This is a genomic window from Sphingomonas sp. AC435, assembly GCF_979253005.1.
Map to the genome: position 1 here is coordinate 395,915 of NZ_CEEDCJ010000004.1, position 98,446 is coordinate 494,360.

Genomic DNA, 98,446 nt, shown 5'->3' on the forward strand with positions numbered 1-98,446 from the left:
GAGCAGGCAGGCGGGCACGTCTGCGCCGAGATGTTCGGCGGTCGCGAACAGCGCGGGGGCGTGCGGGTCGATGCCGGTCAAGCGGGCCAGCGCGCGCAACGTCGCGGCGGCGTCCGCCGAACCGCCGCCGATGCCGGACGCGACGGGGAGGTTCTTCGTGAGCGTGATCGCGACGGGGGGCGTGGGCTGGTGGTGGCGGAAGGCGTCGCGGGCGTCGGTCACGAGGTTGGGGGGCGTCTTTCTATTCCCCGAGGGGGACCGAAGCGCCTGGGCGAAGGGGCCGGTGATGTCGAACCGGTCCTCGGCCGCTTCCTCGACGGTGATCGTGTCGCCGTCGGCGGCGAAGGCGAAGAGGGTTTCGAGTTCGTGATAGCCGTCCGGCCGGCGGCGGCGGACGTGGAGCGCGAGGTTGATCTTGGCGGGGGCGGTTTCGACGATCATCGCGCGGGTGATGCGGCAGGGGCGGTTCGGGGGCAAGACTGGCTTGGGTAGGCTGGAAGTTGGTGTTTGTCAGGATCCAGACCACATGCTCTGCGTCAACCCTGTCGCACTCCACACCCGACCCACCCCGGCGAAGGCCCGGGGGTAAAGTTCCGCGCCGCTCGTGAGGCTCAGAGCCTTTGCTGCAACTGGACCCCGGCCTCCGCCGGGGTGGGACAGTGAAGTGGACAGATTTATGTTCAGCAAGATAGCCTTGGGCCCCCGCCTGCGCGGGGCCCGGGTAGTGAAATCAAGCGGCTAACGGGCCGCCGGTCCGTTCTCGATCTTGGCTGTGAGCCGGCCGAGCGTGCGCGGTTCGGCGACGATTGCGGCGGCGCGCCAGGCGTAGCGCGCTTCGTAGCGGCGGCCGGTTGCCCAATAGGCGTCGCCGAGATGGTCGGCGATGTCGGCATCGGCCGGGCTGTCCCGGGCGGCGCGTTCCAGCAGCGGCAGCGCGCGGGCGGTGTCGCCGGCGCGAAGATAGGCCCAGCCGAGCGAGTCGGTGATGGCGGCGTCGTCGGGTTCGAGCGAATGCGCCTTTTCGAGCATCCTGGTGGCGGCGGCCACGTCCTCGCCGCGATCGACGAGGCCGTAGCCGAGGAAGTTGAGGACGAGCGGCTGGTCCGGCGCGAGGGCGACCGCACGGCGCAGGGCGCGGCGCGCGTCCTTCCAGCGGTCCGCAGCGTCGAGCGCGGTGGCGTAACGGAGCCACGCGTTCCAGCGTTTGGCGATGCGCGGGTCGTCCAGCACGCGGGCGTAGATCGGCGCGGCCTCCGCGGGGCGATCCGCCTCGACCAGCAGGTCGGCGAGGCGGACGCGGTCGACGAAGGTCGCGTCGGGTGCGGCGGCGCGGGTGCGGGCCACGGCGAGCGCCTCGGGCTTGCGGTCGCTGCCGTCGAGCAGCGCGATCCGGGCCTCCAGCATGTCGCTCGCCAACGGATCGTCGGCGGGGATCGCGGCGAGGTTCGCCAGCGCCGCATCGGAGTCGCCGGCGCGGGCCAGCTGGTTGGCGAGGATCAGCCGCGCGCGGGCATATCGCGGATCGGCATCGAGCGCGGCGCGGGCGAGCGAAAGGGACAGGGTGCTGGCCTGTTCGCCGCGGCCGAGTTCTTCGGCGAGACGCAGGAACAGGCGCGAGACACCGAACGCTGGAGATGCACGCTGGCCGGCGGGGAGCGACTGGCCCGACCCGAGGAGCGCCTGTGCACGGGCCGGTTCTCCCATCCCGACGATCAGTTCGGCGGCGGCGACGCGTGGCGCACGGTTGGTGGTGGCGGCGAGGCCGGCGGCGGCGCTGCCCTCCGCGAGGCGACCGGCGGCGATCAGCAGCAGCGCGCGGTGCTCGGCGACCAAGGGTTTCGCGACCGGATCGATCGTCGATCGGTCGAGGATGGCGATGCCGGCGTTGCCGCCCGCCGCCCACGCCTCGATGATCGAGGCGAGGATGCGCAAACGATCGGTGGCGAGCGGCCGCGTCGCCTGCTTCAGGGCGGCGGCGTCGCCGGCGCGGGCGGCGTCGGCGATCGGAAACAGCGCGGCGTCGGCGGGAGCGATGCCGGCGTTGCGCAGGACGGCACCGGTTCTGCGGACCAGCGCCGCGTCGCCGCTGGCGATGCCGGCGCGAAACGCGCGGATCGCGACGACGGGATCACGTGGCGAGGCGGCGACGGCGGCGGCGTAGGCGGTCGACGCGGCGGGGCCGTCACCGTCCGCTTCCGCAGCGCGCGCCGTCAGATACGCCGTCCGCCCCGAGTCCGCAGCGGCCGGAGTCACGGCGAGCGCCGCGAGCGCGATCAGGCTACATATTGGGATAGTTCGGGCCACCGCCGCCTTCCGGGACGACCCAGTTGATGTTCTGGGTCGGGTCCTTGATGTCGCAGGTCTTGCAGTGAACGCAGTTCTGCGCGTTGATGACGAACTTCGGATCGCCGCTATCCTGTCCGACGATCTCGTACACGCCAGCCGGGCAGTAACGCTGCGCCGGTTCGTCGTACATCGGCAGGTCGTATTCGACGGGCACGTTCGGGTCGCGCAGCGTCAGGTGGACCGGCTGGTCCTCCTCGTGATTTGTGTTCGACAGGAACACCGACGACAGGCGATCGAAGGTCAGGACGCCGTCGGGCTTGGGATAGACCGGCGGCTTCACAAGGTCCTTGCGCCACAGGCTCTCATGATCCGGGTGATGCTTCATCGTGAAGGGCATCTTCAGGCCGAAATGCTCCAGCCACATGGTGATGCCCGACAGGCCGGAGCCGAGAAAGTCGCCGAACTTCTTGACGAGCGGCACGACGTTGCGGACGACCGACAGCTCCTTCTTCAGCCACGACGCCTCGAACGCCTCCGGATAGGCGGTCAGCTCGTCATGCTCGCGGCCCTGCTGGATCGCGGCGAAGGCGGCCTCCGCCGCCATCATCGCCGACTTCTGCGCGCCGTGCGTACCCTTGATGCGGGGCACGTTGAGGAAGCCCGCCGAACAGCCGATCAGCGCGCCGCCGGGGAAGACCAGCTTCGGGATCGACTGCAACCCGCCGTCGTTGATCGCGCGCGCGCCGTAGGACACGCGCTTGCCGCCCGCGAGCAGCTCCGCGACCGCCGGGTGCGTCTTCCACTTCTGCATCTCCTGAAACGGAGAAATGTAGGGATTGGTGTAGCTTAGCCACGTCACGAAGCCGATCGACACCTGACCGTTGGCCTGATGATAGATCCAGCCGCCGCCGTTCGCGTCGTCGCCGAGCGGGAACCCTTGCGTATGCACGACGCGGCCGGGGTGGTGCTTTTCCGGGGCGATGTCCCAGAGCTCCTTGACGCCGAGGCCGTAGACCTGCGGATCGCTGTTCGCGGCGAGGTCGAAGGTGCGGATGACCTCCTTGGTCAGGTGGCCGCGCACGCCCTCCGCGAAGAAGGTGTATTTGGCGTGGATCTCGAGGCCGGGCGTGTAGTCGCCCTTGTGCGTGCCGTCGCGGGCGACGCCCATGTCGCCGGTCGCGACTCCCTTCACGCGGCCGTCGTCGTCGAACAGGATCTCCGCCGCGGCGAAGCCGGGGAAAATCTCTACGCCCAGCTCCTCGGCGCGGCCCGCAAGCCAGCGGCAGAGATTGCCGAGCGAGCAGGTGTAGGTGCCCTTGTTGTGCAGGAACGGCGGGGTCCACAGATGCGGCAGGTTGAACTTGCCCTTCGCGGTCAGCACCCAATGGATGTTCTCCGTCACCGGCGTCTCCGCCAGCGGGCAGTCGGTGTCGCGCCAGTCGGGGATCAACTCGTCCATCGCGCGCGGATCGATCACCGCGCCCGACAGGATGTGGGCACCGACCTCCGACCCCTTTTCGAGGACGCAGACGGCCAGTTCCGCACCCGCGTCGTTCGCCAGCTGTTTAAGACGGATGGCTGCCGACAGCCCGGCAGGGCCGGCACCGACGATCACCACGTCGTAGGGCATCGACTCGCGTTCGCTCATGGCCTCTTCTCTCCAGCGGCCCCGCCGGCGATCCGCCGGGCGTGATGCCGCACCATCCTGTCCAATAAGCCGTTCCGCTACATTGACCGCCACGTCAACCGTGGAGCATGACGCCCGGCGATGGGGGCATACCGGAATATCGACACGGCACAGGCCGAACCCGCCGACCGCGCGATGATCGCGAATGCGATCGCCTGGTGGGCCGATGCGGGGGTCGACGTGCTGGTCGAGGACGTGCCGCGCGACTGGCTGGCGGCCCCTGCCCCGGCTCCCGTGGTGGAGGCGGCACCGGCGGCGGACTCGCTGCCCGCGACGCTGGAGGCTTTTCTCGGCTGGCGGACTGGGGCGAGCGCGCCCGAGGCGGCGTGGAGCGGCGTGTCCCTTGCCGCTACGGGTCCTGCCGATGCGAAGGTCATGGTGCTGATCGATTGCCCCGACCGCGACGACGGCAATGCCGGCGCGCTGCTGGCGGGCGAGCCCGGCAAGTTGTTCGACCGGATGCTCGCCGCGATCGGCCTGTCGCGCGACACCGTGCACATCGCCGCCGTCTGCGCGCGTCGGCCCGCCGCGGGCCGGATGCCGCGCGATATCGAGGCGAAGCTGGGCGAGATCGCGCGCCATCACATCGAACTGGTTGCGCCGGAACGGCTGCTGCTGCTCGGCGATGCGACGAGCCGTGCCGTGCTGGCGATGGAGCGAATCGATGCGCGCGGTTCTTTGCAGGCGTTTAACCATAAAAGCGGACATACCAAGGTCGTAGCCTCCGCCCATCCGCGGATGCTGATCGAGCGTCCGGCGATGAAGGCCGAAAGCTGGCGCGACCTGCAATTGCTGATGGGGGCAGATCAATGAGCTGCAACATGCGTTTGAGAGCGGCGATGACGGTGGCGTTGGCCACCCTACCCCTCCCCGCAATGGCGGCGGGATCGAGCGGCGACCCGTCCGGCGAGGCTCGCTCGGTGCAGGCGGCGCGCATCCCGACGCAGCTGGATGACGCGCAGCGGGCGGCGTACGCGCAGGTGTTCGCCGCGATCCGCGCGCAACGCTGGCAGGATGCGCAGCTCGGGCTGGACGCGATGAAGCCGGGGCCGCTGCATGCGATCGCGCGCGCCGAACTCTACACCGCCAAGGGATCGCCGCGCGTCGAGATCGAGCCGCTGGTCACGCTGCTGAACGAAGCGCCCGAACTTCCGCAGGCCGAGGCGCTGCGGCGGCTGGCATCGTCGCGGGGCGCAACGGACCTGCCGCCGCTGCCGGCGGCGCAGCGGCTGATCTGGCAGGACGGCGCACCCCGACGGGTCCGCGCGAAGGCGACGAAGAGCGACATGGTCGCGGCCGATCTCGCGCAGAGGATGCAGCCTTACGTCAAAGCCGACGACGGTGTCGCGGCGGAGGCGCTGTTGACGCAGACCGTCGGCCTGAGCCCGGAGGCGACGACCGAGTGGCAGGCCAAGGTCGCGTGGATGTATTTCCTGCGCGGCGAGGACGCGAAGGTGCGCGAACTCGGCGCGCTGGCGGCGGCGGGCAGCGGCGACTGGGCGGTGCAGGGTCGCTGGATGACGGCGCTGGCGGCGTGGCGACAGGGCGACTGCGCGGCGGCGGAGACGGGGTTCGAGGGCGTGGCGGCGCGCGCCGGCGATGTCGATCTGCGCGCGGCCGGGCTGTACTGGGCGTCGCGCGCGGACATGGTGTGTGCGCGGCCGGACCGTATCGAGGGCCGGCTGAAGGCGGCGGCGCAGTTCGGCGAAAGCTTCTACGGGCAACTCGCGCGACAGGCGCTGGGGATGCGTGGCGGCATCGGCGCGAAGGGCGGGATGCGCGACGCCGACTGGACGCTGCTCGACAAGCGCCCGAACGTGCGCGTCGCGGCGGCGCTGATCGAGGTCGGCGAGGCCGATCTGGCGGACGACGTGATCCGTCAGCAGGCGAAGATCGGCAATCCGGCGGAGTTCGGCAGCCTCGTCAAGCTGGCCGAGACGCTCGATTTGCCGGCGACGACGATCTGGCTGGCGCATAATTGTCCGCAGGGCGTGACGCCGACCGCGGACGCGCGCTATCCGACGCCGAACTGGCAGCCGGACAGCGGCTGGCGCGTCGACAAGGCGCTGGTCTACGCCCACACGTTGGAGGAATCGCGCTTCCGGCCGAAGGTGACGAGCCAGGCGGGCGCATACGGCCTGATGCAGATCATGCCCGCCGCCGCGACCGATTTCGCGCGCGAGCGGGGGACGACGATCGACAAGGTCGCGCTCGGCAAGCCTTCGGTGAACATGGACATCGGTCAGCGGCATCTGGAGCGGCTGCGCGACATGGGTTTGACCGGCGGGCTGCTGCCGAAGGTGATCGCCGCGTACAACGCCGGACCGAAGCCGGTCGGCGAGTGGAACACGCTGGTTCACGATGGCGGCGACCCGCTGATGTATATCGAGAGCATCCCCTATTGGGAGACGCGCGGGTACGTCACGACGGTGCTGCGCAATTACTGGATGTACGAGACGCAGAGCGGCAAGTCGGCGTCGACCAGCCGCGCCGCGCTGGCGCAAGGGATGTGGCCGCGCTTTCCGGGGATGAGCGGCGCGCTGGCGGTGCGGATGCCGACGCGCGGCAATAGCGGGGTGGCGTATGCCGCAACCGCTCCGGTGCGTGCGGTGGTGCAGGCGGCGCGTCCGCGGATCGTGCGGTCGCCGGTGTCGACGGCCCCTGCCCCCGTCGCGGTGGCGCAAGTGATCGCGCCGGTACGGGCGCCCGTAACGTTGCCGAACGCGGTGTCGCCGATCCGGACCGCGACGCTGGCGATGCAGCCGGCGCCGGTGCCGTCCGCTCCCACGAACAGCTTTGCCGAGAACATCGTGTCGGTCGTGAAGGCGATCCCCGGCACCGTCGCGGCGGCGGCGAGCGCGATGACCGACGGCGACCTGCTGCGGCGCGCGGCGGCGGCGATGGCGATGCAGCCGAACATCGTGAAATCGGTCACGGCGACGATCGGTTCCAGCGTACAGGGCGACTGATGCCGATCGACGAAAGCCGCACTTTCCTGCCGGTGCGGATCGCGGTGCTGACGGTGTCCGACACGCGCGGGCTGGCGGAGGATCGTTCGGGCGACACGCTGGTCGAGCGGCTGACGACGGCGGGTCATGTGCTGGCCGACCGTGCGATCGAGCGGGATGACGTGGATACGATCGTTGCGCGGTTGCGGGCGTGGATCGCCGACCCGAACATCGATGTCGTCATCACCACCGGCGGCACCGGCGTCACCGGGCGCGATGTGACACCGGAGGCGGTGGAGCAGGTGGCGGAGAAGATGATCCCCGGCTTCGGCGAACTGTTCCGCTGGTTGAGCTATGCCAAGATCGGCACGTCCACGGTGCAGTCACGCGCCTGCGCCTGCGTATCCGGCGGCACGTACGTCTTCGCGCTGCCGGGATCGACCGGGGCGGTGAAAGACGGATGGGACGGCATCCTGCGCGAGCAGTTGGATGGCCGGCACCGGCCCTGCAACTTCGTCGAGCTGATGCCGCGCTTGCTGGAGCGGTAGGTCACCGGAGGTCGGTACTCGCCAATCGGTAACAATGTTCTTGATACGTTCTTTTGGGCATCGTACGATCGAGGCATGGCGAACACCCGGCCCGTGCGCGGTGCGACTTACAATGCGGAGAGCCGGCGCTTCAACCTGCCGCAGGTGGAGGCGGACGGAGATTGGCTCGACGAGCGCGAGGGCATCGACGGCGCGCTGACGCCGCTGAAGACGACCGTAACGGTCGAGCGACCGCGGACGATCATCAGCCGCAACGCCTCCCCCGACGTGCCGTTCGACCGCTCGATCAACCCGTATCGCGGGTGCGAACATGGCTGCATCTATTGCTTCGCGCGGCCAAGCCACGCGTTTCACGACCTGTCGCCGGGGCTGGATTTCGAGAGCCGGCTGTTCGTGAAGCCGGACGCGGCGATGCTGTTGCGCGCGGAATTGCAGAAGCCGGGCTATGTCGTCCGGCCCATGGCGCTGGGTACCAATACCGATCCGTACCAGCCGATCGAGCGCGAGTGGCGGGTGACGCGGTCGATCCTGGAGGTGCTGGCGGAGACGGACCATCCGGTGACGATCACGACGAAATCCGACCGCGTCGTGCGCGATCTGGACATCCTCGCGCCGATGGCGGCGAAGGGCCTGGCGGCCGTGTGCATGTCGGTGACCTCGCTCGATCCCAAGGTGGCGGGCACGGTGGAGCCGCGTGCGCCACATCCCGAACGGCGGCTGAAAGCGGTAGCGACGCTGTCGGCGGCGGGGGTGCCGACATACGTCTCGATCTCGCCCGTCATCCCCGCGATCACCGATCATGAGATCGAGCATCTGATCGAACGCGCCGCGGAAGCCGGTGCGCGCTACGCCTTCTTCCTGCCGGTGCGGCTGCCGCACGAGGTGGCGCCGCTGTTCCGCGCGTGGCTCGACGAGCATTTCCCCGATCGTGCGGGCAAGGTGATGAGCGTAATCCAGTCGCTGCGCGGCGGGCGCGACAATGATCCGAAGTTCTTCACGCGCATGAAGGGCGCCGGACCCTGGGCGGAGTTGCTGGGCACGCGATTTCGCATCGCGTGCCGCAAACACGGGCTGAACAAGGATCGCATCGCGCTGCGCACCGACCTGTTCCGCGCGCCGGCCGGGCCGCAAGGGGAGTTGTTCTGAGGCACTCCGGCCCCGGTCGCGCGTTGGAGCGGCAGAAAGGATGCCGATATGACCGATCAGGATCGCGCGAAGACCGAGACGCCGGACCAGCCCGTCGAGCAGGAGGAATCCGGCGCGGGGTACGGGAACAATGCTGGCGAGCAGGGCGGAGAGACGACGAAGGAGGATTGAGCGGTTCGGTTGGCAGGGCGGCGGTTTGCAACACCCTGCTGCCGCTGGTTGCATCGCGTCTATAGCCCCCGCTCGGGAGCATCATGACGTGATAGCCTTCCATCCATGCCGTTCGAGCTGAACCTGCCGAAGTGCATGAGCCTCATCTGGGCTTCGACAGGCTCAGCACGAACGGTTCAACCCTGCGTCACCCCGGTTCAGCCTGCCTCCTCCCGGTCCAGCGTGCGTCATGCCGAGCCAGCCTGCGTTATCCCGCTCCACCCTGCGTCGTCCCAGTCCACCCCTTCGTCACCCCAGCGAACGCCGGGGTCTCGTCGGGCATCAGATCGCGACAAACGCTTGAGACCCCAGCTTTCGCTGAGGTGGCCGAGGACGGGCCAGTCTTCGGCTGACGGCTTTGGTGGAGTTGCCCCGTCAAGCCCCTGTCAGCACGTGGCCGCGGAAGCGTTCGCGCAGAGCAGTCTTCAGCAGCTTGCCCGTGGCAGTGTGCGGGAGTTCGTCGACGAAGACGATCTCGTCCGGCAGCCACCATTTCGCGACCTGCCCGGCCAGATGCTGCTGGATATCCGCGGCCGCAACGTCGCTGCCCGGCTTACGGACGACGACGAGAAGCGGGCGCTCGTCCCATTTCGGATGCGGGATGGCAATGGCAGCGGCCTCGGCGACGCCGGGGCAGCCGATCGCGGCATTTTCCAGATCGACGGAGCTGATCCATTCGCCACCGGATTTGATCACGTCCTTCGACCGGTCGGTGATCTGCATCGTCCCGTCGGGGTGCAGAACAGAGACGTCGCCGGTGTCGAACCAGCCGTCCGCATCGACGGCATCCTCCGTCGCGCCGTAATAGCGCTGGATGACCCAAGGGCCGCGGACCTGAAGCTGGCCGGACGAGGTGCCGTCGCGGGGCAGGACCTTGCCAGCGTCGTCGACGACGCGCAACTCGATGCCGAACGGAATCTGCCCCTGCTTCGAGACGAGGTCGAGCTGGGCATCGCGCGACATCTCGTCCCAATCCGGCGGGCGCTGGCCGGCGGTGCCGACGGGCGACGTCTCGGTCATGCCCCACAGATGCGCGACCTCCATGCCCATCCCCATCAGCCGCTCGATCATCGCGCGCGGGGCGGCCGAGCCGCCGACACTGGCGAACTTCAGGTGCGCGGGGGGCGGGTTGCCGGCATCGATATGGCCGAACACGCCGAGCCACACGGTGGGGACGCCCGCCGAATGCGTGACCTTGTAGCGGGTCATCAGGTCGCACAGCACGGCGGGATCGTTGATCGCGGAGAAGACATAGCTGGCGCCCGCGATCGGTACGGCCAGCGGCAGGCCCCAGCCCGCGGCGTGGAACATCGGCACCACCGGCTGCACGATTGCGCGCGACGACAGGTTGAAGACGGCGGGCGTGATGACGGTCAGCGCGTGGATGACGGAGGAGCGGTGGGTGTAGAGCACGCCCTTGGGATCGCCGGTCGTGCCGCTGGTATAGGCGAGCATACACGGATCGCGCTCCGGACCCTCGACCCACGCGTAATCGCCGTCCTCCGCGGCGAGGAGCTCGGCGAGCGTACCCGGCCCCTCCCCGTCCATCACCACATAGTGTTCGATGCTGGTCCAGCGGCTTTTCAGCCGGTCGACGATCGGCTGGAACATGCGATCGTAGAGCAGGACGCGGTCGCCGGCATGGTTGCCGATATAGACGAGCTGATCGTCGAACAGCCGCGGGTTGATCGTGTGGATCACGCCGCCCATGCCCATCGCGCCGTACCATGCGACGAGGTGGTTGGCGTGGTTCATCGCCAGCGTCGCGATGCGGTCGCCGGGTTGCAAGCCGAGGCGTTCGAGCGCCTGCGCCAACCGCTTGGCGTCGTCAGCGATACCGGCCCAGGTCGTGCGACTCTCGCTCCCATCCGCCCAGCGCGTGACGATCGAGCGACTGGCATGTTCGCGCGCGGCGTGATCGATGATGCGCGACACGCGCAACTCCATATCCTGCATCGATCCCAGCACGCGGTCACTCTCCCGATCCGCCGACCGGCAGGAATGCGCGGCCGGGTCAGCCGACCAGCTTCAGCCTCGTCTCGGAGGTCTTGAGCCGGGCGGCGGCGACACCGTGCAACGCCTCGATATGTCCCGCAAGCTCCGCATCGAGCAGGAAGTCGCGGCCGAGCAGCAGCCGGGCCGGGCCGCGATCCGTGGTCAGCGTCGCGAAGACTTCGCCGCGCGCGCCGCGGTGATCGGACAGCAACGCAGCGAGCGCAGGAAATGCTGCCGCATCAGTGACTTCGACCTCAATGACGAAGCGTGCTGCGGCGGCGAGCGTTTCGAAGGGCTGGATTCGCTTGACCGAGACGCGCGGCGTTTCCTCGCCGGGACGACGGTCGAGCTCGACGGTGATGAGCGCACAACCGCCCATCCGCGCGGCCTCCTCAAGGTCCTTGGCGACGAGATCGTCGAAACAGGTGGCGACGAACTGGCCGCTCGAATCGGACAGCTGCGCCATCATGTAGCGCTTGCCGCGCGCGGAGGTGCGCCAGCGCGCGTCCTCCACCAGCACCGCCATCGTCGCCCCGGCGCGGGTGCCGTCGTCGGGGATCGTCAACTCGCCGAGCGATGCGAAGCTGCGCGCACCGTGCATGTGCGCGAGGTGCGAGTGGCGGTCGACCGGATGCGCGGAGAAGTAGAAGCCGAACGCCTCCTTCTCCTGCTCCATGCGCTCCGACAGCGACCAGCGCACCGAGGTCGGCAGCTTGATCGCGTCGCCAGCGTGCGACGTGTCGCCGAACAGGCCACCCTGCCCGCTGGTCTTCTGTTCGTGCGTGCGCGCGGCGACGGCGAGCAGCGTTTCCGCGACCGCGTGGACGCCGGCGCGGTTGTCGTCGATGCCGTCGAATGCGCCCGCCGCGGCCAGCGTTTCGAGCTGACGCTTGTTCAAAAGGCGCGGGTCGACACGGGTCGCGAGGTCGTCGAGGCTGGCGAAGGGGCCATTGGCGCGTTCCACGACGAGGCGTTCCATCGCGCCTTCGCCGACGGATTTCAGCGCACCGAGGGCGTAGCGGACGGCCAACTCTTCGCCCCTCCCCTTCAGGGGAGGGGTTGGGGGTGGGGCGGTGCCGCTGGCCGTGTCGCTGGTGGAGAGACCCCAACCCAACCCCTCCCCTGAGGGGGAGGGGCTACAAGGAAGAATCTCCACGTCGAAATCAGGTTGGCTGCCGTTGATGCAGGGGGGCAGCATCGTCACGCCGGCGCGGCGGGCATCCTCGACGAAGATGCCGAGCTTGTCCGTCAGCGCCATGTCGTAGCACATCGACGCGGCGTAGAATTCGTGCGGGTGGTGCGCCTTCAGCCATGCGGTCTGATAGGCGAGCAGCGCATAGGCGGCGGCGTGCGACTTGTTGAAGCCATAGCCCGCGAACTTGTCGATCAGGTCGAACAACTCGTTGGCCTTGGCCTTGGGGATATTGTTGGCCTTTTCGCAGCCCTCGACGAAGGTCGAACGCTGGGCGTCCATCTCCGCCTTCACCTTTTTGCCCATCGCGCGGCGCAACAGGTCGGCGCCGCCGAGCGAGTAACCGGCCAGCACCTGCGCGGCCTGCATCACCTGTTCCTGATAGACGAAGATACCGTAGGTTTCGGACAATATGCCTTCGAGCAGCTTGTGCGGGTAGACGATCGGCTCCGTCCCCTGCTTGCGGCGGCCGAAGCTGGGGATGTTGTCCATCGGGCCGGGCCGGTAGAGCGAGACGAGCGCGATGATGTCGCCGAAATTAGTCGGCCGGACGGCGGACAGCGTGCGGCGCATGCCCTCCGATTCCAGCTGGAACACGCCGACCGTGTCGCCGCGCTGGAGCAATTGGTAGACGAGCGGATCGTCCCATTCGAGCGCGTCTAGTTGGATCGACACGCCGCGCTTGTTCAGAAGCTGCACCGCCTTTTGCAGGACGGACAGCGTCTTGAGGCCGAGAAAGTCGAACTTCACCAGCCCTGCGCCCTCGACATATTTCATGTCGAACTGCGTGACGGGCATGTCGGACCGCGGATCGCGGTAAAGCGGCACCAGCTTCGCCAGCGGCCGGTCGCCGATCACGACGCCGGCGGCGTGGGTCGAGGAGTGGCGCGGCAAACCTTCCAGCTTGGTCGCGAGGTCCCACAGCCGCCGGACCTGATTGTCGTTCGAATATTCCTTTGCGAGTTCCGGCACCCCGTTCAGTGCGCGCTTCAGGTCCCACGGGTCGGTCGGGTGGTTCGGCACCAGCTTGGCGAGGCGATCGACCTGACCGTAGCTCATCTGAAGCACACGACCGGTGTCCTTGAGCACGGCGCGCGCCTTCAGCTTACCGAAGGTGATGATCTGCGCGACCTGATCGCGGCCGTATTTCTCCTGCACGTAGCGGATGACCTCGCCGCGCCGGGTTTCGCAGAAATCGATGTCGAAATCGGGCATCGACACGCGTTCCGGGTTCAGGAAGCGTTCGAACAGCAGGCCCAGTTGCAGCGGATCGAGATCGGTGATCGTCAGCGCCCAGGCCACGACGGAGCCCGCGCCCGAACCACGGCCCGGACCGACCGGAATGTCGTGGTCCTTCGCCCATTTGATGAAGTCCGCGACGATCAGGAAATAGCCGGGAAAGCCCATCTGGACAATGACGTCGACCTCGAACGCGAGCCGGTCGCGGTACACGTCGCGCCAACCCGGCTCGCCCTCGGGCTCGCCTTTCAGCGCACGGAGTTCGGCAATGCGGTCGAGCCGCGCCTCCAGCCCGGCGGCGGCGTCGTCGCGCAGCATCTGCGCCTCGCCCGACAGATCGCCCGCCAGCGTCGGCAGGATGGGCTTGCGATACGGTGCCATCACCGCGCAGCGCTGCGCCACGATCAGCGTGTTGGCGATCGCCTCCGGCAGGTCGTCGAACAGCGCCTTCATCGTGTCCGCCGGTTTCAGCCACGCATCGGGGCAGCTTTTCGGCCGGTCCTCGGTTTCGACGTAGGTCGAATTGGCGATGCACAGCATGGCGTCATGCGCGTCCCCGAACGCGCTTTCGGCGAAACAGCAGGGGTTGGTCGCGACCAGCGGCAGGTCGCGCTCATAGGCGAGGTCGATCAGCGCCGGCTCCGCCGCCATCTCGACGGGATCGCTACGGCGGCAGAGTTCGATGTAAAGCCGATCGCTGAACAGCGATTGCAGCCGGTCCATATAGGCGCGGGCGCGGTCCGGCTGATCTTCCGCGAACAGGCGCGCGACTGCCCCCTCCCCGCCCGCGGTCAGCGCGATCAGGCCGTCCGTGTGGCGCGACAGCATCTCGAACGACACGTGCGCGGCAAGCTCGATCGGGCGGTCCAGATGCGCCGCCGACACCAGCGCGCAAAGATTGTCGTAGCCGGTCGTGTCCTGCGCATAGAGCGCGATCCAGTCGATCGGGGCGGCTACCCCCTCCGGCATGTCGGGGCGGGCGATGCCCAGCATCGTGCCGATGATCGGCTGCACCCCGCCCTTCTTGGCAGCATCCGAAAATGCCATCGCCGCATACAGCCCGTTGCGGTCGGTCAGCGCGGCGGCGGGGAAGCCCAGCGCTTTCGCCTGCGCGGCGATCGCCTTCGGCTCGATCGCGCCGTCGAGCATGGTGTATGATGAAAAGACGCGGAGCGGCACGAACCCGGAATGCATGGACGCGAGGTAGGCGCTGGCGACCGATTCGACCAGCGCCGGAACCCGGCCTGCGACGGGCCGTTCGTCGCGCTGATCGATGGGAGCCTCGTTCATGACCGACACACCGCGTGGCATGGAAAGCCTGCGTACCCAGGGGATCGGCGCCGGCTGGGGCTGGATACTGGCCTATGGCATACTGTCGGTCGTGCTCGGCATTCTCGCCTTCGCCGCGCCGTTTGCCGCGACGCTGGCGGCGACGTTGGTGATCGGCATCTTCTTCATGGCAGCGGGTGCGACCTCCATCGCCGCGGGGGTCTTCGGGAAAGGGCATGACGGGCGCGCCTACGCGATTGTGTTCGGCACGCTGTCGCTGTTCGTGGGTGGCGTCATGGCGTTCGAGCCCGCGACGGGCGCGCTGTCCCTGACGATGCTGGTGGCCGTATGGCTCGGCGTGCGCGGGGTGATGGAGCTGGTGTTCGGCGTCCGGATGCGGCGGGGCAAGGCAATGATGATCGTGCTGGGGATCGTGAACCTGGTGCTGGCGGCGATCGTGCTGGCGACGCTGCCCTGGTCGGCGCTGACGCTGCCAGGGTATGTGCTGGGGATCAGCTTCCTGCTGGGCGGGGCGACGTCGATCGGCGCGGCGCTGGCGCATCGCAAGGGCGAGCCGGCCTTCGCGGTATAGGCGGTGTCGCCTGAGTCTGCCCTCCGTAACGCCTGCGTGCGCGGCACCTCTCTCTGTTGGGAGGATCAAAGGAGCGCTTCGATGTCTTTCGTCAGCTCTTCCGGCTTGGTCGTGGGCGCGTAGCGGGTGACACGGGTGCCGTCGCGTGAGACGAGGAACTTGGTGAAGTTCCACTTGATCGCCTTCGATCCGAGCAGGCCGGGCGCGGCGGCCTTCAGATCCTCGAACAGCGGATCGGCGTGGGCGCCGTTGACGTCGATCTTGGCCATGACTGGGAAGTCGACCGCATAGGTCAGCGAACAGAAGTTCGCGATCTCCGCTGCGTCGCCCGGCTCCTGCGCGCCGAACTGGTTGCAGGGGAAGGCCAGCACCGCCAGTCCACGGTCGGCATAGGCGCGGTGCAGCTCTTCCAGTCCCTCGTACTGCGGCGTGAACCCGCATTTCGAGGCGGTGTTGACGATCAGCAGCACCTTGCCCGCATAGTCCGACAGCGGCACCGATGCGCCGTCCGCGGCGTGAACGACATGGTCGTGGATCATGGGGTGACTCCATCAGGACGGGCATCGTGGCGCGCGAGCAGGTAACGCAAATTGGCCTTCACGCCCGGCCATTCGCGGTCGAGGATCGAATAGACGACCGTGTCGCGCAGCCGCCCGTCCGCCATGACCTGATGCCCGCGCAGCACGCCGTCGCGGTGCGCGCCGAGCCGCTCGATCGCGACCTGGCTGCGGGTATTGAGCTGGTCGGTCCGGATCTGCACGCACTGGCAGTCCATCGCTTCGAACGCGTGGGTCAGCAGCATGAGCTTCGCCTCGGTGTTGATGCCGGTGCGCTGCGAAGACTTCGCGTAGAAGGTGCCGCCGATTTCCAGCCGCCGGTGCTTTTCCGCGAGCCGCATCAGGCGCGTCGAGCCGACGACGGTGCCGCCGGCGTCTTCCACCGCGAACACCAGCGCGCGGCCGTAATCCTGTTCCGTGAGTGCGGCGGCGAACCAGCGGTCCGGGGTCTTCATCATCGACACGTTGGCGTAGAAGATGTCCCACAATCCGCCCGCGGACGCGGCGGCGACGAGCGCACCCTCATCCTCTCGGACCAGCGGACGAAGCGTGACATGGCGGCCGGCGAGCGTCGGCACCTGCCGCCAGAGGCTCACCGCAGCCGGCCTTCGTTGAGGCGGACGACCCGGTCCATCTTCAGCGCCAGCCGCTCGTTGTGGGTTGCGACCAGCGCCGCCGACCCCTCGCCGCGGACCAGCCGCAGGAATTCGGCAAGCACGATGTCGGCGGTATGTTCGTCGAGGTTGCCGGTCGGCTCGTCCGCCAGCACCAGCGCCGGCCGATTGGCGAGCGCGCGGGCGACGGCCACGCGCTGCTGCTCGCCGCCGGATAGCTGGCTCGGGCGGTGTGTCAGCCGGTGGCCGAGGCCGAGCACGGTGAGCAGGTCGCGGGCTCGTGTCAGCGCGGCATCGCGGGTGGCGCCGTGGATCAGTTGCGGCAGGACGACATTCTCGGTCGCGTCGAAATCCGGCAGCAAATGGTGGAACTGGTAGACGAAGCCGAGCCGGTCGCGGCGCACGACGGTGCGGCCGGCGGCATCGAGCGTCGCGGCTTCCTCGCCCGCGATGCGGATCGAACCTTCGAACCCGCCTTCCAACAGGCCGACTGCCTGTAGCAGGGTGGACTTGCCCGAACCGGACGCGCCGAGCAGCGCGACGATCTCGCCGGGCTGCACCGCGAGGTCGACGCCGCGCAGGACGTGGATCGTCTCCCCACCCTGCGTGAAGCTGCGCGCGAGACCGGAGGTCTGGAGGACCGCATCATTCATAGCGCAGCACCTCGACCGGGTCTGTGTTCGCCGCCTTGAACGACGGATAGAGCGTGGCGAGGAAGGTCAGAATCAGCGCCATGACGACGATCAACGTGATCTCCACCGGATCGGATTTCGACGGCAAATCGGTCAGGTAGCGGATCGATGGGTCCCACAGGTTCTGGCCGGTCACCAACTGCACGAAGTTGATGACGCCCTGACGGAAGAACAGGAAGATCGCGCCTAGGATCAGCCCCGCCAGCGTCCCCAGCACACCGATCGTGGTGCCCACCGTGATGAAGATGCGCAGCATCGCGCCCCGCGTCGCGCCCATCGTGCGCAGGATGGCGATATCGCGCGTCTTGGATCGCACCAGCATGATGAGCGAGGAAGCGATGTTGAACGCGGCGACGAGGATGATGATGCACAGCACGACGAACATTGCGACGCGCTCGACCGCCAGCGCCTCGAACAACTGCGCGTTGAGCGTGCGCCAGTCGGCGATGACGGCACCGCCGCGCAACTTGTCCTTCAACGGTGCGAGGATTTCGCCGACCTTGTCTGCATTGGTCGTAGTGAGCTCGACCATTCCAACGGTGTCACCGAGCATCAGAAAGGTCTGGGCGTCCTCGATCGGCATCACGACATACGCCTTGTCGTAGTCATAGACGCCGATCTCGAAGATCGCGGCGACACGGTAGCTGACGCTGCGCGGCACGGTCCCAAAGGGGGTGGTCTGACCCTGCGGCGAGATGATCGAGATGTCCGAGCCGACCGTCGCACCCAGCGATTCCGCCAGTCGCGAGCCGATGGCGACGTTCCCCGATCCGGGTGTCAGCGCCGCGAACGATCCCGCGACGAGGCCGCGCCGGAAACCCGCATTGCTGCGGATGTCCTGCACACGCATCCCGCGGAACAGAATGAATTCGGCTCGTCCGTTCGAACTGGCGAACAGCGGCTGCTCGATCAGCGGAATGGCGGAGACGACGCCGGGTGTCGCTTTCGCCTGTGCGGCGATCTGACGCCAGTCGGCGAGGCGGTTGCCGTAGCCCTGCACCACCGCGTGGCCGTTCAGCCCGACGATCTTGTCGAAGAGTTCGGCGCGAAAGCCGTTCATCACGCTCATGACGATGACGAGGGCGGCGACGCCGAGCATCACCGCGCCGAGGCTGAAACCGGCGACGAGCACGATGAACCGCTCGCCTCGTCCCGGCAGCAGATAGCGGCGGGCGATCATCCGTTCGTAGCTGGATAGGATCATGTCGCCGGAGGCTGTAGCACGCCGCCGCCGCCAAGCAACCTGAACGGGTCTGTTGCGTCGAATCCACACGTAGCGATCAATCGTGTCGCGGGAGTCGCAAGGCAGGTGACAAAGTAAGGGAGGCCACCTAGCACTGACCTCGCTGAGACACAGGCAACGGCCGTGGTTCGGGGAATGCTCTTACGCCGCCAACAGGCTGGGCGAGAGCGGGAAAATGGGGGCTGACGAGCGATCGTCACGCAGGCGCCCGGGTCGGCAACGATCCGGGCGTTTGCCGTTCTCCCCCATCTTCCCGCCCCACCGGCGATACCCGTACCGGCGCGACACCGACCAGGATGCGGGAGCTTCCAGACTGCGGCACCCCGTCGGTATGATCCATGTGTATTCGGGCGAAGCTGAACGGTGGGTTACGGACGCGTGGGGGATTCAGTTCACCTGTTTCGTCATGCCGGCTCGCCCCGGGATTCGCCTATCAGCGAGCCAACCGAAAGACGCGCATGCGGCACCGTGGATGCCGGGACTGGCCCGGCACGACACTGAAACCTGACCTGCGTGAATCTCGCCAAGCTACATCCGCTCAGAAACTCCGCGATACGGTCAAGCCGTAAGTCCGCGGATCGCCGGGCTGGCCGACGACGAGGCCGGTGCTGCCGGACTGCAGCGCGAGCACCTCGTAATAGTTGCGATCGAAGGCGTTGCGCAGCCACCCGAACACGTTCCAGCTGTCCTTCGCCTTGAAGCCCAATCGGAAGTTGCTAAGCGCATAGCCGTTGATGTCGGTGTACAGCGACCGTGACGGATTGGACGAGAAGCGCGAGCGGTAGCTGCCGTCATATCCCAGATAAAACTGACCATCAAGGCCCGCGAAGCGCGCCGGCAAGTCGTATTCCGCGCCGTAGGAGAACGCCCATTTAGACACGCCGGGCAGACGTTGCCCGGAGATGTCGCAGGCGGCGGGGCTGACCGTGCCCGTGCCGGCCGGGGTTGCCGGGTTGCTTGCCGTCGCCGTCGTGCCGCCGGACAGTTCGGGCGGGCACGGCGCGTCGACGAACTTCACGTATTTGGCGTCGGTCCAAGCGCCGTTGACGTAGACGTTGAAGCGGGACGTCGGGCGGAAGGCGCTGTCGAACTCGATGCCGCGCGTCCGGACCTTGCCAGCATTCGCCAGGTAGCCGCGCAGCACGCCGAGCTGTCCGTTCGTCACCGTCGCCTGATAATCGTCGATCTCGGTCCAGAACGCCGCAAGGTTCACCGTCGCGCGGCGATCGGCGAACTGCGTCTTCAGGCCCAATTCGAAATGGTTGACCTTTTCCGGCTCGACGGTGGCCGCGGCGAGGATCGGGTTGTTGTTCCCGTCCAGCGGCAGGCCGGACAGATTGATGCCACCCGATTTGTAGCTGCGCGCATAGGTCGCATAGGCGTGGATATCGGGTGTGACGGTGTAGGCGGCGGTGATGTCGCCCGACACGTTCCAATTGTCGAACGAGGGCTCATAGGTTTGCGGCGCGAGCACACTGCGCTGGTCGCTGGTCAGCGTCGTGCTGCCCGCACCGTTCGTCACGACCGACACATAGGACCCGTCCTTCTTGTCGTAATTGACGCGCAGGCCGGGGGAAATCGAGAACGCCTCGCGGGCATGCCAGGTCAGCTTCCCGAACAACGCCGCCGAGGTGTTGGTGAAGCCGATCGTATTGCGCGAGGTCAGCCCGTTGAGGGTCGCGGGATCGCGGCCGCCGGCGCTGGTGGGGTTGAGCAGGAAGGCGCTGGCCGCCGGGCCCTGCACCTGCAGCCCCTGCGTATCGATCGTCTGGTAGAAATAGAACGCGCCGAGCGTGTAATCGACCGCGTTGGTCCCGTTGGAGCCGATCCGCAGCTCCTGACTGAACTGGCTCTGCTGTGAGGGATTGGCGGAGACGGTGGTGATCGGCAGGCCGATGAAATCGCGGTCGTTCGAAGGATCCCAGTGCCAGAACCGCCATGCCGTCACCGAGGTCAGCGTCGAGGCGCCAAGGTCCCAGTTGGCGACCAGCGACAGGCCGCCGAGTTCCTGCTTGGCGCGCAGGTCGGTATCGACGTCCGTGACGCGGTCGAACGCGTTGGTCGAGGGCACGACATAGCCCTGCGCTGCCGCGAGCGCGGCATATTGGCGGATCGTCGGTCGCTGCGTCGCGCCGGTGCGGGCGTAATATTGGACGCAGCAATTCGGGTTCTGGCGGTTGTAGTCCGCGTAGAGCGTCAGATCGAGGTCGGGCGTGGCGCGGAACAGCATCTGCCCGCGCAGGCCAATATTGTCCTGGCTATTCAGATACTCGTCGGTGCGAACGTTGTAGATCGTCCCGCGGCGGGTGGTGACCGAGGCGGACAGGCGCGCGGCGATGCGATCCGCGACCAACGGCCCGCTGATCGACGCCTTGCCCTGGAAGAAATCGAGATTGCCGCCGGTGACTTCCGCGCGCGCCTCCGGCGTGAAGCTGGGCGGGCGCGTGGTGATGTTGATCGCACCGGCGGTGGTGTTCTTGCCGTACAACGTCCCCTGCGGCCCGCGCAGGATCTCGATCCGCTCGGTATCGGTAAAGTCGAACGTCGCCGAGGCGATGCGGCTGTAATAGACCTGATCGACATAGATGCCGACGCCCTGTTCGATGCCGTCGTTGGTTAATCCGAACGGTGCGCCGAGGCCGCGGATGTTGGCGGCGGAATTGCGCGGGTTCGTCGAATAGAATTGCAGCGTCGGCTGAAGCTGCGTGATGCGGCTGACATTGTACGCGCCCGTCTCCGCGATCGCGGAGCCGCCGATGACGGCGATGGCGATCGGCACGCTCTGCACCGTCTCGGCACGGCGGCGTGCCGTCACGACGATGTCGCCGCCGGGGCTGGCGACGGCGGGCCCGGTGCGGCCGACTTCGCCTTCGGCCGGTGTATCGTCAGGCGCGGTCGCCTGAACGCCGGGGCTGACAGGCGCAGGCTCCTGCCCGGCGGGCGGCGCAGCGATCTGGCCGGCGAGCAGCAGGGCAAGCGTCAACGACATCGGTATCTCCCATGAACCTGCCCGCAAACTCCACCAATTTACTGGATGTTCAACGAAGCTTCGCCTTGGCCCCGGCGAAGTTCAGCTTCGTGGGCGCAAAAAATCAGGTTCGACAGGCTCTTGAAGGGGGCTTTCAACACACCAAATCCTGATCCGTGCGGTGCCGCTGACGGGCCGTACCGGGCATCGCGCCACGGCGGATGCCTCGACTTCAACTCGCTCATCGGAGGATTTGATATGCGACTCGACCTGACCCCCTATCGCCGTTCGACCATCGGCTTCGACCGGCTGTTCGACCTTCTCGAAACCAACGCGCGCGGCGCGGCGGCCGAGAACTACCCGCCCTTCAACCTCGAACGGATCGCCGACGACCGTTACCGCATCACGCTGGCGGTGGCTGGCTTCGGTCGCGACGAGATCGAGATCACCGCACAGCAGAACATGCTGCTCGTCGCGGGGAAGAAGGACGACAAACCGAACGCGAACTTCGTCCATGTCGGTATCGCGACCCGCTCTTTCGAGCGCCGCTTCGAACTCGCGGACTTCGTGTTCGTGGAGGATGCGCGGCTGAACGACGGCCTGCTCGTCATCGACCTCGTCCGCGAGGTTCCGGAGGCGATGAAGCCGAAGAGCATCGCGATCAAGACGGGCGCACCGCTGGCCGCCGTCGAGGCGAGCGACACCGCCGCTCACGACGAGGCACAGGCCGCGTAACAAGCTCGGCGCCTGTTTCTCCCTTTTCCAGGCGTCGCGGGGCGTCCGGGCCGAAAGGTCCGGGCGCCTTCGTTTTCTGGGGTCGGCCCTCAGCCGTCACCCGAGCGAACGCCGGGGTGACGGTTCCCTGCCGGGTAACGTTTCGCTCTCAGACCAGCCGGCTCTGCTTCACCGCGGCTTCGATGAAGCTGGCGAACAGGGGATGCGGGTCGAAGGGTTTGGACTTGAGTTCCGGGTGGAACTGGACGCCGACGAACCACGGGTGATCCGGCCGCTCGACGATCTCCGGCAACGTCCCATCAGGCGACATGCCGCTGAACACCAGTCCGCCCTCTTCCAGCGCGTCCCGATAGTGGGTGTTCACCTCGTAGCGGTGGCGATGGCGTTCCTGGATGGCGGTGCCGCCATAGATCGACGCGACGACGCTGTTGCCCGCGAGCGTGGCGTCGTACGAGCCCAGCCGCATCGTGCCGCCGAGGTCGCCCTGCTCCTCGCGCTTTTCGAGACCGGCGCGGCCCATCCATTCGGTAATGAGGCCGACGACCGGCTCGTCCGTGGGGCCGAACTCGGTGGACGAGGCGTCTGCGATGCCGGCGAGGTCGCGCGCACCCTCGATACAGGCCATCTGCATCCCGAAGCAGATTCCGAAGTAGGGCACGTTGCGTTCGCGCGCGAAGCGGACGCTGGCGATCTTGCCCTCCGCGCCGCGCTCCCCGAATGCGCCCGGCACGAGGATGGCGTGGCAGGGTTCCAGATGCGCGGCGATGTCGCCGTCGGGGCCCTCGAACAGCTCCGCGTCGATCCAGCGGACGTTGACCTTCACCTTGTTGGCGATGCCGCCGTGGACCAGCGCCTCGTTGAGCGACTTGTAGGCGTCCTGAAGGCCGACATATTTGCCGACGACGCCGACCGTCACCTCGCCCTCTGGGTTGGTCAGGCGATCGACGATCTCGGTCCAGCGGGACAATTCGGGCGGCGCACCGGGTTCGATGCCGAACGCCTTCAACACCTCCGAATCAAGTCCCTCGGCATGGTATTGGAGCGGCACCGCGTAGATGCTCTTGGCGTCGAGCGCGGGGATGACCGCACTCGCGGGCACGTTGCAGAACAGCGCGATCTTGGCGCGGTCCGACTCGGGCAGCGGATGTTCGCAGCGGCAGACCAGCACGTCCGGCGCGACGCCCAGTGCGGCGATCTCGCGCACCGAATGCTGGGTCGGCTTGGTCTTCAGTTCGCCCGCGGCGGCGATGTACGGCACCAATGTGACGTGAACGCTGATCGAGCGACCACGACCCAGTTCGTTCTTGAGCTGGCGGATCGCCTCGATGAAGGGAAGCGACTCGATGTCGCCGACCGTGCCGCCGATCTCGCACAGCACGAAGTCGAGGCCCTCGACATCGGCCTGCGCAAACGCCTTGATCGCGTCGGTGACGTGCGGGACGACCTGCACCGTGGCGCCGAGATAATCACCGCGCCGCTCCCGCGCGATGATCTGCTGATAGATGCGACCCGACGTGACATTGTCCGATTGGTGCGCGGCGACGCCGGTGAACCGCTCGTAATGGCCGAGATCGAGGTCGGTCTCCGCGCCGTCGTCGGTGACGTATACTTCGCCGTGCTGATACGGGCTCATCGTGCCCGGATCGACGTTCAGATACGGGTCGAACTTCCGGATCCGGACATTGTAGCCGCGCGCCTGAAGCAACGCCGCGAGGGAGGCCGCCATGAGGCCCTTGCCGAGCGACGAGACCACGCCGCCGGTGATGAAAATGTACCGCGTCATGGGACAGAACGCCTAGCTTGGATGGGGCACGCGCGACAAGCGCCCGCGAACGTGCGCGGGCACCGGTCCGACGATTTGCGATGGAATGTTAGTTGGCGAGCGGGACCGAAGCGTTGTCCGCCGGGCTGCCCGGACCGACCGCGACGGGCGCGCCGGCACCGGTCGTCACCTGACCCTTGGCCGGGGTGTTCGGCACCGCATTGTTCTGCGGTGCCGGCGCAGTTGGACGACGGGCCAGCGAGGTATCGATCGTCGTCACCCGGCGCGTCGCGGAATAGCCGGCGAGCACGATCGAGAACACGACGAACCCCGTCGCCAGCACCGAGGTCGCCCGCGTCAGGAAATCGGCCGCACCGCGCGCGGACATCAGGCCCGACGGGCTGCCGCCCATACCGAGGCCGCCACCCTCCGACCGCTGCATCAGAATCACCGTGACGAGCGCCGCAGCGATGATGGCGTGGATGACGAGGAGGAAGACGAACATGGAGAACCCGGACAGCCAGTGAAGGGCGGCACATAGGCGACCCTTCCCCGTCTATCAACATAAACGCCCCGAATCCCTGCCTCACCCCCGAATCCCGCGGCAAGCGAGGAAACCTGCCGGTTACCGCGGCGTTATGACAACGAAACGAAGCCCGATCGGTGCGCCGTCGACCGGGTGGATTAGCGGAAGACCCCTGTGCCAGCATCCGATCCCCACGCTTTGGCTACCTGGATGACCGCCCTGGTCGATTATGTCCGTTCGGGTGAACCCGATCTGACCAATCGGCAGATGGCGCTGCTGCTGCTCGTGTACCTGAAACCGGGGCCGCATACGGTGCGCGGACTGGCGCGGGCGCTGAACGTGTCGAAGCCGGTCGTGACGCGCGCCTTGAACAGGCTGGGTACGCTCGGCTATCTCCGCCGCCAACGCGACGACAGCGACAAGCGCAATATCTTCGTCGCGCGTACTTCCGAGGGGGCAGAGTTTCTTGAAGAGTTCGGGCAATTCATCGGCGAAGGACAGCCCCCCGCCCCCCGCTCCGGCGCATCCAAGCGGCTCGTCGGGGCCGTCGCGTAACATTTTCGCGTTGGCCGGGAGGTCGGTCGTGCTCGATCCACGAACGCATGCGGTGCGGCCCGATCTTGCCGACGTCCGATTGGCAGATCGCGTATTCGCGCCGCATTATGCAGCGCCCGTCGAGCGGCGGCTGTCGACGGTGTCGCTCCTGCGCCTCGACCGCAAAGGTGATTCGGAAGTTCTGGCCGAGTTGGGTGCAGGCGATGCGTTCGAATTGCTCGACGTGATCGGCGATACGGCGTGGGGCGTTGCCCCCGGTCGCGGCCTGGTCGGCTATCTGCCCGTCGCGGCGCTCGCGTGACGAGCGTCTTCATCGACGGCGCGGCGGGCACGACGGGGCTCGATATCCGCGATCGACTGGCGGGACGGACCGACCTGTCGGTGGTCACGCTGGACGAGGCGCGGCGCAAGGACCCGTCGGCGCGCGCCGAGGCGTTGAACGATGCCGATTTCGTGATCCTGTGCCTGCCGGACGAGGCGGCCAAGGAAGCGGTGGCGCTGATCGCGAGCGATCGCCCCCGCGTGATCGACGCATCCTCCGCTCACCGGGTCGCGCCCGGCTGGACCTATGGTTTTCCCGAGCTCGAGCCCGACGGTGCGGATCACATTGCTGCCGCCAGGCGGGTGTCCAATCCGGGCTGCTATCCGACCGGCTTCCTTGCGCTGGTGCGGCCGCTGGTCCGTACCGGGTTATTGCCGGCGGACTGGCCGGTGACGGTCAACGCGGTGTCCGGCTATTCCGGCGGCGGCAAGGCGATGATCGCCGAATATGAGGATCAGGTGAGCCCGCCGTCGTTCCGTGCCTATGCACTCGATCTGGCGCACAAGCATGTGCCGGAGATGACGGTACATTCCGGGCTTTCACATGCACCGCTGTTCGCGCCTGCCGTCGCGGCGCTGCGTCAGGGGATGGTGGTCGAGGTGCCGCTCAATCTCGCCGCCATGCCGAACCGCCCGACCGTCGCTGCTGTGCGCGACGTGCTGGCGCGCGCGTATGACGGACAACCGCTGGTCCGCGTCGCCGACGACGGGCTGAGCGGCATCGCGATCGAGGAGCATGCCGGCACCGATCGGCTGACCCTGCGCGTGCGCGGCAACGACGCCGGTGGACAGGTGCGGCTGATCGCGACGCTCGACAATCTGGGCAAAGGTGCCGGCGGTGCCGCGGTCCAGAACCTCAATATCATGGCGGGGCTCGACCCCCTCGCCGGCCTCGTCTCCTGAAAGGTACGCCATGACGCGCAACCCCGTCGCCAAGCTGCTGCTGTTCGGTGCCACCGGCGATCTGGCGCAGCGCATGCTGCTGCCGTCGCTCTACGGGCTGCACGCGGACGGTCTGTTGCCTGAGGGGCTGACGATCACCGGGTCGGCGCGGTCGGCCTATACCGACGAGGCGTACCGCGACTTCGCGAAGAAGGCGCTGGACGAGTTCCTGCCCGAGGATCGCAAGGACGAGGCCGCGGTCGGCGGCTTTCTCGAACGCCTCTTCTATCAGGCGATCGACCTGTCGGATCATTCCAGCTTCGGTCCGCTGGCGGAGAAGGTCGGCGACGTGTCGGGTGGCCTCGCCATCTACCTCTCGACCGCGCCTTCGTTGTTCGAGGCGGCGATCACCGGGCTGGAATCGGTCGGGCTTGCGGGTGAGACGGTGCGGATCGGGCTGGAAAAGCCGCTCGGGTACGACCTCGCGTCGAGCCGCGAGATCAACGATGCGGTCGCGGTAGGTTTCCCCGAAGAGCGCACGTTCCGCATCGACCATTATCTGGGCAAGGAGACGGTGCAGAACATCCTCGCGCTGCGTTTCGGCAATTCGTTCTTCGAGCCGGTGTGGAATGCGCAGGGCATCGACAACGTGCAGATTACGATCGCCGAGACGGTCGGGCTGGAGGAACGTGCCGGCTACTACGAAACCGCGGGCGCGCTGCGCGACATGGTGCAGAACCATATCCTGCAACTCGTCGCGCTGATCGCGATGGAGCCCCCTGCCCGGTTCGACGGCACCGCGATCCGCGACGAAAAGGCGAAGGTGTTCCGCAGCCTGCGCCTGATGACGCCGGAGGAGGCACCGAACTGCACCGTCACCGGGCAATATGGCGAGGGCGCGGTGAAGGGCGAGATCGTCCACAGTTACACCGACGAACTCGGCAAGCCGTCGACGACGGAGACGTTCGTCGCGATCAAGGCGCATGTCGACAACTGGCGGTGGCAGGGCGTGCCCTTCTACCTGCGCACCGGCAAGCGCATGGCCGCGCGCCGGTCGGAGATCGCGATCCAGTTCAAGCCGGTGCCGCACTCGATGTTCGGCAATCGCGGCGGGCTGTTGCAGCCCAATATGCTCATCATCCGGCTCCAGCCCGAAGAGTATGTGCAGTTGCTCGTGATGGCGAAGGAGCCCGGCCTCGATCGCGAGGGTATCCGCCTGCGCGAGGTGCCGCTGAATCTGTCGCTGGATTCCGAGTTCGCGGGTACGCGCCGCCGGATCGCCTACGAACGCCTGCTGCTCGACCTGATCGAGGGTGACCAGACGCTGTTCGTGCGCCGCGACGAGGTGGAGGCACAATGGACCTGGGTCGATGCGATCCGCGCCGGGTGGACCGCCAATGGTATGAAGCCGAAGGCGTATGCGTCGGGCAGCTGGGGGCCAAGTGCGGCAATCGCGCTGACCGAACGCGACGGCGTGACCTGGCAGGACGACTGAGCCGATCGGTCGTCGGAACCGATCGCAACGCTACCGCTGGTGAACACTTGTTTCGCGTCGCCACGCTGCTAGCCTCGCGTGCTTGGAGGATAGCAGGCGCATGTCATTCATCGTTCGGGCCGCATCGCTGGCCGTGCTGGGGGTTGCCGGCAGCTTGGCGAGCGCCGTCGCTGGTCAGCAGGCCGAGCAGCAGCCGGACGAGATTATCGTCGAGGCGCCCAAGGACGTCCGCCGGATGCAGAGTGGCGAATGGCAACTCGATCTTTCGCGATCCTATTATTTCGGCGCCATCGACACGAATTTGGACAAGATGCAGGCCACCGGGTCGAACCGGACGTGGCGCTTCTGCCTGCCCGACACCGATGTCGAGCCGCTGTTGCGATTGCTCATCGGTCAGGGACGGATGGAATCGTCGGGAACGATGAATTGCCGTCCTCTCACGATCCGGCTCGGCAACGCTAAACTGAAGGCCGATCAGACCTGCACCGGCAGCACCATGACGGCATCGCAACCCTCCGGCTTCCCCACCGTCACACCCGCTCGCGACGTCCTCACTGTAACCGGGCGATACGGTGCCACGCTTCTGAAGATGGACTTCGCCTCCCGCCGTGAACCCATAACGCCCGACGGCTCAAGACCGGAAGGGCGGCGCTGGTCGATCAAGGGCAATCGCATCGGCGACTGCCAGCAGCAGCCGGTCGGCAGGCTCGACAGGTAGCGTCGCCGCGCCACGGCACCATCCATACGTATGCGGGTTCCCCCTTTCGCCCCATCCGTCTAACGGTCGCTCGACTGGCGCCGCAGGGCGCGACGGAGAGCCTGATGACCGAGATCGAGTGGTGGGATTACGAGGACGCGAGCGAGTTGGCCGACGCCATCGCCGGCGACGTGCAGTTCGTGATCGAGAGTGCGCTGGACGCCCGCGGGTCCGCGGTGATCGCGCTGGCGGGCGGTAAGACGCCCTTCCCGGCCTATGAAAAGCTGGCGCAGGCCAAGCTGGACTGGAAGAAGGTCACGATCATCCCGACCGACGAGCGGGTGGTGAAGCTGGGCGATCCGCTGTCGAACGTCACCGCGCTCGCCAAGATCTTCCTGCCAAAGGGCGCGCGGGTGATGCCGATCGTGCCGGAGGCGACGAAGGACTATAAGGCCGCCGGCCGTTCCGCCGATGCGCTGATGCAAGACCTTCACTGGCCGCTCGATTTCTGCCTGCTGGGCATGGGCGGCGACGGACATACCGCGTCGATATTTCCCGGCGTCGATTTCGACGAGGCGATGAACGGTCCGAAGGAGCGCCGCGCACTGGGTGTCATGCCCGACCCGCTGCCGCCCGAGGCCCCCGTCGCGCGCGTCACGCTGTCCAAGTCGGCGATCGCGTCGTCCAAGGCGCTGATGATCGCGATCACCGGCGACGCCAAGCGCAAGGTGCTGGAACAGGCGATCGAGCAGGGTCCGTCATCCCCCTACCCGATCGGCCGCGTGCTCGCCGATGTCGAACTCCCGATCGACGTCCACTGGAGCAAGTGAATTGGTACCGGAGCAAGTAGGATGATCCACGCAGCGGTCGCCGCCGTCACGCAGCGGATCGTCGAGCGGTCGCAGCCGGGGCGGCGCACCTATCTCGACCTGATCGATCGCGAATGCGAGAACGCGGTGCGCCGGCCCAATCTGGGCTGCGCGAACCTGGCGCACGCCTATGCGGGGACCGATGAAGACCGCGAGGCGATGAAGGCCGATCGCGGCATGAATATCGGCCTCGTCACCGCCTATAACGACATGCTGTCGGCGCATGCGGTGTATTACCGCTACCCCGAACAGATGAAGGTCTGGGCGCGCGAGGTCGGCGCGACCGCGCAGGTCGCGGGCGCGACGCCGGCGATGTGCGACGGCGTGACGCAGGGCTATGCCGGCATGGAGCTGTCGCTGTTCAGCCGCGACACGATCGCGCTGTCGACGGCGGTCGCGCTGAGCCACGGTACGTTCGAGGGTGCGGCGCTGCTTGGTATCTGCGACAAGATCGTGCCCGGCCTGTTGATGGGCGCCCTGCGCTTCGGGCATCTGCCGACGATCCTGATCCCCGGCGGGCCGATGCCCACCGGCCTGCCGAACAAGGCCAAGGCGGCGGTGCGCGAGCGTTTCGCGGTCGGGGACGCCAGCCGCGAGGAACTGCTGGACGCGGAGATCCAGGCCTATCACGGCAAGGGTACCTGCACCTTCTACGGCACCGCCAACACCAACCAGATGATGATGGAAGTGATGGGCCTGCACATGCCGGGTGCCGCGTTCGTCAATCCCGGCACCAAGCTGCGTCAGGAACTGACGCGTGCGGCGGTCCACCGGCTGGCGGCGATCGGCCAGCGCGGCGACGAGTATCGCCCGCTCGGCTGGTGCGTCGACGAGCGATCGATCGTCAACGCCGCGGTTGGTTTGCTGGCGACCGGCGGCTCGACGAACCACCTGATGCACATCCCCGCCATCGCGCGCGCGGCGGGAATCGTGATCGACTGGGAGGATTTTGACCGGTTGTCGGCGGCGGTGCCGCTGATCGCGCGCGTGTATCCCAATGGCTCCGCCGATGTGAACGCGTTCGAGGCGGCGGGCGGGATGCCCTTCGTGATCCGCGAACTGATCGGCGCGGGATATTTGCACGACGACATCATGACGGTGTCGGGTGAAAGCCTGTCCGCTTACGGTGCGAAGCCGGGATTGGATGGCGATGTGCTGACATGGACCGATCCCGGTGCGAGCGGCGACGAGACGATCCTGCGACCGGTCGCGCAACCCTTCTCTGCCGATGGCGGCATGCGCATTCTCGCGGGCAACATCGGCCGTGCCTGCATCAAGGTGTCGGCGGTCGACCGAGAGCGCTGGGTGATCGAGGCACCCGCGCGCGTGTTCGACGACCAGCTGGACGTGATCGCGGCGTTTCAGCGTGGCGAGCTGGAACAGGACGTCGTGGTCGTCGTCCGTTTTCAGGGTCCGCGCGCGAACGGGATGCCCGAACTGCACAAGCTGACGCCGCCCCTCGGCGTGCTCCAGAACCGCGGCTTCAAGGTCGCGCTGGTGACCGATGGCCGCATGTCGGGTGCGAGCGGCAAGGTGCCGTGCGCGATCCATTGTTCGCCCGAGGCGCTGGGCGGCGGCGCGATCGGCCGCATCCGCGACGGCGACCTGATCCGGGTCGATGCGGTGTCGGGCATGCTGACCGCGCTGGTCGACGCGGCCGAGTGGGAAGCGCGCACGCTCGACGCCGCACCACCGCCCGCGACGGGCTTCGGCCGCGAGCTGTTCGGGATGTTCCGCGCGCAGGCGGACGAGGCGGAAAAGGGTGCGTCGGCGGTTCTGGCCGGCGCAGGGCTCTGAGCGGCCGAACGGCCTGAAGACAATAAGCCGTAATAACAGGAGAGTGACGGCATGGAGATGGTGGCAGTCGACCTCGGCGGTACGCACGCGCGGTTCGCGATCGCGGAGGTCGAGGACGGCCGCGTCGTCAGCCTGGGGGACGTGGTGACGCAGAAGACGGCGGAACACGCGTCGCTGCAAACCGCGTGGCAGGCGTATGAGGCGCAGCACGGCAAACCCCTGCCCCGCTTCGCCGGCATCTCCATTGCCGGACCGATCACTGGCGACGTCATCCGCCTGACCAACAATCCCTGGGTGATCCGACCGTCGTTGATTCACGAGCGGCTGAACGTCGACAAATGGACCGTCGTCAACGACTTCGCGGCGGTTGGTCACGCGGTCGCACAGCTGTCGGACGATGACTTCGTGCATCTGTGCGGGCCCGACGTGCCGTTGCCTAAAAAGGGTGTGACCACTGTGTGCGGACCGGGCACCGGGCTCGGCGTCGCGCAGGTGCTGAAGACCGACAGCCGCTATTACGTCCTGCCGACCGAGGGTGGACACATCGACTATGCGCCGCTCGACACGATCGAGGACGCCATCACGAAGCGGCTGCGCAGGACCTTCACACGCGTATCGTGCGAGCGCATCGTCGCAGGGCCGGGCATCGTGGCGATCTACGAGACGCTGGCCGAACTCGAAGGGCGCGCGGTGCCGAGCCGGGACGACAAGACGATCTGGGCGGAGGCGCTGGACGGGACCGACTCGATCGCCCTCGCCGCGCTCGACCGGTTCTGCCTCGCGCTCGGCGCGGTCGCGGGCGATCTGGCGTTGGCGCAGGGTGCGAATTCGGTGGTGATCGCGGGCGGGCTCGGCCTGCGGATCAAGGATAAGCTGCTACGTTCCGGTTTCGACCAGCGCTTCGTTGCCAAGGGTCGGTTCCAGTCGATGATGGCCGGAATGCCCGTCAAGCTCATCACCCATCCCCAGCCCGGCCTGTTCGGCGCCGCGGCCGCCTTCGCGCAGGAGCATAGCCAGTGACCATTCTCGACATCATGCGGACCAGCGCCGTCATCCCCGTACTGGTGATCGACGATGCCGCGACCGCCCGCCCGCTGGCGGAAGCGCTGGTCGCCGGCGGCCTGCGCGTGCTGGAGGTGACGATGCGTACTCCCGCCGCGATCGATGCGATCGTGGAGATGAAGAAGGTGGAGGGCGCGATCGTCGGCGCGGGGACCGTCGTCAACACCGACCAGTTCGAACAGGTGATGGGAGTCGGTGCGGAGTTCATCGTGTCGCCGGGTCTGTCGGAACGTCTGGGCGACGTGATCGTCCGCTCCGGCGTGCCGTTCCTGCCCGGCATCGCGACGGCGGGCGACATCATGCGCGGGTTGGACATGGGCCTGACCGAGTTCAAGTTCTTCCCCGCGGAGACGAGCGGCGGCCTGAAGGCGCTGAAGGCGCTCGCCGCGCCGTTCAACCAGTGCCGGTTCTGCCCCACGGGTGGCGTGACCGAGGCGAGCGCGCGCGACTGGCTGGCGTTCGGGCCGGTCGAGTGCGTGGGGGGAAGCTGGGTGACGGGCGGCACGATGGCCGAGGTCGAGGCGAAGGCGCGTTCGGCGGCGGCGTTGCGGGGGTAACTCCTTCTCGCTCCCCTCCCGCTCGCGGGAGGGGTTGGGGGAGGGTTTCTCCAGCAGCTACGCGCGTGCAGCGAAGACCTCCCCCGGCCTCTCCCGAAATGGAAGCGAGCTAGGCGTTCGCCTTACATCTCCCCGCGCGAGCGCCTGATTGCGTACCACTTCTGCACGTTGGCATTATGCTGCGGCAGCGTGTCGGCGAAGACATGCCCCCCGGTGCCGTCCGCGACGAAGTACAGCGCCCGGCTCGGTGCCGGATCGAGCACAGCATCGATCGAAGCACGACCCGGATTGGCGATCGGGCCGGCCGGCAGGCCAGCGCTGGCGTAGGTGTTGTAGCCGTTCTTCGCCCGCAGTTCCGACACGCGGATGCGCCGGCCGAGCGGACGCCCCTTGGTGATCGGATAGATCACGGTCGGATCGGCCTGAAGCGGCATGCCGATGCGCAGGCGGTTGCCATAGACCGCCGCAACGGTGCGGCGTTCGGCGGGCTTGCCGGTTTCCTTCTCGACGATCGAGGCGAGGATGATCGCCTGTTCGGGCGTCGTCACGGCAATGCCCGGCTTGCGCTTCGCCCATGCCGTGGCGAGGTAATCGCGCATCGCCTTCTGCATGCGCGCCACCACCGCCGCGCGCGTATCGCCGCGTTGATAGGCGTAGCTGTCGGGCAGCACCGAACCTTCGCGTGGCACGGCGACGTCCCCGGTGAGCCCGTCGGCACGGGCGACGGCGTCATGCACCAGCACCGACGGATATCCCTCCGGCACCGCGACGAGGCGCTGGCGGACCTTGCCCTCCTCCAGCAGCGTCAGGATGTCCGACTGGCTCGCACCGGCCGGGATCGCATACTCGCCCGCCTTGATCGACCCCCCGCCGCCAAATACCCGCGCGAACAGCCGGAACCGCGAGGCGGAGCGGATCGCGCCCGCCTTCTCCAGTTCGGTCGCGGCGCGGGCGAGGCTCGCCCCCTCCGGCACCACGACCGCGAGCGGCTTGTCGGATGGCCCCGCCCCCGCCCACATATTCGTCGCGACAAGGGCGCCGACGACGATGGCTGCGATCAGCAGGACGAGGCAGCCGAGTTTGCGCATCGGATCAGATCGCGCGCATCACCAGCGACGCGTTGGTGCCGCCGAAGCCGAACGAGTTGTTCAACACCGCCTTCACCGAACGCTTCTTGGCGACATGCGGCACGAGATCGACGCCGACGCAGCTGTCGCTGGGATTGTCGAGATTAAGCGTCGGCGGCACGATCTGATCGCGCATCGCGAGGATGCAGAAGATCGACTCGACCGCGCCAGCGCCGCCGAGCAGATGCCCGATCGCCGACTTGGTCGACGACATCGATACCGTCTGCATCGCATCGCCGAACAGCCGTCGCACCGCGCCCAGTTCCAGCTCGTCGCCCATCGGCGTCGAGGTGCCATGCGCGTTGATATAATCGATGTCCTTGGGCTCCAGACCGGCCTTCTTCAGCGCCATCTGCATCGACCGGAACGCGCCGTCGCCCTCCGGATGCGGCGCGGTGACATGATAGGCGTCGCCCGACAGGCCGTAACCGATCACCTCGGCATAGATCTTCGCACCGCGCGCCTTGGCGTGCTCGTATTCCTCAAGGCATACGATGCCGGCACCCTCGCCCATGACGAAGCCGTCGCGGTCCTTATCGTAGGGACGCGACGCCTTTTCAGGCTGGTCGTTGAACGCCGTCGACAGTGCGCGAGCCTGTGCGAACCCGGCGATGCCGAGCGGGCAGACCGTGCTCTCCGCACCGCCCGCCAGCATCACGTCGGCATCGTCCATCGCGATCATTCGCGCGGCGTCGCCGATCGCGTGCGCGCCGGTCGAGCAGGCCGTGACGACCGCGTGGTTCGGCCCCCGCAGGCCATATTTGATCGAAACCTGCCCGGAGATGAGGTTGATGAGGCGGCCGTGAACGAAGTGCGGCGATACGCGGCGCGGACCCTTCTGGTGCAGCACCAGCGACTCGCTCTCGATACCTGGCAGCCCGCCGATGCCCGACCCGATCGAACAGCCCGCGCGCCAGCTTTCCTCGACCGTCATCTCGGTCAAACCGGCATCCTCCAGCGCCTGTCCCGCGGCATCGATGCCGTAGACGATGAACGGATCGACCTGGCGCTGGACCTTGTGGTCGACGCGCTTGCCGGGATCGAAGCCATATTCGTGGTCCGGGCGCTTCACTTCGCAGGCGATACGACACACTTGGTCGGATGCGTCGAAGCGCGTGATCGGGCCGGCGCCCGACTTGCCCGCCAATATGTTCGCCCAGGCCGTCTCGACGTCCGCGCCGAGCGGCGTCACGAGGCCCAATCCGGTCACGACGACACGCCGCATGCTCTTACTCCATTCCGTTCATACCAAAACGGCCTCCCGCCCTCTACGCGGGGACGGGAAGCCGTTCGGAACCCCTGCCCTATGGGCCGGGTCTGTCAGTATCTTACGACTTGTGCTCGTCGATGTACGTGATCGCGTCCTTGACGGTCGTGATCTTCTCGGCGGCGTCGTCGGGGATTTCGACCCCGAACTCTTCCTCGAAGGCCATCACCAGCTCGACGATGTCGAGGCTGTCTGCGCCCAGATCGTCGATGAAGCTCGCGTCCTCGGTCACCTTGTCGGCCTCGACGCCGAGATGCTCGACGACGATCTTCTTCACGCGGTCGGCGGTCTCGCTCATGGTAGTCCCTCTTCGTTTCGTAGAGTGTTGTAGTTTCCTGAACGCACGTAGAACGCAGGGGATGCGCTGGCAAGAGCATGTCTGGCGCGCATCCGGCACGTCCTGTGGTGCTGAGCGCTTCAGATCATCGCCATGCCGCCGTTGACGTGGATGGTCTGACCGGTGACGTAGCCGGCCTCGCGGCTGGCGAGATAGACGACGGCGGCAGCGATGTCCTCACCGGTGCCCAGATCGCCCGCCGGGATGCGCTGCGTCAGCGCGGCCTTCTGCGCCTCCGGCAGGCCATCGGTCATCGCCGAGCGGATGAAGCCGGGGGCGACGCAGTTGACGGTGATGTTGCGGCTGGCCAGCTCCTGCGCCAGCGCCTTCGACATGCCGACAAGGCCGGCCTTGGACGCGGCATAGTTCGCCTGCCCCGGATTGCCGGTCTGGCCGACGACGGAGGTGATCGACACGACGCGCCCGAACCGCGCCTTCATCATCGGCTTGGCCGCCGCACGGATCAGGCGGAACGCGGCCTCCAGATTGACGCGGATGACGGTATCCCACTCCTCGTCCTTCATCCGCATCGCGAGATTGTCGCGGGTGACGCCGGCGTTGTTGACGAGGATGTCGAGCCGCCCGAGCTTCGCCACCGCCTGCGGCACCAGCGCATCGACCTGCGCGGCATCGGACAGGTCGCACGCCAGCGCGACGTGATCGCCGCCCAGCGTCTCCAGAAACGCCTCCAGCTTGGCGACGTTGGACCCCGAGACGGCAAGGCGCGCGCCCTGCGCCGCCAACCCCCGCGCGATCGCGGAGCCGATCCCGCCGGATGCCCCGGTAACGAGGGCGGTCATACCTGTGAGATCGAACATGTGCTTCTCCAGCTTAGCTTGCAGTCCGACGAGTGATCACAGCTTCTTCAGCAATTGCTCGACATCGTCCATCGTCACGACGCTGATCGCGTCGACGTCGGGGGCGATGCGCTTGACCATCGGGGTCAGGACCTTGCCGCCGAACTCGACGAATTGCGTCACGCCCGCCTCGGCCATCGCCAGCACCGATTCGCGCCAGCGGACCATGCCCGTGACCTGCTGGACCAGCGCGACGCGGATCGCGCCGGGGTCCGCGATCGCGACCGCATCGACGTTGGCGAAGACCGGAACCAGCGGCGCGGAAATCTTCGCCTCCGCCAGCGCCGCGTCCATCGCGTCGGCGGCGGGCTGCATCAGCGGGCAATGGAACGGGGCGGACACGGGCAGCAACACCGCGCGCTTCGCGCCCAGTTCCTTCGCCAGCGCAACCGCGCGCTCGACGGCGGCACGATGCCCGGAGATCACCACCTGCGACGGATCGTTGTCGTTCGCGACGGTGCAGACCAGCTCCTCACCGCCCTCCGCCAGGATCGCATCGACCGCCGCGCCGGCGATCGTCCGCGCCTTGTCGATGTCGGCGCCGAGCAAGGCCGCCATCGCCCCCTCGCCCACCGGCACCGCCGCCTGCATCGCCCGGCCGCGCAGCTTCAGCAGGCGTGCCGTCGTCGGCAGATCGAACGCCTTCGCGGCCGCCAGCGCGCTATATTCTCCGAGGGAATGGCCCGCGACATAGTCCGCCTTGTCGGACAGGCTGACGCCCGCCTCCCGCTCCAGCACCGCCAGAGTCGCCAAGGCATTCGCCATGATCGCGGGCTGGGCGTTCTCCGTCAGCGTCAGGTCGTCGGCAGGACCGTCGCTCATCAGCCGGAACAGATGCTGGCCCAGCGCCTCGTCGACCTCCTGAAACACCGCGCGGGCCGCGGGGCTGGCGTCGTTCAGCGCCTTGCCCATGCCGACCGCCTGGCTGCCCTGTCCGGGAAAGATGAACGCGCGCATCGGCCTCTCCTGATGTCCGTGAAGCGCGCGGCATTACGGCCCGGCGCGGGGTGAGGCAACCTGAACGATGCCGACGCACCTGCGACAGATGGCGACCATTTCGCGCCTCCGCGTCGCTAGGTCTGCGACAATCGGGGCCCATTTCACTCTGGACGCCGAGAGACACGGCGCCGCATTCATCGGGAGACAGATCATGAAGAAGTTCCTCCTCGCCGCTCTCGCCGCGACGATCGCCACCGGCCCCGTGATGGCCAGCGCCGCCGAAGCCGCCCCGGCCCAGCAGCGTCGCGAGACAGTGGTCGTCCGCGAGCGCGACAATGGCCGCCGCACCGTGACGAAGCGCACCGTCGTGCGCGAGCAATATGGTCGGGACTATGGTCAGCAGCGTGGGCTGCGGGCGAACCAGTATCGCAACTGGCGCAAGGGTGAGCGGTTCGACCGCCGCTATGCCCGCAACTATCGCCAGATCGATTACCGCCAGTATCGCGGACTGCGCGCCCCACCCCGCGGGTACCGCTATTATCAGTCCGGCAACGATGCGGTGCTGGTCGCCGTCGCCAGCGGCGTCATCGCCGCGGTGATCGCCGGTGCGGTGCGGTAAGGCTTGCCTTTCGACCGCGTTGGTATAGGGACGCGAATAGATCGGGTGGGGAGCGTGGCTTCCCACCCTTTCCGTATGAAGACAGCCGGAGGGGCGACCGCACGGGGCGGCGTCAGCGATCGGCCAACATGAAGGTAAGACATGGCTCTATACGAGCACGTGTTCCTTGCGCGCCAGGATCTGGCACAGGCGCAGGTGGACGCGCTGGCGGAAGCCGCCACCAAGATCGTGCAGGACAATCAGGGCAAGGTCGTGAAGACCGAAACCTGGGGCCTCCGTTCGCTGGCGTACAAGATCGCCAAGAACCGCAAGGCGCATTACGTCATGCTCGAGATCGACGCGCCCGCGGGCGTGGTCGCCGAGCTGGAGCGTCAGACCCAGATCAACGAAGACGTGATCCGCTTCATGACCGTCCGCGTGGACGAGCTGGAGGAAGGCCCGTCGGCGATGATGCGCAAGCAGGAGCGCGACCGCGAGCGTCGTGGCGACCGTGAGGGTGGCCGTGACGGCGGCCCGCGCGGAGATCGCCCGGACCGTGGTGGCGATCGTGGTGATCGTGCGCCCCGTCGTGACCGTGAAGAGGAGGCCGCATAATGGCTCGCCCGTTTTTCCGTCGTCGCAAGAGCTGCCCCTTCTCCGCGAAGGACGCACCGCGGATCGACTATAAGGACGTCCGTCTGCTGCAGGGCTTCGTGTCCGAGCGCGGCAAGATCGTGCCGTCGCGCATCACCTCGGTGAGCGCCAAGAAGCAGCGCGAGCTCGCCCAGGCGATCAAGCGTGCGCGTCATCTGGGCCTCCTGCCCTACGTCGTGAAGTAAGGAGTCCGGGATATGGACGTTATTCTGCTTGAGCGCGTCGAGAAGCTCGGCGCCATCGGCGACGTGGTGAAGGTGAAGGACGGTTTCGCCCGCAACTTCCTGCTGCCGCGCAAGAAGGCGCTGCGCGCCAACGAGTCGAACAAGAAGGTTTTCGAGGCCAACCGCGCGCGCATCGAGGCCGACAACGCTTCGCGTCGTTCGGACGCCGAGAAGGACGCCGGTTCGTTCAAGGACGCATCGGTCACCCTGATCCGTCAGGCATCGAACACCGGTCAGCTGTACGGCTCGGTCGCGGTTCGCGATCTGATCGAGGCTCTGGAAGCGGACGGCCACAAGGTCGCCAAGAACCAGATCGTCCTCGACAAGCCGATCAAGTCGATCGGCGTGTACGAGGTCAAGGTCGCGCTGCACCCGGAAGTGTCGGTGGCCGTCAAGGTCAACGTCGCGCGCTCGCCCGAAGAGGCCGAGATGCAGGCGCAGGGCGTCGATGTCATGGCATCGATGTTCGAGCGTGACGAGGCCGGCTTCACTGAGGATTACGATCCGAACGCCGAGCCGGGCGCGACCGCCGAGGTCCAGTCAGACGACGCACGTGCGGACGGGGAGCAGGCGCAGGGCTGATCGCCCGACGCCCTTCTAGCCTAGGAACAGGCCGCCCGGAGCAATCCGGGCGGCCTTTTTCGTGCCGGCGTGGCACGGGAAGACCAAGACGCGGGCTTGATCGACGATCCTTGCCCGCGGCATGGTCCGCACCGGGGGGCGACGATGAAGACGATCTCGGTGGGGGAGCCGCCTCAACAGGGCTGGGGACAAACGATCGCGCTCGATCCGCGTCACGGACCGATGATCGCGCGGCTCGAGCAGTTCGCGGCGCGAGACGGCGACGGCTATCGACGGCGTGTCGTGGCGGCGGGTCTTGTCGCCTATGTGGTCTTGACCGCCCTGCTCGCGCTTCTGGTCGGACTGACGGTGTTGATGGTCATCCTGATCGTGACCACCGGCAAGGGTGCCGCCGTCGCATTGAAATTCGCCTTCGTCTTCGGAGCGCTGGCCTTCGGGTTGGTTCGCGCTTTGTGGGTTCCGCGTGTGGCGCCGGACGGCATCGCGCTCTCCGCCAGCGAGTCCCCGGACCTGTTCGCGATGGTCGATCGGGTCAGGTGTGCAACAGGCGGACCGCCGATCCACGCGATCCGGCTGACCGATCAGATGAACGCCGCGATCACGCAGGAAGCGCGGTTCGTCATCGTCGGCGCGCGAAACACCCTCTATCTTGGTCTTCCCTTGTTGCAGGCATTGACCTCTGATGAGGTCGCCGGGGTCATTGCGCACGAGTTCGGCCATTTCGTCGGGAAGCATGGTCACTCGTCGGGCTTCGTCTATCGCATCCGCCGGCGCTGGGCGCAGATCGCGGAACGGATGCCCGACGGAATCGTATCGGGTCTGCTCCGCCGGTTCTTCAGGTGGTATGGGCCGTGGTTCGCATCCTACAGCTTCGTGCTGGCGCGGCAGCAGGAGTATGAGGCCGACGCGGTCGCGGCGCGGGCAACGAGCGCGGAGACCATCGCCAACGCGCTTATCAGGATCACCGTTCAGTCCGTCCGCTATGGCAGCGCGTGGTCCGCGATCTGGAGCCAATCGGTCGAACGGGACGATCCTCCCGCTTCTCCTCACGACACAGCGGCCAGCGTATTCCAGATGGAGGATGATGCCGATCGGGACGTGCTCGACCGCGAGTTGCGCGCCGTGGCCGATCTCGACGACACGCACCCGACGCTGGCGCAACGCCTTCACGCACTGGGTCGCAGCGCAACCTTGCCGCCCCCTCTCGCCACCCCGGCCGTGACGCTGCTGGGGCCGGCGCTGCCTCTCGCGACGACGCAGTTCGATGCGGAGTGGCATGATTGGGCGGACGATGTGTGGAAGCACGACTATCGCGAACGGCAGGAGGAACGCGCAGAACAGGCGGCGCTGGCGGAGCGGATCACGTTGGGTGAGACCGAGCGGGAGGCGCTGTATCGGCATGCCTGGCTGACCGAGCGGCTGGACGGCGCGGAACCGGCGGCGCGCGCCTATGCGATCGTGCTCCGCCACCACCCGAGCGCGCAGGATGCGCGGTTCCGCTACGGCGACATGCTGCTTGATCTCGATGACGAAGCGGGCACAGCAATTTTACTGGAGGCGGGACACGCCGAGCCGGGGCTGTTACCCCACGCCTATCGCCGGATCATCGACTTCCGCCGGGCTCAAGGGCAGGACGCGGAAGCCTATCTGCCGTTACTGGCACAGGCCGAGGCGGCCGAAGCGCTGGCGACCGCCGAGGCCAATGCCATCGACGAAACCGCCCGCCTGCGCGCGGCGGACGAAGCCCTTCGCGAGCGGGTGTCGGCACTGGTCGCAGACGTGGAGGGAGTCGCCGCGCTTTACGTCGCCGTTCGTGACCTGACTCACACCTCCAAGCCGCAGACCGTCTTCGTTTTTGCAGCCGCCCACGGTTACACGGGAGTCGGGGTGCTCGACAGACTCGTGGATACCATGCTGCCTGCCGGCGACTTGATCGGCATCGAGATGAGTCGCAGCCGACGCTGGCTGACGAAGCGGATCAAGGCACTGCCGAACAGCAGGATCATCGATCGCAAACAGTCGCGCTTTCCCTGGATGTAGAAAGGGGCGCCGGTCACCCGACGCCCCTTTCAGATACCGCGTGACGACCTGCTAAGCCGCCGCGCCGTCCTTCTGCTTCTTCTCGGCGTAGACGCGGATGGGTTCCTTGCGGCCCTCCACCACGTCCTTGTCGATCATCACCTCGTCGACACCGTCCATGCCCGGCAGGTCGAACATCGTGTCGAGCAGGATCGCCTCCAGGATCGACCGCAGGCCGCGGGCGCCGGTCTTGCGCTCGATGCCCTTCTTGGCGACCGACACCAACGCGTCGTCGGTGAAGCCGAGATCGACCTGCTCCATCTCGAACAGCTTCTGGTACTGCTTGACCAGTGCGTTCTTCGGCTCCTTGAGAATCTTCACCAGCGCGCTGACGTCGAGATCCTCCAGCGTCGCGATCACCGGCAGACGACCGACGAACTCGGGGATCAGACCGAACTTCAGCAGATCCTCCGGCTCGGTCGAGCGCAGCACATCGCCGGTGCGGCGCTCCTCCGGGCTGGCGACATAGGCGCCGAAGCCGATCGACTTGCCCTGAAGACGATCGCCGATGATCTTCTCCAGCCCGCTGAACGCGCCGCCGCAGATGAACAGGATGTTCGTCGTGTCGACCTGCAGGAATTCCTGCTGCGGATGCTTGCGGCCACCCTGCGGCGGGACGCTGGCGGTGGTACCCTCCATCAGCTTCAGCAGGGCCTGCTGAACGCCCTCGCCCGACACGTCGCGGGTGATCGACGGGTTCTCGGCCTTGCGGCTGATCTTGTCGATCTCGTCGATGTAGACGATGCCGCGCTGCGCCCGCTCGACGTTGTAGTCGCTCGCCTGCAACAGCTTCAGGATGATGTTCTCGACATCCTCACCGACATAGCCGGCCTCGGTCAGCGTCGTGGCGTCGGCCATCGTGAACGGCACGTCGAGGATGCGGGCCAATGTCTGCGCCAGCAGCGTCTTGCCGCAACCGGTCGGCCCGACGAGCAGGATGTTCGACTTTGCGAGTTCGACGTCCGCACCCTTCGCGCCGTGGTTCAGGCGCTTATAGTGGTTATGGACCGCCACGGAGAGCACGCGCTTGGCCTGCTTCTGGCCGATCACATAATCGTCCAGGACGTTGCAGATCTCCTGCGGGGTCGGCACGCCGCCGTCCTTCTTGGACACCAACGCCGACTTCGTCTCCTCGCGGATGATGTCGTTGCAAAGCTCCACGCACTCGTCGCAGATGAAGACGGTGGGACCCGCGATCAGCTTGCGCACCTCGTGCTGCGACTTGCCGCAGAACGAGCAGTAGAGGGTGCTCTTGGAGTCGCCACCGCTCAGCTTCGTCATTCAAACCTTCCTTGGGACGAGTTTCCCCGTCCTATATGGGCCGGACATCGTAGCCCGGCCAGTGCGCAAACCACAACGGCCAAAACACGGTAGCGGCGGGTCGTTAACATCGTCCCGCCGCTGCATGGGGTCAGGCCGCCGCGGCCATGTCCTCCGAAGGCATCGGCCGCTTGTCGAAGACCTCGTCGATCAGGCCGAACGCCTTGGCTTCCTCGGTCGACATGAACTTGTCGCGATCCATCGCCCGCTCGATCTCCTCCAGCGGCTTGCCGGTGTACTTGGCGTACAGCGTATTGAGGTCATGACGCATGCGAAGAATCTCGCGCGCCTGGATCTCGATGTCCGCGGCCATGCCTTGCGCACCGCCCGACGGCTGGTGGATCATGATGCGGGCATTGGTCAGCGCCACGCGCATACCCGGTTCACCGGCCGCTAGCAGGAAGCTGCCCATCGACGCCGCCTGGCCGACGCAGACCGTGCCGACCCGCGGCCGGATATACTGCATCGTATCGTGGATCGCCATGCCCGCCGTGACGACGCCGCCCGGCGAGTTGATGTACATGAAGATGTCCTTCTTCGGGTTCTCGGACTCGAGGAAGAGCAGCTGTGCGGTGATGAGGCTGGCCATGCCGTCCTCGACACCACCCGTCACGAAGATGATCCGCTCGCGCAGCAGACGCGAGAAGATGTCGAAGGAACGCTCGCCGCGGTTCGACTGTTCGATCACGATGGGGACCAGACCCGCCTGGGTCTGATGCAGGCCGAGGCCGGCGCTCATCAGCGGGCTCGCGAAATCGCCGGTCTCGAACGGATTGTGCATGGGATACTCTCTGATGCCCTGAAGAACACGCTATGTCGCGCGCCCTGTCGGCGAGTTCAAGCCCCGCCGGGCGGTGCCGGCTGCGCGAGATAGAACAGTCGCCGGACTTCGCGCCGCCCACGCACCACCGTATCAAGGATCAGGCCGGCGAACAGGCACAAGGCGGCGACGATCCCCAGCCCGGTGACGAGGATCGCCGTCGGGAAGCGCGGCACCAGCCCGGTCGCGGCATAGGTCAGCGCGAGCGGCACCGCCAAGGCGAATGCGATGAGCGCCAGAACACCGCCGAGCGTGCCGAAATAGAGCACCGGCCGTTCGATCCTATACAGCGTCAGGATCGTCGACAGGATGCGCCAGCCGTCGCCGTACGTGCTGAGCTTCGACGCCGAACCTTCGGGACGCGCATAATAAGGCGTCTCGACCTCGGCGCAGGGCATCCGCAGTTCCAGCGCGTGGACGCTGATTTCCGTCTCGATCTCGAACCCCGCCGACAGTGCCGGGAAGCTCTTCACGAACCGGCGCGAGAAGACACGGTAGCCGGACAGGATGTCGGTGAAGCTGCGCCCGAACAGCCGTGCGAGCATGCCGGTCAGCAGCGCGTTGCCGAAGCGGTGGCCGCGCCGATAGGATTCCTGCACCTGGCTGACACGGCTGCCGACGATCATGTCGAGCTGTTCGGCGAGCAGGCGATCGACCAGCGCCGGGGCGGAGGCGGCGTCGTAGGTCGCATCGCCATCCGCCATCACATACACGTCGGCGTCGACATCGGCGAACATCCGCCGGACGACCGCGCCCTTGCCCTGGATACGCTCCCGCCGGACGACGGCACCGGCCCCGCGCGCAAGTTCGACGGTCCGGTCGGTACTGTTGTTGTCGTAGACGTAGATCGCCGCGCCGGGGAGCGCAGCGCGGAAGCCGGCGATCGTCTGGACGATCGCCGCTTCCTCGTTGAAGCAGGGGAGCAGGACGGCGACGCGCACGCCCGGAGTGATGGGCGCGGTCATCCGCCCTGCCCTCTGCTTCGGCCGATCACTCGGCGGTTTCGGCCTTCGGCTTCTTCGCGCGCGGCTTCTTCGCCGGGGCCGCATCGGCCGCCTCGGTGCCTTCGGCGTTCTCGGCCGCCTCCGGTGCGGACTCGGTCAGGGCCGTCTCGGCCTCGACCGGAGCAGCCGCCTTCTTCTTCGCCGCAGCCTTCTTCGCCGGCTTGGGAGCCTCCTCGGACGTCTCCGTGGCCGGAGCCTCCTCCGTCACGGCATCGGGCTCCGCCTTCTTCTTGGCGGCCTTCTTCTTCGGCTTGTGGTCATGATCGTGATCGTGATCGTGATCATGTACGTGCGTCCCGGTCGCGAAACCGTCCTCGCTCTCGATCGCCGCTTCCAGTTCCTCGCGCGTCGACTCGCGGTCGGTCACGTCCGCCTTCTCGAACAGGAAGTCGACGACCTTGTCCTCGTACAGCGGCGCGCGCAGCTGGGCGGCCGCCATCGGCTCCTGCTGGACATACTGGATGAACTTCTGGCGCTCCTCCGGGCCGTACTGCTGCGCCGCCTGCATGATCAGGCGCTGCATTTCCTGCTGCGTCACCTCGATGCCGTTCGCCTGACCGATTTCCGACAGCAACAGCCCCAGGCGCACGCGACGCTCGGCGATCTTGCGATAATCGTCGCGATCATTCTCCATCTCGGCCATCGCCGCGGCGGGATCGGCCTCGTGAGTCGCCTCATGCTCCAGCTGCTGCCAGATCTGCGCGAACTCGGCCTCGACCATCGACGGCGGCACCGGGAAGTCGTGACCCTCGGCCAGCTGGTCGAGCAACTTGCGCTTCATGTGCGTGCGCGTCAGGCCATTATGCTCCTGCTCGATCTGCCCCTTCAGCAGGCCGCGCAGTTGCTCCAGGCTCTCGAGCCCGAGCGAGGTCGCCATCTCGTCGTCGATCTTGCTCTCGGCGGCGGTCTTCACCGACTTGACGACGATGTCGAACGTCGCGGGCTTGCCGGCGAGTTCCTTGGCGCCGTAATCCTCCGGGAAGGTCACCGCCAGCTGGCGCTCCTCGCCCGTCTTCGCACCGACGAGCTGGTCCTCGAAGCCCGGGATCAGGCGACCCGCGCCGATCTCGACGCCCATGTCGGTGCCGGTGCCGCCCTCGAACGCGACGCCGTCCTCGGTCTTGCCGACGAAATCGACCGTGACGAGATCGCCCTGCTCCGCCGCCTTGTCACCGGCATCGTCCCAGCGCTTCTGCTGGTCGGCGAACTTCTTCAACTGCTCGTCGACCGCTTCGTCGGCGACGGGGATCGTCAGCCGTTCCAGCTTCAGACCGTCGATGGCGGGAGCGGGCACGTCCGGCAGGACCTCCAGCTCGACCTTCAACTCGACATCCTTGCCGGGCGCGTAATCGTCGCCGAGCGCGACGGTCGGCTGCATGGCCGGACGCAGCGCCTTCTCGGCGAGGAGGCTCTGCACGCCTTCCTGTACGGCGGCGTTCAGCGCATCCTGCGTCAATGCCTCACCGTGCATCTTGCGCACCAGGTTGACGGGCACCTTGCCGGGACGGAAGCCGGGCATACGGACCTGCGGCGCGACGCGCTTGACCTCGGCATCGACCTTCGCGTCGATATCCTTGGCGGTGATGGTCAGCGTGTAGGCGCGCTTCAGGCCCTCGTTCAACGTCTCGACAGTCTGCATCTTCGGCCTTTGATCTTGAGGATCGAATGAATTTCGTAGGCTTCCCACCCCTGCGCGCAGGGCGGGACTGGTGCGGGCGAAGGGACTCGAACCCCCACATCTTGCGATGGCAGGACCTAAACCTGCTGCGTCTACCAGTTCCGCCACGCCCGCAATCTTGGACCCGCCGTTGGGTATCCCCTGCGCAGTGCTACTTCGCAGCGTTCCCCTTGGGCGCGCGTCTATACCAGTGCGACGCTTGGGAGCAAGCGGCACACGCAACCCACGGCGTTCCCGGGACGTTAATTCGGTCCAAGGAGAGCAGAATGGCGACCCAGCCCCCACAAGAAGCCCCCGTCCCCGCGCCGCAGCCGGTGCAGCCGGATGGCCCACCGCCGGAGATCACGACGCCCGGACCCGATATCGACCAGCCGTCGCCCGGCACGCCCGCGGGCGATCCCGGCACCGCCCAGCCGGCGGAGATCTGAGATGACCGACGCACGTGGCGAAGGCCGCCCCGAGGATCACCCGGGCACCGACCCGAACACCCCGCCGGAGCGCCGCGACGACGATGCACGCAGCGATATCGAGCAGGCGGTCGAGTCCCGATCAGATGCCGTAGAACGCGGCGAAGGGGGCCCGGAGCCGGAAACCCTCACCTCCGCCGGCGAGTTTTCCGGCGTGAGTGGTGACGGCGGTGTCGTCAAGATTCAGGACCTCACCCAGCAATGAACGTTTGGCGGAGGGCGCTCACCGGGTGCCCTCCGCCAGCCGCGCGGTCGCCACCAGCCGCCTGAACGCAGCGAGATCGCGGTCGAAATAGAAAATCGCTGGCGCTTCGTACGACATCATGAACAACTTTCGGCCGATGATCGCCGCCACTGCCTCGCCGCGTCGTTCGACGTCCTCGCCCGGCCTCGTACAGGTATAGGTGAACCGCACCGCCTTGCTGCCCGCCAGCAGCGTCGGCTGGACCGTGTCGATCGTCATCAACGACGTGCCGAGCGCAATGCGATAGCTGTTCTCCAACAGCATCGGGATGTCGGTCAGCAACATGCGCGACGAGTAGCGCGGCAGAGGCCGGTGCTTGCGATCGACCTCGCGAAACAGCATTTTGCCCGTCGCGATCGCACCATAGAAGGTCAGGTCGTTGAGGGTTGCGCCATCCAGCGTCCAGGTTTCCGACCGCCGCCCCGGTCGCGCGCCCATCCGGTTCCATTCGCGATCGGGCATTACGGTCAGCGCAGACCGGGCCACCGACACCGCCACACCCTGCTTGACCAAAGTATTGCCGGCGATGGCCGGGGCGACCGCGAGCAGGATGGCGGTCGTGGCGGATGCGATCACACGCCCGGCCATGTTCATGAGACCAGCGCCGCCATCATTGCCGCGTCCGTCGCCGCTGGCTTCAGCGTCAGATAGCGGCGAAGTTCCGCCCTGCCCGTCTCCGCGTCCACCTCTCGCCCGCGGCGGAGCAGAGTCAGTCCCAGCCCGCGATGCGCCTCGGCATGATCGGGTGCGAGGATGATCGCCTCCCGGTAGAAATCGGCAGCGGCGATCAGGTCGCGCGGATTACCACGCATGCGGTAGAGTTCGCCGCGGGCGAACAGCAAATCCTGCGTCCAGCCGTCGCGCCCCAGTTGCGCGAGCAGATATTCCGTCCCGCCGAAGTCGTTGAGCTTCAGCTGATCCTCCAGCCACGCTTCGCGCCAGCGCGCGAGGGCGGCGGCCCATGCGGCATGCTCATCGTCGCCGCCACCCGGCGCGCTGGCGGCTGCGGCGTGGAAGGCGCGGGCACGCTCCAGCGTGGCCGGATGCGTGTCGAAGTACGATACCCTGTCGAAGCGCGTACTGCGCCGGTGCCGACCGAGCGCGGTCGCGTCGGCCTCGTCCATCAGCCGTTCCCAGAACGCGCCGACGGAATGGCCGTCGTAATGGCTGGCCTGCATGTAGCGGGACGACAGCATGTCGGACTCGGTTTCCTGCGCGCGTCCGAAGGCATAGATCGAGGTTTGCGCCGAGAAAGCGACGGTTGGCCCGTAACGTCCGCCCGCGAGGCCGGCCCATGCGGCGATGTCGGTGGCGGTTCGCGCCTTGCGAAAATGATTGAGTTGATGCCGCCGTTCGAAATGGGCGAATTCATGGCCCAGCACGCCCGCCAGTTCGGCCTCGTTCTGCATGCGCAGGAGGATACCGCTCCAGATCTGGAGCGTGCCGTTCGCCATCATCGACGCGTTCACATCCGCTACGCGGAGAATGTAGATGCGGATCCCGCGACACCGATCCTGCCCCACGGTGCGGCACAGCACGCGCTGCAGATAGGCGTTGAGCGCAGGGTCGCCGATCAGCGCGGGCGAGTCGCGTAACGATCGCTCCGCTTCATCCGCCATCATCCACGCGCCGCGCTCGTCCACGGTTTGCGGCTGATAGGCACCGGCATAGGGCGGCAGCGGCACCGCTGCGGGCGTTTCGCCCGCCGCGCTCGACAGGCCGAACAGGACGACGAGCGTCGTGGCGAGCGCGAGGCGCGTGGCGACCCGCATATCAGCGCGTCGCCGCGCGGGATTCGGCGTTGGCAGCGGTGTCGAGGGACCGTCCCGGAAAGTCCTCCAGCAGCTGCATCATGCGCTTGTTGGCGCCGGCGGGATCGCGCACGTCGCCACCCATCCGCATGTCCGCGTTCAACCATACGAGATCGCCGGTCCTCAGATCGACGAGCCCGGCCTGCCCCTTGTGCGATCCGGACACGATCGGCACCCGCGCCACCGCTGCAACCAACTGGAAGATCTTGCGACCGGTCGAGCCATACTGGTCCTCCGTGCCGATGAAGAGCGCGTAGTCGCAGCCCGAATCCTTCGCGAGATCGGCCACCCCCGGCCCCAGCGTCCAGTCGAACTGCCCGGCGCGTTTCTTCGTCGGCAGGCGGTTACCGGCGAAGAACTGATACTCGACCACGGCGTCCGCCACGGTGGCGAACAGCGCCTGATAGGCCGCCAGTCGCGCGGCTGCCTTGCCGATCGCCTCGGGCGCAACCACCACGGTATTGCCCAGCGTCGCCTGAGCCGCCGCCAACGCCTTGCCGAGGTTTTCGCGCGCTTGCTCCGTCCAATCGGCGTTGGGCTCGAACATGGCACCGGTCGATTGCGCGCCGACGAGGATCCTCGGTCGAAACAACAGGATACGCGCGCTGCCGGGTTTCAGGACGAAACCCGGGCGAACGGCGGACTTCTCTTGCGCGGCCACCGGGCCGGCGAGGGTGAACAGCCCTGCGCAAGCGAAGAACACCGCAACGATCCGACCGAACATGCCGCTTGAGCCCCCTCAAGACCCGCCTCCACGACGGGATGAGATCAGGCTACAGATCGCTCCGCTATATGCAAGCGAGTTTCACGCTTGATCGAGCATCGCTTTCAGGCGCTCGTTGACGACGCCCGGATTGGCTTTGCCCGCCATCGCCTTCATCGTCTGCCCGACGAAGAATCCGAACAGCTTGTCCTTGCCACCACGGTAATCGGCCACCTTGTCCGCATTGGCCGCCATGATCGCGGTGATCGCCGCATCGATTGCCCCGGTGTCGCTGGTCTGTTTCAGGCCACGATCCTCGACCACCTTGATGGCACCGTCGCCGGTCTCCACCATGATCTCGAACACCTGCTTGGCGAGGCTGTTCGACAGCGTGCCGTCCGCGACCAGCGCCAGCAGTTCCGCCGCCTGTACCGGCGTGACCGGGCTGTCGGCGAAGCCGCGGCCGGTGCGGTTGAGCGCGCCGAACAGTTCGGACGTGGTCCAGTTCGCTGCCTGCGGAGCCGCCGCCCCCGCCTCCAACAGCGCATCGAACCAGCGTGCGCTCTCGACCTCGGCCGTCAACACGGTGGCGTTGTACGGGGTGATGCCCGCCGCCTCGTACCGGCGGCGCTTGGCATCGGGCAGTTCCGGCAGCGATGCCTGGCACGCCTCGAGAAACGCGTCGTCCAGAACCAGCGGCAGCAGGTCGGGGTCGGGGAAGTAGCGGTAATCGTGCGCGTCTTCCTTCGAGCGCATCGACCGCGTCACGCCCTTGTCGGGGTCGAACAGTCGCGTTTCCTGAACGATGCGACCGCCGGACTCGAGCACATCGACCTGACGGTTCGCCTCGTGCTCGATCGCGGCCATGACGAAGCGGACGGAATTTACGTTCTTCGTTTCGGTGCGGGTGCCCAGCGGCTCGCCCGCCTTGCGAACGCTGACGTTCACGTCGGCGCGCATCGATCCTTCTTCCATATTGCCGTCGCACGATCCGACATAGCGCAGGATCGACCGTAGCTTCCTCAGGTAAGCCCCCGCTTCGGCAGGCGAAGCCATGTCCGGACGGCTGACGATCTCCATCAGCGCGACGCCCGATCGGTTGAGGTCGACATAGGAGCGCGTGGGATGCTGGTCGTGCATCAGCTTGCCCGCATCCTGCTCGACATGGATGCGCTCCACCCCGATCCGCTTGCCGCTGGCATCCGGATTCTTCTCGTCCAGCGATATGTCGATCGCGCCTTCACCGACCAGCGGATGATAGAGCTGGCTGATCTGGTAGCCCTGCGGCAGATCGGCGTAGAAATAGTTCTTCCGGTCGAACCGCGACCATGTGTTGATCTGCGCGTCGATCGCCATGCCGGTGCGGACCGCCTGACGAATGCACTCGGCGTTCGGCACCGGCAGCATGCCCGGCATCGCGGCATCGACCAGCGACACCTGCGTGTTCGGCTCGGCGCCGAAAGTGGTGGACGAGCCCGAGAACAACTTGGCGTTGGAGGTGACCTGCGCGTGCACCTCGAGGCCGATCACGACCTCCCACTCGCCCGTCGCGCCCTGGATACGATAGTCGCTCATGTCCGGTTCCGATGATGAATATAGTTGATGGCGGTGAGCACCGCATTGCTGCCGAGCAGCGCGACGATCCAGCAGCCGCTGAGGATACGCAGGATCGCCGGTTGAAAGCCGAGCTCGTATGCTTCGTGGTGGGCGATCACCGCCGCTCCTGCCGCAAAGCCGAGAAACAGGACGCCGAGCCGATACTCGCCGCGCAGGATGACGCTGTTGCCGACGCAGAGCCACAGGATGAAGACCGCCAGCGCCAGGAAGAACCGCGCGAGGACATGCTGGTCGAACGGATGGTTGTCGATCTCCGACAGCGACACGCCGACATATGCGCTCAGGATCGCACCGAAGGCGACGTTCAGCGCGTTCTGCGCTTCCCGCAGCACCTCGACATTGTGCGCGACGAAGGCTCGCGAAGTTACCACCATGCCCCGGGTCGCGCAGTGAAGCCGGCGCGGTGCTGGATCGCCAGCCCGGCGTTGAGAACGCCCTGCTCGTCGAGCGGCTTGCCGATGATCTGGAGGCCGAGCGGCAGCCCGTCCTTGTCGAGGCCACCCGGCACGCTCATCGCCGGCAGCCCCGCCAGCGACGACGGCACGGTGAACACGTCGTTCAAGTACATCGCAATCGGGTCCGCCGACTTCTCGCCCAGCGCGAACGCCGCAGAGGGCGCGGTCGGGGTGAGCAGTACGTCGCACACCTCCCACGCCTTCTCGAAGTCGCGAGCGATCAGCGCGCGGACCTTCTGCGCCTGCGTGTAATAGGCGTCGTAGAAGCCGGCCGACAGCACGTAGGTGCCGATCAGGATGCGCCGCTTCACCTCGTCCCCGAAACCGTCCGCGCGCGTAGCGGCGTACATGTCCTGAAGGTTGGCACCGTCCGGCAGATCGCGCAGGCCGTAGCGGACGCCATCATAGCGGGCGAGGTTCGACGACGCCTCCGCGGGGGCGATGATGTAATAAGCGGGCAGCGCGTACTTGGTATGCGGCAGCGACACTTCGACGATCTCCGCACCGGCATCGCGCAGCCAGTCGATGCCCTGCTGCCACAGTGCTTCGATCTCGGACGGCATGCCGTCGACGCGGTACTCCTTCGGCACGCCGACACGCTTCCCCTTCAGGTCGGGCGACAGGTTCGTCTCCCAGCTGGGAACCTCGAGTTGCAGCGACGTAGCGTCCTTCGCATCAAAGCCCGACATCGCCTCCAGCATGATTGCGCAGTCGGTGACGTCTCGCGCCATCGGTCCGGCCTGATCGAGTGACGAGGCGAAGGCGATCGTGCCCCAGCGCGAGCAGCGCCCATAGGTGGGCTTGATGCCGCTGATGCCGACGAACGCCGCCGGCTGACGGATCGAGCCACCCGTGTCGGTGCCGGTCGCACCCGGACATAGCCGCGCCGCGACAGCCGAGGACGAGCCGCCCGACGATCCGCCGGGTGCGAGGGGAGCGTTGCCCCCGTCCTTGCGCCGCCAAGGGGAAATGACGTTCCCGAAATAGCTCGTCTCGTTCGACGAACCCATCGCGAACTGGTCCATGTTGAGCTTGCCGAGCATCCCCGCGCCCGCATCCCACAGGTTCTGCGACACGGTAGATTCGTAGGGCGGGACGAATCCTTCGAGGATGTGGCTGGCCGCAGTCGTCTGGACGCCGGCGGTGCAGAACAGGTCCTTCATGCCGATCGGCACGCCGGCGAGGGGCTTCGGTGCATCGCCGGCAGCCCGCGCGGCGTCGGCGGCGCGGGCGGCAGTCAGCGCATGCTCGGGCGTCTCGACCAGGAACGCGTTCAGCGCTTTCGCCGATGCGACGCGGGCATTGAACGCCTCCGCCACCTCGACCGCGGAGAAGCTGCCGTCGCGCACGCCATCGCGCAGGCCGGCGATGCCCAAATCCGTCACGTCGGCCATTATTCGATCACCTTCGGGACCGCGAAGAAGCCGTGTTCGGCCTGCGGTGCGTTCTTCATCAGGTCGTCGCGGATACCCCCCGCGGTCACGACATCGTCGCGCAGCCTGAGCGTGTTCGGGATGACGGCCGTCATCGGCTCGACGCCCGACGTGTCGACCTCTCCCAATTGTTCGATCCAGTGGAGGATGTTGTCCAGTTCCGGGGCGACGCGGGCGGCGTCCTCCTCGGTGATCGCGATGCGGGCGAGGCTCGCGATCTTTCTTACGGTGGCGGTATCGACTGACATGGCCGTGCGGCTAGCATCGCGCGTCGCCGCCGCGCAATGCAATTTGCACTGCCATGCCCGCTAGGGCACGGGCGGGCACGAAGAGTGGAGTAGTCGATGGCGCGCAAGTTCCTGTACGTGATGGTGGTGTTGATCGTGCTCGTGATCGCGGGGGCGTTCGCCTATCGCTTCTACGGCAACGACCTGATCCGCTGGACGCTCGTGCCGGGCGAGGCGTTCCACGCGCAGCCGAGCGTCGCAAGCCGCGCCTATGACGACAAGGCGATGTGGCTCGCCCGGCCCGACTTGCCGGGCAACCCGGCACTGTGGACGCCGGCCGGGTATAGCCCGCGCGCCAAGGCCGGCGGTGCGGCGGTGTTCTTCATCCACCCGACCTCCTATGTCAGCCGGGATCATTGGAACGCGCCGGTCACCGATCCGGAGACCAACGACCGCGCCGCACTGTTCATCCGCGGGCAGGCGAGCGCCTTCAACGAGGTCGGGGAGGTGTGGGCTCCCCGTTATCGGCAGGCCACTTTTGGCGCGTTCCTGACCAGCGCCGCGGATGCCGAGCGCGCGTTACGGCTGGCGTATGGCGATGTCGATGCCGCGTTCGACAGCTTCTTGCGCCAGATCGCGCCCGACCGGCCGATCATCCTCGCCGGCCATAGTCAGGGCGCACTGCACTTGACGCATCTGCTGCGCGACAGGGTGGCGAAGGATGCACGTCTGCGCCGGCGGATCGTTGCTGCGTACGTCGTCGGCTGGCCGGTGTCGCGCGCGACCGACCTGCCGGCGATGGGCCTGTCCGAATGTCGGACGCCGGACCAGCCGGGCTGCATTCTGTCGTGGTTGACCTTCGCGGAGCCGGCGGACCCGTCGCTGATTACCGACACCTACGATCGCACGCGCGGTTTCAACGGGCAGAGCCGACAGAACACGCAAATGGTCTGCACGAACCCGCTGGTCGGTCGGCCCGATGTACCGGCCCCTGCCAGCGCCAATCTCGGCACGTTATACCCTGCGAAGGATCTCACGACGGCCGAGCTCGTCGCGGGCAAGGTGCCGGCGCGGTGCCAGGGCCGCGGGTTCCTGCTGATCGGCGAAGGGCCGGACATAGGACCGTACGTGCTGCCGGGTAACAATTATCACGTTTACGACTACAGCCTGTTCTGGGCGAACGTCCGCGCCGATGCAGCCCGCCGGATGGCGGCGTTCATACGATGATTACGACGCAACCCGCCGCATTTCTGGAGGTGCTACCGACCGGCGGCCGGTTGATGGGGCTCGATGTCGGCACCAAGACGATCGGCACGGCGCTGTGCGACGCCGGCTGGAGCTTCGCCAGCCCTGCGACGCTTGTGCGCCGGACGAAGTTCACCAAGGACAAGGTGCAATTGCTGGAACTGGCCAAGGCGCAGGGTGTCCGCGGCCTCGTCATCGGGCTGCCGCTCAACCTCGACGGGACCGAAAGCCCGCGCAGCCAGTCGTCGCGTTCGTTCGCCCGTCTGGTGGAGGACATGGGACCGGTGCTGCTCTGGGACGAACGTTGGTCCACGGTCGCGGTGGAGCGTGCGATGATCGAACAGGATATGAGCCGCGCCAAACGGGCCGAGCGGATCGACAACCTTGCTGCCGCCTACATCCTGCAAGGTGCGATAGACGCCCTGACGATCGATCATACCTAAAGTGAAACCGATCGTTTCGGATATGAAAGCGAAATTCAGTAAAGATATGGGATAGCCTCAGGAGGCGGGCTCGCGTCCGCTCACCAGGAGAAGACCATGAGACCCGTTCTAGCGATCTTGTCGGCCGCCATCGCGCTGGGCTCCGCCCCAGCATCCGCCACCACCGTTATCGATGCCACCAACGACTTCCTCACCAGCTACACCGGGCCGCGCCTTGCGGATCTGGACGTCACGAGCTTTTCCGTCAGCTACGACGCCGGTAGCGCCCAGTTCCTGCTGGGGGCGACGATGGCCGGAACGATCGTCTCCGGATCTCCGGGCATCTACGTCATTGGCGTGAACACGGGCACCGGCACGATCCGCCCGTTCGCGTCGATCGGCCAGCGCAACGTCATCTTCAATCAGGCGATCGTCATCAACAAGGACGGCACGGGGCGGCTCGGCGCCGCAACTCTGGATCCCGCCGACATTTCGATCGTGGGCAACAGCTTCACGGCGCGCATCGACGCTGCGTTGCTGCCATCGACCGGATTTGCGTTCGATCGCTACGGTTTCAATCTGTGGCCGCGCGTCGGTTTTGCCGGCAATAGCGACATCAGCGATTTTGCGCCTGATAATGCGGTGTTGTCGGCGGTGCCGGAGCCGGCAAGCTGGGCGCTGATGATCGCGGGGATTGGCATCACGGGCGCTGGCCTGCGTCGCCGTCGGCAGGTCGCCGCCATCGCCTGACACCTGCACACCGGGAGCGGCAGCTTGCCCGTCGCTCCCGGCTTCGCTACCCGCGGGCGTCGATGGAACGTTCAGACCACCGCCCCGCCACGATGATCCAGGGGGGCGCGGTCTTTCCGCATCGCCACCTGACCGGCATTGACGGCCTCCAGCCGCATGAGATCGCCTTCCTACTCGACGAGGCGGAAAACTGGGTCGAGGCGAACCGGACTCATGCAAAAAGCGAGGCGCCGCTCGCCGGCCTGACGCAGATCAACGCCTTTTTCGAGAACAGCACGCGCACGCTGCTGAGCTTCGAGATCGCCGGGAAGCGGTTGGGTGCGGACGTCGTGAACATGCACGCCGCGCAGTCCAGCGTGAAGAAGGGCGAGACGTTGATCGACACGGCGCAGACGCTGAACGCGATGCGCGCCGACGTGATCGTCATCCGCCACATGAGTTCGGGCGCGGTGAAGATGATCGCCGACAAGGTGGACTGCGCCGTCCTGAACGCCGGTGACGGCCGGCACGAGCATCCGACGCAGGCGCTGCTCGACGCACTGACGATCCGGCGGCGGCGCGGCACGATCGCCAACCAGCGCGTCGTGATCTGCGGCGACGTGCTGCACAGCCGCGTCGCGCGTTCGAACATTCTGAGCCTGACTGCTCTCGCCGCGGAGGTCCGCGTCTGCGCGCCCTCGACACTGATGCCGAAGGCGATCGAGCGGATGGGGGTGACTGCCTTCACCGATTTCGATGCGGCGTTGGAGGGGGCGGACGTGGTGATGATGCTGCGATTGCAGAACGAGCGAATGGACGGGGCGCTGGTCCCCTCCCCCCGCGAATATCGGCTGCGATATGGTTTGACCGAACAGCGGCTGGCGCGGGCGGTCCCGGGGGCACTGGTAATGCATCCGGGGCCGATGAACCGCGGCGTCGAGATCGACTCGGCGGTCGCGGACGGACCGCAGTCGGCGATCACCGAACAGGTGGCGATGGGCGTCGCGGTGCGCATGGCGTGTCTCGACGTGCTGACGCGCCGGGCGCGCGGCGTGGAGGGCTGGTGATGCTGGCATTGACGAATGCACGGCTGGTCCTGCCGGACGGCGTCACGACGGGTGGGCTGCTGGTCCGTGACGGCATGATCGCGGCGGTTGGCGTCGTGGAGGTACCGGACGGCGCGGAGGTCGTCGATTGCGGCGGTAAGCTCCTCGCGCCGGGCATCGTCGACCTCGGCGTGTTCAAGGTCGACCGGGAGGCGTGCCGGCGCGGCGGGATCGTGCGGGTCGGGCTGATGCCCGATCAGTCGCCGGTGCTGGACGATCCCGGCATCGTGCAGCGCGCGGCCTTCGTGGGGAAGCCCGACCTTTGGATCCACCCGATCGTTGCGGCAACGCGCGAATTGAAGGGTCGCGATCTCGCCGAGATGGCGATCTGTTCCGAAGCGGGGGCGAAGGCGGTGGGGACCGGTCGCGGCTGGATTGCCGACTCGGCGGTCATGGCGCGGGTGCTGGCCTATGCCGCGGGGCTCGGCATGGCGGTGGTGACGCATGCGGAGGACGGTGCGCTGACCCAGCATGCCGTTGCGACCGAGGGCGAGACGGCGACCCGGTTGGGGCTGGCGGCCGCACCGGCAGTCGCCGAAGCGCTGGCCGTGGCACGCGACCTGATGCTGGCGGAGGAGACTGGCACGCGGCTGCATTTCCGTCAGGTGACGACGGCGGCGGCGCTCGATCTGGTGCGAGCGGCCAAGCGGCGTGGCGTGGCGGTGACTTGCGGCATCACGCCCGCGCATCTGCACCTGTCGGCGATCGCAGTCAGCAATTTCAGGACTTTCGCGCACCTTTCGCCGCCTTTACGGGAGGAGGCCGATCGGCAGGCATGCCTTGCCGCGGTGGCGGACGGGACGATCGACGTGCTGTCGTCCGGCCACGACCCGCATGGGCCGGAGGCGAAGCGCCTGCCCTTCGCCGACTCAGCGGCGGGTATGGCCGGGGCGGAGACGCTGCTGCCGCTCGCGTTGATGCTGGTGCGGGACGGGCTGGTGTCGATGGAGCGGCTGTTCGCGATGCTGGCGACAAACCCGGCGAGCGTGCTGGGGGTCGACAGCGGGACGTTGCTGGTCGGTCAACCGGCCGACCTGCTGCTGCTCGACCCACGAACCGCTTGGAGGATCGACGGCGAAGCCTTTGCTTCGGCTGGAAATACTCCGTTCCACGGACTGCCGGTCGAGGGGCGCGCCGTGACCCTGTGGAAGGGCGGGCGCGAGGTCGTCGCGCGGTAGCTACTCCGCCGGTTGAGCGACCGGCGGCGCATCCGCCGGCAACAACCGACCGCGCCGCCACGGACCGTAGAGATAGTAGAGCGCCGCGCCGATCAGCGTGACGGTCGATCCGATGGGGAAGCTCCACCAGAGAGCGTTCGCCCCCAGCGCCGGCCGTGCGAGCAGCGCGATGCCGAGCCGCACAGGGAACATCGCGACGAACAGGATGACCAGCGGCCCCCAGACCGCGCCGTTCGCGCGGACCGTTCCGAACAGGACCATCGTCGCGCCGAACAGGATGAAGCTCCAGCTCGCGATCTGCGCGATGTGCTGGCCGATCGGGATCGACGGGCTGTCGGCGGCGAGGAACAGGCCAAGCGTCGTGCGGTCGAACCACATGACTGCGCCGACCAGCATACCCGTCATCGCCAGATTGCAGATCAGGCCGGCGCGGGTGATCTGCGACACCCGATCCCAGCGGTTCGCGCCGATGTTCTGCGCCGCCATCGCGCTGACCGCCGCACCGATCGCGAGCGCGGGCATCTGCACGTAAGCCCAGAGTTGCAGCGTGATGCCATAGGCGGCGGTGGTCGCCACGCCCTCCCGGTTGACGAGGCCCACCATCGCCAGCCCGGCGACGGAGATTACCAGCATCTGCGCACCGATCGGCAGGCCCTTGGCCAAGATCAGGCGGACGAGGGCGGGATCGGGCTTGATGAATGCGCGGTCTGCGCCGGAGAGGCGGATCGGCAGCTTGCGCCAGCTCATATAGCCGACCAGTCCGGCGATCGCGATGCCGTTGGCGATCAGCGTCGCCGTGGCGGAGCCGGCGATGCCCATCCGCGGGAACGGACCGACCCCGAGGATCAGCAGCGGGTTGAGGCCCGCGTCAAAGATCACCGCGAGGATCATGAACCACAAGGGCGTCATCGAGTCGCCCGTGCCGCGCAGGCCCATCATCGCCAGCACCAGCATCATCGAAGCCGGCAGCCCTAGGAAGATCACGCGCAGATAGGATTCGGCCAGCGGCAGCGCCGGCCCGGGCGTGGCGAGCGCGACGAGGATCGGGTGGGCGAAGGCGAAACCCAGCGCCGCCACCACGATCGACGATGCCAGCACCAGTCCGATGGCGGACCCGAAGGCACGCCGCGCCTCCATGACGTCACCCCGCCCCCACGCCTGCCCGACGAGGATCGTCGCGGCCATGCCGAACCCAAACACCGCACCGAACATCAGGAACATGATGATGTTGGCGTTGGACGTCGCGGCGAGCGCGTCCTCCCCCAAAAAGCGGCCCACCCAGATCGCGTTGATCGACCCGTTCAGCGACTGGAGGATGTTCGATCCCAGCGTTGGTAAAGCGAACGCGATCAACGTCGTAGCGATCGGGCCGGTCGTGAGGTCGTTCCGTGCCATAGATCGGTGTGCTCGCGGAAGGTTAGGCTAAGGTTAGTCCTATGCGGCTCGTTTGCGCAGGTCGCATCGGTCTCGGTGCTCAGGGTGCGAGCGACCCGGACGATGGCAGATGCGGAGGGTGTAGGACAGGGATTCTCGCAGCCAATGTCTCGATGAGGTCCGAACTATCCCGGCAAAGGACGGGGTCCAATGTCGGCGACTGCGGTGAGTTTCACTTTCCGGGCGGCACCTGGACGCCGGCCTTCGCCGGGGTGGGTTACTGGGCGAGCAGCTACCATAAAGCAGGCGGGAGACCAGTGGCCGCGAGCACGCCCGTTTTTTTCAAACTGGGCTCCCGGCTTCGCGGGAGCACTGAACGTGGCGTTTTAGCCCAACCGTCCCAACGCCGCCTGCAAGCGCGTGGCTTCGGCCTGCTTGTCGGCATGATCGGCTCGCGCTTTTTCTACGGCCTCGGGCTTGGCGCGTTCGATGAAGCTGGCGTTCGACAGCCGGCCGTTTAGCGCATCACGCTCCTTCTCCGCGGCGGCGATCGCCTTAGTCAGGCGAGTGCGTTCGGCGTCGAGGTCGATGACACCTTCCAGCGGCAGGATGAAGGTCGCTTCCTCGACCACCACCTGCGCCGCTCCACCGCCGCCCTGCCCCTCGGCGAGGTCGACGCGGGCCATGCGCGCGAGCACCGGACGCTGGCGTTCCAGCCTGGTCAGAGTCTGTTCCGACGCGTCGCGAACGTGCAGCGGCAGGCGCGCGCCGGGCGGCACGTTGAGTTCGGTGCGGGCGGCGCGGATGTCGCCGACGAGGCGGATCAGCCAGTCGATCTCCTGCTCCGCCTCCGGATGCAGCGCGCGCGCGTCCGGCATCGGCCAGCGCCCGACGATCAGGTCGTGATCGCGTGGTGCCAGGCCATGCCACAGCTCTTCGGTGATGAAGGGCATGAACGGGTGGAGAAGGACCAGGATTTGGTCGAGAACCCAACCGGCTACGGCCTTGGTCTCATCATCGATGTTCGTTTTGATGAGTTCCAGATACCAGTCGCAGAAGCGGCTCCAGACGAACTGGTAGATCGCATTGGCCGCGGCATCGAAGCGCAATTCGGCAAGGGCGAGGTCGACCGCCTGCACCGTGGCGACGCATTCCGCGACGATCCACTGGTTGACGGCGTGGGTGGCGGCGGGAGGTTCGAGCGTGGTCGATCCGCCGATGCCGTTCGCCTGCGCGAACCGGCACGCGTTCCAGAGCTTGGTGGCGAAGTTGCGATAGCCCTCGACCCGCTTCTCATCCATCTTAATGTCGCGGCCCTGGCTTTCCATCGCCGCCATGAAGAAGCGCAGCGCGTCCGCGCCATAGGTGTCGATCAGGCCGAGCGGATCGACGGTGTTACCTTTGGACTTCGACATCTTCGCGCCGTCGGCCGCGCGGACGAGGCCGTGCAAATACAGGGTCTTGAAGGGAACATCTCCCATGAAGTGAATGCCCTGCATCATCATCCTGGCATCCCAGAAGAACAGGATGTCGAATCCGGAGATGAGCACGTCATTAGGGTAGCGGCCATTCAAACTCTCGCCGGGCGCCGTCGACGCACCCCCACCCGATGTGCCGCTCTGGGCCTGTCCTTCGACTTCGCTCAGGACGAACGGCGGGTGGCCATTGGATTGTTCGGGCCAACCCAGTGTCGCAAACGGCCAGAGTGCGGACGAGAACCACGTATCCAACACGTCGGGATCGCGGACCAGGGGCACGCCCTCGCCCGCCTCGGCCTGCGCTTCGGCCTCCGTCTCAGCGACGAAGATGCGGCCGTCCTCCGCAAACCACGCCGGGATGCGGTGGCCCCACCAGAGCTGCCGCGAGACGCACCACGGCTGGATGTTCTCCATCCAGTTGAAGAAGGTCTTCTCCCACGTCTTCGGCACCAGCTTGATCGCGCCGGTCCGGACCGCCTCGATCGCGGGCTGCGCCAGCGTCTTGGCGTCGACATACCATTGGTCGGTCAGCCAAGGCTCGATCACGACGCCGGAGCGGTCGCCATACGGGGTCTGGATGACGCGATCCTCGACCCGCTCCAGCGCGCCGGCCTGCTCCAGCATCTCGACCACGCGTTTGCGGGCGTCGAAGCGATCGAGGCCGATCAACTCGTCGGGAACGCCGCCACACTGGACAATACGGGCCTGCGCATCGAGCATGTTGAGCATGTCGCGCGCCTCGATCCCGGCGCGACGTCCGACCTCGAAGTCATTGAAATCATGGCCTGGCGTGATCTTGACCGCGCCCGAACCCAATTCGGGATCGGCGTGCTCGTCGGCGACGATCGGGATCAGGCGGCCGGTGATCGGCAGGCGCACCTGACGGCCGATCAGCACAGTATACCGTTCGTCGGACGGGTTCACCGCGACCGCCATATCGGCGAGCATCGTTTCCGGGCGCGTCGTCGCGACGGAGATCGTGCCGCTGCCGTCCGCGAGCGGATAGGTCAGATGCCAGAACTTGCCCTGGATCTCGCGCGTCTCGACCTCGAGATCGCTGATCGCGGTGCCGAGGCCCGCGTCCCAGTTCACCAGCCGCTTGTCGCGATACAGCAGCCCCTGTTTGTGAAGATCGACGAACACCTTCAGAACGGCGGCGGAGAAGCCCTCGTCCATCGTGAACCGCTCGTTCGCCCAGTCCATCGAGCAGCCGAGACGGCGCAACTGCTGCGTGATCTGGCCGCCGGACTCCGCCTTCCAGTCCCACACGCGTGCGACGAACGCCTCGCGCGTCAGGTCGGTGCGCTTCTCGCCTTTGGCGGCCATCTGGCGTTCGACCACCATTTGCGTCGCGATGCCGGCATGGTCGGTGCCGACCACCCACAGCGCATCCTTGCCCTTCAGACGGGCATGGCGCGTCAGGATGTCCTGCAGCGTATTGTCGAGGGCGTGGCCGATATGGAGGCTGCCCGTGACGTTCGGCGGCGGGTTGACGATCGTCCACGGCTCCGCGCCCGGACGATCGGGGCGGAACAGGCCGTTCGCTTCCCAATGGGCGTACCAGCGCTGTTCGATGGCGGCGGGGTCGAAGGTCTTGGGAAGTTCGGTCATGCAAGACCCTTAGCGGGGCTGCGCGCGGTTCGTCACCCCCCAGCCCGCCAGCATCATTTCGGACCGGTCCACTTCCCCATCCAGCCCAGCACCTCCCGATACCATTGACGCGAATTCTTCGGTTTCAGCACCCAGTGATTCTCGTTTGGGAAGACGAGCAGGCGTGAGGGAATGTCGCGCCGCTGGAGCGCAGTGAAGGCGGCCAGCCCCTGCGTGTAGGGGATGCGGAAATCCTTCTCGCTGGTAATAACGAGCTGCGGCGTCTTCCACGCGGCGACGTGGTTGACGGGGTTCCACTTTTCGAACGCGGCGGGGTCCTCGTAATAGGTCTTGCCGCCATGCTCCCACTCGTCGAACCAGAGCTCCTCGGTTTCGTAGGCCATCGCGCGGGCGTCGAAGACGCCGTCGTGCTGGACGATGCACTTGAAGCGATCGGGCCACTGGCCCTCGATCCAGTTCATCATGTAGCCGCCATAGGACGCCCCCAGCGCACAGGCATTGTCGTCGTCGAGCCAGCCGAACTTGGCGGTCGCGGCGGCGAGGCCCTTCTGAAGGTCCTCGAGCGGCCAGCCACCCCAATTGTCGCGGATCGCATCGGTGAAGGCTTGCCCGTATCCGGTGGAGCCGTGGAAATCGACTGCGACCAGGCCATAGCCGGCGCCCGCGAACACGGCGGGGTTCCAGCGGTACGACCAGCTATTGTTGCTCGATCCCTGCGGTCCGCCATGGACCATGTAGGCGACCGGTACCTTCCCCGTCGCGCCGACCGGTTTGACGGCATAGCCGTACACGGTGTCGTTGTTCGCGCCGGTGAAGCTGAAGCGGCTCACGGTCGGCATGTCGATGCCGGCGAGCTTATCGACGTTCACGCCCGTCAAGCGCTGCGCCTGCTTCGGCTTTGAGATCATGTAATAATCGTCGGGTGCGACGAGGCTGTTGATCGCCACCACCGCACCCTTCGGTACGACGGCCACAGCAGAGACATGGCCTTCGCCGGTCAGCCGCTGGACCTTGCCCGTCTTTGCATCGACGCGGAACAGGGGCGTCTCCTGCACGTCGTCGGCGGTGACGTAGAGCGACCGGCTGTCGGGCGCCCATGCGATCGACGCCACGGAACGGTCCCACGCCTCCGTCACCGCCCGCACCTGACCGGAGGCGAGGTCGCGGATCATCAGCACCTGACGGTCGGCTTCGTAGGTGGGGCGCTTCATCGCGAAATAGGCCAGGCTGCGGCTATCGGGCGATACGGTCGGCAGATTGTCCATGCCGTCATTGTCGGCGGTGAGGTTCGTCGGCGCGGCGGAGCCATCGGCGGGGGCGGAGAAGATGTCGAGATTGGTCGAGGTCGACTCGATCCGGCCCGCTTCGCGCAGGGCGAAGTATACGGTGCGACTGTCGGGGCTCCACGCCAATTCCTCCCCGCCGCCATAGGGCTTCGACGGCGTGTCGCCGACCAGCGCGCCCTCGATCACGACGCCGTCTCCGGTCGCGCCGTTGGCGGTCAGCGGCAGGACGAAGAGCTGCGAGCGGGTGCCGTCCGCCCAGGTGTCCCAGTGGCGGACGAACAGCTGGTCGTACGTGCGGCCGGAGCCGGCATCCGCGGCCTTCTTGACCATCGCCGGGGTCAGGCTGGGCGCGCCGGGCAGGCGATCGGCCCAGATGAGCAGCTTCGATGCATCGGGTGACACCTTAAAGCCGCTGAAGCTGCCCTGAAATGCGGTGAGCTTGCGCGCCTCGCCACCCGTCACCGGCATCGACCAGACTGCGCCGTCGCCGCCATCCTTGTCGGAGGTGAAGTAGACGGTGTCGCCGACGATCTGCGGGTCGTTCTCGTTGACGGCCGGTTCCGCCGCCAGCTTTTCGGGCTTCGCGCCGCGCTTCGTCAGGTTGAGCCGCCAGAGGTCGTAGGTGCCGCGATCGTTGGCGAGGTCGGTTTCGCGTTGCGCCCAGACGAGCCAATGGCCGTCTTTCGACGCGGTGGGCGTACCGATGCGGCTGAGCATCGTCACGTCGTCGATCGTCAACTGGCGAGCGGCTGCGGGCGAGATAACGGCGGGAGATACGGTGACGGCGAGGGCGAGGGCGACGCTCGCGAGGAGGAAGTGCTTCATGGCGGCAAGATAAAGCAGAAGCCTTAACCTGCGACAACAAGCCTCAGGTGCGCGCGCCGGGTTTGTCGAGCACCTGACGGATGCGCTCGTTCAGTTCGGTGCGGCGATAGGGTTTGCGGATCAGTTCGTAGCTGCGCGCACCCTCGTCGATCGCCTCGTCCGCGAAACCGGTGGTCAGCAGCACCGCGGTGCGCGGATAGTCGCGCTTCACCGCATTGGCGAGACCGACGCCGTTCATGCCGCCGGGCATGAGGATGTCGGTGAACAGCAGCTTGAAGTCCGAGTCGCCGGCCAGCACGTCGAGCGCGGCGCGCGCGCTGTTCACGAGCGTGACGTCATAGCCGAGGTCCCGCAGCATCTCCTGCCCGAGTTCGCCGACCTCGATCTGGTCCTCGACCATCAGCACGCGTTCGACCCCACCGCGCGACCGTGGCTGGACGACCGGCGAGCGGCGTTCGGTGGAGGAACCGCTGGCGCGCGGAAAGTAGAGGGTGAAGAGCGCACCACCGCCCTCCTGATTTTCGGCCGTGGCGAGCCCACCGGACTGGCGCATGAAACCATAGACCATCGCGAGCCCGAGGCCGGTACCCTTGCCCATTTCCTTGGTCGTGAAGAACGGGTCGAAGATCTTGTCGACGATCGTCGGATCGATGCCCGGACCGTCGTCGCCGATCGTGATCGCAGCATATTCGCCGGGCTGTAGCTTCAGCGAAGCGCCGGCACCGTCGTCGGGCAGCACGGCGTTGCGCGTGGAGATCGTGATCGTGCCCGATCCGCCCAGCGCGTCGCGGCCGTTGCCAATGATGTTGAGCAGCGCCATTTCCGCCTGCACCGGATCGATGCGGCAGTTCCACAAATGGTCGTCGAGCTGGCGACGCAGCGTCACCCCCTCCCCTGCGGTGCGATCGAGGATCGGGCGGAAGTCGGCGATCAGCTGGTTGAAGTTGAGCAAGCGGTCACGCAACTCCTGCTTGCGCGCGAACGCGAGCAGTTGCTGGGTCAGCGTCGCGCCGCGATTGGCCGACATCGCGATCGCATCGACCGCCCGGCGCGCGCCGCGGTCGGAGGCATCGATCTTGGCTTCGAGGATATCGACATATCCCAGAATGACTTGCAGAAGATTATTGAAGTCGTGCGCGATACCGCCGGTCAGCTTGCCGACGGCCTCCATCTTCTGCGCTTCGTGCAGCGCCTCCTCCGCTTCGCGACGGCGGGAGATGTCGAGCTGGGAGCCGAAGAAATACAGGAGCTCGCCGCTTTCGTCGAAGACGGGCGAGACGAACAACGCGTTCCAGAAGGTCGAGCCGTTCTTGCGGTAATTCAGAACCTCGACCGCAATCTCCTCACGCTTCGCGATCGCGGCGCGAAGCTGGTCGATGATGTCGCGATCGGTTTCCGGTCCTTGCAGGAAGCGGCAGTTGGAGCCGACGATCTCGTGCTCCTCATACCCCGTCATGAAGGTGAAGGCTTCGTTGCAGAAGATGATCGGGTTGTCGGGACGCTTGGGGTCGGTGACGATCATCGGCATCCGGGTCGTCTTCACCGCGGCGAAGAAGATGTCGTGCGGCGCATCGTGCGGCGCAGCCCGGTGATCGATTACGGGCGGCGGGACATGGCCATGTTCGAAATCGTCCGTACCCGCCAGGTCATGTGTTCCCATGCCGAGCGAACCGTTCGGCCGATCTTCAGTTCCGTTCGTCACGCGTCCGCTATCTCGGCTGACCGGTAATGCGCGCAATCTCGTCCGCGACCATCGTCTCGACCATCGCCGGCAGATTGCGGTCGAGCCAATCGCGCAGCATCGGCCGCAGCATGTCGCGGACCATCCCTTCCAGCGTGCCGTCGCTGGCGGGATCGGGCTTCACGAGGAGACGCGACAGGTTCTCGAGCGATCCCCGGCTCGCTTCGGCGGCGGAGGCGGAGATGATCGGTTCGGGCTCGGCCGCGGACGGCTTTGCGGGTGCAACGGGTTCCGGACGCGGCGGTTCGATGCGAGCGGCTTCGGCACGGCTGGCTTCGATCCGGGGAGCAGGCTCCGGCTCGGAATAGGATTGCGGTTCCGGACGGATCGGCTCGACACGCGCCGCTTCGGCGCGAGCCGTCTCCACGCGGGCGGGCTCAACAGGAGCGGGTTCGGGCCGGCGATCGACGCTGGGCTCGGCGTGCGAGAATTGCGGCCGACCGGGCTCCGGTATGGGATCGCTGAGTTCCAGCACCTCATGATCGTCGTCGCGTGGCGGGGGCGCGGGACGGGACATCCGACGCCCACGCGTCGGCCCGTCGCCTTCCTCCGCGATGATCCGTTTGATGGAAGACAGGATTTCTTCCATCGACGGCTCCACGCTCATGTCCCCCATCAGCGGCACTTCCCGATCGAAACGCCCCTACTGGCGGTTCGGCGACGACTTTCCTGTGGTTAATGCCGGGCTTCTGTCAACGTTCGAATCGAGCGCGGGGTCGAGCGGCCGGTTGACGATCGCGGTCTGGGCCGGTGTCGAACGGGTCGTTCCCGCGATCGGCGTCGGCTCTCCGTCGCCGCCGAAATCGCCGATCCGGCCGCGCACGCGCTGGTAATTGATCGTGGGATCGTAAAGCGATCCGCCGTCCAGCCCCAGGTCGCGGGCCTCTGCGTTGCCCATCGCGGCGATCAGCGCGAAGCCTGCGACATAGGCATCGCGGCGCGCAGTGACGAGCGTCACCTGGCTGTTCAAAAGTTCCTGTTCGGCGTTGAGGATGTCGAGGATCGTCCGGGTGCCGACGCTGTTTTCGGCGCGCACACCCTCCAGGCTGAGCTTGTTGGCGTTCACCGCCGCTTCGGACGAGGCGATCACCTGCTGCGAGGATTGCCAGATCGCGTAAGCCGAGCGGGTCTGGGAGACGACGGCGCGTTCGGTCGCGGTGAGCACCTCGAGCGCCTGACCGCGACCGGCTTCCGCCTGACGAACGCGGGCGGCGGGCTGCCCCCCCTGGAACAGCGGCAGCGACAGCTGGAAACCGGTGGTCAGGGCGGTGCCGCTGCCCGGAATGCGCTGGCCATTGGCGACGCTGGGCACCGAGCCGAGGTAATTGAAATAGGTGCCGGACGTGACCGCGGCGACGCGTGGCAGACGGGTCGCGCGAGCGACGCCGATGTCGTAGCGCGTCGCATCGGCCGACTTCCGCGCAGCTAGCAACTGCGGGTTGCGATCGAGCGCCACGTCCACCGCCTGCGATGGCGACGACGGCAGATTGGGGATCACCGGCGGCTGGTCGAGCATGCCGGGCGGCGTGCCGACGACGGCGATGTAATTCTCGCGGCTGGAGATCAGCTGCGCCTCCACCGACTGAAGCTGCGCGCGGGCGAGCGCAAGGCGCGCCTCCGACTGGGCGACGTCGGTGCGGGTCAGGTCGCCGACCTGAAACCGGTCGCGGCTGGCGCGCAGATTGACGTCGAGGACGCGGACATTCTGCTGGTTCAGTCCGACGATCGCCTCGTCGCGCAAAACGTTCATGTACGCGGCGACGACGTTGGTGAAGGTCGTGGCCTCGGTGTTGCGGAGCGTTGCACGGCCGGCCTCGACGCGCGTTTCCGCCGCCTTGACGGCATTCCTGACCGACCCGCCCTGGTAGATCGGCACCGAAAACTGAAGCTGACCGTTCGCCAGCCGTTCCGGGTTCAGGAAGTTGTTGTTCGCCTGAACGACGTTCTCCGTCGCCTGACTGTTCGCGGACAGCGACGGCAGACCGCCCGAGCGGGCGATCGGAACCGTCTCGTCGGTGGCGCGCTGGGCGGCGCGTTGACCGGTGATCGTCGGGTTGCTCGCATAGGCCTTTTGCAGCGCGTCGCGCAGCGTTTCGGCCGGGGCGGCGGTGCCCGTGAAGCAGACGAGCGGGATCGTTGCGGCGACCGACAGGCCGACGCGAGCAGTGCGAATGGTCATGAGGTCAGAACCTAAAGGCGGCGGGCTTGGTGAAGCCGGGGAGGATGACGCACTCGGCGTCGAGAAAGGGTTGCACGGCGTGGCCACCGGTGGTGCGGGCACCGACCGCGAGGCGGGTGACGCCGTTCTGGACGAGACCGGTCGCGATCCGGGCCCCGTCGCGAAGCTGGGCGAGCAGCGCGTCCGGCAGTTCTTCGACCGCGCCGTCGACGAACAGCACGTCGTAGGGCGCACCGGGGGCATGGCCTTCGGTCAGCGGCGCTTCCACGACGGTCGCTGTGTCCCCGAGCGCGGTACGGGCGACGGCGACGAGTTCGGGATCGCTCTCGACCGCCGTCACGACCGCGCCAAGCTCGACCAGCAGCGCCGCGGTGTAGCCGCCGGTCGCGCCGATCAGCAGCACCCGGTCTGCAGGCACGATCTCGACGGCGTTGACGAGCCGCGCGGTGGCGAGCGGCGAATTCTGGTAGCGGGCACGGCCGAGCGGGATCGCGGTGTCGCGATACGCGAGCGACGCCGCGGTCGAAGGCAGATACGCCTCGCGCGGGATCGTCGCCATCGCCGTGACGACGCGCTGGTCGTCGACCGCGTTCGGCCGTAGCTGGCTGGCGACCATCGCTTGCCGAAGCCGGGCGATGTCCACGGATGCGTGAGTCGTCGTCGTCGTCATACCACCCCCGTCGCACAACCGTATTAGTTGTGCAATACACTTGATTAACCTTGTCGTATCCCGCCCGGGCCGGGCAGCGCAAGCGGGATGGACATCGTGGCTCTTCGGTTCGCCCTTCTTAATCGGCGGATCGCGAAATTTTGGTTAACGCACGCTAACCGCGGCGTACGGGTGAACTCAGCGGTTGACGCCCGGCTGTTTCCACCGCATTGCGCCGCCTCCCCGCGTCGAGGCCCGATGGCGGAGTGGTGACGCAGAGGACTGCAAATCCTTGCACCCGGGTTCGATTCCCGGTCGGGCCTCCAGACGGTCGAGACGCTGCCGCATGGCGCGTCGGGTCCACGTTCTTATGGTGCCGGGGCGTGTGTCGTTGATGGCCAATCGCGTCGGGTGTCAGTGCGCTCCCACGCGTTTCACTCCGGCGAAGACGCCGAGGTCACATCAGCCAGCACCATATATGGCGGATTATCAGTCCCCTGATCGCAGCTTCTAGCCCGAATGGGATATGGCATCCGGTTCAACCCGAGTTGTACCCTCGTCGGTGGCATCGTTTCTACCGAGTCGATGTCGGGGGAGAACAACTATGAAAATGTTCAGTGCAATTTCGATAGCTGCTGTTGCGGCTGTTTCTGCGGCATCGCCGGCGGCATCCACCACCATCGACTTCACGGGGTTTTCCACCGGCGCGACCGCCAGCCCCATCGTGTATCCGGAAGCAACCTTCACCTCTTCGACCGGGCGGTTTTTCGTCGGCGCTGCGGGACTGGCGAATGAAATCTGCCCGTATACAGTCGGCGGCAACTGTTCGGCGTCGATGACCGTCCTGTTTTCGGCCGCGGTCGACGCCCTGACGTTCGAAACGTCGGGCTATGACGGGGCGTCGAACCTGTTCGTCTCCGGAATCGGTGCGGGTGGCGCGTTCGCTACTTCGTTTAACAACGGCGGCGGTTTCGATACGCTCTTTATCGACCTCACTGCTTTCAGCGGCATCACCAGCCTGTCGCTGAGCACCGACGACCCTGCGGGCGTTGCGTATGACGCGTTCACGTTCCAGGCGAGCGGCGCCGTTCCGGAACCTGCCTCCTGGGCACTGATGATCGCGGGCGCCGGGGTTGCAGGCGGCGCTCTCCGCCGTCGCCGTTCGGTCAAGACGAGCATTTCGTTCGCCTGATTCGCTCGTTTACGAGATGTCTTGCAAGGGCCGTCGATCGTCGGATCGGCGGCCCCTTTTTCATTGCCCATTTTGCACCGGAAGCGCCCGCGATAGCGACAGGGCTGCCAGCAGCGCTATGTCGGCGGGCGGCATGGGCAGTGAGGCAAGGTCGGCCGGCAATCCCCATCGCAGGGCGCTCGCCTCGATCGCACGCGGTTCTCCCGTCCAGCCGCTCACGGCGTAGAGCAGCAACAGCAGATGGCGCCCGCCGTCCGCCGGCACGCTGGCGAACGTCACCGGAGTCGGCGCGGCGACATCGACGGAGATCCCCAATTCCTCTCGCAGCTCCCGAACGAGCGCGGCTTCGGGCGATTCGTCGGGCTCGATCTTGCCGCCGGGAAATTCCCACAGGCCGCCATGCGCCTTTTCGACCGGACGTTGCTGCATCAGCACTCGACCCGCCGGATCGATCAGCGCAGCAGCGACGACGGGCAGGAGGATGGTGCCTGTCATCTCATGATTCCTTAAAGCATGTGCCGTAATCGGCCGATCATGCGGACGCTGTTCCAGACCCTATTCGATTCCCGTGTCCGTCGCGACAAGCGCGGTGCCACGTCCGTCGAATATGGCATGATCCTCGCCTTCGTCGTGCTGGTGATGCTGGCGACGCTGAGCCAGGTCGCGGACGTGACCACGCACCTTTGGAACAACGTGTCCGACAAGGTCCAGAAAGCATCCTGAAAACAACCGGTCCGGGCTTAAGACGTTTTTAATGCCCGCCGCCTAGACACCGTGGTGCTGACCCGGTGAACCGCCGGTAGGCCGGGTGACTGAAGCTTCAGATACGGAGACCGGAAATGCAGATGATCCGCAAGATTTTCAAGAACAAGAAGGGCGCCACCGCCATCGAGTACGGCCTGATCGCCGCTCTGATCGCCGTCGCCGCCATTGCCGCGATGCAGGGCCTGGGTGGCCAGCTCAAGAAGACCTTCGAGAACGTTTCGTCGAACATGAAGGCAGGCTGATAGCCACCTTCGACGACGACGAACGAAGTTCGGGCGGCGGGGCAGATGTTCCGCCGCCCGAATTGTTTCTACCGGGAGAATGATGTGATCAAGCTATTTCGAAAGGTGTTCGCAGAGCGCCGCGCCGCGACTGCGATCGAGTACGGCCTGATCGCAGCGCTGATCGCCGTCGCCGCGATCGCCGCAATGCAGGGACTGGGCGGCAAGGTCAAAAAAACGTTCGAAAACGTCTCGTCCAACATGAAGGTGTCGTAGGGCCTCTACAGGTGGGTCGTCAGAGCCGGCCCATCTTCAGGAACTTGGCACGACGGGCCTGACGGAGGTCGGCCGACGACAGCGAGGACAGATCCTTCAGCGCCTTTTCCAGCGCGTCGCCGAGCGACGCGATCGCCACCTGAGGCGCACGGTGCGCCCCGCCCAGCGGTTCGGCGACGATCGTGTCGATCACGCCGAGCGCCTTCAGGTCCTGCGCGGTGACCTTCATCGCCTCCGCCGCGTCCGGCGCGCGATCGGACGTCCGCCACAGGATCGAGGCGCAACCTTCCGGGCTGATGACCGAATACACCGCATGCTCGAACATGATGACGCGGTTGCCGGCGGCCAGCGCCACCGCGCCCCCCGAGCCGCCTTCCCCGACGATCGCCGCGATCACCGGGACGCCGGCGTTGAGGCACGCCTCGGTCGAGCGGGCGATCGCCTCCGCCTGGCCGCGTTCCTCCGCCTGGATGCCGGGGAACGCGCCAGACGTATCGACCAGCGTCACGACCGGCAGGCCGAATCGGTCGGCGAGTTCGACGAGGCGGATCGCCTTGCGGTATCCCTCCGGCTTGCCCATGCCGAAATTGTGGCGGAGGCGCGTCGCGGTATCCTCACCCTTCTCGTGCCCGATCGCGACGACCTTGCGGCCGCGGAAGGTCGCGAAACCGCCGATGATCGCCTGATCGTCCGCGAAGGCGCGGTCGCCGGCGAGCGGCAGGAATTCGTCGAACAGCCCGGCAACATAGTTCTTGAAGTGCGGCCGCTCCGGATGACGCGCGACCTGCGTCTTCTGCCACGGGGTCAGCCGGGCGAAGGTGTCGCGCAGCAGCTTGTCCGATTTGGCCTGCAACCGGCCGACATCGGTCGCGATGTCGACGTTGCCGCCGGCCGCGGTGTCGCGCAGTTCGTCGATCCGGCTTTGCAGCTCGGCGATCGGCTTTTCGAAGTCCAGAAAACTTGGCATCGGGCCGGCGGTTACGGCCGGCGGAGGTCGAGGTCAACGAGCGGGTGATCGCGGTTGACGAGTTCGACCAGCCGGCTGGCATCGACATGCGTGTAGATTTCGGTGGTCGCGATGTCCGCATGGCCCAGCATCGTCTGGAGCGCGCGAAGGTCTGCGCCCCCCGCCAGCAGGTGAGTCGCGAACGCGTGGCGCAGGACATGGGGGCTGACGCGATCGGGTGGCACGCCGGCCTCCGCCGCCAGCGCCTTGACCAGCTGGTACAGCCGGACGCGCGTCAGATGCTTCGCACCGGAGGGGAAGAGATACGCCTTGTCCGCCGGCACATGCTCACGCCAGAGCGCGACAGCGGCGCGCGCGCGATCGGACAGCGGCACCAGCCGCTCCTTGTCGCCCTTGCCGCGGACGATCATGTACGGCCGGTCGGGCCGGATCGCGTTGCGTGGCAGCGACACCAGTTCGGTCGCGCGCAGCCCCGATCCGTAGAGAAGCTCTATCAGTGCCGAAAGTCGCAGGTCGTTGGCCGACGGGTGAGCGACCGACAGCCGCTCGGTCAGGGCAGCGAACAGCCGGTCGATGTCGGCATGGCTCAGCGCCTTCGGAAGCGGGCGTGCGGAACCCGGACGGGGCAGCGCCGCACCCGGATCGTCGCGGCGATGGCCCTCGTCCTGAAGGAATGCGTAGAAGCGCCTGAGCGCCGCCGCCTTGCGCGCGACGGTGGCGCGGGCGAGCGACGACCAGCCGCCGGCCAGACGCTGCAATGTCGCCTCGTCTGCGGACGCGAGCCCGCCGCCGGTCGCCTCCGACGCCAGCGCCAGATCGCTGCGATAGGCGGCCAGCGTGTTCGCCGCCGCGCCCGCCTCCGCCGCCAGCATCTCCAGGAAGCGATCGATCAGCGGCCGATCGCTCAGGGGCGTCATGCCCGTGCGATCGCCTCTGCGGCGATCATCCGCGCCTCGCCGTCGAGGCCGACCGCGCGCAGCGCCGTGACGATGCGGTACAGTGACTCGGGCGGCACCCCGCGCCACGATCCCGCCTGCATGCCGACCGCCGACAACAGCAGCACCGTGCCCGCCTGGCCGTCGGCGGCGGCACGGTCGAGCGCGCGTGTCCAGCTGTTCGCGGCACCGATCCGCACGTCGAGCGCCTCGGCCGCGCGTTCGATATCCTCCGCCGAGAGCCGACCGAGACCCGCGAGTCCGGCGAACAACAGCCGCCGCTTGACTTCGCTGCCGCCGTCATAGCCCTGAAGCTGCGCATAGGTGACGGCCCCGCGATCGGGATCGGCCAGCGCGAGCATCGCCCAGCCGTCGCTGCCGGCCGCCACCGCGCCCACCCAGCGGCTCGCCGTGCGATCGAGCCCCGCCGACAGCAGCGACGCCACGATGCGGTTCGCGTCGGCATTGTCGGCGCGCGCAGGCTGACGCACCGCGGCGCGCGCCGTGAGGACGAGCCGGCCATAGGACGGCGTAGCGCCCCAGAGTTGCCGCAGCGCCGCCATCCGCGTCGCCGAATCGACACCGGCATAGGCGGTGCGCAGGTCGGTGGCGGTGGCGGTCGGTCCGGACGGCGCATCGTCGTCCGCCGCGACCGCGCCGTACAGATCCACGAGTGCCGCGTTGGAGAACACCCCCTGCCCCGCCGCAGCCTCCCCCGCATCGACGCGCTGCGCCAGCGGGATACCGGGAGCCAGCGCGCGCCAATAGGTGGCTTGCGGACCGACGCCCGCGAACAGCGCATCGGGGATCGTCGCGCCGGTCGCCGCGGCGAGGCCGAACCGCCACGTCGTCAGGCGGTCGACGCCCTCCCACTCGATCGTCACCGCCTGCCGGCCCTGGCTGCCCGCGCCGATGACCTTTTCGGCCAGTAGCAGATCGACGCCGGTCGCGAGGCGGCGGCGGCGCAAGGCGGTGAATTGTGCGCGCGCCTTCGCCCCCTCGCCCGCGAGCGCCGCGCACATCGGTTGCGCGAACGCCCAGCCCCGCTCACCCGTCGCCGCACGACCGGCGTCAGCCAGCGGGCAAAGCCCGGCGGGATCGCCCGTCGCCAGCATCGCGTTCATCGCGACCTGATACAGCTTGGGCGTGTAATCGGCGTTGTCGACGCCCTGCACGACCGCGCGCGCCGCGACCGCTTCGCCCATGCGCAGCAGCAGCCACGCGCGCTCGGCGGCGAAATCCGCACCGTTGATGCCGTTCGGCGGCTGCACGCGCGACCCCAGTGCGCGACGCAAAGCGATCGACAGCCAGCGGGACGGCAGCGGCGCGGCGGTTCGGCGCATCAGCGCCTCGACGAACCCTCCGTCCGCGCCGGCGAACGCGTCACGTCCGACCTCGGTCGCGAAGCCCACCGAGTTCAGCGAGCGACGCGCGAAGGCCGGCATCTCGTACCGCGCCAGAGTGGCCGGATCGATCGGCGACGGCGTGGCGCTGGGCGTCGCGGTCGGCGTCGCGCTGGGCGTGTCGGAGGGCAGCGGCTGGATGAAGCCGGTGGCAGCGGGCGACGGCGTCGTGCCCGGTGCCGGCTGGGGCACCCGGCCGGGCGTTGCCGGACGGGCCGTGGGCGCGGGGCTCGGAGCAGCGTCGCCGAAGCCGGGCGGCAGAATCGATTCCGGCCGCTCCTGCGCCAGCGCCGCGGCAGCCGCGGCGGCGATTACGGCCGCGGCAAGACCCGCCTTACTGGAGGTTCGCAAGCGAAACCTGCTTCTCGACCTGGGTCATCGGCCGCTCGCCGTCGCGGCCCGCCAGCAGGAACAATCCGCCGATCACCACGACCAGGATGACGACGACGGTGATGACCAGGCGGGACATGGCGAACCTTATACGCTGCGGGCACGAGACGAAATTTACGAACGGGACGAGCGCTTTTGCGCGATCGCAAGTGCGCTGTATAGCGGCGACCGCGATGTTGCAAAGCCACTCTCCCTGGGACGGCCGGCCGATCGTGCTCGTCGGGCTGATGGGGGTGGGGAAATCCACCGTCGGCCGGCGGCTCGCCGGGCGGTTGCGTCTTCCCTTCGTCGACGCCGATCATGCGATCGAGGAAGCGGCGGGGATGACCGTGGCCGAAATCTTCGAACAGTTCGGCGAGCCCTATTTCCGCGACGGCGAGCGGCGAGTGATCGCTCGCCTGATGGACGGCAAGGCCAAGGTCATCGCGACCGGCGGTGGCGCCTTCGTCAACGAGGAGACGCGCGCGCTGATCCTCGATCAGGCGACCGCGATCTGGCTGACCGCGCATCCCGACGTGCTGGCGGAAAGGGTCGGGCGGCGCGACACGCGTCCGTTGCTGCGAGGCAAGAACCCGCGTCAGGTGCTCGCCGATCTCGCCCGCGTGCGCGACCCGATCTACGCGCAGGCGCACATCCACATCGTCAGCCAGCGCGGTCCGCACGAAGCCACGGTGACGGCGATCCTGCGCGCGATCGGACAGGCGCCGCAACCTGCCCCACCGCAAAACCCACCGGGAGCCGAACAGTGAAGACCGTGACCGTCGAACTCGGCGCGCGCCGCTATCCGATCCTGATCGAGGCGGGGCTGTTGGCGCATGCGGCGGAGCATATAGCGCCGCTGGTCCGTGGCCGCACGGTGGCGATCGTCACCGACGAGAATGTCCGCGCGCACCTTGCGACGGTGCAGGCGTCGCTGGACGGTGCGGGCATTCCGAGCGAGGCGCTGGTGCTGCCGCCCGGAGAGGCGACGAAAAGCTGGGCGACGCTCCAGCAGGTCTGCGACTGGCTGTTGCGGCTGGGCGTCGAGCGCGGCGATCATGTCGTGGCGCTGGGGGGCGGTGTGATCGGCGACCTCGTCGGTTTCGCCTGCGCCATCCTGAAGCGCGGGTGCAGATTCATCCAGGTGCCGACGACGTTGCTGGCGCAGGTCGATTCGTCGGTGGGCGGCAAGACCGCGATCAACACGGCTGCGGGCAAGAACCTGATCGGCGCGTTCCACCAGCCGGCGCTGGTCCTGATCGACCCCGACGTGCTCGACACGCTGGCGCCGCGCGAAGTCCGCGCCGGCTATGCGGAGGTCGTGAAATACGGCCTGATCGACGATGCGGATTTCTTCGACTGGTGCGAGGCGAACGGTCATGCGCTGTTGGCGGGCGACGCGACGGCGCGGGTCGAGGCGGTAACGCACGCGGTGGCGGCAAAAGCGCGGATCGTCGCGGCGGACGAGCACGAGACGAACGGCATCCGCGCGCTCCTGAACCTCGGCCACACGTTCGGCCACGCGCTGGAGGCGGAGGCGGGTTTCGACGGCACCCTGATCCACGGAGAGGGCGTGGCCGCGGGCATTGCGCTCGCCTTCCGCTATTCGGTGGCGCGCGGACTGTGTCCGCCGGCCGATGCGGAGCGGGTGGCGGCGCATTTCCGTGTCGCCGGGCTGCCCGATGGGCTGGCGGCGGCGGGTATCGCCGCATCGGGCGCGCGGCTGGTCGAGCATATGCGCCACGACAAGAAGATGGCGGCGGGCACCCTGCCCTTCCTGCTCGCGCGTGGCATCGGCCAGACCTATCTCGACCGATCGGTGGACCTCGCCGATGTCGAGCGCTTCCTCGACCGCGAACCGCGCTGATGCCGAACGGCGTCGCCAAACGCGATCTCCCCACCAAGATCTGCCCGGCGTGCGAGCGACCGTTCACGTGGCGCAAGAAATGGGCGCGCGACTGGGATTCGGTCGTGTATTGTTCGGACGCGTGCCGGAAGAAGCGTTCGTAAACAACGAATTGATTGATTGACGACCAGCGATTCTTAACGGATCATTTACAAACTGCCGAGGGACCGTCCGAGTCGAACAGGGAGAATTACGATGAAGACCATCACATTCGCCGCACTTGCCGCTGCCATGACGATCACCGCACCCGCCGCCGCCGCGACTTATGTCGCGACAGGTACCACGGTTGGTGGACCGACTTTCAACCGTCCGCTTGCCGGATCGCCGCCGACGGGACTGTCCGGTGTCGGTACCGCCGTCAGCTACGACGTATTCGGATTCACGGTCGGAACGTCGGGAAGTTACACGTTGTCCACGGAGACGGGGTTCGACAGCTTCCTCGTGCTGTACTCGGGCATGTTCGACCCGTCGTCGCCCCTGATGAACGCGCTGGGGGCCGACGACGATTCGGCCGCTTCCTTCGGTGACGCGATCCTGACGAGCAGCCTGCTCGCGGGTACGTCCTACTTCGCGGTGGTCACTGCCTTCAGCAACGGCGTCGAAGGAGCCTACACGCTGACGATCGACGGTCCGGGGACGATCGCCCCGCTCGGCGGCGCGGTGCCGGAGCCCGCGACATGGGCAATGATGCTGGCCGGCGTCGGCATGATCGGTGGCGGTATGCGCTATCGCCGCCGTCGCACGACGCTCGCCTATAGCTGAACCGTAACGGTAGCATGATGGAGGGCCGTCGATCGGGGGATCGGCGGCCCTTTCTGCGTCAGGGCCGCAATGTCCACGCCAGCCACAGCCAGCCGCCGATCATCAGCGCGCCGCCGATCGGGGTGATCGCGCCGAACCAGCGGGGTGCCCCCAGCGCCATTGCGTAGAGGGTGAGCGCGAATACCGCCCCGCCCGCGACGAACAGCCAGCCCGGTCCGCGCGCCTCCAGCCGCAGCGCGACCAGCGCGGCGACGGCGTGCACGAGTTGATACTGGCCGCCGGTGCGCAGCCATTCCTGCGCCTCGCCATGGGCACCATGGGCCCCGAACGCGCCCGCGATGACGGCCAGTGCGCCCGACAGCGCCGCGATCGTTCCCAGCATCAGTCCCTCGCCGGTTGCGTGATGATGCCGCCGATCCCGGCGCGCAGGTCGCCCGCCTCGACCTGCTTGCGCAGCCGTTCACGATCGTTGGCTCGGTAGCCCTGCTCAGCGCGGTCGATGGCGGTGTCGTCGACGCCGATCGCCCCCAGCGCGCGGCGGCCCATCGAGATCGCCGATTCCAGCACCTCGCGCACCACATATTCCGCCTTGCTGTGACTAAGCTTGATCAGCGCGCGACGGTCGTAGGCGCGCACGAAGATCGTCGCATTCGGGAAGGCGGCATGAACCCCTTCGAGAATGTCGGCGTCGATCTGGTCGCCATCGATGCAGAACAACAGCAGTTCCGCCTCCGAAGCGCCCGCTTGGCGCAACAGGTCGAGGCGGGTGCCGTCGCCGTAATAGACCTTCGCTCCGAATTCGCTCGCGACGTCGATCATCTCGATATCGGTGTCGACCAGCGTCACCGGCACGCCCTCCGCGATCAGCATCTGCGCGACGGTCTGACCGAAGCGCCCGTACCCGACGATGATTGCGTTCGCGCCGTCGGTCTTCGGACCGTCGCGCTCCTGATCCTTGACGATCGGCTGCTGTCGGAAGCGCTTGGTCGCGCTCATCAGGAACGGGGTGGAGGCCATCGAGATCGTCACGATCGCGCCGAACAGGCTTGCCGCCTCGGGCGCGATCAGCAGGCCGTTCTGCGCCTGCGCGAACAGCACGAAGCCGAATTCGCCACCCTGGCTGAGCAGCAGCCCGAGCGCCAGCGCACCGCGCCACGGCATCCGGAATGCCAGGCCGATCAGGAAGATGACGAGCGTCTTCGTCGCGATCAACGCCGCCGCCATCGCCAGCACGAACAGCGGGCGCTCGGCGATCGCGGTCAGGTCCAGCATCATGCCGACCGCGAGGAAGAACAGGCCAAGCAGGATCGAGCGAAACGGCTCCACATCCGCCTCCAGCTCGTGCCGGTAGGGGCTGTCGGCCAGCATCACCCCCGCGATGAACGCACCCAGCGCGGTCGAAAGTCCGAGCACTTCCATGATCGCCGCCGAGCAGATCACCGTAAACAGCGCCGCGAATACGAACATCTCGCGCTCGCCGAGATTGCCGATCAGGCGGAAGAACGGCCGCAGGACGAACCGACCGGCGAGCACGAGGCCGACGACCGCGAGCAGTGTGTAGACGCCGAGCAGCCAACCCGGCGGCGCATTGGCATCCGCCGGGTTGCGGCTCATCGCGGCGAGGATGGTGATGAGCGGGACGATCGACAGGTCCTGGAACAGGAGGATCGAGAAGGCGCGCTCCCCGAACGGCGTTCGCATCCGGCCCGACGATTGCAGCATCGGCAGCACCTGCGCGGTCGACGACAGCGCCAGCGGCAGACCGAGCGCGAGCGCGGCGGGACCGGAGAAATGCGCGATCCAGACGATGCCGGTGATCGCCAGCCCGCAAGCGACGACCTGAAGCAGGCCGACGCCGAAGATCTCCTGCTTCATGCGCCACAACCGGGTCGGGTTCAGTTCCAGCCCGACGATGAACAGCAGCAGCGTAATGCCGAGCTCGGCGATGCCCATTTTCGACTCGGCATCGCCGACGAGGCCCAGCACATGGGGCCCCACCGCCGCGCCCGCGACGAGATATCCCAGCGTCGCGCCGAGGCCGAGGCGGCGGAACAGCAGCACGCAGAACAATCCCGCACCCAGCAGGATCGCGCCGTCGCGCAGTAATGAAATCTGTTCATGCTCCATCAGGCGTGTTGCCCCGTCGTCATCCGTTCCGCAGCCTGTTCGGCGGCCTCGGCGGCGGCTTCGAACGCGAGCCGGATCGAGGGATGACGCGCGGTGTAGCTCAGCGCGGGAGCGAAGACGGCGAGCCCCGGCCATGCCGGTGCGTCACCCTGTCCGGCCGCCAGCCATGCCGTCAGCGTGTCGCGCGCGTCGGCCAGTTCCTGCGGAGTCTTGCCGAGGATGTGTTCCGCCAGCAGCGACGACGACGCCTGCCCCAGCGCGCAGGCGCGGACGAGCAGCCCGACCTTCGCCACGCGGCCGTCGGGTCCGAGATCGAGATCGACGGTGACGCGGCTGCCGCAGATCGCCGACCGCCTCTCGCTGGTGCCGGCGGGATCGGCCAGTCGCTCGTGATGCGCGATCGAAGAGGCGAGGCGCAGGATTTCGGTGTTGTACAGGTTGGCGGTCATTCGGCGGCTCCCGCACTGCTTTCCGACGAGGCGGACGGTGGCGTGCGCGCGCCGAAGACCGGCTGACCGCGGCGGCGGCGATCCACGAAGTCGGCGATGCCGGCGCTCGTCGCGTTCAGCAACGGATAGGTGCGGCTCTTGGTCATCCATTCCGGTCGGCGCGTCGGTCCGCCGCCGATCGTGTCGAGCACCAAAGCCGCCAGCAGGAAGACGAGGCTGGCGAGGATGAGCCCCTTGAGCGCGCCGAACCCGAACCCCAGCGCCCGGTCGAGCGGCCCAAGCACCGATGTGCGCGTCCGCGATCCGATCGCATTGGCGACGAGCTTGCCGCCGAAATAGGTGACGGCGACGATCAGCACGAACGCCAGCACCGCCGCGCCCGACACGGTGCCGACCACACCCGTCAGCGCCTGCGCCAGCGTGATGTGGAACAACTTCAGCGCGGCGACCATCGCCACCCACGCGAACAACGCGAGCACCTCCGCCACGAAGCCGCGCTTCAGTCCGAGCAAGGCGGACCCGACGACCGCAACAAGGACGACGATATCGAGGGAGGTCATGCGGCAGACTCAAAGCGTTCGTAACGCGCCCAGTCGAGACACGATTTGCTGGGCATGCGCAAGGCCACCTCTGGCGGCGGTGTGCGTGCGCCATCGCTCGGCGGCGTTATCTGCACCTCCCCTTTAGGGTCAGGGACGGAAGCCGTTGAGCGTCGATCTAACGTTACAGTGCCCAATACGGACCGACGCTCCGGCCGGGGGTACAAGCGAAGTCGGGTAAGGCCGTTGTCCCTGTTCGAAGGGGACAGCTATCGAGGAATTCCGGGGTCCGTCCACTTCCGATTCGATCGGCAAGAGGCGCAAGGCTCAGGGGTTACCATAGCGTCGCCTCCAAACACGTTCGGCGCGACGAGGAGAGGCCGCAATGCCGACGCCGATCGTGAGGGTCGATCGTTCCCTACCCGCGCCCCAGCATGTGATCCACGAACTGCGCCAGCGTGCGGAAGCCGGACAGGCGCAGCGGCCCGTCGTCCTTTGCCATCGCCGAGGGCACCAGCGCCCGCTCGAACCCGAGCTTCGCGGCCTCCTTCAGGCGCAACGGGCCGTGCGCGACGGGCCTGATCTCTCCGGACAACGCGACTTCCCCGAACGCCACCGCGTCGGCGGGCACCGGCCGTTCGCTCATCGCGGAAACGAGCGCGGCGGCGACCGCCATGTCGGCGGCGGGATCCTGCACGCGGTAGCCGCCGGCGATGTTCAGATACACTTCCGCCGACGAGAAGCTGAGCCCGCACCGCGCCTCCAGCACCGCGAGGATCATCGCCAGCCGTCCCGAATCCCAGCCGACCACCGCCCGCCGCGGCGTCGCGCCGCTGGCGAGGCGAACCGTCAGCGCCTGGATCTCGACCAGCACCGGCCGCGTTCCCTCCAGCGCTGGGAACACCGTCGCGCCCGTCATCCCCTCCTCGCGCTGGGTCAGGAACAGCGCGGACGGATTTGCGACCTCCGCAAGTCCCTCGGTCTGCATCGAGAATACGCCGATCTCGTCGGTGCCGCCGAAGCGGTTTTTGATCGCGCGCAGGATACGATACTGGTGCGACCGTTCGCCCTCGAACGCGAGCACGGTGTCGACCATATGCTCAAGCACGCGCGGACCGGCGATGCTGCCGTCCTTCGTCACATGCCCGACCAGTACCAAAGCCGTGCCGCGCTCCTTGGCGAAGCGGATCAGTTCCTGCGCGGACGCCCGCACCTGACTGACGGTGCCCGGCGCGCCTTCGATCAGGTCGCTGTGCATGGTCTGGATCGAGTCGATCACCAGCAGGGTCGGCGGCGCCCCCTGCGACAGCGTCGTCAGGATATCGCGCGTCGAGGTCGCGGCCGCGAGTTGCACCGGTGCGGAGCCCAGACCCAATCGGCGCGCACGGAGCCGGACCTGATCCGCGGCTTCCTCGCCCGAGACATAGGCGACACTATGCCCGGCGAGTGCCATCTTTGCCGCCGCCTGAAGCAACAGCGTCGATTTGCCGATGCCGGGATCGCCGCCGATCAGCGTCGCCGATCCCTCGACGAAGCCGCCGCCCAGCGCCCGGTCGAACTCGGCTACGCCGCTGGGCAGGCGCGCCGGAAGCGCGACATCGGCGTCGAGCGCGGTCAGCACGATTGACCGCCCGCCGCCCTGAAGATTGTGCTTGGCGTGGAACGGCGTGACGACCGCCGGCGCTTCCTCGACCAGCGTGTTCCACTCGGCGCAGTCGGCGCACTGCCCCTGCCACCGGGACGCGACCGAGCCGCAGGCCTGACACACATAGCGTTTCTGGAGCTTCCCCATGCATCGTACATAGCGGAACGGGACGGGAACACAATCGCTCGCCGCCGACATCGACAGGGGCTGCGGATGGTCAATCGCCGCAACCCCCGCTATGGCCCCGCCACCATGCAGCCGAAGGACCTTCGCGTCGCGCTCTTCAGCGGCAATTACAATTACGTGCGCGATGGGGCTAACCAGGCGCTGAACCTGCTGGTGGGACATCTGCTGGCGCAGGGTGTCACGGTGCGCGTCTATTCGCCGACCGTACCGCAGCCCGCTTTTCCCGCCACCGGCGATCTGGTCGACGTGCCGGCGGTGCCGATCCCCGGCGGACGCGGCGAATACCGGATCGCGCGCGGTTTGCCTGCGAAGGTACGCCGCGATCTGGAGGCATTCGCCCCCAATGTCGTGCACGTCTCCGCCCCCGACATCCTCGGTCACCGCGCGATCAGTTGGGCGCGCGCCCACGGCATCACCACCGTGGCCTCGCTGCACACCCGGTTCGAGACGTATCTGCGCTACTATCATCTGTCGGCGCTGGAGCGGCCGCTGGAGCGGCTGCTCGCGCGTTTCTACGGGCGGGTCGATACCGTGCTGGTGCCCGGCGACAGCATGGCGCAGGTGCTGCGCGGCTGGGGCGTGACGACGCCGATCGGCATCTGGTCGCGCGGCGTCAATCACGACCGCTTTTCGCCAGCGCGCCGGGATATGGCGTGGCGTAGGTCGCTGGGCGTGGGCGACGACGAGTTCGCCGTGGGCTTCGTCGGGCGGCTGGTGAAGGAAAAGGGACTCGACGTCTTCGCCGACATCGCGCGCGCGCTGACCGAGCGCAACGTGCGCCACTGCGTGGTGGTGATCGGCGACGGCCCCGCGCGCGACTGGTTCGCGAAGGAAGTGCCGGACGCCGCCTTCGCCGGTTTCCAGCGCGGCGACGGGCTCGGCCGCGCGGTCGCCTCGCTCGACACCTTCTTCAACCCGTCGGTGACAGAGACGTTCGGCAACGTCACGCTGGAGGCGATGGCCGCGGCCGTGCCCGTGGTTGCGGCGCGCGCGACCGGAACGACCGATCTGGTCGAGGAAGGCATTACCGGCTTCCTCGTCTCGCCGCGCGATCCCGCCGCCTATGCCGACGCGATCGCGCGGATCGCCGGCGATCCCGCCCTGCGCCGATCGATGGGTGAGGCGGGGCATGCCAGGGCGGCGGGCTATCGCTGGGACGCGATCAATCAGGCGGTGCTGGATACGTATCTGGCGCTGAAGGGGTAATCCGAAGATCTGGCTCGTGTTGCCGCGACAGCGGGAACCCGGTGGCCAAGCAGGACAACAGCCGGCTCCGCACCAATGGGCTCCCGCCTGCGCGGGAGCACGATGGCCGCTACTCCCCCGCCCGCCAGTCGAAGGTCAGCGGCGCCTCGCGAAAGGCGAAGCGGTCGAGGTGGCTTGCGACCACCTCGCGCATGCGGGGGGCATCCTCGCCCTCCGGCACGGTCAACAGGATGTCGAGCGTCTCCGGATCGGCTCGCATCTCCAGCTTCGATCCGTTCGGGAAGTCGATCGTGCCCTCCTCCTCGGTGAAGGACACGGTCATCTTGTGGCTCCAGTGCTTGGCAAGCTGCTGGAGATAGCGGCTGGCCGATGGTGTCGGCACGCGGGCTACGGACACACTCATTTCAGGCGCTCGATCTTCTGGGCGAGTTCGTCGATCAGACCGACCACCTCATGCAACGTCTCTTCCGACACGTCGCCGCGCTTCAACCGGCCGCGCACCGCCTGCCCCAGATTCCACATCGCACGACGGGCCTGTTCGCGATCGGTCCGCTCGCTCTGCTCGCCGATCGCGGTCAGACGCTGCATCAGCGCCGCAACCTCCTCCTCGCGTTCCGCCAGATGTGCGCGCCCGTCGTCGGTGGCGGCGAAGCGCTTCTTGGTGCCCTCTGCCTGCTGCTCCCCGATCTGGCCCATCTCGTCCAGCAGCGTCAGCGTCGGATAGACCACGCCCGGGCTGGGAGCATAGGCACCGCCGGTCAGCGCCTCGATCCGGCGAATCAGGTCGTAACCGTGGCTCGGTTCGTCCGCGATCAGCTTCAACAGGATCAGGCGAAGCTCGCTGCCGTCGAACATGCGACGACCGCGTCCCGGTCGTCCTTCTTCCCGGTGCCCCGGCGTCCATTCGAACGAGAAGCTGCCACGTGGGCCGCGACCGCCGTGCATGGCGTGGTGCATCGCGCGCCGCATTCCGTCGCGCATCTCTCGATCGGGGCCGCAGCCCCGCTTGTTCATTCCAAACATCGTTGTTCCTTTTAGCTCTACGATGCAGCCAAGATATATCTTCAATGCTCGATCACAAGATGCCTCAAGATATATTTTCAGAGCGTGGCGATCAGCCGATGGATGACGCCGCCATACGAAGCGCCTACATCGGCGGAATGGACCTGTTCGCCGGGATCGAGCCCCCCGCCCCCACCGATGCACCGGCCGCCGATGCCCCGCTCGCGGACCGGCTGCGGCCGCGCGCGCTGGACGAGGTCGTGGGTCAGGAGCATCTGACCGGCCCCGACGGTGCGATCGGGCGGATGGTCGCGGCGGGCAGGCTGTCGTCGATGATCCTTTGGGGTCCACCCGGTACCGGCAAGACGACGATCGCGCGGCTGCTCGCCGACGCGGTGGGTCTGCGGTTCGCCAGCATTTCCGCCGTGTTCTCGGGCGTCGCCGACCTCAAGCGCGTCTTCGCGGAGGCGAAGGATCACGCCCGCGCCGGCAAGCGCACCCTGTTGTTCGTGGACGAGATCCACCGGTTCAACCGCGCGCAGCAGGACGGCTTCCTGCCGTTCGTGGAGGACGGCACCGTCACGCTGGTCGGCGCGACGACGGAGAACCCGTCGTTCGAGCTCAACGCCGCGCTGCTCAGCCGTGCGCAGGTGCTGATCCTGCACCGGCTCGACCGCGCCGCGCTCGGCCAATTGCTGTCGCGGGGCGAGGACCTGGAGGGGCGCTCGCTGCCGCTCGACGATGCTGCGCGCGAGGCGTTGATCGCCAGCGCGGATGGCGACGGTCGCTTCCTGCTCAATCAGGCGGAGACGCTGTTCGCGATCGAACTGCCGGCACCGCTCGATCCCGCCGGCCTGTCGGCACTGCTGCAACGCCGGGTCGCGGTGTACGACAAGGATCGCGAGGGGCATTACGGCCTGATCTCCGCGCTCCACAAATCCATCCGCGGCTCCGATCCGCAGGCGGCGCTCTACTATCTGGCGCGGATGCTGGTCGCGGGAGAGGAACCGCTGTACGTCCTGCGCCGTCTGACGCGGGCGGCGGTCGAAGACATCGGCCTCGCTGATCCGCAGGCGCTGGTGCAGTGCATTGCCGCCAAGGACACCTACGACTTCCTCGGCTCGCCCGAGGGTGAACTCGCGATCGTGCAGGCGTGCCTCTATCTCGCCACCGCGCCGAAATCGAACGCCGCCTATCTGGCGCAGAAGTCGGCGTGGAAGACGGCGAAGGAAAGCGGGTCGATCAGTCCGCCCAAGTCCATTCTCGGTGCGCCGACGCGGCTGATGCGCGACCTCGGCTACGGCAAGGGTTACGAATACGACCACGACGCCGACGACGCATTCTCGGGCGCGGATTACTGGCCGGAGGAACTCGGGCGGCAACGGTTCTACGAACCGACCGAGCGTGGTTTCGAGAAGCGCATCGCCGAGCGCATGGCGTGGTGGGACGAACGCCGCGCGGATCGTTCCTGATGCGTAAATGGGCCGAGGTGGTCGCGTTCGCGCTGACGCTGCCCGACACCTATCTGGAATCCTTCTACAATGACCTCTGCCCCAAAGTGAATCGCAAGGCCTTCGTCTCGCCCGGCCGCGAGCCGGACAGCTTCCACGTCCCCAGCCCGCATGAGGAGAAAGCGATACTGATGGAGACCGACCCGGACACCTTCTGGCAGACGGCGCACTACGCGAACTGGCCGGGACTGCTGGTCCGCTACGGCAGCAACGATCCGGAACGGGTGAAGCGGGTCATCGTCCGCGCGTTGTGGGACCGCGCGTCGCGGACGCAGCGAAAGGCGTTCGGCGATCGTCCCTGAGCATTTCATCCGCTTCGCCGCGATCGACTGGTCGGGGGCAAAGGGTCGCCATCACAAGGGCATCGCGCTGGCAATGTGCAAGGCCGGCGATGCCGCGCCCGAGCTGGTGCCACCGCCGGAGCGGGCCTGGTCGCGGCAGGCGATCCTCGACTGGCTGCTCGCGCAGGCCGAAGCACCGATGCTGGTCGGCTTCGACTTCAGCTTCTCCGCTCCGTTCGTGGCCCGCGGTGCACACCTGCCGGGGGAGACGACGACCACCGACGCTCGCGCGCTCTGGGCCTATGTCGATGCGGCCAGCAACGACGAGGATCTCGGCGCGGCGTCGTTTCTGGAGGCACGGCGCGGCAGGCATTTCTACCTCGGTGCGGCGGACGGCGCGAAGGCGGATTTCCTGTACTGGCGCACCTGCGAAGTCGCGACGGACGGCGGTCGGAAGCCATCCACCGTGTACGACGCGATCGGCGCGGCGCAGGTGGCGAAAGCGAGTTTCGCAGGCATGCGCTTGCTGCACGCCCTGGCGGGGCGGGTGCCGGTGTGGCCGTTCGATGCTTTGCCCGACCGTGGCATGGCCGTGGTGGAGATCTACACCGCGATCGCCGCGCGCGCTGCGGGCATGCGCAAGGGCATCAGCAAGTTGCGCGATGCCGTCGCGCTCGACACAGCCCTCGCCGCTCTGGGTAGCCGCCCGCATGCACCGCTCTCCGCGTACGACGATCACTCCACCGACGCGATCCTGGCCGCCGCGTGGCTCCGCGCCTCCGTCGGGCGAGCCGATCTATGGCAACCTGCGGCGATGGCGAATGACGTAGCCGCGACTGAGGGCTGGACGTTCGGCGTTCCCTGACGCTAGGGGAGCGATCGGAACGCCGGTTTAGCTCAGCTGGTAGAGCAGCGGTTTTGTAAACCGAAGGTCGCGGGTTCGATTCCTGCAACCGGCACCAAAGGCCTCAGGAGCCGCAGAAAAGCGCGGTTCTGGCGGATTTCCGTCACTTTCGAAGCCCAAAAGGGTACATCGGAAGGTACAAACCCGCTATGCCGCTGGCCATGAAATACACGGTCGTTCACGCCTCCGGTCGCGTCAGCTTTCGTCGAGTGTATCCGGTCGACCTTCGACCATTCATCCCCGCGCAGCCCCAGGAGCTGAAGGTTTCGCTCGGGCGGCAAGGCGACGTCGGGCTCGGCACGCGACATGATGCAGCGATGCGGCAGTACGACGCCATTGTTGCCAAAGCGCGCGCCAAGCAGTCCGGCCACCTCAACGTCCTTACTCCGGCCGACGTCACGTACCTCGCCGATCGCTTTGTGGTTGATCGCCTCCAAGAGGACGAAGAGGGCCGGTGGGACCAGGAAGGGCGTGACCTCTACATCGCCGTCACCAAGCAGCTCCAGGCCGCATGCGTGGCCTTCGCGTCGCCTTGGAGCGACCGTCCGGCTCTCAGATGGAGCGAGAAGGCCCGCGAGGAGGCCGAGGGATCGCTGCGGGCTTCGCGGTCCCTCAAGGCGGCTGGAGACCTAGACGGCATCATTGAGCTCTGGAGGGATGAGGCGATCGAACTGGCCCGTGACGCCGGCTTCGCGTTGAATGATGATAACCGGCCGGCTCTCGCGACCTTGTGCCGCGCAATCAACGATGCTGCCATCAGGTCCAACGAGGCCAGGCTCCGCCGCCTTGACGGTGACGAAGTCCCCACACCGCCGATGCCTGAACGAGACGAAAAGAAGGCCGCTAGTTCAAGCACTACCGTAGGCATCCTCCGCACCTTTGACAGCTACGCGGCAGCGCAGGGCATCAGCGCAGGCGTCAAGCGCGAGTGGCGCTCGGCTATAGAGCGACTTATCGCGTTCATCGGCCATGACAGCCTGCCGAAGCTCACCTCCAAGCACCTCAGGGACTGGCGTGACGCCTTGATGCTGGAAACGACGGCCAAGGGCACTCTGCGAACCGCAAGGACCGTTCGGAACAAGTACCTGACGCCCATCAAGGCCACCCTCACCTGGGCGGGCGAGGAGCAGATCATCCACGAGAATGTCGCCTCAGCCGTGGTCGTGCGGGTTGCGAAGACCGTGAAGCTCCGGGAGAAGAGCTACACAGACGAAGAGGCCTCGAAGATACTGCAAGCCGCCTTGGTGCCGAGCGGGCCCCGTGTGTCACCTCAGGCGGCGTTCGCCCGTCGATGGGTGCCGTGGCTGTGCGCTTACACGGGTGCGCGGGTGAACGAGATAACTCAGCTCCGGAAGGAGGATGTGCGGCAGGAAGAAGGCGTCTGGATCATCCGCATTACGCCCGAGGCCGGCAGCGTGAAGACCAAGGAGGCGCGACTGGCGCCCATTCACCCCCACCTGATCGAGCAAGGCTTCATCGAGGCGGTCGCCCGATGCGCTGACGGCCCGATGTTCTACGATGCCGCCAAGCGCTCAGATGCAACAGAAGAGAGCCGACAGAACAAGAAGATTGCCGAGAGGCTGGCGCTGTGGGTTCGCAAGGAGGTGGGCATCATTGATCCCAACGTCCGCCCGAGCCACGCCTGGCGCGACACATTCAAGACCCGCGCTCTCGATGCCGGCATCCAAACTCGGATCACCGACGCCATTCAGGGCCATGCGCCAGCTTCGGTCGGCGAAACGTACGGGCATGTATCCGTCAAAGCGCTAGCGGCAGCGATCCAACGATTTCCACGGTTTAGCGTCTAGGCCTTAGACGTCGCCTTAGTAAGCAGGGTCGATCAATCGGCTTGCCCGCCGCCCGACGCATCCCCGTGCATGATCTGCCTCGCGAGGTTCAACGTGTCCTCGATCCGAGCCGCCAATAGGAACTCATCGAGTCCATCGGCGATCGTTGCCGCCTCGGCCAATAGGGTCGTGAGGTGAAGGAGGTCGCTGTTTGTTGTCAACGTCGATCCTCTCCGCCGTGAACATACATCAAACTGTCACACGAGCGAGATGATCCAAAATAGGCTTGCTTCGTGAAATATACGTCATGATACTCACCTCCGATGAGCGCTCCTTCGGCAGTGCGCTCACGTGCGGGAGAACAAGGATGGACCAAAACCGTGAGGCGGTTTGGCGTACAGACACGAGCCTGTTGGATGCACCGGAACTGGCGGTGGTCGCGCAGCTCTTGATCGCGGCTAGACGATCTCTTCACACCGCTTTGCCGTCCGAGCTTATCCCAGACCCTGCGATGGACCTTCTCCTCCATCTCTTCCTAGCCGACGTTCGCGAAGAGCGCCTCGAAGCCAAGCGCCTAGCAAAGGCCACGTTCGGCTCGCTTCCAGCCCTTCAGCGCTGGGCGGCGGCGCTTGTACAATACGGCCTGATCGACCGTGACGAGACCGGCTTCGGGCTCACCGCCGATGGGCGCTCCAAGATGGTCCAGACGCTTCGAGCCGTGGTGGACAGCCAGAGCCATGCGGACGCCGTGACGGTGTAGCAGACCTCACCCCCTCACCTGCCTCACCAGCCGCCATTGCTCCAGATAGTCGACGCACGGGCTTCGCAGTGACGATTGCAGCCGCCTCGACCTTCAGTGCCGATCAGGCCTCCTTAGAACGACGTCCGACACGATCGTCCTCGCTTTGCAGCGCAGCGGCGTGCTGACGGTCGAAGTCATCCGACATGGCCTCGTAGGCCGCACTGGCCTGCGGGTCGCTATCAGGCGTGATGAGCTCGCGGACACTCTTCGCCAGCTCGCCGAGCTCAGCGCTCCGATCGCGCCGTTCGCCACCCACTGTTTTCATTCGCCTGCCCCCTGCACAACCGGAAAATACCGCACCTTCCGGCTTCCGAACCACAATTCCGTCGCGTGTAATTGGGTATGTTGGCCAACTACCCGTACCGCCGTATCTTCGTCAGGGCAGTCGAGGTCCATCGCACGCGAGACGCGATCGTCAGGGCCCAAGAAGTACAGCCGGTAGTGCGCCACGCGTCATCTCCGGGCCACCAAACGAGCGATATGGCCGAGTCGGACCCTAGCACTTTGCCAGGCGGGCAAGCGCATGAAATAGTCGTCAGCCTCATCCACTTGTCGCCAAGCGAGCACCCCCAAGGCTGTGAGGCACATGGTGCTCAGCCTGGCGCCATCGACTGACATACGACGCTGGGCGGCAATCCAGTAGCCTCGCAGGCCTTCATCATCGCAGCGAAGGTGGCGGTCCGTAGGTCCTCGACGACCTGGTTGCGAACAGTCAGGAACCAAGCCCCATCCCGCTCCACGAAATGCTCCGCCATCTCCTCCACTAGGTGCTTGTTGACCGACATGGAGAACGCGAGGCCTTGCGGGGTCTCATGCTCGTTCCAGACGACGATGAGTGGCAGGACGGGTGATCGGGCCTCGAAGTCCGCCTCCGACGTAACGTCCGTCCTGTAATGCGGATCGAGACCATGCGTCTTGGTAAGGCTAGCGATCACGAGGCCGCGTAGGGTGTCCTCAAGGTCCTTATCGACCAACTCAGGACCGGCATCGGCCTTGCGCCTCTTCAACCATCCGAACATCGCTAACGCCTTCCGAGCGTCGGGTGGTCGACGTTGAGGGCGCTATGGACAGTATGGCCGGAAAGGCAACAGCTCGGCCCGTGCTCTCACCCCCTCGCCTGCCTCACCAGCCGCCTACGCTCCCAATCGTCGACCGCACGGTCCCACTCGGACTGATCGATCCCAGCGGGCTTCCAGGGCACTTCGCCACCGTTCCGGACGAAGCGCGGCTTAGGGGGCGCTGGGTCACTCGGAGGCGGCTCCGTCACGAGCCACGACACCTTGGGCCCCCTCGCCCCGCACTGACACCTCAGCCTCCGTGCGAACTGAGGCCACGAGCTGTCCCACCTCTTGCGAGCGAAATGGGCCCCCAGCTCTCCGGGCGAGAACAGGGCTACTCGGAAGCACGAGCGACACTCAGCCCGGATGGAGCCGCCATGCCGCACCACGTCCGCGAGGTCGCGTGGAGCTTGAACCATCGCGCGTCAAAGGAGCGGCAGGGTCAGTTGGTCGCGATCGGTCCGTAGGGGCTGATACAGGGCCGAGTAGACGTGGTTGGCGACCTCAAGGCACCCGTCTTCCCGAAGCTGCTGTGTGGGCGCTGTGAGGGCCTTGATGGCCCATGTGGGCGTCGTCTGGATAGCTTGGGCGATTGCGTCTGGCGTGATGGTCATGGTCGAGTCTCCGTCCGCGCTTGTAGAACGAATGGAGAACGGACCTCAAGCCGGATCGTTGCCCCCGCCCTTTGCCGAGGCTAGGGACAACGATGACGCAATCTGTTGAAAGGCCACTATGCCCACGCCCAGTCAATTTGATGCTTTCTTCGCTGGCGTCGACAAGACGATCGCCGATGATGAGGCGCGAGCGCTGCAAATTGAAAACGGCGCCCCTTCGAGGGCCGCGTTCCTTGAACAAGCCATCAAAGATGCATCAGAGGCCGCAGAAAAGTATCGCCAAGAAGTTGAGAAGCGCGGCATCACGATGCGAGTATCGCTGGGAGCGACAGGTATCGGCGTCACGATGGTCCATAAGAACGGGCGGGAGCGCACTCTTCACATGAGCAAGGCTATAACAAGCGACAACCTTGAGATTTGGACCGATCAGCCAAACCGTGACAAGCCGAATTTTCGTTCAACTGACGGCCTCTCGTATCGCGAGGGGAACTACTCAAAAGACGTTTTCGTAGAGAAGCTTCAAAAGCTGATAAGCGATCATCTGTTTGAAGGAAAATTTCATCAAGGTCACGTTTGACCGCGCTTTTTACATCCGAGGAGAGAACCGCGCATGCCCGTTATCCGGCTTGAGTCTCATGAATGGCGGTATGATGAGGCCGATCGGCTTGGCCCACCTGGGGGCTTCGGCGAGGTATTCAGCGGAACTGGTGCGATTGGCGATGTAGCGATAAAGCGGCTTAAACTGACTGCTGGTGCCGCAGCTCATCGGGAAATGAAAATAGGGGAGGCGCTTGCGGTTAAGAGCTTCCGCCATGTCGTTCCAGTTTACGACTTCGGCCTCGATGCAAACGGCGCTGGCTATCACTTGGTGATGCCTAAGTGCGATTACAGCCTGCATGATTACCTTGTATCCAAAGGAAGCCTTACATGGGCCGAGGCTAAGCCGATCATAGTTGAAATAATTTCGGGCCTTCAGGAGGTTCCGAGTATTGTGCATCGTGATCTTAAGCCAGGCAACGTCCTCTTCCGGGAAGGGCGATGGCAGATTGCCGACTTTGGTATAGCTAAGTTCGTGGAAGACTCCACGTCGGTAGACACCCTTCGACGCTCTTTGACGCCAACCTATGCTGCTCCTGAACAGTGGCTTGGAGAGCGCCCAACCGGTGCCACGGACGTGTACGCTCTCGCATGTATCATCTACACTCTGTTGACAGGCAACCCGCCATTCACTGGTGACGTCGATGACGTTCGCGAAGGCCACCTACACCGCGCACCCCCGAGCATTAAGGATATTGATGCTCGGTTAGGAGGGCTGCTCAACCACATGCTGAGGAAGACGCAAGCCGTGCGTCCGGGCCTTGATCGCGTTGGAGCCTTGATCGACTTGACCGACAACGCTCTGCCGGCCGCCGGCCCTCGCGCAGCACTGGCAGCAGCAGGGAACGCAATCGCAGAGGCTGCGGCAACTGCTGAGGCTGCACACGCAGCTGAAGTAACGGCTGCCGCAGAATGGCGAGCGATTGGCATTGAGGGCGCAAACGACCTCACGGCCATCATGGAGCAACTCAAGAGCGCCATTGTTGCCGACGCCCCGAATACCAGCGTTGGATCGCGAGCATTGCGGCTTGGCCCTGCGTCTCTGTCGTGGGACTCGCCAGTGCCGATAGATCGTCGAGCTGCCGCACGCCCTGGAAGCCCGACGCGGGGTGATTGGGAGGTTGCAGCCTATTCCGGCGTGGCGTTAGGATGTTTGTTGAACCGGGTTAGTTATCACGATCCAGAGACTTACACCTTCTCGGCCGTGTTGGCATTCGCGAGGACACCCGAAGATAACGAGTTCCGCTGGCGCGAGGTTTCATTCTATCGGCAATTTTCGGCTGGGATGAACGACTCGCCAACTGCCATTCCGCCAACGCAGGAGACGTTCTACTCTGCAATGCAGCCTATAATGGGTGGCTTCGCCATCGCTCATGGACCCTTCACTATCGATGCTGAGGACATATCCTTCTTCATCAATCGTTGGACGGGACTATTTGCAAAAGCTGCGGGAGGCGAGCTCAGGCCGCCGAACCAGCTTCCTCTGAGCGAGAGGTTCTTTGAATGATGCTTTTCGGGCGTGGCGGCCTAGCTCGGTGCGATTGCTATTCGTCCTGCTGAGCTGCTCCCCGCCCGATCTATTCTAAATCGCTCCAGACGAACCCACCGTCCGGAAGCGGATCGAACGACACCGCCCGCCTAGCGAAGAAGAAGTGGTGCACTTCCACGTCCATCGCGTCCAACGCGTCCTGTACGCCCTCATCGGTTAAGGCGCGGGCCAGTACCGTCTTGTGGAGCCCGATCGCCTCGCGAAGCTCTTTCTTCTGCACGATCACGCTTGCGCTCTCCGCGAAGCGTCCGGCCAGGTAGCGGACGACATCACCACTCCGCCCCGGAAGCTCCTCACGCTCGACAGGCTCCCATTCCCGCCGCTGATGGCCGGGGAAGCACCGTTCCAATATCGCGTCCAGTCCGGGCAGGCTGGAGATGCAGAGGTGAACCCTGCACTGCCCCGCGATGCCGTTAAGGGCCTGACGGGCACTGGAGCGGCATACAGCCTGGAGGAGATGATGGGCCACCTCGCCCGCTTGGAGCGCCCCACGCTCCTCCTGTGTCAGCTCCGGGCTCGTGCCATCACCCACTGCCGCAGCCGCCGCCGCTACGTAGCCATGAGCCCCGTAGTTGGGATAGCCGACGATGATGACGTTCCGGATGTAGGCGTATAGGTTCGTCCCGTGGTGCCTACCCCAGGTGAGCCCGTGGAGGCGACTTGCGACGTCAGGCCCGACTAGCCCGTGTATCTCATCAAGAAGGTCAGCACCGCCCTCTTTGTAGTGGACGATGAGCCACTCTTCGCCTGGGCGCTCGCCAACCTTCTCCGCTACGGCCTTCGCAATGTCGCGGCGTGCCGTGGGGTCCTTTAAGGTCCACTTGCCCGACCCACGCTTCCAGACGTTCAGGACCATATCCCGATAATCGTTGCTGGCGGACGGAAGGCGCACCAGGTCACCACGATGCCGCGACCAGAGCCCGTAGCTCTCTCGGACCCTGCCGGACGCATCCAGGATTACGGCCGGCGCGAAGTCGGCGGGTATCGTGGGTGACGCTCCCGCAAGACGCAAACCATCGGGTACGGTCACAGCGCGGACCTGACAGCCTGCGAGCTGCACCAATTCCTTGACGGCTTCCCTGTCCCTGAGCGTGCCCCAGGGTCCTGAAAGGACGTCAGGCGCCATCACAGCGCCAAGCGGCTGTGCCTGCCATGCATCCAGCATCAGGGACTGGACTGCCGCTGCCATCGCCGGCTTCCGGGTACGAAGGGGTGCCAGGAGAGCGCCTAGATCGTCGACGCTTAGTGTGGCGTCATCCCCAAGGACCAGACTCTCATCCCAGATGCGGAGGGCGCGGGGCTGACCTCGGTAGTAGAAGGCGCTCAAGCTGCTCATGGAGGACTTGGCGCCACGAGCTGCAATCCGCTGTTGGGTCGTGAACATCACGGGCGCCTGGTCGTGGAGCTCCTCCGGGGCGCCGAGGGCATTAAGCGCCGCATCTCCCGTCAGGATCGCAACCTCGTGCCGATCGAGCCCTGCGGCCGCCAGGTACGTTTCGACTTCTGCCAGCCGCGAGACGCACACGAGGATGCCAGTGGCCGGTGAGAACCCAGCGTCCTTGTAGGCCTTTAAGAACAATGCGACCGCGAGGGACTTGCCGGTCCCTGGGTCGATAGCGGACAGGTAGTAGGACGAGGGCAACTCGTTCCAAAGACCAGCTTCCATCGTCGTCAGGACGGACCAGAGGGCTTTATGGGCGTCGGTGCTTAGCGATGAACCGTACGTGCTCAGGGTCGCCGTGAGGTCGCTGAACGCCTTCGTCGAGAGGACCTCATGGCTTAAGGCACCGTCAGCATGATCGGAAGTTTGCACCATTCTTACCCCTTAAGTCTCTTATAGGAGCTATGCAAACTTAGAGGCCTGAAGGATCATGGACCATGATAAATGGGTCCAATCGGAAGGAGGCTTATAGCGGCTATAAGTGGCTTAAAGTGTCCTCCAGCTCCCTCTCGGCCTTCGATCGACGGTCCACCTCAATCCCGTCCACACCGATGAGCAGTCCGACCCGCAAGGAGCTGACAGGCGCAGAAGTCCTAGTGTCAACGAACCTTTACACCGCCTTCGTCACCCGATTAAACCTCAGGCCACTACGCCACAGTAGCGCGTCACCGTGGCCTTGCTGATCCCGAAGCGCTCCATCGTCTGCCGGATGGTCGCTGGGCCATTCTCAGCCCTCCACGCCCGCACGACAGCGGCATCAGCGGCCTTCGGGCGCCCAAGGCTCTCCTTGCCCTTGTGCGTCCGTCCAGTCGCTTCCAGCGCCGCTCTCGCCGCTACACGCCCACTGTCGCACCGCTCCTTGATGCGCTGGCGTTCCATGTCGGCCATCTGGGCCAGGACGGCGACGATGAGCTCCCCAACGCCCCGTCCGATGACGCCAAGGCCCCGCACGTCCAGCATCACGCCTTTGTTGAGGAGGTGGCGGACCATCGCCTGCACGTCCAACGCATCACGGCCGAGACGATCGATAGCGTAGACGTGGATGGTGTCACCCTCGCGGACGTACTGAAGGAGCTGAGCGAACCCTGGGCGCTCCCCGGCCTTCACGGCACCACTGACGCCGACGTCTTCGAACTCACGGTCGAAAGGGCCGCCGAGTGCCTGACGCTGCGCTTCAATCGACTGGTCGCCTGTGGAGACGCGGTAGTATGCGATGCGGGTCATGGCGGTAGCGTCCTGTGGATCAGAAGGTATGCCGCACTTATGAGCATGCCTCACAACCCCGTCAAGTACCTTTTGGACCATCTGAGCCCCGGCGCTCAGGCATGACTCAGAACCTAGAACTTTGGAGCCGAGCTGACGCCGCCGCTGGACGGTCCGCTCCGATCGTGCATGATCCCCTTGGGGAACGGGGGATGATCGATCATGCAGCAAGACCTAATCAGGCGGCCACGTTTGCGCGGCTCGGCTCTGGCACCGCTCTGGCTCCTTGCGCTTGCTGCGTGTGGCCGAGGCGACGCCATGCCCCAGGAAGACCTTTCGGGAGCGACAAGCCTTCCCAGAGGGCTCAAGGTGTTCGCCGCCTGTGGGACATCCATAGGCCGAGCGTACTACCAGGAGCCCAAGGACGGAGGGGACTGGGAGGACGATCGGCTCACGGGTGGGCGCTACGTCTTCGCGCATGATGAAGGAGGACAACTCCACGTCGTCTACAAGACCGCGTCGGGCGAGTGGGTCGACGAAGCTGAGGATGGCGGCACGGTGTTGGAGGTCCGCAAGGACGATCAGCGTCGAGAGCTACAGGCCCTTGTTTCCTATTCCGTGTCGGGCGTCATGGAGACGTACAGCGTCCACGCGATGCCGGACGGCGCCCGCTGGCTGCTCTGGACGAGCAACAAGGTACGAGCCGGCGGTGTCATCACGAAGGTCGGGGCCTACCGCGCCCAATGTGTCTAACGCGCCAAATGTCGCCAATGCCCGGCGGCAAGGCATCGGCCAGAGCTCAATGTCGGCTAAGCCCTTCACACCCCTCCAGCACTACACGCCACACCACGGCACGGACGGACCCGAGCGCCGCTGGACGTCCGCTCGGCAGGCGTGATCGATCGTGAATGGAACCAATGCTAGCGGGTCCCCTCCGGGCTACGGCCGTGGTCCCAGCGCCGATCGGCCGGGTCCAATTCGAAACTGACGGGTTCGCTGCGGCGCGGATACAGCCACTCGGACTCTCGTGTCGTCAGCGGCGACCTTTAAGAACGCAAGCGAGCAGTAGATTGCTTGCCCGCGCATACCTGAGAGTTGCTCTGGCAAATAGAAGCACGGACGCCGAAGCAACGGGGCGCCGCTGCAAGTGGGCGGTCAAAAGAGACCTACGATCAAGCGATCCCTAGCATGAGCGGACTCCATCAGGTTTCAGTTCTTCCAACATCCCGCCCGGAATGTTATGCACCTGTCAGACTCGGGCGGGGAGTGCATCGGAGTGACTGACAGTTACGAGATGATGGGAAATTTGATGCCAGCGATAAAGCTGGACTTTTCGTCCGTCAGAACTGACGTAAAAGGTATGATTGAGGCACCTAAGAGGGCCGGCAAAGAAGCTCTAGTGCAGATGGTCATCGACAAGCTGCCGATACCTAATGATCATAAGGTCATTCTGAAGTGGTTTGCTACAAACCAATATGATTATATGGCTTGGGCCCTTCAAGATGGCGGACCGGCCTTCACAAAAGCATCTATGATTAAGTACCTGGGCGATAAGGGTCCGAAGATATTTTTGAGTTCGTCCAAATCCTTCGGGTCCTACAGTCATAACCAGGCCGTAGTTTGCGCATCCACTATAGCATCCGTACTCATTGACCTCCGTGGCAAAACTGGGCTGCTGAAGGGTGGGCCGATCGGCTTCACGGCCGGCATAGGACTGCTAATGCTTGACCTCATCGAAGTCGGAAATTCATGTGAGTTTATACAGGAAGGATACTACGATCTATTCCTCGCGTCTGCCGACGCTAAAATCAAACCGATAATCAAGAAACGGATGTCGGTACAATCGGATCGACCTTTTACTTTAGCTTTTCCGACTCTTAACGCCGCCCACAAGACCATGATGTGCTCTAAGTAGCGGCGGGCTGTTGATTTTCACTGAGAGTTGACCCGGCGTTTTCATCGAGAAGTGACCCGGGTCGTGGGGGTAATGTCAGGCCCGCGGAGTTGCGGGTCAAGTCGCAGCCTTCTCCTTTTTGGAA

The 98,446-nt window shown here is 66.4% G+C and carries 98 protein-coding genes and 3 tRNA genes (1 of these 101 only partly in view); 48 read left to right on the plus strand and 53 right to left on the minus strand.

From position 1 onward, the window contains the following. The 3 genes from AC0CH8_RS10910 to AC0CH8_RS10920 form a co-directional block, all read right to left on the minus strand. Positions 1-441: the 5' portion of a 4-(cytidine 5'-diphospho)-2-C-methyl-D-erythritol kinase gene (locus AC0CH8_RS10910; protein WP_465239981.1), read on the minus strand. Its footprint begins 399 nt before the window's first position; the window shows 441 of its 840 coding nt (coding positions 1-441); the start codon lies at positions 439-441; the stop codon falls past the left edge of the window. A 297-nt stretch (positions 442-738) separates the two neighbouring features. Next, a complete protein-coding gene (locus AC0CH8_RS10915; RefSeq protein WP_465239896.1) occupies positions 739-2,304 on the minus strand; it encodes a tetratricopeptide repeat protein in 1,566 nt (521 codons plus the stop codon). Next, positions 2,279-3,934: an electron transfer flavoprotein-ubiquinone oxidoreductase gene (locus AC0CH8_RS10920; protein ID WP_465239897.1), complete on the minus strand. Its 1,656-nt coding sequence runs from the start codon at positions 3,932-3,934 to the stop codon at positions 2,279-2,281. The genes AC0CH8_RS10915 and AC0CH8_RS10920 overlap by 26 nt, the downstream gene beginning before the upstream one ends. 120 nt (positions 3,935-4,054) lie before the next feature. Here AC0CH8_RS10920 and AC0CH8_RS10925 point away from each other — a divergent pair, with 120 nt between their 5' ends. The 5 genes from AC0CH8_RS10925 (at position 4,055) to AC0CH8_RS10945 (ending at position 8,786) form a co-directional block, all read left to right on the plus strand. After that, positions 4,055-4,786: a uracil-DNA glycosylase gene (locus AC0CH8_RS10925; RefSeq protein ID WP_465239898.1), complete on the plus strand. Its 732-nt coding sequence runs from the start codon at positions 4,055-4,057 to the stop codon at positions 4,784-4,786. A gap of 8 nt (positions 4,787-4,794) precedes the next feature. Beyond that, entirely contained in the window at positions 4,795-6,942 is a 2,148-nt protein-coding gene (locus AC0CH8_RS10930) for a lytic transglycosylase domain-containing protein (RefSeq protein ID WP_465239899.1), read from the plus strand. Beyond that, positions 6,942-7,469, plus strand: a complete 528-nt coding sequence (gene moaB, locus AC0CH8_RS10935; protein WP_465239900.1) for a molybdenum cofactor biosynthesis protein B — start codon at positions 6,942-6,944, stop codon at positions 7,467-7,469. Before AC0CH8_RS10930 ends, moaB begins: the two co-directional genes overlap by 1 nt. Positions 7,470-7,544: 75 nt before the next feature. Continuing rightward, on the plus strand, positions 7,545-8,615 hold the full coding sequence (locus tag AC0CH8_RS10940) for a PA0069 family radical SAM protein (protein WP_465239901.1): 1,071 nt from the start codon (positions 7,545-7,547) through the stop codon (positions 8,613-8,615). Positions 8,616-8,663: 48 nt separating this feature from the next. Continuing rightward, a complete protein-coding gene (locus AC0CH8_RS10945) occupies positions 8,664-8,786 on the plus strand; it encodes a hypothetical protein (RefSeq protein ID WP_465239902.1) in 123 nt (40 codons plus the stop codon). A gap of 414 nt (positions 8,787-9,200) precedes the next feature. Here AC0CH8_RS10945 and AC0CH8_RS10950 read toward each other — a convergent pair whose 3' ends face one another. Together AC0CH8_RS10950 and dnaE are read right to left on the minus strand one after the other, a co-directional pair. Continuing rightward, positions 9,201-10,781, minus strand: coding sequence for a long-chain fatty acid--CoA ligase (locus AC0CH8_RS10950; protein ID WP_465239982.1), 1,581 nt, complete (start codon positions 10,779-10,781; stop codon positions 9,201-9,203). Positions 10,782-10,839: 58 nt separating this feature from the next. After that, entirely contained in the window at positions 10,840-14,445 is a 3,606-nt protein-coding gene (gene dnaE / locus AC0CH8_RS10955) for a DNA polymerase III subunit alpha (RefSeq protein WP_465239983.1), read from the minus strand. A 94-nt stretch (positions 14,446-14,539) separates the two neighbouring features. On the opposite strand from dnaE, the gene AC0CH8_RS10960 reads away from it, so the two are divergent. Further along, positions 14,540-15,112, plus strand: a complete 573-nt coding sequence (locus AC0CH8_RS10960) for an HdeD family acid-resistance protein (protein WP_465239903.1) — start codon at positions 14,540-14,542, stop codon at positions 15,110-15,112. 65 nt (positions 15,113-15,177) lie between these two features. Here the strand turns inward: AC0CH8_RS10960 and AC0CH8_RS10965 are convergent, their stop codons facing one another. The 5 genes from AC0CH8_RS10965 to AC0CH8_RS10985 form a co-directional block, all read right to left on the minus strand. Next, positions 15,178-15,651: a glutathione peroxidase gene (locus AC0CH8_RS10965; RefSeq protein ID WP_465239904.1), complete on the minus strand. Its 474-nt coding sequence runs from the start codon at positions 15,649-15,651 to the stop codon at positions 15,178-15,180. Next, the gene (locus AC0CH8_RS10970) at positions 15,648-16,265 is read right to left on the minus strand and encodes a GNAT family N-acetyltransferase (RefSeq protein ID WP_465239905.1); all 618 of its coding nucleotides are present in this window, start codon (positions 16,263-16,265) and stop codon (positions 15,648-15,650) included. The genes AC0CH8_RS10965 and AC0CH8_RS10970 overlap by 4 nt, the downstream gene beginning before the upstream one ends. Next, positions 16,262-16,936: an ABC transporter ATP-binding protein gene (locus AC0CH8_RS10975; protein WP_204193376.1), complete on the minus strand. Its 675-nt coding sequence runs from the start codon at positions 16,934-16,936 to the stop codon at positions 16,262-16,264. Before AC0CH8_RS10975 ends, AC0CH8_RS10970 begins: the two co-directional genes overlap by 4 nt. Next, a complete protein-coding gene (locus tag AC0CH8_RS10980) occupies positions 16,929-18,179 on the minus strand; it encodes a lipoprotein-releasing ABC transporter permease subunit (protein WP_465239906.1) in 1,251 nt (416 codons plus the stop codon). The genes AC0CH8_RS10975 and AC0CH8_RS10980 overlap by 8 nt, the downstream gene beginning before the upstream one ends. Before the next feature lie 577 nt (positions 18,180-18,756). Further along, positions 18,757-21,207 (minus strand): TonB-dependent receptor, encoded by a 2,451-nt coding sequence (locus AC0CH8_RS10985; protein ID WP_465239907.1) that lies wholly within the window; start codon positions 21,205-21,207, stop codon positions 18,757-18,759. Positions 21,208-21,444: 237 nt separating this feature from the next. Between AC0CH8_RS10985 and AC0CH8_RS10990 the strand changes: the two genes are divergently transcribed. Next, the gene (locus AC0CH8_RS10990; RefSeq protein WP_204193382.1) at positions 21,445-21,921 is read left to right on the plus strand and encodes an Hsp20 family protein; all 477 of its coding nucleotides are present in this window, start codon (positions 21,445-21,447) and stop codon (positions 21,919-21,921) included. A 148-nt stretch (positions 21,922-22,069) separates the two neighbouring features. Here AC0CH8_RS10990 and AC0CH8_RS10995 read toward each other — a convergent pair whose 3' ends face one another. Together AC0CH8_RS10995 and secG are read right to left on the minus strand one after the other, a co-directional pair. Continuing rightward, the gene (locus tag AC0CH8_RS10995; protein ID WP_204193384.1) at positions 22,070-23,704 is read right to left on the minus strand and encodes a CTP synthase; all 1,635 of its coding nucleotides are present in this window, start codon (positions 23,702-23,704) and stop codon (positions 22,070-22,072) included. A gap of 88 nt (positions 23,705-23,792) precedes the next feature. Next, positions 23,793-24,188 (minus strand): preprotein translocase subunit SecG, encoded by a 396-nt coding sequence (secG, locus tag AC0CH8_RS11000; RefSeq protein ID WP_465239908.1) that lies wholly within the window; start codon positions 24,186-24,188, stop codon positions 23,793-23,795. A gap of 231 nt (positions 24,189-24,419) precedes the next feature. Here secG and AC0CH8_RS11005 point away from each other — a divergent pair, with 231 nt between their 5' ends. From AC0CH8_RS11005 to eda, 9 genes are all read left to right on the plus strand, one after another. Continuing rightward, positions 24,420-24,764, plus strand: coding sequence for a MarR family transcriptional regulator (locus tag AC0CH8_RS11005; RefSeq protein ID WP_204193392.1), 345 nt, complete (start codon positions 24,420-24,422; stop codon positions 24,762-24,764). Between the two features lie 28 nt (positions 24,765-24,792). Continuing rightward, entirely contained in the window at positions 24,793-25,065 is a 273-nt protein-coding gene (locus AC0CH8_RS11010; RefSeq protein ID WP_204193394.1) for a hypothetical protein, read from the plus strand. Further along, on the plus strand, positions 25,062-25,988 hold the full coding sequence (gene argC / locus AC0CH8_RS11015; RefSeq protein WP_465239909.1) for an N-acetyl-gamma-glutamyl-phosphate reductase: 927 nt from the start codon (positions 25,062-25,064) through the stop codon (positions 25,986-25,988). Before AC0CH8_RS11010 ends, argC begins: the two co-directional genes overlap by 4 nt. Positions 25,989-25,998: 10 nt before the next feature. Then, positions 25,999-27,462, plus strand: coding sequence for a glucose-6-phosphate dehydrogenase (gene zwf, locus AC0CH8_RS11020; protein ID WP_465239910.1), 1,464 nt, complete (start codon positions 25,999-26,001; stop codon positions 27,460-27,462). 133 nt (positions 27,463-27,595) lie between these two features. After that, the gene (locus AC0CH8_RS11025) at positions 27,596-28,180 is read left to right on the plus strand and encodes a hypothetical protein (RefSeq protein WP_465239911.1); all 585 of its coding nucleotides are present in this window, start codon (positions 27,596-27,598) and stop codon (positions 28,178-28,180) included. Between the two features lie 104 nt (positions 28,181-28,284). Continuing rightward, positions 28,285-28,989, plus strand: coding sequence for a 6-phosphogluconolactonase (gene pgl / locus AC0CH8_RS11030; RefSeq protein WP_465239912.1), 705 nt, complete (start codon positions 28,285-28,287; stop codon positions 28,987-28,989). 21 nt (positions 28,990-29,010) lie between these two features. Then, complete coding sequence (edd, locus tag AC0CH8_RS11035; protein ID WP_465239913.1) at positions 29,011-30,825, plus strand: phosphogluconate dehydratase; 1,815 nt, start codon at positions 29,011-29,013, stop codon at positions 30,823-30,825. Between the two features lie 51 nt (positions 30,826-30,876). Continuing rightward, a complete protein-coding gene (gene glk, locus AC0CH8_RS11040) occupies positions 30,877-31,845 on the plus strand; it encodes a glucokinase (protein ID WP_465239914.1) in 969 nt (322 codons plus the stop codon). Positions 31,846-31,859: 14 nt separating this feature from the next. Beyond that, positions 31,860-32,444 carry a bifunctional 4-hydroxy-2-oxoglutarate aldolase/2-dehydro-3-deoxy-phosphogluconate aldolase gene (eda, locus tag AC0CH8_RS11045; RefSeq protein ID WP_465239984.1) on the plus strand — a complete coding sequence of 195 codons (585 nt, stop codon included), beginning with the start codon at positions 31,860-31,862 and terminating at the stop codon, positions 32,442-32,444. A 122-nt stretch (positions 32,445-32,566) separates the two neighbouring features. Here the strand turns inward: eda and mltG are convergent, their stop codons facing one another. The 5 genes from mltG to fabD all read right to left on the minus strand — a co-directional run bounded on the left by mltG (position 32,567) and on the right by fabD (position 36,989). Beyond that, positions 32,567-33,532, minus strand: a complete 966-nt coding sequence (gene mltG / locus AC0CH8_RS11050; RefSeq protein WP_204193407.1) for an endolytic transglycosylase MltG — start codon at positions 33,530-33,532, stop codon at positions 32,567-32,569. Between the two features lie 4 nt (positions 33,533-33,536). After that, positions 33,537-34,796, minus strand: a complete 1,260-nt coding sequence (gene fabF / locus AC0CH8_RS11055; RefSeq protein ID WP_465239915.1) for a beta-ketoacyl-ACP synthase II — start codon at positions 34,794-34,796, stop codon at positions 33,537-33,539. A gap of 103 nt (positions 34,797-34,899) precedes the next feature. After that, positions 34,900-35,136, minus strand: coding sequence for an acyl carrier protein (locus AC0CH8_RS11060; RefSeq protein ID WP_055843503.1), 237 nt, complete (start codon positions 35,134-35,136; stop codon positions 34,900-34,902). A gap of 119 nt (positions 35,137-35,255) precedes the next feature. Further along, on the minus strand, positions 35,256-35,993 hold the full coding sequence (gene fabG, locus AC0CH8_RS11065; RefSeq protein ID WP_204193410.1) for a 3-oxoacyl-[acyl-carrier-protein] reductase: 738 nt from the start codon (positions 35,991-35,993) through the stop codon (positions 35,256-35,258). A 36-nt stretch (positions 35,994-36,029) separates the two neighbouring features. Continuing rightward, entirely contained in the window at positions 36,030-36,989 is a 960-nt protein-coding gene (fabD, locus tag AC0CH8_RS11070) for an ACP S-malonyltransferase (protein WP_465239916.1), read from the minus strand. 193 nt (positions 36,990-37,182) lie between these two features. Between fabD and AC0CH8_RS11075 the strand changes: the two genes are divergently transcribed. The 5 genes from AC0CH8_RS11075 (at position 37,183) to AC0CH8_RS11095 (ending at position 41,069) form a co-directional block, all read left to right on the plus strand. After that, positions 37,183-37,590 (plus strand): RcnB family protein, encoded by a 408-nt coding sequence (locus tag AC0CH8_RS11075; RefSeq protein WP_465239917.1) that lies wholly within the window; start codon positions 37,183-37,185, stop codon positions 37,588-37,590. Between the two features lie 141 nt (positions 37,591-37,731). After that, on the plus strand, positions 37,732-38,184 hold the full coding sequence (rpsF, locus tag AC0CH8_RS11080; protein ID WP_204193418.1) for a 30S ribosomal protein S6: 453 nt from the start codon (positions 37,732-37,734) through the stop codon (positions 38,182-38,184). Beyond that, the gene (gene rpsR / locus AC0CH8_RS11085) at positions 38,184-38,408 is read left to right on the plus strand and encodes a 30S ribosomal protein S18 (RefSeq protein WP_007403456.1); all 225 of its coding nucleotides are present in this window, start codon (positions 38,184-38,186) and stop codon (positions 38,406-38,408) included. Before rpsF ends, rpsR begins: the two co-directional genes overlap by 1 nt. A gap of 12 nt (positions 38,409-38,420) precedes the next feature. Next, positions 38,421-39,029: a 50S ribosomal protein L9 gene (gene rplI, locus AC0CH8_RS11090; RefSeq protein WP_204193420.1), complete on the plus strand. Its 609-nt coding sequence runs from the start codon at positions 38,421-38,423 to the stop codon at positions 39,027-39,029. Between the two features lie 144 nt (positions 39,030-39,173). Continuing rightward, complete coding sequence (locus tag AC0CH8_RS11095) at positions 39,174-41,069, plus strand: M48 family metallopeptidase (protein WP_465239918.1); 1,896 nt, start codon at positions 39,174-39,176, stop codon at positions 41,067-41,069. A 51-nt stretch (positions 41,070-41,120) separates the two neighbouring features. Here AC0CH8_RS11095 and clpX read toward each other — a convergent pair whose 3' ends face one another. The 5 genes from clpX to AC0CH8_RS11120 form a co-directional block, all read right to left on the minus strand. Then, positions 41,121-42,389: an ATP-dependent Clp protease ATP-binding subunit ClpX gene (gene clpX, locus AC0CH8_RS11100; RefSeq protein WP_055843518.1), complete on the minus strand. Its 1,269-nt coding sequence runs from the start codon at positions 42,387-42,389 to the stop codon at positions 41,121-41,123. 130 nt (positions 42,390-42,519) lie between these two features. Beyond that, positions 42,520-43,209, minus strand: a complete 690-nt coding sequence (locus AC0CH8_RS11105; RefSeq protein ID WP_055843520.1) for an ATP-dependent Clp protease proteolytic subunit — start codon at positions 43,207-43,209, stop codon at positions 42,520-42,522. 56 nt (positions 43,210-43,265) lie between these two features. Further along, positions 43,266-44,213 (minus strand): glycosyltransferase family 2 protein, encoded by a 948-nt coding sequence (locus tag AC0CH8_RS11110; RefSeq protein ID WP_465239919.1) that lies wholly within the window; start codon positions 44,211-44,213, stop codon positions 43,266-43,268. Positions 44,214-44,238: 25 nt separating this feature from the next. Beyond that, positions 44,239-45,891: a trigger factor gene (gene tig / locus AC0CH8_RS11115; protein ID WP_465239920.1), complete on the minus strand. Its 1,653-nt coding sequence runs from the start codon at positions 45,889-45,891 to the stop codon at positions 44,239-44,241. Positions 45,892-45,959: 68 nt separating this feature from the next. Next, positions 45,960-46,044 (minus strand) — tRNA-Leu (locus AC0CH8_RS11120). 152 nt (positions 46,045-46,196) lie between these two features. Between AC0CH8_RS11120 and AC0CH8_RS11125 the strand changes: the two genes are divergently transcribed. Together AC0CH8_RS11125 and AC0CH8_RS11130 are read left to right on the plus strand one after the other, a co-directional pair. Continuing rightward, a complete protein-coding gene (locus AC0CH8_RS11125) occupies positions 46,197-46,358 on the plus strand; it encodes a hypothetical protein (RefSeq protein ID WP_465239921.1) in 162 nt (53 codons plus the stop codon). Position 46,359: 1 nt separating this feature from the next. Continuing rightward, positions 46,360-46,602 carry a hypothetical protein gene (locus AC0CH8_RS11130; RefSeq protein ID WP_465239922.1) on the plus strand — a complete coding sequence of 81 codons (243 nt, stop codon included), beginning with the start codon at positions 46,360-46,362 and terminating at the stop codon, positions 46,600-46,602. Positions 46,603-46,620: 18 nt separating this feature from the next. Here AC0CH8_RS11130 and AC0CH8_RS11135 read toward each other — a convergent pair whose 3' ends face one another. The 7 genes from AC0CH8_RS11135 to gatC all read right to left on the minus strand — a co-directional run bounded on the left by AC0CH8_RS11135 (position 46,621) and on the right by gatC (position 52,908). Beyond that, positions 46,621-47,217, minus strand: coding sequence for a hypothetical protein (locus AC0CH8_RS11135; RefSeq protein ID WP_465239923.1), 597 nt, complete (start codon positions 47,215-47,217; stop codon positions 46,621-46,623). Positions 47,218-47,231: 14 nt separating this feature from the next. Continuing rightward, positions 47,232-48,413 (minus strand): M48 family metallopeptidase, encoded by a 1,182-nt coding sequence (locus AC0CH8_RS11140; RefSeq protein ID WP_465239924.1) that lies wholly within the window; start codon positions 48,411-48,413, stop codon positions 47,232-47,234. A gap of 1 nt (position 48,414) precedes the next feature. Further along, positions 48,415-49,176: a hypothetical protein gene (locus AC0CH8_RS11145; protein WP_465239925.1), complete on the minus strand. Its 762-nt coding sequence runs from the start codon at positions 49,174-49,176 to the stop codon at positions 48,415-48,417. 81 nt (positions 49,177-49,257) lie between these two features. Further along, a complete protein-coding gene (gene gatB / locus AC0CH8_RS11150) occupies positions 49,258-50,730 on the minus strand; it encodes an Asp-tRNA(Asn)/Glu-tRNA(Gln) amidotransferase subunit GatB (protein ID WP_465239926.1) in 1,473 nt (490 codons plus the stop codon). After that, positions 50,727-51,146, minus strand: a complete 420-nt coding sequence (locus tag AC0CH8_RS11155) for a hypothetical protein (RefSeq protein ID WP_465239927.1) — start codon at positions 51,144-51,146, stop codon at positions 50,727-50,729. Before AC0CH8_RS11155 ends, gatB begins: the two co-directional genes overlap by 4 nt. Beyond that, positions 51,137-52,621 (minus strand): Asp-tRNA(Asn)/Glu-tRNA(Gln) amidotransferase subunit GatA, encoded by a 1,485-nt coding sequence (gene gatA, locus AC0CH8_RS11160; protein ID WP_465239928.1) that lies wholly within the window; start codon positions 52,619-52,621, stop codon positions 51,137-51,139. The genes AC0CH8_RS11155 and gatA overlap by 10 nt, the downstream gene beginning before the upstream one ends. Continuing rightward, complete coding sequence (gene gatC / locus AC0CH8_RS11165) at positions 52,621-52,908, minus strand: Asp-tRNA(Asn)/Glu-tRNA(Gln) amidotransferase subunit GatC (RefSeq protein ID WP_120581787.1); 288 nt, start codon at positions 52,906-52,908, stop codon at positions 52,621-52,623. The genes gatA and gatC overlap by 1 nt, the downstream gene beginning before the upstream one ends. Before the next feature lie 96 nt (positions 52,909-53,004). Between gatC and AC0CH8_RS11170 the strand changes: the two genes are divergently transcribed. The 5 genes from AC0CH8_RS11170 to AC0CH8_RS11190 all read left to right on the plus strand — a co-directional run bounded on the left by AC0CH8_RS11170 (position 53,005) and on the right by AC0CH8_RS11190 (position 57,567). Next, positions 53,005-54,114, plus strand: a complete 1,110-nt coding sequence (locus tag AC0CH8_RS11170; protein ID WP_465239929.1) for a DUF3089 domain-containing protein — start codon at positions 53,005-53,007, stop codon at positions 54,112-54,114. After that, complete coding sequence (gene ruvX / locus AC0CH8_RS11175) at positions 54,111-54,575, plus strand: Holliday junction resolvase RuvX (protein WP_465239930.1); 465 nt, start codon at positions 54,111-54,113, stop codon at positions 54,573-54,575. Before AC0CH8_RS11170 ends, ruvX begins: the two co-directional genes overlap by 4 nt. A 96-nt stretch (positions 54,576-54,671) precedes the next feature. Further along, positions 54,672-55,304, plus strand: a complete 633-nt coding sequence (locus tag AC0CH8_RS11180) for a PEPxxWA-CTERM sorting domain-containing protein (protein ID WP_465239931.1) — start codon at positions 54,672-54,674, stop codon at positions 55,302-55,304. A gap of 62 nt (positions 55,305-55,366) precedes the next feature. Further along, positions 55,367-56,350: an aspartate carbamoyltransferase catalytic subunit gene (locus AC0CH8_RS11185; protein ID WP_465239932.1), complete on the plus strand. Its 984-nt coding sequence runs from the start codon at positions 55,367-55,369 to the stop codon at positions 56,348-56,350. After that, a complete protein-coding gene (locus AC0CH8_RS11190) occupies positions 56,350-57,567 on the plus strand; it encodes a dihydroorotase (protein WP_465239933.1) in 1,218 nt (405 codons plus the stop codon). The genes AC0CH8_RS11185 and AC0CH8_RS11190 overlap by 1 nt, the downstream gene beginning before the upstream one ends. Here the strand turns inward: AC0CH8_RS11190 and AC0CH8_RS11195 are convergent, their stop codons facing one another. The 7 genes from AC0CH8_RS11195 to AC0CH8_RS11225 form a co-directional block, all read right to left on the minus strand. After that, positions 57,568-58,962: an MATE family efflux transporter gene (locus tag AC0CH8_RS11195; protein ID WP_465239934.1), complete on the minus strand. Its 1,395-nt coding sequence runs from the start codon at positions 58,960-58,962 to the stop codon at positions 57,568-57,570. It lies immediately after the preceding gene. A gap of 365 nt (positions 58,963-59,327) precedes the next feature. Next, on the minus strand, positions 59,328-62,030 hold the full coding sequence (locus AC0CH8_RS11200; protein WP_465239935.1) for a valine--tRNA ligase: 2,703 nt from the start codon (positions 62,028-62,030) through the stop codon (positions 59,328-59,330). Between the two features lie 53 nt (positions 62,031-62,083). After that, positions 62,084-64,141: a S9 family peptidase gene (locus AC0CH8_RS11205; protein WP_465239936.1), complete on the minus strand. Its 2,058-nt coding sequence runs from the start codon at positions 64,139-64,141 to the stop codon at positions 62,084-62,086. A gap of 43 nt (positions 64,142-64,184) precedes the next feature. Further along, complete coding sequence (locus AC0CH8_RS11210) at positions 64,185-65,801, minus strand: histidine kinase famiy protein (RefSeq protein WP_465239937.1); 1,617 nt, start codon at positions 65,799-65,801, stop codon at positions 64,185-64,187. Positions 65,802-65,850: 49 nt separating this feature from the next. Beyond that, positions 65,851-66,498 (minus strand): DUF2497 domain-containing protein, encoded by a 648-nt coding sequence (locus tag AC0CH8_RS11215; protein ID WP_465239938.1) that lies wholly within the window; start codon positions 66,496-66,498, stop codon positions 65,851-65,853. Between the two features lie 27 nt (positions 66,499-66,525). Then, positions 66,526-68,061: a TolC family outer membrane protein gene (locus tag AC0CH8_RS11220; protein WP_204193472.1), complete on the minus strand. Its 1,536-nt coding sequence runs from the start codon at positions 68,059-68,061 to the stop codon at positions 66,526-66,528. Between the two features lie 4 nt (positions 68,062-68,065). Next, the gene (locus AC0CH8_RS11225; protein ID WP_465239939.1) at positions 68,066-68,731 is read right to left on the minus strand and encodes a protein-L-isoaspartate O-methyltransferase family protein; all 666 of its coding nucleotides are present in this window, start codon (positions 68,729-68,731) and stop codon (positions 68,066-68,068) included. A gap of 231 nt (positions 68,732-68,962) precedes the next feature. On the opposite strand from AC0CH8_RS11225, the gene AC0CH8_RS11230 reads away from it, so the two are divergent. Both AC0CH8_RS11230 and AC0CH8_RS11235 read left to right on the plus strand, forming a co-directional pair. Then, positions 68,963-69,036 (plus strand) — tRNA-Cys (locus AC0CH8_RS11230). Between the two features lie 278 nt (positions 69,037-69,314). Beyond that, positions 69,315-69,902, plus strand: a complete 588-nt coding sequence (locus tag AC0CH8_RS11235; RefSeq protein WP_465239940.1) for a PEPxxWA-CTERM sorting domain-containing protein — start codon at positions 69,315-69,317, stop codon at positions 69,900-69,902. 60 nt (positions 69,903-69,962) lie between these two features. Here AC0CH8_RS11235 and AC0CH8_RS11240 read toward each other — a convergent pair whose 3' ends face one another. Continuing rightward, positions 69,963-70,397, minus strand: coding sequence for a (deoxy)nucleoside triphosphate pyrophosphohydrolase (locus tag AC0CH8_RS11240; RefSeq protein ID WP_465239941.1), 435 nt, complete (start codon positions 70,395-70,397; stop codon positions 69,963-69,965). Between the two features lie 39 nt (positions 70,398-70,436). Between AC0CH8_RS11240 and AC0CH8_RS11245 the strand changes: the two genes are divergently transcribed. From AC0CH8_RS11245 to AC0CH8_RS11255, 3 genes are all read left to right on the plus strand, one after another. Then, positions 70,437-70,625 (plus strand): Flp family type IVb pilin, encoded by a 189-nt coding sequence (locus AC0CH8_RS11245; RefSeq protein WP_204193479.1) that lies wholly within the window; start codon positions 70,437-70,439, stop codon positions 70,623-70,625. Between the two features lie 116 nt (positions 70,626-70,741). Further along, positions 70,742-70,909 (plus strand): Flp family type IVb pilin, encoded by a 168-nt coding sequence (locus AC0CH8_RS11250; RefSeq protein WP_204193481.1) that lies wholly within the window; start codon positions 70,742-70,744, stop codon positions 70,907-70,909. 87 nt (positions 70,910-70,996) lie between these two features. After that, the gene (locus AC0CH8_RS11255) at positions 70,997-71,164 is read left to right on the plus strand and encodes a Flp family type IVb pilin (RefSeq protein ID WP_318293465.1); all 168 of its coding nucleotides are present in this window, start codon (positions 70,997-70,999) and stop codon (positions 71,162-71,164) included. 19 nt (positions 71,165-71,183) lie between these two features. On the opposite strand, the gene AC0CH8_RS11260 is transcribed toward AC0CH8_RS11255, so the two are convergent. The 4 genes from AC0CH8_RS11260 to AC0CH8_RS11275 are packed head-to-tail and all read right to left on the minus strand — an operon-like array spanning position 71,184 to position 74,938. Further along, on the minus strand, positions 71,184-72,131 hold the full coding sequence (locus tag AC0CH8_RS11260; protein WP_204193485.1) for an acetyl-CoA carboxylase carboxyltransferase subunit alpha: 948 nt from the start codon (positions 72,129-72,131) through the stop codon (positions 71,184-71,186). Positions 72,132-72,142: 11 nt separating this feature from the next. Continuing rightward, positions 72,143-73,048 carry a tyrosine-type recombinase/integrase gene (locus AC0CH8_RS11265; protein ID WP_465239942.1) on the minus strand — a complete coding sequence of 302 codons (906 nt, stop codon included), beginning with the start codon at positions 73,046-73,048 and terminating at the stop codon, positions 72,143-72,145. After that, complete coding sequence (locus tag AC0CH8_RS11270) at positions 73,045-74,820, minus strand: hypothetical protein (protein ID WP_465239943.1); 1,776 nt, start codon at positions 74,818-74,820, stop codon at positions 73,045-73,047. The genes AC0CH8_RS11265 and AC0CH8_RS11270 overlap by 4 nt, the downstream gene beginning before the upstream one ends. After that, positions 74,804-74,938 carry a hypothetical protein gene (locus tag AC0CH8_RS11275; RefSeq protein WP_275431401.1) on the minus strand — a complete coding sequence of 45 codons (135 nt, stop codon included), beginning with the start codon at positions 74,936-74,938 and terminating at the stop codon, positions 74,804-74,806. The genes AC0CH8_RS11270 and AC0CH8_RS11275 overlap by 17 nt, the downstream gene beginning before the upstream one ends. A gap of 94 nt (positions 74,939-75,032) precedes the next feature. Between AC0CH8_RS11275 and AC0CH8_RS11280 the strand changes: the two genes are divergently transcribed. The 4 genes from AC0CH8_RS11280 (at position 75,033) to AC0CH8_RS11295 (ending at position 77,506) form a co-directional block, all read left to right on the plus strand. Then, positions 75,033-75,608, plus strand: a complete 576-nt coding sequence (locus tag AC0CH8_RS11280) for a shikimate kinase (protein ID WP_204193490.1) — start codon at positions 75,033-75,035, stop codon at positions 75,606-75,608. After that, on the plus strand, positions 75,605-76,705 hold the full coding sequence (aroB, locus tag AC0CH8_RS11285) for a 3-dehydroquinate synthase (protein WP_465239944.1): 1,101 nt from the start codon (positions 75,605-75,607) through the stop codon (positions 76,703-76,705). Before AC0CH8_RS11280 ends, aroB begins: the two co-directional genes overlap by 4 nt. After that, entirely contained in the window at positions 76,705-76,848 is a 144-nt protein-coding gene (locus AC0CH8_RS11290) for a DUF2256 domain-containing protein (RefSeq protein WP_465239945.1), read from the plus strand. The genes aroB and AC0CH8_RS11290 overlap by 1 nt, the downstream gene beginning before the upstream one ends. A 91-nt stretch (positions 76,849-76,939) precedes the next feature. Beyond that, positions 76,940-77,506, plus strand: a complete 567-nt coding sequence (locus tag AC0CH8_RS11295; RefSeq protein WP_465239946.1) for a PEPxxWA-CTERM sorting domain-containing protein — start codon at positions 76,940-76,942, stop codon at positions 77,504-77,506. 58 nt (positions 77,507-77,564) lie between these two features. Here AC0CH8_RS11295 and AC0CH8_RS11300 read toward each other — a convergent pair whose 3' ends face one another. From AC0CH8_RS11300 to radA, 5 genes are all read right to left on the minus strand, one after another. Further along, a complete protein-coding gene (locus AC0CH8_RS11300) occupies positions 77,565-77,888 on the minus strand; it encodes a DUF423 domain-containing protein (RefSeq protein WP_204193497.1) in 324 nt (107 codons plus the stop codon). Continuing rightward, positions 77,888-79,633 carry a cation:proton antiporter domain-containing protein gene (locus tag AC0CH8_RS11305; protein WP_465239947.1) on the minus strand — a complete coding sequence of 582 codons (1,746 nt, stop codon included), beginning with the start codon at positions 79,631-79,633 and terminating at the stop codon, positions 77,888-77,890. Before AC0CH8_RS11305 ends, AC0CH8_RS11300 begins: the two co-directional genes overlap by 1 nt. Beyond that, positions 79,633-80,082 carry an iron-sulfur cluster assembly scaffold protein gene (locus AC0CH8_RS11310; RefSeq protein ID WP_465239948.1) on the minus strand — a complete coding sequence of 150 codons (450 nt, stop codon included), beginning with the start codon at positions 80,080-80,082 and terminating at the stop codon, positions 79,633-79,635. The genes AC0CH8_RS11305 and AC0CH8_RS11310 overlap by 1 nt, the downstream gene beginning before the upstream one ends. After that, positions 80,079-80,642 (minus strand): CvpA family protein, encoded by a 564-nt coding sequence (locus AC0CH8_RS11315; protein ID WP_465239949.1) that lies wholly within the window; start codon positions 80,640-80,642, stop codon positions 80,079-80,081. Before AC0CH8_RS11315 ends, AC0CH8_RS11310 begins: the two co-directional genes overlap by 4 nt. A 397-nt stretch (positions 80,643-81,039) precedes the next feature. Then, the gene (gene radA / locus AC0CH8_RS11320) at positions 81,040-82,413 is read right to left on the minus strand and encodes a DNA repair protein RadA (RefSeq protein ID WP_465239950.1); all 1,374 of its coding nucleotides are present in this window, start codon (positions 82,411-82,413) and stop codon (positions 81,040-81,042) included. Between the two features lie 105 nt (positions 82,414-82,518). Between radA and AC0CH8_RS11325 the strand changes: the two genes are divergently transcribed. Then, the gene (locus AC0CH8_RS11325; RefSeq protein ID WP_465239985.1) at positions 82,519-83,658 is read left to right on the plus strand and encodes a glycosyltransferase family 4 protein; all 1,140 of its coding nucleotides are present in this window, start codon (positions 82,519-82,521) and stop codon (positions 83,656-83,658) included. 109 nt (positions 83,659-83,767) lie between these two features. Here AC0CH8_RS11325 and AC0CH8_RS11330 read toward each other — a convergent pair whose 3' ends face one another. Together AC0CH8_RS11330 and AC0CH8_RS11335 are read right to left on the minus strand one after the other, a co-directional pair. Continuing rightward, positions 83,768-84,061 carry a DUF2218 domain-containing protein gene (locus AC0CH8_RS11330; RefSeq protein ID WP_465239951.1) on the minus strand — a complete coding sequence of 98 codons (294 nt, stop codon included), beginning with the start codon at positions 84,059-84,061 and terminating at the stop codon, positions 83,768-83,770. Beyond that, positions 84,058-84,672, minus strand: coding sequence for a PadR family transcriptional regulator (locus AC0CH8_RS11335; RefSeq protein WP_465239952.1), 615 nt, complete (start codon positions 84,670-84,672; stop codon positions 84,058-84,060). The genes AC0CH8_RS11330 and AC0CH8_RS11335 overlap by 4 nt, the downstream gene beginning before the upstream one ends. Positions 84,673-84,818: 146 nt before the next feature. Between AC0CH8_RS11335 and AC0CH8_RS11340 the strand changes: the two genes are divergently transcribed. The 6 genes from AC0CH8_RS11340 (at position 84,819) to AC0CH8_RS11365 (ending at position 89,903) form a co-directional block, all read left to right on the plus strand. Then, on the plus strand, positions 84,819-86,132 hold the full coding sequence (locus AC0CH8_RS11340; RefSeq protein WP_465239953.1) for a replication-associated recombination protein A: 1,314 nt from the start codon (positions 84,819-84,821) through the stop codon (positions 86,130-86,132). Continuing rightward, a complete protein-coding gene (locus AC0CH8_RS11345; RefSeq protein ID WP_465239954.1) occupies positions 86,132-86,473 on the plus strand; it encodes a hypothetical protein in 342 nt (113 codons plus the stop codon). Before AC0CH8_RS11340 ends, AC0CH8_RS11345 begins: the two co-directional genes overlap by 1 nt. Next, positions 86,463-87,317, plus strand: coding sequence for a hypothetical protein (locus tag AC0CH8_RS11350; RefSeq protein ID WP_465239986.1), 855 nt, complete (start codon positions 86,463-86,465; stop codon positions 87,315-87,317). The genes AC0CH8_RS11345 and AC0CH8_RS11350 overlap by 11 nt, the downstream gene beginning before the upstream one ends. A gap of 21 nt (positions 87,318-87,338) precedes the next feature. Further along, a tRNA-Thr gene (locus tag AC0CH8_RS11355) sits at positions 87,339-87,414 on the plus strand. A 103-nt stretch (positions 87,415-87,517) separates the two neighbouring features. Beyond that, a complete protein-coding gene (locus AC0CH8_RS11360) occupies positions 87,518-89,164 on the plus strand; it encodes a tyrosine-type recombinase/integrase (RefSeq protein ID WP_465239955.1) in 1,647 nt (548 codons plus the stop codon). Between the two features lie 346 nt (positions 89,165-89,510). After that, the gene (locus AC0CH8_RS11365; protein ID WP_465239956.1) at positions 89,511-89,903 is read left to right on the plus strand and encodes a hypothetical protein; all 393 of its coding nucleotides are present in this window, start codon (positions 89,511-89,513) and stop codon (positions 89,901-89,903) included. A 103-nt stretch (positions 89,904-90,006) separates the two neighbouring features. Here the strand turns inward: AC0CH8_RS11365 and AC0CH8_RS11370 are convergent, their stop codons facing one another. The 3 genes from AC0CH8_RS11370 to AC0CH8_RS11380 form a co-directional block, all read right to left on the minus strand. Further along, entirely contained in the window at positions 90,007-90,210 is a 204-nt protein-coding gene (locus AC0CH8_RS11370; protein ID WP_465239957.1) for a hypothetical protein, read from the minus strand. 328 nt (positions 90,211-90,538) lie between these two features. After that, positions 90,539-90,964, minus strand: a complete 426-nt coding sequence (locus AC0CH8_RS11375) for a hypothetical protein (protein WP_465239958.1) — start codon at positions 90,962-90,964, stop codon at positions 90,539-90,541. A 464-nt stretch (positions 90,965-91,428) separates the two neighbouring features. Next, positions 91,429-91,617 (minus strand): DUF6771 family protein, encoded by a 189-nt coding sequence (locus AC0CH8_RS11380; protein ID WP_465239959.1) that lies wholly within the window; start codon positions 91,615-91,617, stop codon positions 91,429-91,431. 118 nt (positions 91,618-91,735) lie between these two features. On the opposite strand from AC0CH8_RS11380, the gene AC0CH8_RS11385 reads away from it, so the two are divergent. Both AC0CH8_RS11385 and AC0CH8_RS11390 read left to right on the plus strand, forming a co-directional pair. Continuing rightward, complete coding sequence (locus AC0CH8_RS11385; protein WP_465239960.1) at positions 91,736-92,194, plus strand: hypothetical protein; 459 nt, start codon at positions 91,736-91,738, stop codon at positions 92,192-92,194. 33 nt (positions 92,195-92,227) lie between these two features. Then, positions 92,228-93,721, plus strand: a complete 1,494-nt coding sequence (locus AC0CH8_RS11390) for a serine/threonine-protein kinase (RefSeq protein WP_465239961.1) — start codon at positions 92,228-92,230, stop codon at positions 93,719-93,721. A gap of 70 nt (positions 93,722-93,791) precedes the next feature. On the opposite strand, the gene AC0CH8_RS11395 is transcribed toward AC0CH8_RS11390, so the two are convergent. Together AC0CH8_RS11395 and AC0CH8_RS11400 are read right to left on the minus strand one after the other, a co-directional pair. Next, positions 93,792-95,579 (minus strand): hypothetical protein, encoded by a 1,788-nt coding sequence (locus AC0CH8_RS11395; RefSeq protein ID WP_465239962.1) that lies wholly within the window; start codon positions 95,577-95,579, stop codon positions 93,792-93,794. Between the two features lie 264 nt (positions 95,580-95,843). Next, positions 95,844-96,428 carry a recombinase family protein gene (locus AC0CH8_RS11400; protein ID WP_465239963.1) on the minus strand — a complete coding sequence of 195 codons (585 nt, stop codon included), beginning with the start codon at positions 96,426-96,428 and terminating at the stop codon, positions 95,844-95,846. 297 nt (positions 96,429-96,725) lie between these two features. On the opposite strand from AC0CH8_RS11400, the gene AC0CH8_RS11405 reads away from it, so the two are divergent. Further along, a complete protein-coding gene (locus tag AC0CH8_RS11405) occupies positions 96,726-97,160 on the plus strand; it encodes a hypothetical protein (protein ID WP_465239964.1) in 435 nt (144 codons plus the stop codon). Positions 97,161-97,683: 523 nt separating this feature from the next. Then, a complete protein-coding gene (locus tag AC0CH8_RS11410; protein WP_465239965.1) occupies positions 97,684-98,322 on the plus strand; it encodes a hypothetical protein in 639 nt (212 codons plus the stop codon). Positions 98,323-98,446 lie beyond the last annotated feature (124 nt).

What these genes read in the sequence shown, in the direction of transcription:
- AC0CH8_RS10920 (WP_465239897.1), bottom strand. Translation starts at nt 3,934, where the DNA reads ATGAGCGAACGCGAGTCGATGCCCTACGACGTGGTGATCGTCGGTGCC.
- AC0CH8_RS10925 (WP_465239898.1), top strand. Translation starts at nt 4,055, where the DNA reads ATGGGGGCATACCGGAATATCGACACGGCACAGGCCGAACCCGCCGAC.
- AC0CH8_RS10930 (WP_465239899.1), top strand. Translation starts at nt 4,795, where the DNA reads ATGCGTTTGAGAGCGGCGATGACGGTGGCGTTGGCCACCCTACCCCTC.
- moaB (WP_465239900.1), top strand. Translation starts at nt 6,942, where the DNA reads ATGCCGATCGACGAAAGCCGCACTTTCCTGCCGGTGCGGATCGCGGTG.
- AC0CH8_RS10940 (WP_465239901.1), top strand. Translation starts at nt 7,545, where the DNA reads ATGGCGAACACCCGGCCCGTGCGCGGTGCGACTTACAATGCGGAGAGC.
- AC0CH8_RS10945 (WP_465239902.1), top strand. Translation starts at nt 8,664, where the DNA reads ATGACCGATCAGGATCGCGCGAAGACCGAGACGCCGGACCAGCCCGTC.
- AC0CH8_RS10950 (WP_465239982.1), bottom strand. Translation starts at nt 10,781, where the DNA reads ATGCAGGATATGGAGTTGCGCGTGTCGCGCATCATCGATCACGCCGCG.
- dnaE (WP_465239983.1), bottom strand. Translation starts at nt 14,445, where the DNA reads ATGCATTCCGGGTTCGTGCCGCTCCGCGTCTTTTCATCATACACCATG.
- AC0CH8_RS10960 (WP_465239903.1), top strand. Translation starts at nt 14,540, where the DNA reads ATGACCGACACACCGCGTGGCATGGAAAGCCTGCGTACCCAGGGGATC.
- AC0CH8_RS10965 (WP_465239904.1), bottom strand. Translation starts at nt 15,651, where the DNA reads ATGATCCACGACCATGTCGTTCACGCCGCGGACGGCGCATCGGTGCCG.
- AC0CH8_RS10975 (WP_204193376.1), bottom strand. Translation starts at nt 16,936, where the DNA reads ATGAATGATGCGGTCCTCCAGACCTCCGGTCTCGCGCGCAGCTTCACG.
- AC0CH8_RS10980 (WP_465239906.1), bottom strand. Translation starts at nt 18,179, where the DNA reads ATGATCCTATCCAGCTACGAACGGATGATCGCCCGCCGCTATCTGCTG.
- AC0CH8_RS10985 (WP_465239907.1), bottom strand. Translation starts at nt 21,207, where the DNA reads ATGTCGTTGACGCTTGCCCTGCTGCTCGCCGGCCAGATCGCTGCGCCG.
- AC0CH8_RS10990 (WP_204193382.1), top strand. Translation starts at nt 21,445, where the DNA reads ATGCGACTCGACCTGACCCCCTATCGCCGTTCGACCATCGGCTTCGAC.
- AC0CH8_RS10995 (WP_204193384.1), bottom strand. Translation starts at nt 23,704, where the DNA reads ATGACGCGGTACATTTTCATCACCGGCGGCGTGGTCTCGTCGCTCGGC.
- secG (WP_465239908.1), bottom strand. Translation starts at nt 24,188, where the DNA reads ATGTTCGTCTTCCTCCTCGTCATCCACGCCATCATCGCTGCGGCGCTC.
- AC0CH8_RS11005 (WP_204193392.1), top strand. Translation starts at nt 24,420, where the DNA reads ATGACCGCCCTGGTCGATTATGTCCGTTCGGGTGAACCCGATCTGACC.
- zwf (WP_465239910.1), top strand. Translation starts at nt 25,999, where the DNA reads ATGACGCGCAACCCCGTCGCCAAGCTGCTGCTGTTCGGTGCCACCGGC.
- pgl (WP_465239912.1), top strand. Translation starts at nt 28,285, where the DNA reads ATGACCGAGATCGAGTGGTGGGATTACGAGGACGCGAGCGAGTTGGCC.
- edd (WP_465239913.1), top strand. Translation starts at nt 29,011, where the DNA reads ATGATCCACGCAGCGGTCGCCGCCGTCACGCAGCGGATCGTCGAGCGG.
- glk (WP_465239914.1), top strand. Translation starts at nt 30,877, where the DNA reads ATGGAGATGGTGGCAGTCGACCTCGGCGGTACGCACGCGCGGTTCGCG.
- eda (WP_465239984.1), top strand. Translation starts at nt 31,860, where the DNA reads ATGCGGACCAGCGCCGTCATCCCCGTACTGGTGATCGACGATGCCGCG.
- mltG (WP_204193407.1), bottom strand. Translation starts at nt 33,532, where the DNA reads ATGCGCAAACTCGGCTGCCTCGTCCTGCTGATCGCAGCCATCGTCGTC.
- fabF (WP_465239915.1), bottom strand. Translation starts at nt 34,796, where the DNA reads ATGCGGCGTGTCGTCGTGACCGGATTGGGCCTCGTGACGCCGCTCGGC.
- AC0CH8_RS11060 (WP_055843503.1), bottom strand. Translation starts at nt 35,136, where the DNA reads ATGAGCGAGACCGCCGACCGCGTGAAGAAGATCGTCGTCGAGCATCTC.
- fabG (WP_204193410.1), bottom strand. Translation starts at nt 35,993, where the DNA reads ATGTTCGATCTCACAGGTATGACCGCCCTCGTTACCGGGGCATCCGGC.
- fabD (WP_465239916.1), bottom strand. Translation starts at nt 36,989, where the DNA reads ATGCGCGCGTTCATCTTTCCCGGACAGGGCAGCCAGGCGGTCGGCATG.
- AC0CH8_RS11075 (WP_465239917.1), top strand. Translation starts at nt 37,183, where the DNA reads ATGAAGAAGTTCCTCCTCGCCGCTCTCGCCGCGACGATCGCCACCGGC.
- rpsF (WP_204193418.1), top strand. Translation starts at nt 37,732, where the DNA reads ATGGCTCTATACGAGCACGTGTTCCTTGCGCGCCAGGATCTGGCACAG.
- rpsR (WP_007403456.1), top strand. Translation starts at nt 38,184, where the DNA reads ATGGCTCGCCCGTTTTTCCGTCGTCGCAAGAGCTGCCCCTTCTCCGCG.
- rplI (WP_204193420.1), top strand. Translation starts at nt 38,421, where the DNA reads ATGGACGTTATTCTGCTTGAGCGCGTCGAGAAGCTCGGCGCCATCGGC.
- AC0CH8_RS11095 (WP_465239918.1), top strand. Translation starts at nt 39,174, where the DNA reads ATGAAGACGATCTCGGTGGGGGAGCCGCCTCAACAGGGCTGGGGACAA.
- clpX (WP_055843518.1), bottom strand. Translation starts at nt 42,389, where the DNA reads ATGACGAAGCTGAGCGGTGGCGACTCCAAGAGCACCCTCTACTGCTCG.
- AC0CH8_RS11105 (WP_055843520.1), bottom strand. Translation starts at nt 43,209, where the DNA reads ATGCACAATCCGTTCGAGACCGGCGATTTCGCGAGCCCGCTGATGAGC.
- AC0CH8_RS11110 (WP_465239919.1), bottom strand. Translation starts at nt 44,213, where the DNA reads ATGACCGCGCCCATCACTCCGGGCGTGCGCGTCGCCGTCCTGCTCCCC.
- tig (WP_465239920.1), bottom strand. Translation starts at nt 45,891, where the DNA reads ATGCAGACTGTCGAGACGTTGAACGAGGGCCTGAAGCGCGCCTACACG.
- AC0CH8_RS11125 (WP_465239921.1), top strand. Translation starts at nt 46,197, where the DNA reads ATGGCGACCCAGCCCCCACAAGAAGCCCCCGTCCCCGCGCCGCAGCCG.
- AC0CH8_RS11130 (WP_465239922.1), top strand. Translation starts at nt 46,360, where the DNA reads ATGACCGACGCACGTGGCGAAGGCCGCCCCGAGGATCACCCGGGCACC.
- AC0CH8_RS11140 (WP_465239924.1), bottom strand. Translation starts at nt 48,413, where the DNA reads ATGCGGGTCGCCACGCGCCTCGCGCTCGCCACGACGCTCGTCGTCCTG.
- AC0CH8_RS11145 (WP_465239925.1), bottom strand. Translation starts at nt 49,176, where the DNA reads ATGTTCGGTCGGATCGTTGCGGTGTTCTTCGCTTGCGCAGGGCTGTTC.
- gatB (WP_465239926.1), bottom strand. Translation starts at nt 50,730, where the DNA reads ATGAGCGACTATCGTATCCAGGGCGCGACGGGCGAGTGGGAGGTCGTG.
- AC0CH8_RS11155 (WP_465239927.1), bottom strand. Translation starts at nt 51,146, where the DNA reads ATGGTGGTAACTTCGCGAGCCTTCGTCGCGCACAATGTCGAGGTGCTG.
- gatA (WP_465239928.1), bottom strand. Translation starts at nt 52,621, where the DNA reads ATGGCCGACGTGACGGATTTGGGCATCGCCGGCCTGCGCGATGGCGTG.
- gatC (WP_120581787.1), bottom strand. Translation starts at nt 52,908, where the DNA reads ATGTCAGTCGATACCGCCACCGTAAGAAAGATCGCGAGCCTCGCCCGC.
- AC0CH8_RS11170 (WP_465239929.1), top strand. Translation starts at nt 53,005, where the DNA reads ATGGCGCGCAAGTTCCTGTACGTGATGGTGGTGTTGATCGTGCTCGTG.
- ruvX (WP_465239930.1), top strand. Translation starts at nt 54,111, where the DNA reads ATGATTACGACGCAACCCGCCGCATTTCTGGAGGTGCTACCGACCGGC.
- AC0CH8_RS11180 (WP_465239931.1), top strand. Translation starts at nt 54,672, where the DNA reads ATGAGACCCGTTCTAGCGATCTTGTCGGCCGCCATCGCGCTGGGCTCC.
- AC0CH8_RS11185 (WP_465239932.1), top strand. Translation starts at nt 55,367, where the DNA reads ATGGAACGTTCAGACCACCGCCCCGCCACGATGATCCAGGGGGGCGCG.
- AC0CH8_RS11190 (WP_465239933.1), top strand. Translation starts at nt 56,350, where the DNA reads ATGCTGGCATTGACGAATGCACGGCTGGTCCTGCCGGACGGCGTCACG.
- AC0CH8_RS11195 (WP_465239934.1), bottom strand. Translation starts at nt 58,962, where the DNA reads ATGGCACGGAACGACCTCACGACCGGCCCGATCGCTACGACGTTGATC.
- AC0CH8_RS11200 (WP_465239935.1), bottom strand. Translation starts at nt 62,030, where the DNA reads ATGACCGAACTTCCCAAGACCTTCGACCCCGCCGCCATCGAACAGCGC.
- AC0CH8_RS11205 (WP_465239936.1), bottom strand. Translation starts at nt 64,141, where the DNA reads ATGAAGCACTTCCTCCTCGCGAGCGTCGCCCTCGCCCTCGCCGTCACC.
- AC0CH8_RS11210 (WP_465239937.1), bottom strand. Translation starts at nt 65,801, where the DNA reads ATGGGAACACATGACCTGGCGGGTACGGACGATTTCGAACATGGCCAT.
- AC0CH8_RS11215 (WP_465239938.1), bottom strand. Translation starts at nt 66,498, where the DNA reads ATGGGGGACATGAGCGTGGAGCCGTCGATGGAAGAAATCCTGTCTTCC.
- AC0CH8_RS11220 (WP_204193472.1), bottom strand. Translation starts at nt 68,061, where the DNA reads ATGACCATTCGCACTGCTCGCGTCGGCCTGTCGGTCGCCGCAACGATC.
- AC0CH8_RS11225 (WP_465239939.1), bottom strand. Translation starts at nt 68,731, where the DNA reads ATGACGACGACGACGACTCACGCATCCGTGGACATCGCCCGGCTTCGG.
- AC0CH8_RS11235 (WP_465239940.1), top strand. Translation starts at nt 69,315, where the DNA reads ATGAAAATGTTCAGTGCAATTTCGATAGCTGCTGTTGCGGCTGTTTCT.
- AC0CH8_RS11240 (WP_465239941.1), bottom strand. Translation starts at nt 70,397, where the DNA reads ATGACAGGCACCATCCTCCTGCCCGTCGTCGCTGCTGCGCTGATCGAT.
- AC0CH8_RS11245 (WP_204193479.1), top strand. Translation starts at nt 70,437, where the DNA reads ATGCGGACGCTGTTCCAGACCCTATTCGATTCCCGTGTCCGTCGCGAC.
- AC0CH8_RS11250 (WP_204193481.1), top strand. Translation starts at nt 70,742, where the DNA reads ATGCAGATGATCCGCAAGATTTTCAAGAACAAGAAGGGCGCCACCGCC.
- AC0CH8_RS11260 (WP_204193485.1), bottom strand. Translation starts at nt 72,131, where the DNA reads ATGCCAAGTTTTCTGGACTTCGAAAAGCCGATCGCCGAGCTGCAAAGC.
- AC0CH8_RS11265 (WP_465239942.1), bottom strand. Translation starts at nt 73,048, where the DNA reads ATGACGCCCCTGAGCGATCGGCCGCTGATCGATCGCTTCCTGGAGATG.
- AC0CH8_RS11275 (WP_275431401.1), bottom strand. Translation starts at nt 74,938, where the DNA reads ATGTCCCGCCTGGTCATCACCGTCGTCGTCATCCTGGTCGTGGTGATC.
- AC0CH8_RS11280 (WP_204193490.1), top strand. Translation starts at nt 75,033, where the DNA reads ATGTTGCAAAGCCACTCTCCCTGGGACGGCCGGCCGATCGTGCTCGTC.
- AC0CH8_RS11290 (WP_465239945.1), top strand. Translation starts at nt 76,705, where the DNA reads ATGCCGAACGGCGTCGCCAAACGCGATCTCCCCACCAAGATCTGCCCG.
- AC0CH8_RS11295 (WP_465239946.1), top strand. Translation starts at nt 76,940, where the DNA reads ATGAAGACCATCACATTCGCCGCACTTGCCGCTGCCATGACGATCACC.
- AC0CH8_RS11300 (WP_204193497.1), bottom strand. Translation starts at nt 77,888, where the DNA reads ATGCTGGGAACGATCGCGGCGCTGTCGGGCGCACTGGCCGTCATCGCG.
- AC0CH8_RS11305 (WP_465239947.1), bottom strand. Translation starts at nt 79,633, where the DNA reads ATGGAGCATGAACAGATTTCATTACTGCGCGACGGCGCGATCCTGCTG.
- AC0CH8_RS11310 (WP_465239948.1), bottom strand. Translation starts at nt 80,082, where the DNA reads ATGACCGCCAACCTGTACAACACCGAAATCCTGCGCCTCGCCTCTTCG.
- AC0CH8_RS11315 (WP_465239949.1), bottom strand. Translation starts at nt 80,642, where the DNA reads ATGACCTCCCTCGATATCGTCGTCCTTGTTGCGGTCGTCGGGTCCGCC.
- radA (WP_465239950.1), bottom strand. Translation starts at nt 82,413, where the DNA reads ATGGGGAAGCTCCAGAAACGCTATGTGTGTCAGGCCTGCGGCTCGGTC.
- AC0CH8_RS11325 (WP_465239985.1), top strand. Translation starts at nt 82,519, where the DNA reads ATGCAGCCGAAGGACCTTCGCGTCGCGCTCTTCAGCGGCAATTACAAT.
- AC0CH8_RS11330 (WP_465239951.1), bottom strand. Translation starts at nt 84,061, where the DNA reads ATGAGTGTGTCCGTAGCCCGCGTGCCGACACCATCGGCCAGCCGCTAT.
- AC0CH8_RS11335 (WP_465239952.1), bottom strand. Translation starts at nt 84,672, where the DNA reads ATGAACAAGCGGGGCTGCGGCCCCGATCGAGAGATGCGCGACGGAATG.
- AC0CH8_RS11340 (WP_465239953.1), top strand. Translation starts at nt 84,819, where the DNA reads ATGGACCTGTTCGCCGGGATCGAGCCCCCCGCCCCCACCGATGCACCG.
- AC0CH8_RS11345 (WP_465239954.1), top strand. Translation starts at nt 86,132, where the DNA reads ATGCGTAAATGGGCCGAGGTGGTCGCGTTCGCGCTGACGCTGCCCGAC.
- AC0CH8_RS11360 (WP_465239955.1), top strand. Translation starts at nt 87,518, where the DNA reads ATGAAATACACGGTCGTTCACGCCTCCGGTCGCGTCAGCTTTCGTCGA.
- AC0CH8_RS11365 (WP_465239956.1), top strand. Translation starts at nt 89,511, where the DNA reads ATGGACCAAAACCGTGAGGCGGTTTGGCGTACAGACACGAGCCTGTTG.
- AC0CH8_RS11370 (WP_465239957.1), bottom strand. Translation starts at nt 90,210, where the DNA reads ATGAAAACAGTGGGTGGCGAACGGCGCGATCGGAGCGCTGAGCTCGGC.
- AC0CH8_RS11375 (WP_465239958.1), bottom strand. Translation starts at nt 90,964, where the DNA reads ATGTTCGGATGGTTGAAGAGGCGCAAGGCCGATGCCGGTCCTGAGTTG.
- AC0CH8_RS11380 (WP_465239959.1), bottom strand. Translation starts at nt 91,617, where the DNA reads ATGACCATCACGCCAGACGCAATCGCCCAAGCTATCCAGACGACGCCC.
- AC0CH8_RS11385 (WP_465239960.1), top strand. Translation starts at nt 91,736, where the DNA reads ATGCCCACGCCCAGTCAATTTGATGCTTTCTTCGCTGGCGTCGACAAG.
- AC0CH8_RS11390 (WP_465239961.1), top strand. Translation starts at nt 92,228, where the DNA reads ATGCCCGTTATCCGGCTTGAGTCTCATGAATGGCGGTATGATGAGGCC.
- AC0CH8_RS11395 (WP_465239962.1), bottom strand. Translation starts at nt 95,579, where the DNA reads ATGGTGCAAACTTCCGATCATGCTGACGGTGCCTTAAGCCATGAGGTC.
- AC0CH8_RS11400 (WP_465239963.1), bottom strand. Translation starts at nt 96,428, where the DNA reads ATGACCCGCATCGCATACTACCGCGTCTCCACAGGCGACCAGTCGATT.
- AC0CH8_RS11405 (WP_465239964.1), top strand. Translation starts at nt 96,726, where the DNA reads ATGCCCCAGGAAGACCTTTCGGGAGCGACAAGCCTTCCCAGAGGGCTC.